Here is a 113,757-nt window from a genome sequence, read left to right on the forward strand (position 1 = left end):
GCGGAGAGAAAGGAGATGGGTCGCACCTCAAATTTCGCTCATGCCGTGGGAGTCCTTTGTGCTTTAACCTGGTGCACCCTTCCTAAACAGGTTCAGAGAGAATTTCGTTCTGACAACCAGCAACTAATAACTCAGGCCTTGGGTGGGGTTTTGTCGGCCTCCGTTACGTCGCGGCCGTAGAGCTGGCGGCCTTCCGCATCGAGGGCATCGGAAATGCGCTTAAAGCCGTTGGACTCCAGGGTGCGGCGGGCTGCCTCGTTGGTGGGCGTGGTGCGGGCGGTGATGTAGCGCACCATAGTGGTATCGGCGGCGTGGCGCAGCAGCCCGGCTACCAGCTCGGAGCCAATGCCCCGGCCCTGCCAATCTTCGGCCACCGAAAACCCGATTTCAACCGTGGCATCAATGGGCGGACCGTGGAAGCCGCCGGCCCCGACCAACGTATTTTTGGGGGCCTCCGCCCCGGCCCGCAACAAAGCGTACCAGCCGTACCAGCCGGCCGCGTCTCGCCCCCCGGTCGTGAGCTGGTCCAGAAAGAACTGCTGGGCATCCGCGTCGTACTCGCCGGGTGGCCAGTGCTGGGGCATTTCAGCCCCCAACAAAACGGGGAAATACCGGGGTTTCTGAAGTTCAGCCGTCAGCAAAGCGCGGCTGGCGGCCAGCAGCGTGAGGCGTTGGGTATAGGCAATCAGTGGAATCATGGGCAACTATACGAATTTAGTCGAGTTTCTGCCGAAGCAGGCCGGAGCGGTTGTTTGGATGCGTAGCCCAACAACTACCTTTGGGTACTTCTTCTTTGCTCCGATGCCGCTACCCGTTCCTGATTACCTGGATGTTACCTACCGCGCCGACCTGGATGTGCTGCTGGCCCGCTGGATGCGCCGCGTAACGCTGGAAGAAATGCAGCAGGGCTACCGGTACCTGCTGGAAAAAGCCGAAGCACATACCTGCCGCTACTGGCTGCTGGATGCCCGCCGCCGCTCCAACACCGACCGGGAAGGAGCCAGCTGGATGATCAACACCTTCCTGCCTGGTTTGCCTGCCCGCCTGGGCGGCCGTACTTACCTGGCGTACCTGCTGGTGCCCATTATCATGCGCGACGTGGAAGCCGACGCCGCCTTCCCACCCGCCAGCTTTTTTGCCGACAAGCCCTTTGTGGGGGAGCGGTTCATTGATGAGCGGGAGGCTATAGCCTGGCTGCAAGCCGCTCACCGGGAGCCAGTGGAAAAATAACCCACTCAGGTTTGCCGCACCTGGGTATTGGCGGGACTAGCTGCGGGCCCTTACGCTTCGCAAAGGCCCGCGGTGCTACTCAATCAGCAGGCCGCTGAGGTGGTGGTCTACGCAGTCGAGCACGTCTTGCACGGTGCGCAGCTGCTCCATTTCTGCGTCCTTGATTTCGATGTGAAAACGATGCTCCAAGTTGATGGCCAACTCCACTAAGTCAATGGAATCAAGGCCGATATCCTCCTGAAGGCGGGAAGACGAGGTGAGCGTGAGAGCCAGATTACGGCGCTTGCGGCGGAGCATGCGCTCCACTTGGTAGTGAATGAGCTGTTCCATAAGAAACGGGGCAAAAACAAGAAAATGCGGATTACGCCTCCGGCGGGAGGCTACTCAACGCTGGTAAGTAGGAGTGTGGTATCGGCGGGAAGTTCAGGAGCCAGCAAGGCCACCACCGAATGAGCCGTCAGTTGGTCGCCCAAGGTGGCGCTAGGCTGCCGGATGGTGCCAGCGGCCGGGGCCGTCACGTACACAAAGCTGAGCATGGGCACGCACTGGGCCAGCCGGGCGCGGGTATCCTCCAGCTGCTGCCGGGCAGTAGCCAGCTCGGGGGTGGTGGCGGGCTGCTGTTGCAGGGCCTCAAAAGCGAGTTGCTGGCGGTGCAGCCGAGCCTGAAGCTGCTGCTGCTGCACGCTGGGCAGGCGCTCCAACAGCTTCAGCAGGAGCTGGCCCTGCTTCACCCGCTGCCCATCCTGAACATATACCTCGTGTACGCGGCCAGCCTGGCCGGCCGCAATAGGTTGCCCGGTTACAGCCGTGGCCGAATCGGGGAGGGTGCGCGCCACCAGCTGAAACTGGGCAGGTGCACTGGAGAAAGAGCTTGCCTGGGCATCGGTGGTAGGCAGCCACAGCGGCAGCATAGCGCTACCGGCCGCAACCGTCAGAATCAGCCCCAGGCCAACAAGTTTTTTCATGGAAACGGGGTGCCGGGCTTACCGGCCTGCACCAGCGGCGCGCTACGGGCGGCCAAGTGGTGGAAACATGCCGCCTGCACTGCGGGCGACGGAAGTGCGTGAAAAACAGATAGTAACCGATTTGGTTACATTTCCGAAGAAATAAAAAAGCCTCAACCAGAAGCCCCGGGGCAGCCCTGGGGCAAGTGCTTGCCAAGCTCCTCCTTCACCTGCGCCACCGACACGGCCGCCAGGGCGGCGCGCATGGCTTCAATAGCGGGGCCAAACAGGCCATCTAGGGTTTCCTGCATTACCCGGCCCAGGTCGCAGTGGGAGCTGGGGTTAGTACTATTCACCTGAAACAAATCGGGCTCCGATTCCTGCACGGCCCGGAATACGTCCAGCAGGGAAATATCGGTGGCCGGGCGGGCTAGGAGGGTGCCGCCACCCGCGCCGCGTTGGCTCTGCACCAGGCCCGCCTCGCGCAGGGTGCCCACCAAGCGGCGCACCACCACCGGGTGCGTGCCCGCGCTGCTGGCCAACACCTCCGACGACACCGGTTGGCTGCCGGCGTGCGCCAGATAGGCCAAAATGTGCGTTGCCACGGCGAAACGGGTGTTCATACGGGAGTAAGTAACAAATTTGGTTACAAATGTACGACGCCAATTGGTTGTGCGCAATCTGTTGCCCGAAATAAATATGTACAGTTGCTGCCATGCGGTAGTGAAACTGGCCAAAGAGCTGGTTCCACTCCGGCTGACGGACAAGGAGCAGAAATACCTTATTCTCTGCCAGCAGTACACCGCCTGCAGTTACCCAACCAGGTAGTTGCTCCGGCCGCTGATAACCCTACGATGGAACTGATGGTTTAGGAATCTTTCCGGCTACGTTGCCTTCAACTTTCTACATACAATGGCCCAGCTTTTCACGCCGCTGCAGCAGCGCGGCATTACGCTCAAAAACCGCATTGTCATCTCGCCCATGTGCCAGTACAGCGCCCAGGATGGCTTCAGCAACGACTGGCACCTGGTGCACCTGGGCTCCCGGGCCGTGGGTGGGGCTGCCCTTATTTTGCTGGAAGCCACGGCTGTGGTGCCTGAGGGCCGCATCACCCCCGACGACTTAGGCATCTGGCAGGAAGACCACTTGCCCGGCCTCCGGCGCATTGTGGAGTTTCTGAAGCAGGAGGACTGCGTACCCGGTATTCAACTGGCCCACGCCGGTCGGAAAGCCAGCCACGCCAGCCCCTGGAAAGGCGGCCAGCAGCTTGGCCCCGAGGCCGGTGGGTGGCTCACGGTAGCCCCCTCGGCCCAGCCCTTTACTGATGAGGAAACTGCTCCTCTGGCTCTCGATGCAGCGGGTATTCATGCGGTAGTGGAGGCTTTCCGCCTGGCTGCGCGCCGGGCCGTGGAGGTGGGGTTTGAGGTGCTGGAAGTGCACGCGGCCCACGGCTACCTGCTCCACCAGTTTATGTCGCCGCTCAGCAACCAGCGCACCGATGCGTATGGTGGCTCCTTTGAGAACCGGATTCGGCTGCTGCTGGAAGTAGTGGCCGCCACCCGCGCCGAAATGCCCGAGCACCTGCCGCTATGGGTGCGCGTTTCGGCTACCGACTGGACGGAGGGCGGTTGGACTGCCGAGGATACGGTGCGGCTGGCCGCCATCCTGCAAGAAAACGGCGTGGACCTGCTCGACTGCTCAACCGGCGGCAATGTACCCAAGGCCGATATTCCGGTGGGCCCCGGCTACCAGGTGCAGTTTGCCGAGCAGGTGCGCCGCGAAACGGGCCTGGCTACCGGTGCCGTTGGCCTGATTACTGAAGCGCAGCAGGCGGAACATATTCTGGCGGCCGGGCAGGCTGATGTTATTCTGCTGGCCCGGGAGTCGTTGCGGGATGCCTATTTCCCCCTGCGCGCCGCCCAGGAGCTGGGAGCCGGAGTAGCCTGGCCGCTGCAGTATGAGCGGGCCAAACCGCGCCACTAAAAAGCCAAAGCGGGTAACAACTGCCCAGTTAAATTACGTATGCCCTCAAGACCAGCCTGCAGGTGCCCGGCGCACCTCACGACCGGCCTCTCGCGCATGTCCGACTACTCCACCCCCGATTTTCCCATCATCTACCGCCCCGACCTGCACATCCTGGTGGGGCGGTGGATGGTGGAAATAACTCGGGCCGAGCAAGTAAAAGAAAACTACTTGCAGTTGTTTCGGGCGGCGGCAGAAGTGGATAACTGTCGCTTCTGGCTGCTGGATGCCCGGCGGCGCTTCCGCACGGTAGTAGAAATTACTAACTGGGTGAACTCCCAGGTGCCCGATATGGCGCTGGAAAAGCTGAAGGGAGAAATCCGCATAGCCTTTCTGCTGGCTCCCGGCCAACTCCTGGCCTCCACCGATTCGCCCCCGTTTCCGGCCTTGTTTCATCCGGTTACCGGCCACCCCATGTCGGCGCAGTTCACCGATGAAGGCCAGGCCATTGCCTGGTTGCAGGCCCAGCAGACTCAACCCCAATAAAGTGCCAAACCTGCTTTTTGCGCGGGCGAAGCGGCCGGTAGCCCAGTGGGTTGTCGGCCGCTTCGCTTTAGCGGGCTGCCTAACTGCCGCAACCTTTCCCAACTCAGCACGACTTTAGGCGAAGCCTACCCTGTATTTCGCTGAATGAAAAACCTTTCTGCACCAAACCGGGCCGGCGCGGCGGCCCTGCTGCTGGCCCTGGCCGGCTGTGCCACTACCCAGCCAGCCACTACCAATAGCACCACTACGCCGGCCGTTACCGCTGCCGCCAACATACCCGGCCGTAGCATCAACCCCCAGGATGTGGACCGCGCCGTGTCGCCCTGCGAGGATTTCTACCAATTTTCGGGCGGCAACTGGCTGCGCAACAACCCCGTGCCGGGCTACGCATCCAGCTGGGGCCCGCGCAACCTGCTCGGCGACCGTACCCAGGCCACGCTGCGCCGGATTCTGGAAGATGCCGCAGCCAACCGCTCGGCTACCGCCGGGTCCAACCTGCAGAAAGTAGGCGACTTTTACGCCTCCGGTATGGACTCAGTGGGGCTGGAAAAAGCCGGCCTCACGTACCTGAAACCGGAGCTGCAGCGCATTGCCGCTATTAAAGACCTGCCCGCTTTCCGGGTAGAAATGGCCCGCCAGCAGACGCTGGGTACCGGCGCTTTCTTCCGGGCTGGCGTCAGCCCCGACCGCAAAAACAGCTCAGTGTACGCCGTGAGCATGAGCCAGGGCGGCCTGGGCATGCCCGACCGGGACTACTACCTCAAGGACGACGCCCGTTCCAAAACTGTACGTGCCGCCTACGTCACCTACCTCACCAACACCTTCAAGCTGCTCGGCGACGCCGAGCCGATGGCCGCCGCCAAAGCCGCCACCGTACTGCGCGTGGAAACCCGCTTGGCCAAAGCCAGCAAAGACCGGGTTTCGCTCCGCGACCCGTATGCCAGCTACAACAAGATGACGGTGGCCGAGGCCGACCGGCAGTTCCCGAACCTGCAACTCTCGGCCTTACTCAAGCGCAACGGGTTGGGCGCGGCTCAGGAGGTAATTGTGGGCCAGCCTGAGTTCTTTAAGGAAGTGAGCGACCTACTGAAACAGGAGCCGCTGCAGGACCTGAAAACCTACCTGAGCTGGCAGCTGGTCTCCTCGGTGCCTTCGGCCCTGCCCCAGGCGTTCAGCAACGAGGCCTTCCGCTTTGCGCAGGTGCAAAGCGGAGCCCGGCAGCAGCCCACCCGCTGGAAACGCATGCTGGCCGCTACCGATGGCACCCTGGGCGAAGCCTTCGGGCAGCTCTACGTGGATCAGGCGTTTTCGCCCGCCGCCAAGCAGAAGGCCCTGGATATGCTGGCCAACATCCGCGAATCGATGGCCGACCACATCCGGACCAACACTTGGATGAGCGAATCCACCAAGCAGGAAGCCCTCAAAAAACTCGGCGCCCTGCGCGTGAAAATCGGTTACCCCGACCAGTGGAAGGACTACTCCCAGCTGACCATTTCGCGGGACTCCTACCTGAAAAACGTGTTGGCGGCGCGCCAGTGGAACTACCAGCAGAACGTGAAGAAGTTTGGTGGGCCCATTGACCGTACTGAGTGGAGTATGACACCGCCCACCATCAATGCCTACTACAGCCCGCCGATGAACGAAATCGTGTTTCCGGCCGGCTACCTGCAGCCCCCGTTCTTCGACCCCGAAGCCGACGACGCGGTCAACTACGGCGCTATTGGCGGCGTGATGGGCCACGAAATGACCCACGGCTTCGACGACTCCGGCCGGCAGTACGACTCGGAAGGCAACCTGCGCGACTGGTGGACGCCCGCCGACGCGGCCGAATTCACGAAGCGCGCGGCCGTGGTGGGCACCCAGTACTCGGCCTTCTCCCCCCTGGACTCGGTGTACGTGAACGGTAAGCTGACCATGGGCGAAAACCTGGCCGACTTTGCCGGCCTCACCATCGTGTACGCGGCCCTGCAGAAGCAGCTCGATAAGCAGTACGGCAAAGGCAACCGCCCGCTCATCGACGGCTTCACGCCTGAGCAACGCTTCTTCCTGAGCTGGGCCCAGCTGCGCCGCCAGAACATCCGCCCCGAAGCCCTGCGCCAGCAAATCCTCACCGACCCTCACTCACCCGGCCAGTACCGTACCATCGGCCCCCTCATGAACATGCCCGAGTTCTACCAGGCCTTCGGCTGCACACCGGGCCAGAAAATGGTACGCCCCGACGCCGAGCGGGCGGTAATTTGGTAGTCTGAAGTAAAACTAGTTCCCCTCCTTTCCAAGGAGGGGAACTGCTCTAGTCTTTAACGTCTCAACTTCTTCCACAACCTTCATTTTCCGCATCTATGACCCCACAACGCACTTTCCTGCTCACGCTGGGTACGGCCGCCGGGCTAGCCCTGGCCGGCTGCGCTGCCAGTACCCCCGCCACCACTGCCTCGACTACCACCGATACAGCCACCTCAACGGCCACTGCCACCGATGCCACGGCTACGGCTCAGGCCGGCCCCGTGCTGCCCGGCGTGGGCCTTGACCCCGCCAACATTGATAAGTCGGTGAACCCCTGCGACGACTTCTTTCAGTACGCTTCGGGCACCTGGCTCAAGAACAACCCGATTCCGGCTGCCGAGTCGCGCTGGAGTTCCTGGAACGGGCTCATCAACCAGAATGAGGCCGTAATGCGCCAGATCCTGGAAACCTCCGCCGCCAACAAAACCGCCGCCAAGGGCTCCAACCTGCAGAAAGTAGGCGACTACTACGCCACGGCCATGGACTCAGTAGCCATTGACAAAGCCGGCCTGAAATACCTGCAGCCGGAGCTCAGCCGCATCAACGCCGTGAAGGACCTACGGGGGCTGCAGACTGAGCTGGTGCGCGCCCAGCGCCTGCAAACCCGCTCGGTATTCGGGCTGGGCGTAAGCCAGGACCGCAAGAAGAGCGACGAGTACGCCCTCTACCTCAGCCAGGGCGGCCTGAGTCTGCCCGACCGGGACTACTACCTCAAGGACGATGCCCGCTCGAAAGCCATCCGCACGGCCTACACCACCTACCTCACCAACACCTTTAAGATGCTGGGCGAAAGCCCGGCCGTGGCTGCCAAAAGCGCCGCCACGGTGCTGCGCCTCGAAACCCGGCTCGCCAAAGCCAGCAAGGACCGGGTAGCCCTGCGTGACCCATACGCCAACTACAACAAGATGACGGTGGCCGAGGCCGCCCAGAAATACCCTAACCTGGGCCTTCCCGTGATGCTGCCCGCCCTGGGCCTCAGCTCGGCCAAAGAGGTGATTGTGGGCCAGCCCGAATTCCTGGCCGAAGCCAGCACCGCTTTGAAACAGGAGCCGCTGCAGGACTGGAAAACCTACCTGCGCTGGCACCTCACGTCCTCCGTTATGTCGGCCTTGCCCCAGTCGTTTGGCGATGAGTCGTTCCGGTTTCAGCAGGTGCTGAGCGGGGCCAAGCAGCAGCAGCCCCGCTGGAAGCGCATGCTCCGCGCCACCGATGGGGCCCTGGGCGAGGCCTTCGGCCAGCTGTACGTGGATAAGGCCTTCGCGCCCGAAACCAAGGTGAAGGCCCAGCAGATGGTGGCCAACATCAAGGAAGCCATGGGCGAGCATATCCGCGGGCTGGAGTGGATGAGCGGCGCCACCAAGGAGGAAGCCCTCAAGAAGCTCAACGCCTTCACCGTCAAAATCGGCTACCCTGACAAGTGGAAGGATTATTCGGCCCTCACGATGAGCCGGGAGTCGTACCTGAAAAATGTGCTGGCGGCCCGCGAGTGGGAATCCAAGGACAACCTGAGCCGCTACGGCAAGCCGATTGACCGCTCCGTGTGGGGCATGACCCCGCCCACGGTAAATGCCTACTACAACTCCTCCCTCAACGAAATCGTGTTTCCCGCTGGCATCATGCAGCCGCCGTTCTTCGACCCCAAGGCCGACGACGCGGTGAACTACGGCGGTATGGGCGCGGTAATCGGCCACGAAATCACTCATGGCTTCGACGACCGGGGCCGGCAGTCGGACGCTCAGGGCAACCTGCGCGACTGGTGGACCAAGGAGGACGCGGCCGAATTCACGAAGCGCGCCGACATGGTGGGGGCCCAGTATTCGGCCTTCCAGCCCCTGGATTCGGTGTTTGTGAACGGCAAGCTGACTATGGGCGAAAACCTGGCCGACTTCGGCGGCTTGGCCCTGGCCTACTCGGCCCTGCAAAAGGAACTACAGCAGAAATACGGCAGCAACCCCCGCCCCCGCTACGACGGCTTCACGCCCGAGCAGCGCTTCTTCCTGGGTTGGGCGCAGGTGTGGCGCACCAACGCCCGCCCCGAGTACCTGCGCCAGCAGGTGCTTACTGACCCGCACTCCCCGGCCCAGTACCGCACCAACGGCCCCCTCATGAACATGCCCGAGTTCTACGAAGCCTTTGGCTGCAAAGACCAGGGCAAAATGGTACGCGCCCAAAACCAGCGGGCCCGCATCTGGTAGCGGAAACGCCCCGGCGGCTATAGGAGTTGTCGGGGCGGGCCATCAAGGTCTGTAGAGACGCGTATTTGCGTCTCATCGTCCGCGTGCCGCTTGCTTCGGCCATGACATCAGCAACCACGTCATTCTGCGTCGGGTGAAACAACATCACCAACGACGAAACGCGAATACGCGTCTCTACACCAAAGAGGCCGCTTGCATCATGCAGGCGGCCTCTTTCTTTTTTGATGAAAAATATTTGTCGTTGATAACCAAAGAGTATGAATTATTCGTAGAATTACGAAAGATTCGTATTAAGAAATGTAATCCAATGGAACGATTAACTCAACCCGAGGAAGAGGCTATGCGTGGCTTCTGGCAGTTGGGCGGCGGCTTCATCAAAGATGTGCTGGAACTGCTGCCCGAGCCCCGGCCGCCCTACACCACCCTGGCCTCCACGGTGCGCAATCTGGAGCGCAAAGGCTACCTGAGCAGCCGCAAGCTGGGCAACACGTTCCGGTTTGTGCCCAGCGTGACGGCCGAGGAGTATCGGCGGCGCTTTCTGGGCTCCTTTGTGGGTAACTACTTCCGCAACTCCTATAAGGAGATGGTGTCGTTTTTTGCCCAGGAGCAGAAAATTACGCCCGAGGAGCTGCAGGATATTATTGATATGATTGAAAACCGTAAGTCCCGGCCATGATACCGCCCCTGCTGCTGTATCTGCTTAAAACCCAGGTAGCGTTGCTGCTGCTGCTGGGGGTGTACTACGGACTGCTGCGCCGACTCACGTTTCATCAGCTCAACCGGGCGTATCTGCTGGCCGCCCTGGCGTTGGCAGCCCTGTACCCCGTGCTCGATTTGAGCAGCCTGCGCCCAGCGGTAGCGCCATCCGTGCCGCTGGCGGTAGTGCTGCCCACTTGGCCGGCCGCCCCGGCTACGCTACCTGCAGTTGCTACCGGGCCTACCTCCGAAAGCTGGCTGCTGATGGCTTATGGGCTGGGCGTGGCTGTGCTGCTGATACTGCTGCTGGTGCAGGGCGCGTCGTTGTGGCGGCTGCACCGGGCTTCCCAACCGGCGGAGGCCGATGGCCTGCAGTTCCGGGCGGTGGCCGGGGCGGTGAGCCCGTTCTCGTTTGGGCGCGCCATCTACCTCAACCCCGCCCACCACGCCCCGGCTGAGTTGCCTACCATTCTGCTACATGAGCAAGTACATGTACGCCAGGTCCACACCTTGGATGTGCTGTTGGGCCATGTGCACCGGGCCCTGGCCTGGGCCAGCCCCGCCGCCTGGCTGTGGCTGCGCGCCGCCCAGGAGAACCTGGAGTTCATTGCCGATGCCGCCGTGCTGCACGAGAGCCGACTGGCCCCGAAGCAGTATCAATACAGCCTGGTGCGGCTGAGTGCGCTGGCCGCGGGGCCGGCATTGGTCACGCCTTTCTCCTTTATCACCCTCAAAAACCGTATTCGTATGATGAATTCCCTGCCTTCGGGTCGGCGGCAGCTGCTGCGCTACGTTGCTGGCTTTACCCTGCTGACTGGCCTGGCCGTGAGCTGCGCTACGCCGAAACAGGCTGAGTTACCCAAGCCCGTAAGTTCTGTAGAGCAGCAGGCCCAAACTATGGCCGACCAAGCATTCTACTTTGTTGATGGTCTTCCTTCCACCCAGGCAGCAGCCCAGCAAATAGATCCGGCCGCACTGAAAAGTGTGCACGTTTTGAAAGGCCGCAAATTCATGCCGGGCTTCAACGAAGCCGCATTCCGCCAGGATTTTGGCGAAATGGGCGATAAAGGCGTGATATTGCTAGTTACCAAGCAGGGAGAAAATTCTGACGCGTTGCGCGCTTTCAATACCAAGTACAACATCACATTCCGAGTGCAGAGCCCGCAAGACAAAGCAGTAGTTGAGGCAATAACGGAGAACAAATCCATTACTGCCGCCGACCTCAAGGGCCGGCTGTTACTGCTCAATGCAAAGGAAGTACTTCCGGAGGAGGTAAAAACTACTCCCGGCGACATCCAAAGCGTGTATGTGCTTGATGCAGAGCAGGCAGTTAAAAAGTACGGTGAAAAAGGCCGACAAGGTGCTGTTCTGATTACCACCAAATAAGTGTAGGTACGTAGAGTAGCATGAAACACAAGCACGAGCCGCTACCCTGCCCAAAGTAAGGCAACGGGTAGCGGCTCGGGCTTGCGGCACAAACTTTGTGAGCTGCTTCGGCCTATGCGTATTCTTACCACTCTTCGTTCTACTGCTTTCGGCACTGGCCTTTTGTTGCTGCTGGGCATTACGGCTCCGGCCGCGCAGGCCCAAGGTGCTCCGGCCGTGCCTGCTCAGGCCAGCGGCCCCAGCCTATATTTCCTGGATGGGCAACCCTCCACCCAAGAGGCTATCAACCAGCTTAACCGCCGCACCATTGCCAGCGTGAACATCGTGAAGGGCCCCGACGCTACCCGCATTTTTGGGGCGGAGGCGGCCGACGGCGTAATGATAGTAGTGACCAAGCGCAATGTGGGCTCCGAGGCCGTGGCGGAGTTCAACCGCCGTTACGATATCCGGCCCACGGAAACGCCGGTGCCACCAGCCAAGCCGCAGCAGCCGTAGCTGTTAGTAAGCTCAGCCGTACCAACGCAACTGCCGGCTGGCCCGTATCGGGATACTCCTTTCCCTATGTGCCACGTTGCGTTGTCTGCATGACCACTACCTCCCTTGCCGATTTCCTTCAGCTAACCCACCGCTCCGACCTGGGTATTGTAACTGCCCGCTGGACGCGCCCAACTACCTCCCCCGAGCTACGGGCCGGCTACCAGGAGCTTATGCGCTACGCTACCTCCTGCGAATCGTGCCGCCGCTGGCTGATTGACTCCCGCCGCCGGACCCAGGTAGATGCCCGGGATGTACACTGGCTCACCGAGGACTTCTATCCGCTGCTGCGGCAGTACCTGGGCGGACATGTGTACCTGGCTTTCCTGATTGCGCCCTACCAGGCCGATGATGTGCAGGACGAAAGCCTCCCGCAACTGCCCCATACCCACGGCGACTATTGCTCCCTAAACCAGTTTACGGACGAGGGCGAGGCAGTACGCTGGCTGTGTTCCAGAGTATAAAGCCAAGACTACAGTCCCTTTTCAGCAGCCAAAGCCCATTGCCGTTACTGGTAGTGGGTTTTTTTATGCGTGAGTAATAAACTTTGGCCTGTTGCTGAAAGTAGCCGGACGGGTTCCAGGTAGCCTATAATTACAGGTTGCTACATTGGTATATGCAAGAAAAATACAATAATTTGTTTGTAATATTAGATGTGCAAAATATTCATGAAAATATGAATTTTTTTAGTTACTGCGTTTCCTATACCTTCACTGTTAGCAAGATGGCTGTACTGAATTTCGTTTGGAACAGAAGGCTTGTTTTCTTTTCACCACCTCTTTTCCTCTCTTATGTTCAAAACACTACTCTTGTTGCTTTTGGCCTTCGTTATGCTGTTGGAACCAGAGGTGGTTCTGGCCCGCACTGCCGGAGTAGCTGACCCCGCCAGCACCGAAATGGTGAGCAGCGTTTCTCTGTTCCGCAAGGCTACCAAGCGTGGCCGGCCCAACTACAAGCCGTACCGTGGCAACAGCCGCCACAAAATGAAAAAGCTGGGCGTGTACAAACGGTGGCGTCTGCGCGTGAAAGCGCAAAAGAAAAAGCGCAGCCGTGGCCTCCAGCCCAGCGTGAAAGTAGGAGCCCCCGTTCGGACGCTGAAAAAATAGCTGCCCCGGCCACTGGCCGCTGAATAGTACAGCAACAGCCGCTTTCCAGCTTGGGAGGCGGCTGTTTGCGTGTGGAGCTGCCAGAGAGAAAGTAGGCCGGGTAATCGGCGGGGCGCAACCCTGGGCGGACTCCAGTGGTTATTGGCGGTGCGGCCGCCACTTTACGGCTTCTGTTTCCCTATGAAAGCGCCTTCCCTGCGCACGCCCTTCCTGTACCCGGTGTTTCGGGCCATCTGGCTGGCCTCCGTGGTATCAAACGTGGGTACCTGGATGCAGAACGTGGCCGGAGTGTGGCTCGTGACTACCCTAACCACTTCGGCCCTGCTGGTAGCCCTTATGCAAACCGCCACCAGCCTGCCGGCCTTTTTGCTGAGCCTGCCCGCAGGGGCCCTCGGCGACCTGGTAGACCGGCGCCGGCTGTTGCTGTTCACGCAGGCATTTATGGCAGTGGTGGCCCTGCTGCTCGGTGGTCTCACGCTGGCCGGGTACATATCGGCTGCCAGTGTGCTGGGACTCACGTTTCTGCTAGGAATAGGGGCGGCTATCAACATGCCCATCTGGCAAACGGTAACGGTGGAGCTGGTGCCCCGGCCGGCGCTGCCGTTTGCCATTACGCTCAACGGCGTCAGCAACAACATTGCCCGGGCCATTGGGCCGGCGCTGGGCGGATTGATTATAGCGCACTACTCGGCGGGGTACGTGTTTCTGCTCAACGGCCTCTCGTTTGTGGGTACCTGGTGGGTGGTGCGCAACTGGCGGCGTGCCCCGGATGCCAGTCCGGGCCCGGCCGAAGGGTTTGCCGGGGCACTGCGCACGGGGCTGCGGTACGTGCAGTATTCGCCGGCTATTTACGCAGTGCTGGTGCGCACGTTTGCCTTTGCTTTTGGGGCCAGTGCCATGTGGGCGCTGCTGTCGGTGGTGGCGGCGCGGCGGCTGCACCTAAGCTCGGGTTCCTATGGGGTACTGTTGTCGTGGTTGGGGGCGGGGGCCATTACCGGGGCGTTTCTGATGGGCCGGGCCGGCAGCCGGCTCACCTACAACCAGCGGGTGTTGCTGGGCTCGGGGGTGTTTGTGGGCACCAACCTGGGGCTGGCTTTCATTCCCTCGGAAATAGGGCTGTATCCGGTGATGTTTCTCTCGGGGGTAGGTTGGCTGATGGTGATGACCAGCTTTAGCACCACCGTACAGCTGCACGTGCCCCGTTGGGTGCAGGCTCGGGTGGTAAGCGTGTATATGCTGGTGTTTCAGGCCGGGTTGGCGCTGGGCAGCGTGGCGTGGGGTGAGCTGGCCGACCGCGCCTCCCTGCACGTAGCCCTGCTGGCCGCCGCCGCTTGGATGCTGGCTAGCCTGGGGCTGGCGCTGCCGTTTCCTATGCGCTCCGCCGATGGCCTCAACCTCGACCCCGCCGAGCTGGGACCACCTCCCCATGTGCCCGGCGCCCTGGAGGCCGATGACGGGCCAGTGGTTGTGATGGTAGACTACCAGGTGCCGCTCAGCAGCCAGCCGGCTTTCCGCGAGGCCGTGGCCCGCCTCACCCGCCTGCGCCTGCGCAACGGAGCACTGCGCGCCGGCGTGTACACGGATATCCTGGAACCCACCCGCCTGACGGAGTTTTATTACGTGGCTACCTGGGGCGAGTATGAGCGCCAGCACCACCGCTTCACCCGTGAGGATCAGGCCACCGAAGCCCAAGTGTTGCAGTACCACACAGGTCCCAAAGCGCCCCGGGTCAGCCGCTTTCTGGGGTTCCCACAAACCAGCAACGTAGAGCTGCCCGCCCCCGTCGAAAGCATCGAAAATCAGCGTTGAGCTATTCAGGCAGCCCTCCTGAAAAAGGGAGCGGCGAGCAGCAAGGCCAAAGCCCCGCTGCTCGCCGCCGCTTACGTGCCCTATTACAGTAGCTTACCAGGAGCCACTGTTGTCATTGGTGTCATCAAAACCGCCCCCGCCGGTGTCATCCGAGGATGAATCATCGTAGGAGGAACTGTCGCCGGAAAAGTAGTCGGGCTCCGCGCCGCCGCTGTCCGGGGCAAAGTAATCGGGGGCGCTATCGGCCTCTGCCGCTGCACCACCCAGAAAAGGGAAGGCCCCGCTGCCACCGCCGGCATCCGGGTTGGAGTGGGCGGGGTTATCCAGGGGCTGAGCGGGCGCATTGGGGGAGAGGTGGGGCGTGTTATCGTCGTTGCGGTTAGCCATGCGGTTACCCATGTAGGCCCCAGCGGCGGCGGCGGCTCCCGTGAGCAGCACGTTGCCCATCCCGGAGCCCATCCCCGAGCCGCCGCCCATGCCTCCTGCGCCACCACCCCGGTTCGAGAGAAAATCGGGGCCCTGTTGGGTACCCCCCTGCTGGTTGCCGTAGCCGCTGCGGCCGTAGTTGCCGGCCGGGCCGTTAGGTTGGGTGGGCTGGTTAGGCAGGAAGTCGGGCGCGCTACCCGTTGCCGGTGCGCTCCGCCGCCGAAACAGCTTCGACACCAGCCACAGGCCGCCGCCAATGACCACCACGGCCAACACCAGCGTGCCAATCCCAAACCCCGACGACTCTGGCTCGGCTGGAGCAACCGGAGCGGAGGGCAGAGCGGTGGCTGGTTCAGGCGCGGCTGTTGCCAGCTCATCGGGGGAAGTGGTAGCCTGGTCTGAAGCTTGGGCGGCACCAGTAGGAGCGGAGGCAGCGGCGCCGGCGGGTTGGGGGGCAGAGCTGGGGTCGGCGGCGTACATCAGGGAGTTCAGGCCCGTGCGCAGGCCCGCGAAGTAGTTGCCCTGCTTGAAGCGGGGCGTCATTTGCCCAATTACCCGGCTGGTTACCTCGGGCGTGATGCGGCTGCGCAGCCCCGAGCCCGCCTGAATGGTTACGGCGCGTTCCTGCTTGCTCAGCAGCAGTACCACGCCATTGTCCTTGTCGCGCTGGCCCAGGCCCCAGGCCGTGCCCAGCGCCCGGCCGTAGTCGGCGGCCGACTGCCCACCCAGCGTAGGCACCGTTACTACTACTATCTGGGGGCCGTTGTTGTCGGCGTAGCGGCGCAGGCCGCTTTCCAGGGTCTTCGCGTCGGCGGGGCTCAGCAGCTGGGCCTGGTCGTTCACGAACTGGAAGGGCGCGGGACGGGGCGGTAGGCCGGCACCCGACTGAGCCAGGGCGGCCGACATACTGCCCAGCCCCAGGAAAAACAGAAATACAAGCAGGAAGCGAGGCATAGCAGTGGATAAGGAAGGAGGGTGGCGGTTTTTTTCCTGCCTACGGCGGCGGGCCCTTCTCCGTTTAGCCGGCCCAGGGTAGGAACCTTCGCGCAGGTGGGCCGTAGGGCAGAAGACTACCCGGGGCGCGGCCGTCACCGGCTTTGTCTCTCCCACCTTGTGCGCTACTTCGCTATGCTACTGTCTCGTTTCCTTGCCGTTGCCGGTCTGCTCATCTCGGGCACTGCCGCCGCCCAGGCCCAAAACCGCGCGCCCGTTACGCCTACCCGCCACCACCCCACGGAGCGCATTAGCCCGGTGCCCGGCGTAACCCTGCCGTCCGGGGTAGGCCAGGGCAAAGCGGAGCCGCTGCCCATTCCCACCGATGTAAACCCCAATGGTACCCTGCCCCAGCCCAAATTACCCAGTGGCCAGGTCACCGTTGATTCGGTGCAGGTAACGCCCACCCCGCAGCCGCGCCGCACGGCCCCCGCCCGCCGCAAGCGGCAGTAAAAACAGGTTTTAGCTGGCAGACGGTTGAAAAGGCTCCTTTATAGAGTTCCACCACAACTCCCGACAAGGTCAACCGTACCGGATGAGTAGCCTCTGCAGTTCCGCGGGGTATCAACCCATTTTTATGCCCGAATCTGCTTCGCACCCGTATGTCCGCTTCGATTCCGGAGTGGAGGAAATCCAGCCTAATGAGCAGCAGCTCACCAACGAGACTGTGGAGTCGATGGCCCGGGTGAACCGCTTCATGTTTGAGAAGCACCGCCACGCCATCCGCGACGCCCACGCCAAAAGCCACGGCATTCTGCGCGGGGAGCTGCACGTGTATCCTAACCTGCCCGAGCACCTGGCCCAGGGCATGTTCCGGGAGCCCAAAACCTACCCGGTTATCATCCGGCTGTCGTCGGCCCCCGGCTCCATCGACCCCGACACGCAGTCGGCAGTGAAAGGGCTGGCCGTGAAAATCATCGGGGTAGAAGGTAAGAAATTTCTGCCCGACCAGGCCGACGAGGTAACCCAGGATTTCCTGATGGTAAACGACACCATCATTCCCACCGGCGACATCAAGAGCTACCATGATATGCAGCTGCGCCAGGAAAAGGTGATTGTCAATGCCCCGGAGGTAGTTACCAAACTCATGACGGAGGCCGGCACCCTGGTAAATCAGGCGCTGGATGCCGTGGGTATTAAAAAGGAAATACCACTGGTGGTGCCGCCCCACCCCAACAACCATATTCTGGGCGAAACCTACACCACGCTCGGCTCCATCCGTTTCGGTGACTATGTGTCCAAAATCAGTGTGGCGCCGCTGTCGGCTAACGTACAGTTGTTGGCTGGGGAACACGTGAAAATTACCGACCCGGCCGGGTGGCGCGACTTGGTGGTGGACTTTTTCCGCACTCAGGGCGCCGAGTACGAGCTGCGGGCCCAGCTCTGCACCGACCTCAAGGCCATGCCCGTGGAGGACGCCTCCGTGGATTGGCCCCAGGACCAGAGCCCTTACCAGCCCCTCGGCAAACTTGTACTACCGGCGCAGGATGCCTTCAGTCCCGCCCGCCGGGCCTTTGCCGATGATGTGCTCTCGTTCAACCCCTTCCACTGTCTGCCCGAGCATTTGCCGCTGGGCTCCATCAACCGGGCGCGCATCAAAGCCTACGAAACCTCCACGGCCTACCGTCACCGCATGAACGCCCAGCCCCGCATCGAGCCCCGCGACATCAACCAGCTGCCTGACTAACCTACGCTATCCGGCCTTGTCGGCAGCTTCGGTGTGGTTGTGCACGAGCACCATCACCATCACCCCCGCAAGTGGAAGGGGCCAAACGCCATTATTATCAGCCCCGCCCCGTACTGCTGGTGCCGGCTCAGCCCGTGTACTACGCCCCCCGCGGCTATGGGCACGGCCGGGGACATGGCCACGGACACGGACGGCACTAGGTGCTGATAAGCAGAATAGAAAAGGCTTCCGCATGCAGCAGAAGCCTTTTTTGTTTCCAGCCGGATTCCGGGAGTAAGCATGGCGCCGGAAGGCGGTTTGAGCCTTCACCGGTCCTCGATTCCAAATAAGACTAAAGTATTTTTCAGCGCAAGCAGGCCAATCAGTACGGCTCGGCTTCCCAGTCAACGTATGTACACGCAAATGCACTGCTGGCTGATACTTAGCTGAAGATTTCTTCAGGTGGGCTTCAGCCATTCTTAATGTGCCGTTCGGTATTTCACGCGTTCATCTCCCTGTCTCCCCTCATGAAAACCCTCTACACCATTGGCCTGCTGATTCTCTCCAACATATTCATGACGCTGGCCTGGTACGGGCATTTGCAGTTCAAAACTATGCCCGCCTTCCGCAACATCACCCTGTTCGGGGTAATTATGATTAGCTGGGGGCTGGCCTTTTTCGAGTACATTTTCCAGGTGCCCGCCAACCGCATCGGCTACAAAGAGGATGGTGGTCCGTTCTCCCTGTTCGAGTTGAAAACCATTCAGGAAGCCGTGTCGCTGATTGTGTTTACGCTCATCACCGTGTACGTTTTCAAAACTGAGAAGCTGGCCTGGAACCACCTCGTGGGCTTCGGGCTGATTGTGCTGGCCGTGTTTTTCATCTTCAAGAAGTGGTAGACCGCGCCGCGCAAGCGCCTTCGGCTGCTGTTTCTTCTGCTGCTCATGCCGGCTTCTGCTTCGGCCGCCGCTAAGCGGCGCAGCGTGCGGCCTCTGGCCCCGCTGAACCCGTGCCTGGCCGACGTCCTCGACGGTGTGGGCCCATACCTGGCCATTTACCTGCTCACGGTCCGGCACTGGGCCCCGGCCCCATTGGTATTGCCATGGCGTTGCCGGGGCTGGTGGCCGTGCAGCTCCACCCGCCCGCCAGCACGTTGGTAGATAAGACCAAGCGGGAGCTGCTAGTACTGGGGCTGGTGGGCCACCGCCGCTTCGCCCACCAAACCGGCCTCAATGAGGCCCTCAACCACGCCGGTAACGTGCTGACTGCCGCGTTGTCCAGCCTTACCAGAGAGCAAATTTAGTGACCATCATGCCGAGCGCAGCCGAGGAGTCTCGCGTGCTGATGTTGCTAAACTACTCGTCATGCTGAGCGAAGTCGAAGCATCTCTACTGTTTCGTTGGAGTTGCCATTTCAACGTCAGCACGCGAGATTCCTCGGCAAGCTCAGCATGACGGTCAAGCGTAGTTATCCCATCTAAACCCCACCTGAAGAAAAATTAATTTCAGCTTCAGCCCAGCCTCAGGTGGCGCTGGCACCTTTGGGTCAGTAATCGGAACAAACCGGTTGCCGTAACCAACTGCTACCATGTCTCATTCCCTGCCTAAGCTCCCCCTTCTGCTCCTGTTGCTGGCCGCCGCCGCCGCCCCCGAAGCTCACGCCCAGCAAACCCGCGCCGCCCGCAAAGCAGCCCGCGCCGCTGGCTCCACCACGGCCGCCGTGCCTGCCCCGTCCGTAGCGGGTGCCCCGGCCGGTGCGCCGCAACTGCCCCCGCCTCCTCCCGGCGGGCCCGCTGGCCCCGGCCACAAACCCGGTCGGCCGGCCCCCCGCGCGGTGCAGGAACTGTCCGATTTCAGCGGCACCCTCACCCAGTACGTGGCTACTAATGATGAGCAAATCGTGGACGGCTTCGTGCTGAACACCGGCTCCGGCACCGATACCGTGCGCCTGCCCCGCCACGCGGCCCAGCAGCTGATGGCCGCTGCCAAGGCTGGGAGCCGGGTAACCATAACGGGCTTCCGCCACACCGGCCCCGACGGCCGCGCCGCCTTGCACCTAGTGTCTCTCACGGCCGGGGGCCAAACCATTAAACCTACCCCGCCAACGCCGCCCACCACCCCGCCCACCGAAGCTTCCTCCACCGTGAAAGGCACCGTGAGCAGCCTGCGCAAAGACCGGGAAGGCCGCGTGAACGGCTTGATTATGAATGACCAAACTATTGTGCGCGTGCCCCCGCACGCCGCCGAGCAGCTGAGCGCCAAGCTGCGCACCGGAGCCACCGTGGAAGCCACCGGCTACCTGCACACGCCCCGCCCCGGCGAAGTAGCCCTGCGCCCCGTGCGCAGCCTGCGGGCCGAAACCCTCACGCTGGATGGCGTGCGGTTCCTGCTCCAATAACGTTCCTCGCCCGGCATCCGGCCCGGCCCGCCCGCGCGTACTGTGCCGGTGGGCCGGGCTTTTGCGGCCTTCTTCCCCTCAACCTCCCGTATGCGAATCCTCCTGATTGAAGACGAAGCCCGGCTGGCGGCCTTTGTGCAGCAGGGCCTGCGCCAGGCCGGCCACGTGGCCGACGTAGCCGACAACGGCGCGGCCGGCCTGGAGCTGGCCGCCACCACGCCCTACGACGTGATTCTGCTCGATTTGATGCTGCCCGGCCAGAACGGGTTTGAGGTGCTGGGCAACCTGCGCGAGTTCGGCCTCACTACCCCGGTTATCATCCTGAGCGCCCTCAGCGACACGGCCCACGTGATTCGGGGGCTCGATGCGGGAGCCGTGGATTACCTGCGCAAGCCGTTTGAGTTTGATGAGCTGCTGGCCCGCCTACGCATTGTACAGCGCAAAGCCACCGGGGCCGAAGCCACCACCCTGCGCCTCGCCGACCTGGAGCTGGACCCAGTGCAGCGCCGCGTAACCCGGGGCGGGCAGCCGCTCACCCTCACCAACCGGGAGTTTGCCTTGCTGGAGCTGCTGCTGCGCAACGCCGGCCGCGTGGTCACCAAAACCCGCATGGCCGAAAAGGTATGGGATGTGGACTACGACATGGGCTCCAACGTCATCGAAGTGCACCTCTCGCAGCTGCGCCGCAAGCTCGACCGGGCTTTCCCCCACCTGCCCCCGCTGCTGGAAACCGTGGTGGGGCACGGCTACCGCCTCGTGGCCGACGGGGCCCGCGCATGAGGCTGCTGGCGGGCCTGCGGGGGCAGCTGCTGCTGCTGTTTGCCCTGGTGTTTGGGGGCGTTACGCTGCTGGCCAGCGGCTACCAGTACCGGCAGCTGGCCCACACCCTGCACCAAACCGACGACCAGCTGCTGCTGCGCCAGGCCCGGCAGCTCCTGGCCCGTACGTCCTTCGAGCCCCTACCCACCGTGCCCTTGCCTGGCTTGGGCGAGCAGCTGCGCGTAGTAGCCCACGCCGCCGGCCAACCCGACCAGGAGCTGTTCCGCTCCCCGGCGTTTCCCGCGCCCCTGCCGCCGCAGTTGGCGCTGGGCGAGCCCGCCACCTGGCAGGGCCAGCGCGTGGTGCGCCTCCAATCCACCCCCGACGACCAGGACCGGTACGTTACGCTGTGGCTGGCCCACTCCGGCGAGCCGCTTTCGGTGGCGGTGCAGCAGCTGCGGCAGCGGCTGGGGTGGGCGTTGCTGGGTAGTCTGGCGTTGGCTGCGGCGCTGGCGGCGCTGCTGGGCCACCGGGCGCTACGCCCGTTGCGCCGCATGGCCCGCGCTGCCTGCCGCCTCCACGAGGCCCCGGGTCTGCAGCAGCTGCCCGAGCCCACCACCGGCGACGAGGTACAGGACCTGGCCCGCACCCTCAACCAGATGCTGCACCGCCTCCACGAGAGTGCCCAGCTGCAGGAGAACTTCCTGGCCGCCGCCGCCCACGAGCTGCGCACCCCGCTGGCTACCTTGCACGCCGGCCTGCACACTGTGCAGCATACCCCCGCGCTGCCCGCCGCTGCCCAGCAGCAGCTGGCCGCCCAACAAGACGAAGTGCGCCGCCTCAGCCGCCTCGTCGATGATTTATTGCTCAGCAGCCGCCTGCGGGCCGGGGCCCTGCCGCTGCACCGCGCCCCGGTGTCTCTCGATGAGCTGGCCGTGGCCACTGTGGATAGGCTGCTACCCCAGTTCCGTAGTGCCGGCCGCCCCCTACACCTGGCCGTAGCCGACGACGTGCCCGCCTACACCGTTTCGGGTGATGCCGATAAGCTGACCACCGTGCTGGGCAACCTCCTTGAAAATGCGCTACGTCACGCCCTGCCCGGTGGGGAGGTGCGCGTATCGGTAGACCGGGAAGCCGCCACCGGCTGGCTCTACGTGGAAGTAGCCAACCCCATCCGCCACTCCCTCGGCGACCTGAGCCGCCTGACCACCGCCTACTACCAGGCCGACGTACTCAGCAACGGCGCGGGCCTGGGCCTCTGGCTCAGCAACCAGCTGGCTGAGTTGCACGGCGCGCCCCTGCAGCTCCAGGAATCCGACGGTTGGTTCCGAGCCCGCCTCCGCCTGCCCCCGCTACCGGAGTAGCCGAATAGAGAGCTAATATCATGTAGAGGCGCAGCCGAAGCATCTCGCTCGCCTAGCGTTGCAGTGGTAATTCACACCATAAAAACGCCTTGCAGAGCGCCGCGAAGCATCTCGCGTGCTGATGTCGGAAATGGCTCTGCAACGTTAGCACGCGAGATGCTTCGCGGCGCTCTGCATGACGTTCTGTTGAGTGTAACGACCGTTCCAGTATCCACCATAAAACCACAACGGCTTCCTCAACCGAGGAAGCCGTTGTGGTTAATAAGCCTGTTGCGCCCAACCTACTGTCCCGCCCGCACGGGAATGTTGGCGAAGGTGCCCGATACGGTAATATCGCACTTACGCTTGGGGAACGTACTGTATGCCACGGTGGGGTCATTGGCTCCCGTCAGAGTGGTGGTGTAGGTGCCGCTCAGCAGCTGCCGCTTCGCATCGTAGCCGCTGATAACGAAATTGCCCGTTACGTGCTGCATGCCGCTGGGGTAGATGACGGTGCCGCCGCCCAGGCGCTCAGGCAGGTCGTAGTAAAAGCGCGTTTCCGCGTCCAGGGTCCGGTCGCGCAGGGTTTGCAGGGTATAGGTACCGCTAAAAGTAGCGGGTAGCTTCGTGCGGTCCAGCGTGAAGCGGATGCCCTCGGCGGTAGTGGCGGGGGCCACGCCCACCGATAGGCTATGAGTCGATTGGGTAGCCGAAGCCACCAGCTGCGCCGCCTGAAAAGTCGTGTCGCGGCGCTGGCCATTATCCTGGTACACGATGGCGCGGCTGTACGTGATAGAGGGCTCCGGCACGGCCTCCGGCGTGGGCGCGGGCAGTTCCTGGTCGTCTTTCGAGCAGCCCGCGGTGAAAGCAAGCGTCAGACCCAGCAGTAGCGAGAGAGTAGCGTTGTGATGCATACGATAGGGGATAGGAGGGTGTAGAAACGCTATATAGAAAACTGTGCCAAGCGTGACTACTGGCTTAGTAATTCCTACCTGAACGAAAAACGCCGCCCGGATTTCTCCAAGCGGAGCGGTGGCGGTTTGCCTGGTTACATAGGCCGCTTCACTCAGCAAATCCACTAGTTTCGAAGCCCTGAGGCGACCTCACGGCGCAAAATCAATCGGTTAGAAACACTGAGGCCGCCTCACTCGCCCAAACTGTTCGGTTTCGGGCAATGAGGCGGCCTCAGGGGATGGAACAATTCGTTTCGGTGCTCCTGGGGCTTCGTAGGGCTACCACTGGCGCGTGGGTAGCGGATCGATTATAACTCGTAACTCCTGCTACCGGGAGGATGTGTCTCCTTCACCCGAACGAAAAACGCCGCCTGGATTTCTCCAAGCGGCGCGGTGTCTGTTTGCCACGTTGCAGCAGTGCAGGTGTAATCTCTACCTCAAAGAACTCTTCCTCTTATACCTGTACTTCTCTAAATAAATCTAAGATGTCGTTTGGAATAAGTTGTATACGCTTAAGTGAATTTGTTAGTCCTTCGCGTGTGAGATTTCTGCCATATTCCTCATTAAAAATGCCAAATAATTCTTTGCCACGTCTTTCAATAAACCATCTAGGATAATCAATTGTATATCCATTTGTATATGTAACCGGAATGATGTCTTCTTCATTTTGTTTTATATTTTTAATTTTTGGTTTAACGTGTGCTAAAATTGAATTAGATATATTTTGTATCTGAACTTGACTTAAATTTCTGATTTTTTCTTCTTCGCCTGATGATATGTCATACTTTGGGACATTATTAGGAATAATTTTACCTGTTGCAAAAATGAGTATAGGGTCTAACATGTAATTTTCTATGCTATACCTATCAAGTCTGAATATTCCATCTGAGGTGTTATTGCCATTGTCTTTATCAATAATTCCTCTTATGGTCTCACTGAGGCCAGATTCTCTTAAGCCTTTTGACCAATGGTTTACACTATTAACACCTGTGCCTGATACAAATGTTATTGTAGCGTAGCCGTTAAGAAGTTTATTGTCATTCAAGAGGCGATATAGAGCTTGATAGAATGGTTTATCATCCTTGCCTTCTATTAGTACGGTGCGAGTAGAAGGCATCACTAAAACCATTCCTTCTGTTAATGAATTAATAGCCTCCTCTCTGGAATTTACTTTACTGAGTAATGTTGGGTCTTTTCTTAACTCGTAAATACTACAGTCATCTGCTTCTGGTGCCAGTGCTACAGTTGATGGAGAGTGAGTTGTCATAATGACTTTTACTCCATGTTTTTTTACTAATACATCGTAGACAACATTAAAAAATTGCTTTGTCATAGAAGGATGCAGGTGCGCATCCGGTTCATCTAAAAGTAAAATATCTTGATCTACACCATTTTCCTTAGCATAATAAAGAAGCATTGCAAGAGACATTAATATTCTTTCTCCGGAAGACAAATCATAAAACTGTAAATTATACTGTTTGCTGGTGTGGGTAATAGTTATCGAAAAAGGTATGTTTAATGACTCATTAATTCCGCTCTGAAATACCCTTGCAATATCTTCGGAATTTGGTGCTGAAATTTTGTAGGGTAATCTAGATGCCTCTATTGCTTCATTTAAAATTTCCCATGGTGCAATATCTTGTTCATCAGGTAGTCCTGCATTTATCCTGGCTAGCCTTTTATATTCAAAGAGAAAAAAAGTAAAACTGAGTGTAGCACCATTAGACATATAGTAATCTTCAAATATAATGTGGTCTGGAAGATTTAATGAAATATCAAAAGGGGTTATATCGTTTTCGTCTTTATTTAGTGTAGAACATAAGAAGTCCCATATAGCAGGGGCCTTTGATTTAGCAAGATGATAAAATCTATTGGTTGAATTCCTTGCTTCTAATAACGTATTTAATTGTTGTTCTTGTTCGTAAGAAAAACTTCCGTTATAATTATTGCTGTTATTAATTCTAGGGTGTTTATAATTGTAAATTGTTTCAACTATTAACTTTAAATCTCCGTATGTGAATTTTTGATTGTCAAGTGAGATGTTGCTAAATCCATTGGCGCCTTGACTGAATCTATTGAATTTGAAATTATGATCTAAGAAACTTTGATCTTCAGATTGGCCATTTCGCTTGTTATTAAAAGCATCATTATATCGCTGAGAAATAACTTCGAGTAATTGGCTTTTGCCTGCTCCATTCAGGCCTGTTACAATCGAAAGAGAAGCTATATCATCCCATTCAAATGGTGAAATTGATTTATAATTTTGGGTAAATGAAATCTTCATCTGTGTTATTTATTTAAAAGCAAAAAGGTGCGCCTGAGATGTTTAGTCAAATCAGACGCACCTTTCTATAAAAAAATTTCCCCCTTACGAACCGCAGGCCTCGCAGGCGTCGGGGTTGTCCAGGGAGCAGGCCATGTCGGAGGCGTTCTGGGCCGATACGTTTAGCGGCTCCAGGGTCTCGGCGGCTTGCTTCTGCACCGTGAACTTGATGGCGTCGGCGGCGGCTTTGGTGCGCAGGTAGTACATGCCGGTTTTCAGGCCCTTCTTCCAGGAGTGGAAGTGCATGCTGGTGAGCTTGCCGAAGTTCACGTTCAGCACGTGCAGGTTCAGGCTCTGGCTCTGGCAGATGTAAGCGCCCCGGTCGGCCGACATATCAATAATGCGGCGCTGCGAAATCTCCCACACCGTTTTGTACAGGTCCTTGATGTTCTGCGGGATGCTGGGGATGTCCTGCACCGAACCGTTGGCGGCAATGATGGCGTTCTTCATCTGCTCGTTCCACAGGCCCAGCTTCACCAGGTCCTTCAGCAGGTGCTTGTTCACCACCATGAACTCGCCGCTCAGCACGCGGCGCACATAAATGTTGGAGGTGTAGGGCTCAAACGACTCGTTATTGCCCAGAATCTGAGCCGTGGAAGCCGTTGGCATAGGCGCTACCAGCAGGGAGTTGCGCACGCCGTGCTCCATCACCTGGGCGCGCAGCGTGTCCCAATCCCACCGGCCCGACTCGGGCGTTACGCCCCACATATCGAACTGGAACTGGCCCTTGCTCAAGGGCGAGCCGGGGAAGGTTTCGTAATGACCGTCGCGCATGGCCAAATCCTTGGAGGCCGTCATGGCCGCGAAGTAGATGGTCTCGAAGATGTCCTTGTTCAGGCCGCTGGCTTCGTCGCTCTCGAAGGGCATACGCAGGGCAATGAACGTATCGGCCAGCCCCTGCACACCCAGCCCGATGGGGCGGTGGCGGCGGTTGCTGCGCTCAGCCTCAATCACGGGGTAGTAATTGATGTCGATAACCTTGTTCAGGTTCATCGTGGCGTGGTAGGTAACCTCGTAGAGCTTCTTATGGTCGAAAATGAGGTTGCCGGCCTCGTCGGGGCGCACGTAGCGGGGCAGGGCCAGCGAGGCGAGGTTGCACACGGCAATTTCGTTCTCGTCGGTGTACTCCATAATCTCGGTGCAGAGGTTGGAGCTCTTGATGGTACCGAGGTTTTTCTGGTTGCTCTTGCTGTTGGCGGCGTCCTTGAACAGCATGTAGGGCGTGCCGGTCTCGGTCTGGCTTTCCAGAATGGCAAACCACAGCTCCTGGGCCTTGATGGTTTTGCGGCCGCGGCCTTCCCGCTCGTACTTCTGGTAGAGCTTCTCGAACTCCTCGCCGTAGGTGGTGTCTAGGCCCGGGCACTCGTGGGGGCACATCAGCGTCCAGTCGCCGTTGGCTTCCACGCGCTTCATGAACAGGTCGGGCGTCCAGAGAGCGTAAAACAGGTCGCGGGCGCGCATTTCCTCCTTACCGTGGTTCTTTTTCAGATCCAGGAAGTCCATGATATCGGCGTGCCAGGGCTCCAGGTAAATGGCGAAAGCGCCCTTGCGCTTGCCGCCGCCCTGGTCCACGTAACGGGCCGTGTCGTTGAACACCTTCAGCATGGGCGTGAGGCCGTTGCTGGTGCCGTTGGTGCCTTTGATGTAGGAGCCCGTAGCGCGCACGTTGTGCACGGCCAGACCAATACCGCCGGCGCTCTGTGAAATCAGGGCGCAGTTCTTCAAGGTGTCATAGATGCCCTCGATGGAGTCGTCCTTCATCGTGAGCAGGAAGCAGCTGCTGAGCTGGGGCTTGGGCGTGCCGGCGTTGAACAGCGTAGGCGTGGCGTGCGTGAACCACCGCTCGCTCATGAGGTTGTAGGTCTCAATGGCGGCGGCAATATCCTCCTTATGAATGCCCACGGCCACGCGCATGATCATGTGCTGGGGCCGCTCCACCACCTTGCCGTCGAGACGGAGCAGGTAGCTGCGCTCCAGCGTCTTGAAGCCGAAGTAGTCGTAGTTGTAGTCCCGGTCGTAGATAATGGCCGAATCCAGCGTGGCCGCGTTGGCGTGCACGATTTCCCACACGTCCTGGGCAATCAGGGAAGCGTTTTCGCCGGTTTTAGGGTCTTCGTAGGTGTGCAGCCGCTTCATGGTGCTGCTGAACGACTTGCTGGTGACCTTGTGCAGGTTGCTCACGGCAATGCGCGCGGCCAGAATGGCGTAGTCGGGGTGCTTGGTAGTGAGCGAGGCAGCCGTTTCGGCGGCCAGGTTGTCCAGCTCCACGGTCGTCACGCCGTCGTAAATCCCGTCGATAACCTTCTTGGCTACCTCAATGGGGGAAATGAAATTCTGGTTGAGCCCGTAGCAAAGCTTCTCGATGCGGGCCGTAACCTTATCGAACTTCACGGATTCGCGGCGGCCGTCGCGTTTGAGTACCAACATAAGCGTAGCAGTTGATGTAGGGAGTGTTGGAGTATGAGCACGCCCGCCCCGGCGGGGGCAGGCACAAGGTCAGAAACAGCTCGAAGGAGGCCCGCTCGTAACGGGGCGGTATCCATTGATAGCGGAAGATATTTCTATCTGGGTTGTAGGACAAACCTTCTTTTCAGAAGTTTTCCACATAAGCGTAAAACGCTAGTGCTTAGGCCGTTTTTTGTAATTCAGGCCCGTCTATATAGCGCGCTAAAACGGTTGGAAATCAGGTTGCGGTTTTCCGCCAGAAGTCGTATTGCCGGGCCGCTGCCGCAGCAACTAAACCCAAAACAGCCAACGACGCGGGCGCCGTTGACTGTGCAGGGAAAGAGCAAAAAACACCAGCAGCAGAACAGTAGCTGCGGGGGCCGAACTCCCCGTAATCTACTTGTTGCGCCGTAGATACCAGATGGCTCCGGCGGCTACCAGCCCGGCCCCGGCCAGCAGCGCGCCCACCGTAACCGGCGGCCCGAAGGCTTTGCAGGAGCAGGTAGTAAACACTGGCTTGCCATTCACCCGCAGCCGGCGGCGGCAGAAGGCACACGGCGTCAGATCGGGGTCTACCTGGCCCGGTAGGGGCCACTTGGGGGAGATGGGTTGCATAGTACGCGCATGTATGGTGGCAGCTGATGAATACCGGGCTACTCCCGGAAGTAACCCACTAAAAAAGCCCCACCCCGGTGGTGGGATGGGGCTTTCCTGAGTACAGGCCGGGTAGAGGCTAGAAGTCTTCGTCCAGGGAGAAGGCGTTGGCCGTCCGGTCCGAGAGCACGCCCGCTTTCTGATACTCGCCCACGCGCTTCTCAAAGAAGTTGGTTTTGCCCTGCAGCGAAATCATTTCCATGAAGTCGAAGGGGTTGGAGGCGTTGTATATCTTGCTGTAACCTAGCTCCATCAGTAGGCGGTCGGCCACAAACTCGATGTACTGCCCCATGCTCTGAGCGTTCATTCCGATCAGGTTTACCGGCAGCGCATCCGTCACGAACTCCTGCTCAATCTGCACCGCATCCCGAATGATTTCGTGCACGCGGGCCTCTGAGAGCTTGTTCTGCAGATGGTCGCGGTAAAGCAGGCAGGCAAAGTCGCAGTGCAGCCCTTCGTCGCGCGAAATCAGCTCGTTGCTGAAAGTCAGGCCGGGCATCAGCCCCCGCTTTTTCAGCCAGAAGATGCTGCAGAACGAGCCCGAGAAGAAAATGCCTTCCACGGCGGCAAAGGCAATGAGGCGCTCCGTGAAGTTCTCCGAGTTGATCCACTTCAGCGCCCACTCCCCCTTCTTCTTCACACAAGGCACCGTTTCCAGCGCGTTGAACAGATAGTCCTTCTGCTTGGGGTCTTTGATGAACGTGTCAATCAGCAGGGAGTAGGTTTCGGAGTGGATGTTTTCCATCATCACTTGGAAGCCGTAGAAGCAGCGGGCCTCGGCCATCTGCACTTCCTGCATAAAGTTTACGGCCAGGTTTTCGTTGACGATTCCGTCGGAAGCGGCGAAAAAGGCCAGCACGTGCGAGATGAAATGCCGCTCCCCGTCATTAAGCGAGTCCCAATCTTTTTGGTCCTGGCTCAAGTCGATTTCCTCAGCCGTCCAGAACGAGGCCTCGGCCTTCTTGTACATCTGCCACACATCGTTGTGCTGGATCGGGAAGAGGACGAAGCGGTTGGGATTCTCAGTGAGCAGAGGTTCCATAGCAGCAGGTATAAGGTTGAAATGACAACGGCCCAGTCGTTGGGGTGCAGTGCCCAACCCCGAGGCAAAACAGAATGTTTCGCGGGTTGGCGCCTTGGTAACGAACCCAAAGATAAACCGCTGAGCTGGGAAGAAGCCCCCGGGTTTTACATTTTTTCTGTGTTAATTTTTGTGTATGCCCAAAAAAATCCGTCGCCGCTAATACTCTGGGGAAGTGGAGGAATCTGACGGAAAGCGTGTGAATAATTAAAGTTATCCACATATTTTCTGTGGATAATTGGGGTTGTCCACAGAAAATGTTATTCGCACACCCGCTGGCACGTTCCTGATAAAGCCCATTGTTGCTACCAAAATGGCAGGAGCAATGAGGTTTAGTGAGTTAGGGTTTGGATTTGTAGAAGGAACCTTCTACTTTTGCCTTCCATTTTTCAGAAACCGCGAAGACGCCGATGTACGCAATTGTCAACATAGCCGGGAAGCAGACCAAGGTCGAAGCCAATAAATTTGTATACGCTCACCGCTTGGCTGGCAACGTCGGCGACAAAGTGGAGCTGGGCAAAGCCCTGCTGACCGATGATAACGGAACCCTCACCATTGGCTCGCCCGAGCTGGACGTTACCGTAAGCGGTACCATCCTGGCCCATGTAAAAGGCGACAAGGTGTTGGTATTCAAGAAGAAGCGCCGCAAGGGCTACAAGAAGCTGAACGGCCACCGTCAGCAGTTCACGAAAGTATTGATCAACAGCATCGGCTAGTTTGTCTGAGCTGTTAGCTAATGGCTATTAGCTGTTGGCTTTCGGTTTGACTGGCTTTGCTCTTTTACTCAAAAGCTAACAGCCAACAGCTAGTAGCTAAAAGCTAAATAATACCATGGCACACAAGAAAGGCGTAGGTAGCTCCAACAACGGCCGCGAATCAGAAGCTAAGCGTCTGGGCGTGAAAATCTTCGGCGGGCAAAGCATCATTGCCGGCAACATCATCGTGCGTCAGCGCGGTACCAAGCACCACCCCGGCCAGAACGTGGGTATCGGCAAGGACCATACCCTGTTCGCTATGGTTGACGGCACGGTGCAGTTCCGCAAGGGCCGCAAAGACCGTTCGTTTGTATCGGTAGTTCCAGTAGGCGTTGAAGCTGCTGACGTGCACACGTCGGCCACCGTTTCGGCTGCCGAATAGTTAAGCAACCGGATTTTAAGTAAAGGGGGACTGTTCGTAAGGACTGTCCCTTTTTGCATTCCGGGTTGGTTAGTGCGGCCGGTAGATAAATACCTCGTCGTTCCCAACCGGGAAATGCTCGTGCAGGCCCGTGAGTCCTATGCGGGGAGCCGGCACTCCACCACCCAACTGGTGTGGGGCCCGGATAACCCGGGCTTCATCCCACAGCCCATCTTTCAGCAAAGAATTGAGCACCGTGGGGCCTCCTTCCACCAGCACCGACTGAATAGTGCGTTGGTACAGGTTCTGCAGAATTTGGGGAAACAAATCCTCCGCCTCGGACAAGGTTACGTAGTCTAGGTTGTCTTGGATGGCCCGCTCCCGGTAGGTGTAGACCACAGTAGGCTGCGTGCCATCGAAGAGGTGGTGCTTGGGGGGGAGGCTAAGGTTTTTATCGATAACCAGCCGCACGGGGTCTTGGCCGGGCCACTCCCGCACGTTCAGGCGCGGATTGTCGTGCAGGGCGGTGCGGGTGCCTACCAGAATGGCGTGCTCCTCGCTGCGCCACTGGTGTACGGCTACCCGGGCCAACTCCCCGCTGATAGGCACGGGCTGAAAGTACGGCCCCGCCAGGTAGCCGTCGGCGGTTTCGGCCCACTTCAGCACTACGTAAGGCCGCTGCTGCTCCTGAAATGTGAAGAAGCGGCGGTTCAGGTGGCGGCCCTCCTGCTCTAGCAGGCCCGTTTCTACCCGAATACCCGCATCACGCAGCTTCTGAATACCTCGCCCCGCCACCAGCGGGTTGGGGTCGAGGTTACAGACCACCACTTCAGCCACTCGGCGGTCAATCAGCAGGTCGGCGCAGGGCGGGGTCTTGCCGAAGTGGGAGCAGGGCTCCAGCGTTACGTACACCCGGCTTTGCGGCAGCAGGTGTGGTTCCGTTACGGCATGCACCGCATTTACCTCGGCGTGCGGCCCCCCATATTGACGGTGCCATCCTTCGCCAATAACCCGGCCCTGGTGCGTAATAACACAGCCTACCAGCGGGTTGGGCCGGGCATAGCCAGTGCCTAAACGGGCTAAATCGAGGGCCCGGCGCATCATCAGTTGGTCAAAATCGGAGAAGGGCATAAGCAGAGCAGAACGGGGTAGGGTGAGTGAAGATACACGATGCCTGGCAACCCTGGCCAGTGGTGCCGGCTGGTAGCGTACCTTTGCTGCATGCCTACTCTGCGCCAGCACACCGATAGCCTCGCGGCGGCCCTGCATTCCATATATGACGGGCCGGAAGCGGCAGCCATAGCCGGGCAGGTGCTGGAACACTTGTTGGGCCTCACGCCTTTGCAGCGCCGCATGCAGGCTCAGCAGGAGGTAGCCCCAGAGCCGGTAACAGCCCTAGCCGATATACAGGCGCGCCTGCTCCGCCACGAGCCCCTGCAATACGTGCTGGGCGTGGCATATTTCGATGGGCTGGAACTGGAAGTGACACCGGCTACCCTGATTCCGCGGCCCGAAACGGAGGAGTTGGTGGCCCTGGTTGCCCGCGAGCAGCAGCACCGGCCGGGGCTGCGGGTGCTGGATGTGGGCACCGGCACCGGCTGTATCCCGCTGGCGTTGGCCCAGCGCTTGCCAGGAGCTTTTTTTACGGCTGTAGATATATCGGCGGAGGCCCTAGTAGTGGCCCGCCGCAACGCGGCCCGGTACAGCATACCCGTCGATTTTCAGCAAGTAGATATTCTGCTAGAGTTGCCAGTGCTGGCGGCGCCGGTGCAGGTACTGGTGAGTAACCCCCCCTACGTGTTGGAGAATGAGCGGGCCCTGATGCGACCTAACGTGCTGGAGTACGAGCCAGGTACAGCGCTGTTCGTGCCCGACAACGACCCGCTGCTGTTCTACCGCCGTATTGCGGAGCTAGGCCGGAGCCTGATGGCAGAAAATGGGGTGCTGTATGTTGAAATCAATGAGCAGTTTGCCGCCGAAACGATTGAGCTGCTGCAGCGCCTGGGCTATGTGGCCGCCGAGGCGCTGCCGGACATTTTTGGCAAGTACCGAATGGTGCGTGCGACCTGGCTTGGGCGTGCCTAATAGGTTCTTATTGGCCTGCCACGGCAGCTTCTGAGGTAAGCCACCCCACAGATTCCCAACAGACTACCAAAACCACTACCTTTGCGGGCTGAAATACTTCTCTCTCACTCCGCCGGCATGTCCGAACCATCTGCTTACTACGCGCATCCTACGGCCATCCTGGACTCAGGCTGCCAGATTGGGGCGGGTAGTCGTATCTGGCATTTCTGCCACGTGAGCAGCGGCGCCGTGCTGGGCGAGGGGTGCAGCCTGGGCCAGAACGTGTTTGTAGCCGAAGGCGTGGTGCTGGGCCGCAACGTGAAGGTGCAGAACAATGTTAGCCTGTACGCGGGCGTGCATTGCGCCGACGACGTGTTTCTGGGCCCCTCCGTGGTGTTTACCAATGTGCGTAACCCCCGCGCCGCTGTGCCGCGCCGGGGCAGTGCCCATTATGCTGAAACTCATCTGGGGCAGGGCGTTACGCTGGGTGCCAACAGCACCATTGTATGCGGCATTACGCTGGGTGAATATGCTTTCGTTGGGGCTGGAGCAGTGGTAACGCACGATGTGCCGGCTTATGCTATGGTATATGGCAACCCCGCCCGGCAGCACGGCTGGATGAGCGCCTACGGTCACCAGCTGCAATTTGATGCTGGGGGACAAGCCACCTGTCCGGAAAGCAGGGCAGTCTATCAGCTAACCAACCAGCATGTTTCCCGTATCAGCCCCGGCTAAGCCTTAGCCACTAATAGCTTTTCACTGTCACTCATTACTCAGTCACCTCTATCGTGTACGAGCAACTTCTCCAAAAACAGGCCAAGCTGGCCGTTATCGGCCTCGGATACGTAGGCCTGCCTATTGCCCTCGAATTCGCCCGTAAAATCAACGTAATTGGGTTCGATATCAATGCCAAGCGCGTAGAGATGATGCGCAACAACATTGACCCCAGCGGCGAGTTGGAGGCCAAGGACTTTGCGGGTTGCGACATTGAGTTCACCGACTCGCTGGACGTGCTGAGTCAGGCAACCTTCTACGTGGTGGCGGTACCTACGCCCATTGACGAGCATGCCCAACCCGACCTGAAGCCCCTGCTTGGTGCTTCCACTTCGGTAGGTAAAGTGCTGAAGAAGGGTGATTACGTGGTGTTTGAAAGCACTGTATATCCGGGCTGCACCGAGGAAGACTGCATTCCGGTAATGGAAAAGCATTCGGGCCTGAGCTATGCTAACGGTGACTTCAAAATAGGTTACTCACCCGAGCGCATCAACCCCGGTGACAAGGAGCACACCCTGAGCAGCATCGTGAAAGTGGTTTCCGGTGGCGACGAGGAGTCGTTGGAGGAAATTGCCAAAACCTACGAGCTGGTGGTAAAGGCTGGCGTGCATCGGGCTTCGTCTATCAAAGTAGCTGAGGCTGCCAAAATCATCGAGAATACGCAGCGCGACGTGAATATTGCGTTGATGAACGAGCTGTCGATGATTTTTGACCGCATGAACATCAACACCTACGAAGTGCTGGAAGCGGCCGGTACCAAGTGGAACTTCCTGAAGTTCTCGCCCGGGCTGGTGGGTGGCCATTGCATCGGGGTAGACCCCTACTACCTCACCTATAAAGCTAAGGAGCTGGGCTACGACGCCAAGGTGATTTTGAGCGGCCGAACCACCAACGACAACATGGGTGCTTACATCGCCCGCCGAACCGTGCAGACGATGATCAAGCAGGGTAAGGATGTGTCCAAGAGCCGGGTGCTGGTAATGGGGGCTACGTTCAAGGAAAATGTGGAGGATATCCGCAATTCCAAGGTGGCCGATGTAATTCAGGAGCTGAAGAACTTCTCGGTGAACGTGGACATCATTGACCCCCACGCCGATTCGGAAGAGCTCAACCACGAGTACGGCTTCCGCCTGACCCCGGAAAGCGAAACCCGCACTGATTATGACGCAGTTATTGTGGCGGTAAGCCACAAAGCCTACGTGGAACTGGATGAGGCTTACTTCAAGTCCATTACAAATCAGCCCGCCGTTATTGTAGACATCAAAGGAATGTTCCGCAATAAAATTCAGGATTTGGCTTATTGGAGCCTTTAATAGAGTAGCTGAGAAACGGAGCGTTTGCCCAGCAAACCTCCCTGCTTAGATACTCAGCTACTCAGTTACTCATCAAAGATGGACAGAGCAAAAATTCTGGTAACGGGCGGAGCCGGCTATATTGGCTCGCACGCTGTGGTGGAATTATACGAAGCTGGTTTTCAGCCAGTGCTGGTCGATAATTTTGCGAATTCGCAGGAGCGTGCCCTGGACGGCGTGGAGCGGATTCTGGGCGTGAAAGTGCCGTTTCACCGCATCGACTGCAACGACGTGGAAGCCATGCGCGCCGTGTTTGCCGAGGAAGGCAACCTGCGCGGCGTGATTCACTTCGCAGCCTACAAAGCCGTGGGCGAGTCGATGCAAAAGCCCCTGGAATACTACCAGAACAACGTAGGCTCCTTGCTGACGCTGCTGGAGGTGATGCGCGAGTTTGGCGTGGAGGCGCTGGTGTTTTCGTCGTCGTGCACGGTGTACGGCGTGCCGGATGCGCTGCCCGTTACCGAGCAGACGCCTACCAAAAAGGCCAACTCGCCCTACGGCGCCACCAAGCAGATGTGCGAGGATATCCTGCGCGACGTGGTGGGCCTGGGCTCCGACTTCCGCACTATTCTGCTCCGCTACTTCAACCCCATCGGGGCCCACGAGTCGGCGCTGATTGGGGAGCTGCCGCTGGGCGTGCCCCAGAACTTAGTACCCTTCGTGACCCAGACGGCCGCCGGTATCCGGGAGCAGCTCACCATCTTTGGCGACACCTACGACACGCCCGACGGCACCAACATCCGTGACTACGTGCACGTGGTGGATCTGGCCAAAGCCCACGTGGTGGCCGTGCAGCGCCTGCTCGACAAAACCGGTGACAAGGTGGAAACCTTTAACGTGGGTACTGGCCGCGGTAACTCGGTGCTGGAAGTGGTGCAAGCCTTCGAGCGCGCCACCGGCCAGAAGCTGAATTATAAAATTGGCCCGGCCCGCGCCGGCGACGTGCCCGCCATCTACGCCGACGTAACCAAGTCGGTAGAAACCCTCGGCTTCAAAACCAGCACCTCGTTGGAGGAATCATTGGCCAGTTCCTGGAAGTGGCAGCTTGCTTTGAAAAAGTGAAGTTGTGAACGGTGAAATTGTGAAGGCTCGTCTCGCAGAACTCACATATTCATCTTCCAGTCTTCACAATTTCACAATTTCACAATATCACCCATCATGAAAATCATCATCACCGGCGGGGCCGGCTTCATTGGGTCGCACGTGGTGCGCCTGTTCGTGACCAAGTATCCGGAGTATCAGATTCTGAACCTGGATGCCCTGACCTACGCCGGCAACCTCGAAAACCTGCGCGACATTGAAAACGCGCCCAACTACCGCCTGGTGAAAGGCGACATCACCGACCAGGCTTTCGTAGACAACCTGTTTGCCACCGAGGAGCCCGACGCCGTGATTCACCTGGCTGCCGAAAGCCACGTGGACCGCAGCATCACCGATCCGCTGGCTTTCGTGAAGACCAACGTGCTGGGTACGGTGCACCTGCTGAACGCCGCCAAAAACCTGTGGAAACCGCTGAACTACGAGGGCAAAGTGTTCTACCACGTAAGCACCGACGAGGTGTACGGCTCCCTGGACTTCGGCCCCGAGATGTTCACCGAGGAAACCAGCTACGACCCCCGCTCGCCCTACTCGGCCAGCAAGGCGTCGTCGGACCACTTTGTGCGGGCCTGGCACCACACCTACCACATGCCGGTGAAGCTGAGCAACTGCTCTAACAACTACGGCCCCAACCATTTCCCCGAAAAGCTGATTCCGCTGGCCATTCACCGCATTCAGCACGGCGAGGCCATTCCGGTGTACGGCAAGGGCGAAAACGTGCGCGACTGGCTGTTCGTGAAAGACCACGCCACCGCCATTGATGCCGTGTTCCACAAGGGCACCGTGGGCGAAACCTACAACATCGGCGGCGTGAACGAGTGGGCCAACATTGAGCTGATCCACCTGCTCTGCGACACGCTGGACGAGAAAACCGGCAAGGAAAAAGGCACCTCGCGCAAGCTCATCAAGTTTGTAACGGACCGCGCTGGCCACGACCTGCGCTACGCCATTGACTCTAGCAAAATCATGAACGAGCTGGGCTGGAAACCGTCCGTGACGTTCGAGCAGGGCCTGAGTCAGACGGTGGATTGGTACTTGGAAAACCAGGAGTGGCTGAACAACGTCACCAGCGGCCAGTACCAGGATTACTACCAGAAACAGTACAACCGCTAGGTCAGAAAGAACGTCAGCAGTAGGGCTTGTTGAAATAGCTATACTGCTGACGGTTGAGTTGTATTCAGAAGATGTAGTAAGAGATAAGATGAATTTGGTGAAAGCGAAAGCAACTTTTTGCTAGACAAAATATTCGTTGATATGAAAAGGCAAATAAAAAATTCAGTCATTTTTGTGCTTCTTTCTATTGGCTGTAACAGAGTTAATTCTGATGATTTGCAAATCGATAATTCGCAATTATCACAGGTGAAAAATGAATTATCATATGATTCGCTAGATGTTCTGCTGAATGCAGAAGATGAGGATATAAATAATTCCAAAATTATACTATCTAAGTGTAAAATAGGTTATGATGCTAACCTAAATCCTGTAAAGTATATTACAATTTTAAATAATACGAATAGATCAATAAATGGAATAGAGGCCCTTGATGATAAAGAAGAGGAAAGGATTAAAATCAAGATACAGTTACAGCCTAAATCCAGTAGATCCATCAAAAACTCTCTTTTGAATTGTTCTTCCTCTTTGACTGGTATCTTCTACGCAGATGGAGAGTATGAAAGTATAGCTTCCGCTGAATCGATTCTTGGAATAAAAAAGAATAAACATCGTAATACTTATCGGATTGACTGAGTATAATGTGATTTATTTTGAATATATTATTTGTAATTCAATTATAAATATAGTATTATTTTATAATTTGCACATCTCAACACATTGGCATAGTGTACAACACTCCTTTTCACGACCAGCCGCTCGATAACCTGAGCTTCCTCGTTACCGGCGGGGCCGGCTTCATTGGCTCGAACCTGGTGGAATACCTGCTCAAGTACGGGGCCAAAGAGGTGCGCGTGCTGGACAACTTCTCCAACGGCTTCCGCAAGAACGTGGCGCTGTTTGAAGGCAACCCAGCCCTACGCGTGATTGTGGGTGACATCCGGGACCGGCAGACGTGCATTGATGCCTGCCAGGGCATTGACGTGGTGCTGCACCAGGCGGCCCTGGGCTCCGTGCCGCGCTCCATCAACGACCCCATTACGAGCAACGACGTGAACGTGGGCGGCTTCGTGAACATGCTGGTGGGGGCCAAGGAAGCAGGCGTGAAGCGGTTCGTGTACGCGGCCTCCAGCTCCACCTACGGCGACCATAAGGCCCTGCCGAAAGTGGAGGACCGCATCGGCAAGCCCCTCTCGCCCTACGCCGTGACCAAGTACGCCAACGAGTTGTACGCCGATGTATTCGGCAAGACGTACGGCATGGAAATCATCGGGCTGCGCTACTTCAACATCTTCGGCCCGCGCCAGGACCCGAACGGGGCCTACGCGGCCGTAATTCCGCTGTTCATTGACGCCGTGCTGCAAGGCCGCCCGCCCCGCATGAACGGCGACGGTGGCCAGACCCGCGACTTCACCTTTGTGGAAAACTGCGTGCAGGCCAACATCAAGGCGGCGCTGGTGCAGAACCCCGAGGCCGTGAACCAGGTGTACAACGTGGCCGTGGCCGACCGCACCTCCCTCAACGACCTGTTCAACATCCTGAAGGAAGAAGCCGGCTCCGACATCACGCCCGAGTACGGCCCCGACCGTGCCGGTGACATACGCGACTCCCTGGCCGACATCAGCAAGGCCAATAACCTGCTTGGCTACCAGCCCCAGATTCGTATTAAGGAAGGCTTGCAAAAGACGCTGGAGTGGTTTAAAACCCACCAGGAGTTCATTGGGATTAGGGATTAATTGATTAGGGATAAAGGACAAAAAGAGTTGTAAGCTGATTATGCACGACTACCGAAAGCTGCGAGTATGGCACGATGCTATTGAACTGGCGGTGGAGGTGTATCAGTTGACAAACGCTTTTCCTGCCTCTGAAAAATTTAACCTGATAAGTCAAATGAATAGAGCAGCTATTTCAGTGGGCTCCAATATTGGAGAGGGTGCCGGCCGGTCATCCAATCCTGAGTTCATTCAGTTTCTGCATTATGCCAGCGGTTCATGCACTGAGCTTATTACGCAGCTAACTATTGCTAAAAGGCTGGGCTTTACTTCTGAGACGGGAGCCGAAACAGTGTCTATAAGAATTCAATCTGTCCACCGGCAAGTAATATCCCTCATTCAAACGCTTCGGAAAGGGTAGTTCTCTTTAGCTCAGAAAGAGTCCCTTATCCTTCATCCTTCCATCCTTCATCCCTAAACATGAAAGGTATTATCCTCGCCGGCGGCTCCGGCACCCGGTTGCATCCCCTTACCCTGGCCGTATCCAAGCAGATGATGCCGGTGTATGACAAGCCAATGGTGTACTACCCGCTGTCTATCCTGATGATGGCCGGCATTCGGGAAATCCTCATCATCACCACGCCCCACGACCAGGTACAGTTCAAGAAGCTGCTCGGCGACGGTGCCAATCTGGGCTGCCGCTTCGAGTACGTGGTGCAGGAAGTGCCCAACGGCTTGGCCCAGGCCTTCGTGTTGGGTGCTGACTTCATTGGCGACGATAAGGTGGCCCTGGTGCTCGGCGACAATATCTTCCACGGCGAAGGCATGGAGGAACTGCTCAAGAGCAACAACAACCCCGACGGCGGCGTGGTGTACGCCTACCACGTGCACGACCCGGAGCGCTACGGTGTGGTGGAGTTCGATGCCAACAACAAGGCCCTCAGCATTGAGGAGAAGCCCGTTAAACCCAAGAGCAACTACGCCGTGCCCGGCTTGTACTTCTACGACAACGACGTGGTACAGATTGCCCGCGACCTGAAGCCCAGCCCCCGCGGTGAGTACGAAATTACCGACGTGAACCAGGAGTACCTGCGCCGCGGCAAGCTGAAAGTGGGCATCCTGGGTCGGGGTACCGCCTGGCTTGATACGGGTACCTTCGAAAGCCTGATGCAGGCCGGGGAGTTTGTGCGGGTGTTGGAGCAGCGTCAGGGCCTGAAAGTAGGGTCGATTGAGGAAGTGGCCTACCGCCAAGGCTTCATTGATGCCGACCAGCTCCGCAAAATTGCCGAGCCCCTGCGCAAGAGTGGCTACGGCGACTACCTCATGCGCCTGCCCGAGCAACTACTGATGTAAGCAGCAGTAAGCAGCTAAAAGAGGGGAGCCGGATGCTCTGGTTGGTGCACATAGCACGGCCAGCGCATCCGGCTCCCCTCTTTTAGCTGCTTACCAAATAAGCCCTGCTACCAGTGCCGCCCCCACGATAAGATAGGACGGTACTTTTTCCCACAGCAACAGCAGAAAGGTAGCAGCAATAAGGGCCAGGTTGATAGGGTGGTCGGGGAGGGGGTGGTAGAGCAGAAACGTAGCGGCGCACACCAGTCCGGCCGATACGGCGTTGATGCCTTCCAACGACGCCTTTATCACGCGGTAGCGCTTGAGTTGGTCCCAGAACCGGATCAGAAAGAAGATAAGCAGAGTGCCGGGCATAAAGATGCCAACTGCTCCCACCAAAGCCCCCAACAACTGCCCATCAAGGCCGCTACCCTCCCGGCGCATAGCCAGGGCACCAATGTAGGAGGCAAACGAGAAATTAGGCCCTGGCAGAGCTTGCACCATTCCTAGGCCCGAGAGAAACTCCTCGGGAGAGAGGTAGTGTTTAAACTCCACAAACTCGGTGTAGAATAGTGGTGCCAATACCTGCCCGCCCCCAAATACGAGGCTCCCGTTGCGGTAGAAGTTCTCGAACAGGCGCACCGGCAGCCACTGCGTGTACTGACCCAGCACGGCGGCTCCCACAAAAACACCCAGCCACAGCAGAAAATTGGGCCACTCAATACGCAAGGGTATCTTGGTTTCCTGGGGTAACTTCCGGTACCGGAAAGTAGTGAGCAGCCCCCCGGCCAGCAGCAAAATGGGCATCAGCCAGGGCACCTGAAACCGGTAGACCAGCATAGCCGCTATAACCATCAGGGCCACTGAGGTTTTGGTGTGAATAACTTTCTCGGCAATTTTGTAAGCGGAGTAAGCCACAAACCCCACTGCCACTGGCTGCACGTACTGCACCAGCCGGGCCACCTGCTCCTTATCCAAGTAGCTGATGGTAAGCCCGGCGCAGGTCATGATGCATACGGCGGGCAGCATCCAGACCAGCAGCGTAAGGTAAGCCAGGTTGGGTCCGCCCAACCGGAAACCAATGGCCGTAATGGTTTGGGTGGAGGTCGGGCCGGGCAAAATCTGACACAAAGCCGTTAACTCCAGCAACTCGGCGGCCGTGAGGTAGCGGCGCTTGTCAACCAGCAGGCGCAGCATCATGGCAAGGTGCGCCTGCGGGCCCCCGAAGGCACTCAGCCCCAAGGCCGCCACATCTTTCAGGAAAATGAGGTTTCGGCCCCGCTTTACCTGTTTGGCACGGCGGGGCAGAGGAGCCAGTTGTATGTCTTCTTGCGGCGAAACCACAGGGTAAGAGAAAGAAGGCGGAAACAGTACCGGACAAGATAACAAGTTGCCTGCTCATCAACTTGGCTGATGCCACTGCGAAACGTATGTAGCCAATAGTGCAGGCACAAAAAAGGCCCGCTTCCGAAGGGAAGCGGGCCTTTTTTGTGGCAGAAAGACAACCTATTTCTTCTTAAGGCCCAACTCAATCAGGCGCTCATTCAGGAACTCGCCGGCCGTAATATCAGCCTCTTTCTTAGGGTTTTCGGGAGTTACACAGTTCTCCAGGGCAGCCAGGCTCATTTCGGAGCGGGGGTGCATAAAGAACGGCACGGAGAAGCGCGAGGAGTTCATTTTCTCGCGGGGTGGGTTAACCACGCGGTGAATGGTGCTTTTCAGTACGCCGTTGGTCAGGCGCTGCAGCATGTCGCCCACGTTCACCACAATCTGGTCGGGCAGGGCGGTAATCGGAATCCACTGGTCGTCGCGGCGCTTCACTTGCAGGCCATCGGCCGAGGCTCCCATCAGCAGCGTGATGAGGTTGATGTCGCCGTGCTCGGCGGCGCGTACGGCATCGGTCGGTACCGCGTCGGGGTTCTCAATGGGGAAGTAGTGAATAGGGCGCAGAATGCTGTTGCCGTTGCGCACCTTATCATCAAAGTAATTTTCCGGCAGTTTCAGGTACAGCGCAATGGCGCGCAGCACATCTTTGCCAGCGGCTTCCAGCGTGCGGTAGGTTGTAAAGGTGCTTTTGTGAAAGCCCTCCACTTCCTGTGGCCAGATGTTGGCGGGGTACTCTTTGCCGATGGGGTCGGTCTGGTCTTCTACTTCCTGGCCCACGTGGTAGAACTCCTTCAGGTCGCCGGTATTGCGGCCTTTGGCGTGCTCCTTGCCTTTGCTTACGTACCCGCGCTGGCCAGCCAGTTCCGGCTTTTCGTATTGCTGCTTCACGTCGTCGGGCAGCGAGAAGAACGACTTTACGTCGGCGTAGAGAGCTTGAGTCTGCTCGTCGGTGAGGCCGTGGTTTTTGAGGGCCACGAAACCAATGTTCTGGTAAGCTTCGCCGAGTTGTTGAACAAAACGGGCTTTGCGCTCGGGGTCACCGGAGCGGAAATCAGCCAAGTCAAGCGAGGGAATTTCGTCTAGCAGCTTCTCTTCCATGGTGTGGGAAAAATAGTGTACTTAAGGGGAACGGTACGTACCCCGCAAGGTACGACAAATGCCTGGATTGATGAACAGCAGTTCTGGATTCACTCTGCTGGTAATAACCCAAACCGGGTAGGCAAAATGCAACTTTTGTTCCTGGGTGACGTCTGTACGGCCGCGCCCAACAGATTTGTACCAGATGAAGGCTACCGGCGGTTGCTTACACTGAGAGCAGCTGCTGGCAGTTCCGAGCCAGAACACAATCTATGTAGTAACTTGGTTCCGAATTCTTATGTGCCTCCTGCGCTCTGTAAAGGCATTTGCCGAGGACCGGGGACAAGTAGCGAAACTTCCGGCCGGGCTGCGACGTCTTCAGGGTTGAAGACGAGTGCGCGGCACTGCTCATCTGGGGACTGCCTCACCAGAAGCATTTGATTTGACCTTGAACGTATGACTCTTACAAAATTACTATTGTCGGCGGGGCTGCTGTTGGGGGCAGGCGGTGCAGCACAGGCACAGCACGCCGTATGGGCTTCCAAAGTGGTAGCGGTTTCATCCCAAAAGGCTGAGGGAAAGGAGGCATTTTCGCCGGAAAAGGTACTAGGCGAGCCCAATGCCACCCCACTGGGCCAAGCGCACAATGAAGCCTGGATTCCGAAGAAGGAAGGCAGCAACGAGTTCATAGAAGTGCGGTTTGGCAAGTCGCTGGTAGCCAAGCAAGTGACGGTGGTGGAAAACTTTAACCCGGGAGCCATTACCAAGATTGAGCTGGTGGATACCCGGGGGCAAAAGCACCAAGTGTACTCTAACGACAGCCCGGGCCCTTTGCCAGAGCAATACCGCACGCTGCAGGTGACCTTTTCGCCGGCTACGTACCGCACTATAGGGGTAGTGGTTAGCCTAAACACCAAGGCCGTAAATGGTGTCAATCAGATTGACGCTATTGGGGTGGCCGATGTGGCGGAGACGATGGTGAAGAAGGAATTCCGAAACGAGCAGAGCGGAGTGAGCTTCGACTCCTCTATGGTGAACCTAGGACCCACCGTCAACTCCAAATTTGTGGATACGCACCCGGTTATTTCGCCGGATGGTCGCACCCTGTTTTTTGCTCGCCAGGAAAACCCCCAGAACGTAGGCGGAGCCAAAGATGTGCAGGACGTGTGGTACAGCAACCTCACCAACGTCGACAAAAAGCTGTGGGGCACGGCCAAGAATATCGGCAGCCCCATCAACACCCCCCGCGACCCCAACGGGGTGGCTTCGGTGTCGGCCAACGGCCAGCAGCTGCTGCTGATTGGCGTGTACCAGCCCGATGGCTCAATGGTGCCCAAAGGCCCCAGCGTGAGCCGCCGCACACCCACTGGCTGGACCAAGCCGGAGAAGGTAGAAATTGAGGATTACTACAACGACGACCCGGAAAACGTTGACTTTTTCCTGGCTACCTCGGGCAAAGTGATGCTTATGGCCGTGGACCGCAAGGATGGCCAGGGAGAGCAGGATTTGTACGTGAGCTTTCTGAAAGCCGACGGCAAGACGTGGACCAAGCCCCGCAACCTGGGTGCTACCGTCAATACCAAGAAACCCGAGTTTGCGCCTTTTCTGGCCTCCGACGGTAAAACCCTGTATTTCGCTTCGGAAGGGCACGGGGGTTACGGCAAAAGTGACCTGTTCTATAGCAAGCGGCTGGACGATACCTGGACCAATTGGAGCAAGCCTCGCAACTTGGGAGCCAGCGTAAACTCCCCCGATTTTGATGCCTACTATACCGTTTCGGCGGCCGGGGAAGATGCTTACCTGGTATCGGCGCGCAAAGGCATTGATGGCTCCAAGGACATTTTCCGCATCAGCCTGAAGCCCACGTTCCGGCCCGAAATTGTGACGCTGGTGCGGGGCAAAGTACTGGATGCTTCCACCAAGAAACCAGTAGCCGCTACCATCCGCTACGAAAACCTGCTGACTGGGGAGGAAATTGGCGTAGCGGAAACCAGCCCCCTCGATGGTTCCTACACCATAGTGCTGCCCTCCGGGGCGCATTATGGCTACCGGGCCGAGGCCAAGGACTACCTGGCAGAATCGGACAACCTGGACGTAACGGACCGGCAGAAATACTCCGAAATCAACCAGGATTTGTACCTGGTACCGTTTGCGGTGGGCCAGAGCATCAAGCTGAATAACATCTTCTTTGCCCAAAGTAAGTATTACCTGCGCGAGAATTCTTACCCAGAGTTGCTGCGCTTAGTGCGTATCCTGAAAGATTACCCGCAGGTAGAAATTAAGCTGGAAGGCCACACCGATAATCAGGGTGACCCGCAGCTAAACGTGAAGCTGAGCCTGGACCGCGTAAACGAGGTGAAGAAATACCTAGTGCAGAAGGGCATCAGTGGCAACCGCATTACCACCGAAGGCTATGGGGGCAGCAAACCGGTGGCCAGCAACGACCAAGAGGAAACCCGCAAACTTAACCGCCGCGTAGAGTTCCGGATTACGAAAAAGTAGGAGCTTGATGCGGAAAATGTGGAAAATGTGGTCAGGAATGTGGAGAATGTGAAAATGTCATAGCACAAAGGGCCGGTTTCTGTTTGAAACCGGCCCTTTGCTTTGCTAGGCGACAATGTGGGCAACTCTACTCATACCTCACATTTTCCATATTCGACACATTCTGCACATTTAACTCATCCGGCCTTCGTCGCGGCCGGGTTTGGTGCTGCTGTTCTGACCGCTGGGGTTGGCAATGGAGTCGCGCATATCAGTATCGGCCTGCACGTTGCGCATTTTGTAGTAATCCATCACCCCCAGGTTGCCGGAGCGGAAAGCATCGGCAATGGCTTTCGGAATTTCGGCTTCGGCTTGCACCACCTGAGCTTTGGCTTCCTGGGTTTTGGCGCGGTTTTCCTGCTCAATAGCCACTGCCATAGCGCGGCGCTCCTCGGCCTTGGCTTCGGCAACCTTGAGGTCGGCGGTGGCCTGGTCGATTTGCAGCTTAGCCCCGATGTTCTCGCCAATATCCACGTCGGCAATATCAATGCTCAGAATCTCGAAAGCCGTACCAGCATCCAACCCTTTGCTGAGCACCAGTTTGGAAATCTTATCGGGGTTTTCCAGCACCTCCTTGTGGGAGCGGGACGAGCCGATGCTGGTCACAATGCCCTCACCCACGCGGGCCAGAATGGTTTCCTCGCCGGCCCCGCCCACCAGCTGCGTGATGTTGGCGCGCACCGTAATCCGAGCCTTGGCAATAAGCTGAATCCCGTCCTGGGCCACAGCCGCCACGTTGGGCGTGTTGATGACTTTGGGGTTTACCGAGGTGGTTACGGCCTCAAATACGTCGCGCCCGGCTAGGTCAATAGCCGTAGCCTGCTTGAAGCTGAGCGGGATATTGGCTTTGTCGGCGGAAATCAGGGCCTTGATAACGCTGGGGATATTGCCGCCGGCCAGGTAGTGGGTTTCCAGGTCGTTGGCGGTTAACTCAAGGCCGGCCTTGGTGCTAGTAATGAGGGAGTTGACGATAAGGGAAGGTGGTACCTTACGTACCCGCATGAATGCCAGTTGGAACAGGCTCACCTTCACCCCCGAAAACAATGCCGTAATCCAGAGGCTGATGGGGAAGAAGTAAAGGAAAACCAGCAGCGCAATGCCACCCACAATGAGCGGAAACAGTGGAAAATCCATGCGGGAAGAAAAAAAGGTGGAAGAAGGAATGGAAAGGCCGGCCGAGGGCTGTTGAGCTGCTAGGCCACAAGCTCCACCACAATGCGGTTGTGCTCAATGCCCAGTACCCGCACTTCGGAGCCCGCCGGCACAAACTCGCCGCGGGTGGTTACCTCGCGCCGGTCATCCTGGAACAGCACCGTACCAGCCGGGCGCAATGCCGAGAGGGTGCGGCCCACGGCACCGGGTAGCACATCGGGGTGGCGGACATCGTGCACTTTGGTGTGGTTTACCTGGGTTAGGGCTACTCTGTTCAGGTTTTTGGGCCGCAGCCCCCAGTACACCAGCGCACCAGTAATAGCTAAGGAGCCTACCAGCAGTATGTGCCCGGTGCTACTGCCCAGGTCGCGGTAGCCAAACCAGATGCCGGCTGCCAGTAGCCCAAAGCCTACCAACCCTACCACCGTGGTGCCCGGAATGAAAATGACTTCGGCCGCCAGAAAAACCAACCCGAAGAATAACAGCAAAGCAATGGTAAGCCAGTCCATAGCAGGAATAGTTTGGTTGCGGAAAAGATACACAAACCCCGCGCATCTATGCACCAGAAGGCAGTAGCTCGTCGGGAGCCCGCCCGTTCAGGCTGCCAGGCCGTGCTCCAAAAAAAGCGGGAGCTGCCGAATGGCAACTCCCGCCGGAGGGTGGATTGCACTGCGCATGTGCAGTCCGGAGTATTCAGTCAATTCTAGGCCTAATATGCCTTGGCGAAGTGGGCCCGTCGTTTAGAGGGGCGGCCGGTTATAATGCACACGCCTTCCTCCTCGGGCTCGGCCAGGGCCAGGCAACGGATGGTGGCTTTGGTTTCCTCCTTGATGCGCTCCTCCGTTTCGGAGGTGCCATCGTAGTGGGCCAGTACGAAACCACCCTTGCCTTCCAGTACCTGCTTGAACTCCTCGTAGCTCTCCACGCGGGTGGTGTGGGTTTCGCGGTAGCTCTGGGCGCGTTGGTAGATGTTCTTCTGAATGTCCTGCAGCAGCTGGTCCACGCTGTTCACGATGTCCGTGAGGGGCAGGGTCAGTTTCTCCTTGGTGTCGCGGCGGGCTACTTCCAGGGTGCCGTTTTCCAGGTCGCGCATGCCCACGGCAATACGCACGGGCACACCTTTCAGCTCCCACTCGGCAAACTTGAAGCCGGGGCGCTCGGTGTCCCTGTCATCAATCTTCACCGAAATGCCCCGCTCAATCAGGCCCATCTGCATGGGGCGGATGCGCTCCAGTAGCTCGTCCAGCTGGCCGGTTTTGTAGATGGGTACGATGACCACCTGAATGGGTGCCAGTTTGGGCGGTAGCACCAGGCCTTCATCATCCGAGTGCGCCATAACCAGAGCGCCCATCAAGCGGGTGCTCACGCCCCAGCTGGTGCCCCATACGTGCTCTAGCTGGCCCTGCTTGTTGGCAAACTGCACATCAAACGCCTTGGCAAAGTTCTGGCCCAGGAAGTGGGAGGTGCCGGCCTGCAGAGCTTTCCCATCCTGCATCAGACCTTCAATGCAATAGGTTTCCACGGCCCCGGCAAACCGCTCATTTTCGGTTTTCACGCCTTTCACTACGGGCAGGGCCATCCACTCCTCGGCAAATTGGGCGTACACCTCCAGCATCTGGCGGGTTTCGGCCAGGGCTTCCTCGGCGGTGGCGTGGGCCGTGTGGCCTTCCTGCCACAGGAACTCGGCCGTGCGCAGAAACAGGCGGGTGCGCATTTCCCAACGCACTACGTTGGCCCACTGGTTGATGAGCAGGGGCAGGTCACGGTAGCTCTGAATCCAGCCTTTGTAGGTACTCCAGATGATGGCCTCCGAGGTGGGGCGCACAATCAGCTCCTCTTCCAGCTTGGCGTTGGGGTCTACGCGTAGCTTACCGGGCTTGTCAGGGTCGGTTTGGAGGCGGTAGTGGGTAACCACGGCGCATTCCTTGGCAAAGCCCTCGGCATTTTTTTCCTCGGCTTCAAATAGGCTTTTGGGCACAAACAGCGGGAAATAGGCGTTCTGATGGCCCGTGCGCTTGAACATGTCGTCGAGGGTGCGCTGCATTTTCTCCCAGATGGCGTAGCCGTAGGGCTTAATCACCATGCAGCCCCGCACCGACGAGTTTTCGGCCAGGCCGGCGCGCTTCACCAACTCATTGTACCACAAAGAGTAATCTTCGGTGCGTTTGGGCAAACTTTTGCTCATATCTTGAGGTATTGTAGAAGTAGTGAAAAAGTTCCTGTTTCTGGTACAAGATTTGACGTAGAAAAAGGGCACCGTTTCGGCCCCAAATTACGTTATTAAATCTGGAGGACTAGGCCCTGACGGACTGTGCATTGTTGGCCCTCACTCGCTCTTCCTATTTCTGATACAACTTTACGCGTAAGCAGCCATGAAAAAGATCCTTTCACCTTTATTGCCCGCCCTGGCCCTGCTTACACTGGGAGGCTGTGCAAGCTCCTCCTACCTCGCTACCACTGAAAACGACGGGATGTACTATTCCTCGTCGGACCGGGTAACTGTCCCCGCCCAGGCGGCTACGGCGGCCGCTCCGGCCTCGGAAGAAGCCACAACTGCCGAACCCGGCGACGTGGCCAACCCCGACTACGATGGTACCGTTGGCCGCAGCTCAGCTACGGGCTCAGCGGAGTATTACGATGACGACTATTACTATGCCTCGCGGCTGCGGCGCTTCCATAGCCCGTACCGGGGCATTGGCATGGGCTATTACGATTTTGCCTACACCGACCCGTACTGGTACGGTGGTGGTGCTGCTTATTCGCCCTGGGGCTACGGCTACAACGGGCTATATGACCCCTTCTTCAGCCCCTGGGGCTACGGCAGCATAAATATCAACATCGGCTTCGGCCGGCCCTGGTACCGCCCCTGGCGCGGGGGCTACGGCTATAGCCCCTACGATTATGGCTTTGGCAGTCCCTGGGGTGGCTATGGCTTTGGCAGCCCCTGGGGCGGCTACGGTGGTGGCTACTACCCCGGCTTGTATGGCGGTGGCTACGGGGGCGGCTTCTACGGAGGCGGTGGTTATTACGGCGGCAATGGCTGGGGTAACTATTACGAACGGCCGGGTCAGCGCGCCACCTACGGGCCCCGGCGCGACCGGGCTACGGATGGGCAGCGCTTAGCGGCTCCGAATACTAACGTACCAGCCAGCTCTGGCCGCGGCCGGGTGCAGGAGGGTGGTTTCACGGGAGGCGGCACACCCGGCAGCATAACCAGCGGCGTAGCCGGCCGGCCTGAGGGCGGTGGCCGCCGCCGGGTGCAGGAAATAACCGACACGAACACGCCGCCGGTAGCCTCTCCGCAGCCATCCACCCGGCGGGTACGGGAGGCGCAGGTGTCGCAGGCGGAGCAGGTGCCACTACCATCTCCGCAAACCGAGCAGATACCGGGTGGCCGTCGCTGGCGGACGCTTGATAACACCACTAACGGTACGGTATCCAACCCTAACGGTGTAGGTACCCAATCATCGCCTGGTGAGCAAACCCGTCGTCGCCGGGTAGAGTGGAATCCGGCTGGTACTGCGGGCTCGGAGCAGCAACCGGCACAGCCGCGTGTAGCCGACCAACCCCGCCGTCAGCGCCTCTACGACCAGTCGTCGCAGCCGAGCCAGCCCCGCCGGACGTACTCTGAGCCTGCCCGCACGTATGAGCAGCCTTCCCGGTCATACGAGCCTAGCCGCTCGTACTCTGAGCCCTCCCGTAGCAGCAGCAGCGGTAACTCGGGTGGCGGTGGCTCTGATGGGGGTGGCCGCCGGGGCCGGGTACAGTAAGCCCCTAACGCTTCCGGTTCGTATACCAAACCAAGGTAATTATCTGGGAGATGCCCGGCAGTGTGTCGGGCATCCCTTCCTTCTCCTTTCCTATGAAAACGCTGAAATTCGGCTTAGCCGTGGCCTTAATGGGCTCGGCCAGCCACGCTTTTGCCCAATATAACACCGATGCTCTGCGGTTTTCCCAGACTCAGCCCACCGGCACGGCCCGTACGCTGGGCCTGGGGGGCGCCTCGGCCGCCGTGGGCGGCGACTTCGGGGCCGCCACAATAAATCCGGCGGGCCTTGGTATGTTCCAACGCTCGGAGTTTACCTTTTCGCCGGGTCTTAGCAACCTGAGCGCCGATAGTCGGGCATTTGGCACCACCACCTCCGATTCGCGCAGTAACCTGCACATTGGCAGCATAGGGCTCGTATTCGCCAACCGCCGCCCCGATGATGATACTGCGCCCTGGCGCTCGGGGGCATTTTCCTTTGGCTTTACCCGCATTGGCGACTACAACTCCAATTTCCGCTACCAGGGGCGGCCTCAACTCGAGCAGGATATCTTTCAGCGGCTGAGTGAGGACCGTGGGGCCGCGCTGGATGACCTGGCGTACGATACCTACCTGACCGACAGCCTGAATGCCAATAACGGTACTACCGGCCGGCTGGTGAAACGCGGAATATCGGGCCCCTTCAACGACACCGGGCAACTGGATCAGGCCGAAACGGTGCGGACGACTGGCTCCCAGAATCAGTACGACTTCGCCTACGGGGCCAGCTACATGGACAAGATCTACATCGGGGGCGGGATTGGCATTGTAACCTCGCGCTATACTTCCGAGAACACCATCACCGCTTCCGATACGGAGCCGGTAAGTAATGCGGCGGGTACTTCCTTTGCCTCCCTGACCCAGCGCGACTTCCTGGAGACGAAGGGAACTGGCTTTAACGCCCGTGTAGGCATTATTTACAAGCCCGTAGATGCACTGCGCATCGGGGCCTCCGTGCAAACTCCTACGTATCATCAGTTTACCGAAACGTACAGCTCCTCGCTGAGTGCCCGGTTTGATAAGCCGGTGCAGGTTGGCTCCCAGAGCTTCAGCTCGGCCAATTCGTCCCTCGACCCCAATATCTTCGACTACGCCGTGACTACGCCGTTTCGGGCAACGGGCGGGGTGGCGGCCGTAATTGCGAAGTATGGTTTCCTGAGCGGCGACGTGGAGTACGTGAATTATGCCAGCGCCAACCTCAGCAACTACAATAATGAGGGGGTAACCGGCAACTTCGACTTCGGGCCCGACAATGATGCCATTGACAACCTGTACAGAAGCACCGTAAACCTGCGGGTTGGCGGAGAGGTGCGCGCCGATATCTTCCGGGTGCGGGCTGGTTTTGCCCGGTATGGTAGCCCATACCAAAGCTCGGCAGTAGACCAAGCCCGAACATTTTATACGGGTGGCGTAGGCTTGCGTCAGAAAAACTTCTTCCTGGATGCAGCCGGCGTATATAGCAGCGGCACCCGCCTGTACTCGCCCTACTCCCTGCGGAACGCGGCCGATACGCCCGTGGTAGAGGTAGACAACAAACGCTTTACTACCACGCTCACCGCTGGCTTCATGTTCTAGCCGTGTAAAGCAGTACCTGCCCCACACCACAACGGCCGAACCTGCGTACTGCGGGTTCGGCCGTTGTCATGCGGGAGGGTGGCCGCAGCGGCTACCTGCTCATGCGCACCTCTAGCACCAACGTGCGGATACCGGTGGTGATGATATCCTGTACCGAAAGCAGGCCGTAGCGGTTGTCGGGGGTACGGAAGGCAATAACCTGCCCTTTGGTGAGGGCACCAGTGCGGGTGCGGATAGGAAACGGAGTGCTCTGGTACAGGTTATAAATGTCAGTGAAGGCCTGGGTGGTGGAGTAATTGGCCAGGGCCGAAGCGGCTAGCGGCGTAGGACGGATTTCGGTGGCCCGGCCGACCCAGGGCAGTTTCAGGCCGGCATCGGTGGCCACGGCCAGGCCCGGGTTTACGGTAGTGGAGCCAGGCACGTACACCAAGTCAATCAACTGCTGATTCTCGGGCAGGCGGCGCAGGGAAAAGCTGGGTAGGGCCAGGCCTTCGCGCAGGGCCAAGAAGCTGCGCCGCCCGAACGCGCCGGGGTCTTGCAGGGGTACCGTGTAGGTATGGAAAGCTGCCGCCGAATCGGGGCGGCCCAGGCGCAGGTAAAAGCTGCGGGTGCCGGTGTTGCCGTTGGCGTCGGTGAAGGTGTATTCCCAGGTTTCTTTGCCGGCCGTGGTACGGGTGGGCTGCACACTCTGGAAGGCAAACTCCGGGGCGTTGGCAATCAGCGTGTCCAGGTACACCAGCCGGGAGGCTAGGGAGTCATTCTCGCTGTACCCAGTGAAATAGGTGATGGGGCGCGCCCGCGGCAGGTAGTTGGCTTCAATAAGCAGCCGGGTCAGGGGGACGTTGTCCTCAGCCTCCGCGTACACCCGCACCGCAATAGTATCACCGTCGTTGGTGATGCGGCGGGACGCGGGGTTGAAGCGGGAGCTACCCACAAAGTTCACGCGGGGACCGGGCTCCAGCGCCGGTTCGCAGGCAGTGAAAATGGCCGCCGCGCCCAGAAGCAGCAGGAAAGACGAAGAGAGAAAACGCATAGCGGGATAAAGGTCGGGATTTGGCGGCTATCCGGTAGCAGTAGCCCGGAATATACGCCCTGGGGCGCGTTTTAGTATGAGTCACTCCGCCGCAGCTATTCCCAGGGCCGGGTTTTGCGGGAGCCGTGCAACCTTGCCCCTGGCATTGGCTACCTTAACGCCGGATTCCCGCCGACATTTCATTTTTCCCCGCATGCGTTTACGTTCCCTGGGCCTGGCCCTATTCCTGACCACCGCCAGCCCTGTTCTATTGCCCGGTTCTGCCCCGGTAGCTGTTGCCCAACAAAAGCAGAATATTACCCTCGAAGACATCTGGCAGAAGGGTACCTTCTCGGCCCGCTCGGTGCCCGGCTTCAACTGGATGAAGGACGGCCGCTTCTACTCCTCCCTGAGCAAGGGTGATTTGGTGCAGAACGACGTAACCACCGGCCAGCTCGTGCAAACCCTGGTGGCGGCCCAGGACCTGAAGCTAGCCGGCCAGACCCAGCCGTTGCAGGTGGATGGCTACAGCTTCAATGCCGATGAAACCAACATCCTGTTCAGCACCGATACCGAGCCGATTTACCGCCGCAGCAGCAAGTCGTTCTTCTTCGTGTATGACCGGGCCAGCAAGAAGCTCACGCCCCTGAGCGCCGGCGGCAAGCAACTGTACGCCACTTTCTCGCCCGATGGCAAGCGCGTGGCCTTCGTGCGCGACAACAATCTGTACGTGACCGACCTGGCCACCATGCAGGAAACCGCCGTGACGACGGACGGCGCCCTTAACCGCATCATCAACGGGGGTACCGATTGGGTGTACGAGGAGGAGTTCTCCTTCGCCCAGGGCTTCCAATGGTCGCCCGACTCGCGCTACGTGGCCTACTACACATTCGATGAAAGCCAGGTGCCCGAGTACAACATGCAGGAGTGGGGCCCGCTCTACCCCAAAGACTACCGCTACAAGTACCCCAAGGCGGGCGAGAAAAACTCTATCGTCAGCATTTCGGCCTACGACGTGGCCGCTGGCAAAACGGCCAAGATGGATGTAGGCACCGAAACCGACCAGTACATCCCTCGTATCCTCTGGACCCAGACGCCCGACCTGCTCAGCATTCAGCGCCTCAACCGTTTGCAGAACAAGCTGGAAATTCTGCACGCCAACGCCAAAACCGGCCAGAGCAGCGTAGTTCTTACGGATACCGACAAGGCCTACGTGGACATCACCGACGACGTGCGCTACCTGGCCGGGGGCAAGGAGTTCCTGTTCAGCAGCGAGAAGGATGGCTACCGCCACCTCTACCTCTATGATATGAAGGGCAAGCCAGTACGCCAGATTACCAAGGGCAACTGGGAAATTACCGAAATCAACGGCTTCGACGAGAAGAAAGGCTTGGTGTACTTCACCAGCACCGAAGGCTCGGCCCTGCAGCGCCACCTCTACCGCATCGACCTGAAAGGCAAGGGCAAAACCCGCCTCAGCGAAGCCGGCCGCGGCACTGACGTGGTGAACCTCAGCCCCGACACCCGCTACTTCCTCAACTACCACTCCGAAGCCGGCGTGCCGGCCGTGGTGAGCCTGCGCAGCGGGCAGGATGGCAAGCTGGTGAAAGTGCTGGAAGACAACGCGAAGCTGCGCGAGAAGCTAAGCCAATACAACCTGGCCACGCCCGAGTTCTTCACCTTCAAAACCAGTGAAGGCGTGGAGCTGAACGGCCAGATGCTGAAGCCCACCAATTTCGACGCCACCAAAAAATATCCCGTGCTCATGCACGTGTACGGCGGCCCCGGCTCCCAAACCAACGCCGACTCCTGGGGCGGCACCAACTACCTATGGCACCAGATGCTGGCCGAAAACGGCTACATCGTGGTGATTGTGGACGGGCGCGGCACCGGGGCCCGGGGCGCGGCCTTCAAGAAGGTCACCTACGCTAACCTGGGCAAGCTGGAAACCATCGACCAGGGCGAGGGGGCCAAGTACCTGGCCACGCTGCCCTACGTGGATAAAAGCCGCATCGGCATCTGGGGCTGGAGCTTCGGCGGCTACATGACCACCCTGGCCCTCACCAAAAACGCCGATCTGTTCAAGATGGGCATTGCCGTGGCCCCCGTTACCAACTGGCGCTACTACGACACCGTGTACACCGAGCGGTTCCTGAAAACGCCCCAGGAAAACCCCCAGGGCTACGACGACAACTCGCCTGTGCAGCACGCCGATAAGCTCAAAGGCAAGCTCCTGCTAGTGCATGGCACCGGCGACGATAACGTGCATTTTCAGAACTCCATTGCCTTCGTGGATGCCATGGTGAAGAACAACAAGGACTTCCAGACCCTATACTACCCCAACCGCAACCACGGCATCTACGGCGGCAACACCCGCCTGCACCTCTACCGCCAGATGACGGATTTCGTGCTGAAAAACCTGTAACTACCGTTGTCATTCCGAGCGAAGCGAGGAATCTGGGTTACTCCTCGGATGATCAGCTCAGATTCCTCACTTCGCTCGGAATGACAAGTACCCATACTGTTGCAAAAAAGCCCCTCACGTGAGGGGCTTTTTTGTTCCCAGCGAACTATTGCAGTAGTTCCGGGTGGCCAGCCAACTCAAGTGCGGATTGAGGGGTGATGGACGTGATTTGCAGACCGAGCAGCTGCGGACTGCGGAATTGCTCGTAGAGGTCAGCAAACAACTCACTTAACTCTGTGGTGGTAGTGCGCACTTGCTGCTTGCACTGCGAAGTACCAACTACTTGTCCGTATTCCAGCTGTGCCAAAGTCAGGCGGCAGCATACTGTGTACTCCAGCGTGTTTTTCATAGCAGTAAGGCAGAAAGGCGGGCGCGTGAACAGACTGTAAAGCTAAATATTTTAGTTTAAATATCTAATATTATTAGGGTTGATTTTCGGTGTGAAATGATGGGCTGGCAAAGCTCCTACGACAATGCCTGCGGGGGCGGGGAGCCGGTGCCGGCGGGGCGGGTTTTGTCCTGGGGAAGAGGTACGAACTCCTGGTTATCAGTGGGCGGGAGCAGGATGCGGCCGGCCTGCCAGTCGGCTTTAGCCTGCTCGATGCGCTCCTTCCTCGACGACACGAAGTTCCACCAGATAAACCGCTCCCCCAGCGGCTCCCCACCCAGCAGCATGAGCGTGGTAGCTTCCTGGGCCACTAACACCGGGTCGAGGCCGGACGTGAATACCAGCAGCTGGCCGGGGCCGTACGTGCGGCCGTTTACTTCCAGGCGGCCTTTGGCTACGTAGGCACCCCGCTCGGGGTAGCCGCGGGGCAGGCCAAACCGGGCGCCCGGCTGCAGTACCACGTGCAGGTAAAACAGCGGGGAGTGAGTTTTGACGTTGTTCTGCAGCCCGAAGGCGTCGCCGGCAATCAGGCGCAGCCACACGCTAGGCTCCGAAAAAACAGGCAGCTCATGGGGAGCATAGTTGTCGAAGGTTGGGGCCGTTTCCTCGTCGGCTTCGGGCAGGGCCACCCAGGTCTGCAGCATTTCCAGCTGCCCCCCGGCCAGCGTGGCGGGGTCTTCGAACCGCTCGGAGTGGGCAATGCCGCTGCCGGCCGTCATCCAGTTTACCTCGCCCGGCCGGATAATCTGCTCCACGCCCAGACTATCCCGGTGCGTAACCTGCCCGCCAAATAAGTAGCTGACGGTGCTCAGGCCGATGTGGGGGTGGGGCAGCACATCCAGGGTGGGCAACAGCTCCGGGGTCAGGTGCACAGGGCCGGCGTGGTCCATGAAAATAAACGGGCCCAGCATGCGGCGGAGGCGGTAGGGCAGAATGCGCTTCACCTCAAACCCCGGACTCAGGGCAGCGGGGCGGGCATCAATTACAAGGTCGAGCATGAGCAGTACGGCTAGGAAGGATAGCCCGCAAATTGGAAAAAAGAAAAGTAAATGTATTTATGCCAGGTGTTTAGCAGAAAAAACCGACTTTGGTCCAATAAATCCGGTGTTTCCCGCGTAGAGGCCTCTTATGCCGATGCTTACCCCGATTCGTTTACCCTTGCTCATGCTGATAGGCGGCCTTGTGGTAGCCTGCCAACCCGAGCGCACGGCCCAGCGCACCGCCCCGGCCGCTGCCGTTCCCGCCCTGGCCGATACGCTCAACTACGACTCCCTGGCGCAGCCGGTGGGTGCCGCCTCCGGGGCGCGGAATTGGCACCGCTTGGAGCGTCCCACCAGCCGCCGTGCTCCCCTTATTGTGTACCGCAGCAGCAGTAGCCGGCCCGGCCTACCCGGCGCTACACCGCCCGCCGAGGCCCGCCTCCAGGACCTCACGCTCAAAGCCAGCGAGTATTTCCAGATTGACCCCACCAAAGCCGCCGAGGTGCGCGGGCGGGAGGGTACCGTTGTCCGGATTCCGGCCGGGGCGCTGGTAGACAGCCGCCAGCACCTCGTTACAACGGCCGTGTGGGTGGAGCTCAAGGAGTGTTATTCGGCCTCCGACCTACTGCTTTCCAATCTGCTGACCGAAACCCTGGCTGGGGCGGCCCTGGAGTTGAACGGCGCCGTGCTGGTGCGCGCCACGGCCGGGGGGCAGCCGTTAACCCTGGCCGCCGGCCGCCTGATGCAGCTGGAAATGGCCGGTGGCCCGCGCAAGGCCCCGCTGTACTACGGGCAGGCCAGTGCTACCAGTCCCGTACGCTGGCAGGAAACAGTTGCCCCAGCAGCGGATGCCACCGCCGAAACCATCCTGACCACGGCCCAGCAGATGCCCCGCTACGGCCAGGGCCCGGCCGATATTAACCGGCTGATTCGCTACCCGCGTGCCGCCCAGGAAGCCCAGACGGAAGGGCTGGTATTTGCCTCGTTTGTGGTCGACGAAACTGGCCGCGTGACGCAGCCCCGCATTGTGCGGGGCCTGGGCAACGGCTGCGACGAGGAGGTGCTGCGGGTGCTGCGTCAAACCTCGGGCCGCTGGGTACCGGGCCAGCAGGATGGGCGCTTTGTAAAGGTGAAGCTGGTGCTGCCTATTCGCTTCCATTTTCAGCCCGGCCTGGCCACTGCCCCCGAAACGGCCGCAGTAGCCGCCGCCGCTCCGGCTGAAGAAGTAGTGCTCAATGAGTTGGAGGAAAATCCGGCCGCTCTTGCCGTTACGCAGTTGGGCTGGCTGGCTACGGGGCAGCCCTGGCAGAGCGCCGCCGCCGCCCTGTTTGTGCCCGCCTTTGCTACCGATGAGCACTGTACCGTGCGGCTGCTGGTGCCCGGCCACCGGGTAGTGCTGTCGGGGCAGGCGGAGTTGGGCGGCTTTCAGTTTGCGGCGGCTCCGGCCGGAGCCACAGTAGTAGGGCTGCGCTACGAAAATGGTACGCCCTTCCTGGCCCGCCTCCCTACCACCGCCCCGGATACGCTGCGCTTCCGCGAAACCACCCTAGCCGAGCTGGAAACTACCCTGGAAAAGCTGAATTGAGGCCGTACTGGTGGGCAGTTTGCCTGCTGGCCTCAGAGCAGCCCGTGTCCTTTCCGTAGTATCTTGCGGTCTGCCACCCTATTAACTTCTGCCTGATGGGCCTGCCTGCTACGCCACTCGCTCACGTTTCGCCCGAGGATTACCTGGCAGCTGAACGCCGCGCGGAATCCAAGCACGAGTATTGGGACGGAGAAATCCGGGCTATGTCGGGGGCCAGCTTCGCGCACAACCGCATAGCCGCCAATCTTACTGGGGAGTTGTATGTTCAGCTAAAAGGAAAACCCTGCTCAGTAGTGGGCAGTGACCAGCGGGTGCAGGTGCTGAGCGAATCGACCTTCGTGTACCCGGACCTAACCGTGGTATGCGGGCAGCCTTTGTTTGAGGATAATACGAAACCTGATACCCTGCTCAATCCCACACTGCTGGTGGAAGTGCTGTCGGCCTCAACCAAAAGCCACGACCGGGGCGACAAGTTTTTTCTCTACCGCCAGATTCCGACGCTGCTCCAGTATTTGCTGCTGGATTCGCAACGCGTGCACGCTGAGCTGCACACCCGGGATGCGCAGGGCCGCTGGCTGCTGACCGAAACCACTGACCGGCATGACCTGCTGATGCTCGACAGCATTGGCTGCCAGGTGCCGCTGACGGATGTATACGCGGGCCTGACGCTGCCCTAGTGCCCCCAGGTGCTACCGCCGCGCGCCCAGCCGCAACGTTTGGCAGGAGTCGGATTGCACCAGCGTTTCCGTCTGAAAAGCACTCTGCCAGGCTAGGGTGGCTTTCTGTCCGCAGGCTACTACCACCTCACCGGGGCCTGACTCGGCGGCTTGCCAGGCGGCGCGGCGCGCCACGGTGTGGCCCTGCTGGTACTGGGCAGCCATCTGGTAGAACAGCGGAGCATCATTGAAGGAGCCATCCGTGCCCAAGGTGTAGGTCCAGAGTTCGGGGTGCTGCTGCCACTGCTGGCGCAAATGGTGCCCGTATACCAGCTGGTGGTTATCGAAGCGGTACTTGGAAAGCTGGCGCAGGTATTGCACTTGGTTGAGGTAGGGGAAAGCCGCCAGGGCCAGCACCCCCGCCACGCGCCCGGCATAAGGTACCGGCCGCGCAATGCCCGGCTGTAAGAGCCTAAATACCTGCACAACCCCGGCCGCCACCAGCAAAGCCAGCAGCGGAAAGGCGGGAGCATCATACCACACCAGCTTGGTCTCCGCCAAGGAAATTGCCAGTAAAAAGCTCCCGATAATGGCCGAAAGGGCGCGGCCCAGCCACCAGCCGGTGGTGCCAGTGGGCTGCCCCCAGCCTAACCCAGCCCCTAACAGCGCCGGCAGCAGCCACACCCCAAACTGCCAGTTGGCCAGTAAGCTCAGATAAAACGCAAACGGCCCGTCATTGCCCTCCAGCTCCTGCATGGATGGGCCACCCACCTCGTACTGCCACACAGCTTCCAGGTAGCCGGGCGCGGCTGCCTCCCGCACCGCATACCAGGCGGCCGCGCCCAGCACTACCAAGCCCGCAGCCAGCCAGGGTGCCGGCTTCCGCAGCCGGTGCAGGCTACCCGTGAGCCAGGCCGCCAGCAACAGGCCCGGCCCGAACATAGCCCCGGCAATGCCCTTGGTAAGCACGGCCAGCGTAAATCCTACGCCCGTTGCCCAGGCCCAGCGGGCCCGGCCCGTACGCAGATATGCCACCCAGCTCAAAGCTCCCGCCGTCGTCCAGAGCGTGAGAAATGCGTCAAAGTCGGCAGTGCGAGCTACGTGGAAGCTGACGTAACCAGGAGCGGTGAGCAGCACCAGCCCGGCCAGCAGGCCCGCCACTTGACTACGCAGCCACCGGGCCGCCGCGTAGTACACCAGCCCCACCGTAGCCAAGGACGTAATAGCTGCCGGCAGGCGCAGCCCCAGCTCCGTGGGGCCCAGCAGCCGAATACTGCTGGCCAAAGTCCAGAGCCAGAGAGGAGGCTTGCAGTTCCAGAGGTCGGGCTGGCCCTCGTAGCGGGCCACCAGCCAGTCGTGGTGCACCAGCATGCCCAGGGCATCCAGGGCCGTGCGCGACTCGTCCCACTGCTGCACCGGGAAGGAGGCCAGCTGCCAGAATAACGGAAAATATGCCAGGGCCAGCAGCAACAGCAGGGGCAAAAGCCGTTGCCAAATTGGCCGGGCGGGAGAGAGGGTGGGAGGGGAGTGCACGCTCTAAGCTACGGCTCCGGTTGAGGTTGTGCAAGCCCCCGCTTTGCGCCGGCTCAGAGCTTAATGCACACGTTTTGGGCCTCCGTGAAGAACCGTAGCGCCTCCAGGCCTCCTTCCCGGCCCACGCCGGAGTTCTTCATACCTCCAAAAGGTGTGCGCAGGTCGCGGTGCAGCCAGGTGTTCACCCACACCACGCCGGCGTGCAGCTGCTGGGCCAGGCGGTGCGCCCGCGCCAGGTCCCGCGTCCAGATGGTGGCCGCCAGGCCGTACTCGGTGCCGTTGGCCCAGGCCAGCGCCTGTTCCTCCGTATCAAAGGGGGTGAGGGTGACTACCGGCCCAAATATTTCTTCTTGGTTTACACGGCACTCGGGCGCTAAGCCTTCAAACACAGTGGGCTGCAGGAAGTAACCCTCGGCGCAACGGCCCGGTACCTGCACCCGCTGGCCGCCCGCCAGTAGCCGGCCGCCTTCCTGCTTGGCTAGCTCAATGTAAGACAGTACTTTCTGCAGATGCGCTTCACTGACCAAGGCACCCTGGCGGGTGTGCTCGTCCAGGGGGTCACCTACGGTCAGGCTCTGCACCTGACGCAGGAATTCGGCTTTAAACTGCTCGTAGATGGGCCGCTCCACAAAGATGCGGGAGCCGCACAGGCATATTTGGCCCTGGTTGGCAAAGGAGCTGCGCAGGCTGGTTTGCACGGCCTCGGCCAGGTTGCAGTCGGCGAAGATGAGGTTGGGGTTTTTGCCGCCCAGCTCCAAGGATAGTTTTTTGAAGCGCGGGGCGGCCGAGCGGGCAATCTGCTCCCCGGTTTTGGTGCCGCCCGTAAAGCTAATGGCCCGGATGCCGGGGTGGTCGACCAGGGCCTGGCCCACGGCCGGGCCGGTGCCGTGCACAATGTTGAGTACGCCCGCCGGCAAACCTGCCTCTTGAGCTAATTCGCTCAGCAAAAAGGCCGTGTACGGCGTCAGTTCCGAGGGTTTAGCCACCACGCAGCAGCCCACGGCCAGGGCCGGGGCAATTTTCCAGGTGAACAGGTACAGCGGCAGGTTCCAGGGTGAAATGCAAGCCACCACGCCCAGCGGGTGCCGCACCGTGTAGTTTACCGCTACCCCCTCCTGCACGTGGGCCTCGGTGGCGAAATGCTGCGCCGCCGTCCCGAAAAAGGCAAAATTGCTGGCCGCCCTCGGGATGTCCAGGGTGCGGGCCAGATTGAGAGGCTTGCCATTGTCCTGGCTTTCGGCCCGGGCCAGGCGGTCCAGGTTCAACTCAATCAGCTCGGCGAGGCGCACTAGGCGGCGGCCCCGCTCCTCAGCCGGCAGGGCCCGCCAAGCGGGCAGGGCCGCTTCGGCGGCCCGCACGGCCGCGTCCACATCGGTGGCATCAGAAGCTGGCACCTGCCCGAACGAGTGGCCGGTGGCGGGCTCGATGAGGGGCAAATAGTGGCCGGCCGCCGGAGGCAGCAGCTGGCCGCCAATGTAGTTCTGAAGCTGGATCATGGGCGCAACGGAAAGAGCCACGGCCCGCCGCTACCGTTGCTGAGGCAGCGGGGGCTCCGGCAAATTCGACTCGGATACAATATAGAGAGGGCGCTGCCGCACGTTGGCGCTGAGCCGTGCCATATACTCGCCAATAATGCCCACCGCAATCAGCTGCACGCCGCCCAGAAACAAAATACTCACCATCAAAGAAGCCCAGCCGGGCTCGTAGTCCTTGCTCACAAAGCGGGCATAGAGCGTGAACAGCATCACCAGAAACGCCACCCCCGATACCACGAAACCGCCCACGGTGGCGGCTTTCAGGGGTACATCCGAAAAAGCCGTAATGCCATCCAGAGCCAGCTTAATCATTTTGCGGTAGGTGTAGCCCGTTTCGCCGCCGGCCCGCTCGGCCCGGTCATATTCCAGGTAGGTCTGGCGGTAACCAATCCAGGAAATCTGCCCCCGGATAAATTTGTTCTGCTCGGGCATGCGCCGCAACGCTTCCACCACCTTGCGCGAAATCACCCGAAAGTCGCCGGTATCCACGGGAATAGAAATGTTGGTAATGTTGGCCAGAATGCGGTAGAAAAGCTTGGCTGTGAGTTTCTTGGCGGCGCTTTCACCCTGGCGGGAGCGACGCTTGGCGTACACTACTTCGTAGCCCTCGTGCAGCTTCTGGTAGAGCTGCGGAATCAGCTCGGGAGGGTCCTGCAAGTCAGCATCAATGATGACGACGGCCTCCCCCTCGGCCCGGTCGAGGCCGGCCGTAACGGCAATCTGGTGGCCAAAATTGCGGCTGAAGTTGATGAAATGCACCCGGGAGTCGCGGGCGGCAAGGGTCTGAATCAGGGCCAATGAATGGTCGCGGGAGCCGTCGTTAATAAAGATAAACTCGTAGCCCCCCGGTAACGGCATAGGGTCCAGCACACCGCGCAGGCGCTCATACAGCGCCGGAATATTGTCTTCTTCGTTGTAAATGGGGATGATAACGGACAGGTCCACGCGGCAGAAGGAAGAAAGCAGGTAAAAGTTAGGCGGCTGGTTTGCGGGCCAGGGCAAACACGCTCACGCCTACGGGCAGGTTCAGGTGGCGGAGCAGGCGGTTTTCGGCCCGCAGCAACCAAATGAGCGAGGTATTGACCGGGGCGGGCAACGCCAGCAAGTCGCCAGTGCCCGATTCAGCGTCGGGCTGCACGGGGCCACGCAGCCGCTGGGCTTGGCGCACCAGAAACGTGGGAAAAAACAGGGCGAAATTCCAGTACGATTTCCGCTGCACCTGCAGCGCTACCGCCGTAAGGGCCTGGCTCAGGGAGGCAGCCGTGTAGCGGCGGAAATGGCGGTTTACCACGTCGTGCTGGCTCCAAAGCTGAGGGAAGGCGGGCACGTATACCAGTAGCTGCCCACCGGGCTTCAGCACCCGCCGCCACTCGCGCAAGGCCCGCTGCTCATCTTCAATGTGCTCCAGCACATCGGAGGCCACCACCACGTCGAAGGAGTTATCGGCAAACTCCAGCCGGGCTCCGTCCATTACCGACACGTTTGGAATCTGGCGCTGGTGGGCCAGGGCAATGGCCGCCTCGCTGATATCAATGCCCGTGAGGTTGTGGAAGCCGATGGCCCGAAGCTGCTGCTGCAAAGGACCGCCAGAGCAACCAATTTCCAGAATAGCGGCCGTTTTTGGCAGATTCATCTGCTGCAACTGGTCGAACACGCCGGCGCGCCGCCCCCGGAACCACCAATGATTTTCCTCCAGCTGATGATACAGCGCCTCGTACTGAACTTGCATAACGACGAAATTACGGAATTGCCGGGCTTTACCTGCCTTCGACAACGCGGAGAAATAAATAGGATGATTTCGGAAAACAGGAAGTAGCGGGCCGGAGGGTGCCAGCTTGGGGGCTAAGGAACCGGTACGCCGGGGGAAGGCAGGCGGGACAGCAGCAGCAGCGTCTGGCAGGAGCCGTTCTGGTGCACTTCAATCATGCGGAAAGCCGAGTCCAGGGGGGCCTTGAAGGCGGGGTCGCAGGTAACGACTACCGAGCCCAGGGGCGGGGTGCGGGTACCCGGCTCGTTGAGAATGGTGAGGCGGTTGCCGTCGTGCTGCTCAAACTCGTCCTTATAGTAGAGCAGCATGCTGTTGGCCATGCCGTGGGTAAGAACCGTTACGTTGTTAACCTGGGGCTGCTCCCGGGCCAGGCGAGTGATGTAGCGGCCCAGGTGGCCGTCGGGCCCGAGGCCAAAGTCACTGTGGCGCTCGGCAATAAGCTGGGTGGTAATGGCATAGTAGGGCAGTAGCACCACGCACCCGATGATGAGTACCTGGGCCAGCACCCCCGCCACCCGGCCCACCCGGGGCCGGTACAATTCCCGCAAGTCCTGGTAAGCAATACTCAGCCCCAAACCCAGCAGCAACGCCAGGGCCGGGTAGATGGGGGCATCGTACCACTCCAGCTTGCTTTGGGCCGAGCTGATAACCCCAAGCCAACTCAAGCAGAAAAGCACCAGCATCCAGGCGGCTCGTTTTACCAGCCCGGCCGGCTGCAGAATACCCGCTACCACCAAGGCCGGCAGCAGGGCCCAGAGCCAGGGGGCGAAAAAGCGTTGCCGGAAGTTTTCCAGGTAAAAATCCCAGGGGTGCACGTGGTTGTCGAGGGTAGTAAGGAAGCGGCCGCCCAGATCGTTGTTCTGCACGGCTTCCCAGTAGCCAGGGTCCAGGGGCTCCCGCACCAAAAAGTACGTAGCCATAACGGCCAGCCACACCACCGCCGCCAGGTACACACCCGGCTGGCGCAGCAGCCACAGCAGCTTACCCCGGCCCAGTGCATACACCGCCAGTCCCGGCAGGCCAAGCAGGGCCGCGGGGCCCTTGGTGAGCGTGGCCAGTAGTACGCTCAGGGCTACCCACAGCAAATGCCGCCGCGCCCCGGTTTCCAGATACTGAAAGAAATGCACCCAGAGCAGCACCTGCCAGAAAATCAGCAGGGCATCGTAGTCGGCGGTGCGGGCCACGTGCAGGCGCACAAAGCCGGTGGTGGTTACCAGAATTATGCCGGCCAGTACACCCGCCCAGGGCCGGCGCAGCACCCGGGCCGCAAACCGGAACAGCAGTAGCACCGTGCCCAGGGTAGCCAGCAACGTAGGCAGGCGCAGGGCCCAGGCCGAAATACCGAATAGCTTAAGCGAAAGTACCTGCAGCCAGATCAGCAGGGGCGGCTTGGTGTTCCAGTGGTCGGGCGTGCCATCGTAGTGCGGTACCAGCCAGTGGCCGTTTCTCAGCATTTCCGTTGTGTTTACCGCCACCCTCGACTCATCGTAGAGCTGCACCGGGGTGCGGCCCAGCTCGTAGTACAGCGGAAATACCAGGAGCAAGAGCAGGAGTAACAGGCGGTTTTCCGGTTGTTGCAACCAGTGCTGAATGCGCGGGAATAGCGAGCGGGTGGAAGAGGGCTGAACTTCCGAAAGAGCCATGCAGATAAGAATAAAGAGCGAGCAGATACGGGTGCCCTAGTTGACCAAGGTGTTCGGGCACCGTGCAGGCCAACAAATATAGAGCAGATTCCGGCGGGTACAGGAATTAGCAGAAGGGTAATACAAGCCGCCGCTCAGGGGGTTAGGGGCTGGAATGGAGGCGGATAAATCTGGGAATGAGCAGCGAAAATGAGGTTTCCTCTGTTACTTTTGCGCACCGTTCAATAGTGAACCTTACCTACTTCTGCTCCCCCGTTCATGAAAAATGCTTTACTGGCTTTGTCGCTGGTTTCCCTGGTTGCCTGCGGAAAAGATGATGCTGCCGCCGACAGCGACGTGCTCATGTCATCTGATATTGACAGCATCGTGGGCTGGGTAGCAGACCCCAATGCGCTGGTAAAAGGAGAAGCTCACTCTGGGCAGTATAGCCTGCGCGTAGACCCCACGCACGAGTTCAGCCCCGGCTTCAGCTCCCTGATTGGGCGCATGACTGCCACCCGCCCGCGGGGGGCAAAATTGGAGGCCTGGGTGTATGCCACCGATAAAAACGCGGCCGCCAAGCTGGAGTTCGTTATCAAGGAGGCCGATGGCAAGGAAGCCCTGCACGAGCAGGTGAAAATAGCCGAGTCGGCGGGCGAATTTGGCAAGTGGGTGAAAGTATCGCGCGATATTGTATTCCCCAAAACCGTCAGCTACTCCTCGCAGGTAGTTATCTACGTGTCGCGGGCCGAGGCTACTTCCCCCGCCTACGTGGACGATATCACGCTAACGGCCCTTCGGTAGGCAACAAAGCGCTCCTTCTCCGGGTGGAGCCATAATACGGCAGCGGGTGTGAGGCTTGGCACAGCTGGGCATTGCACCCGCTGCACTGGTAGTATTGCAGACTGGCTGGGTCTTTTCCGGACAGGTTCTTTTGCGCCGAGAGCCTACTGTCTCCCTTATACTGTATCCATGAAACAACGCTACTGGTCGGGGCTGGTTATACTACTGCTGCTGCTGGATACTTTGCTCACCTACCGGCAAAACTACCAGCTGCCTCTCGATGGGGACCTGGTGCCCACCATCTTTCCGGCGCCCTGGTACAGCCAGGTGATGCACGACCCCTTTGGCTGGGCCGTGCTGACGCGCCAGGAAGTATACGCGGGCACCAACCGGTTTTTTGCCCATGCCGGCATGACGCTGTACTGGAAACAAGTGCCCCTGCTGTTGCAAGCATTCCTATCGGCCATTGACAGCCTGTACGTGGCCAGCGCTTTGTTCAACGTGGCTACCCAGCTGGTTCTTATTGGCTTGCTGGCCGCCTACGTGCGGCTGGGGGCCCAAGGCGAGCGTACCGGCTGGGGCTTCTGGCTGGCGGTGCTGCTGCTGTTTCCCCTGTTCCAGACCAGCGGATTCTACGAGCAGATGGGTATTACCAACCAGGCCATTACCTACACCTTCTTCTACGCCTTTCCGCTGGCGTTGCTGCTACTGGTGCTGTGGCCCTTTTACCGGGCCGCCTGCCGCAATGAGCCGCTGCACCTCCCGCTGTGGCAGTGCGTACTGCTGGTGCTGCTGATGGTGGTAACCGTTTTTAATGGGCCCGTAGTAGTGGCCTCGGTGGCTATTGTGCTGCTGGTAGTGGGGGTGTACTGGCTCCGGCAGCAAATTGGGCAGTGGCGGCAGGGTATCCGGCAGCTGCCGCTGGCGCAGGGCTGGCTGTCGGGGCAGGCGCTGGGGTTGCTGGCTATTTTAGGGCTGCTGAGCGTGTACTCTCTATACCTGGGCCGCTACAACGCCGAAAACTCCGATACCCACACGCTCAAGCAGCTGTATGAGCTGCTGCCCACGGGTATCTATAACTCCTTCATGCTCCAAACGGGCCTGCAGGTGCTTATTGGGGTGGTACTGCTCAACGGGCAGTTGCTGCGCCACGTGGTGCCCACCTCGCCGGAGCGTAGCCGGGTGCTGCTGGCGCTGCGCCTAGTGGGCCTGTTCAGCGTGGTGTACCTGCTGCTGCTGCCCTTTGGCGGGTACCGGCCCTACCGGCCCTACCTCGTGCGCGGCGACTCTATTCTGCCCATTATCGTGGCATTGCTCTTTGCCTACGGCATTTCCGCTTACTACCTGCTGCGCCATCTGCGGCTGCCGGTGGTGCGCTGGAGCTACGCGGCGGCCACGGGCCTGTTGCTGCTCTACTTTGCCAAAGCCGACTCCAACCCCGTAATGCCTCGCACCAATGAGTGTGAGCGGTGGGCCCTCGACCAAATGGCCCAGTCGCCGGAGCCGGTGGTGCGCGTGTCCAATGAGTGCAATGTGCTGGCCTGGGGCCCGATGTACGATTTTCACATGTCGGAGCTGCAGGGCAAGATGCTGCACTACTGGCGCGTTACTCCGGCCCCCAAGCAGTACCAGCAATAGAGTAGCTTGCGGCCGGTTTAGGCTTCTGCAGCGGCCGGGCTACCGGTAGTGGAGCCGGATATCTTGTTTACTTTCCCTTTTGCTTTCCCCTTTATGACGCGCTTTGCCCCGGTTCTGCTTCTGACTGGCCTGCTGGCTGCCTGTACGCCCGGTCCCGCACCCGCAGCGGCCGATGCCACGCTGGCCTTCAACGATTTTGAAAATGTATCGGGCTGGCTGATTGGCTCTCCCTATGAAGCCACCTTAAGCCGGGATAAAGCTCATTCGGGTAAGTTTAGCTGCCGCGTCGATGCGGAACATGAGTACAGCCTGGGCTACAAAAACACCCTAAGCCAACTTGCCTCCGACTACCCCCCCAAACTAACCATTGGAGCCTGGGTGTTCGTGCCCAACGCGCAGGCCAAGGCCAAACTGGTAATAGAAATAAAGTCGCCCGATCAGCCCGGCAGCGGGCAGCTCTGGGAGGGGGTAGATTTGAGCACGGCCGTATCCGTATTCAACAAATGGCAGTACGTGGAGCAAACCATTACGGTACCCGCCACGGCCGGCCCGCAAAGCACCCTGCAAGTCTACGTGTGGCGCGACCAAACCAAGGTGCCAGTGTACGTGGATGATATGCGCATTTCCCTGGCCAAATAGAGGCTGTTGCCACTAGCGAAATAAAGAAGGCCGGCTCCTGTGAGGAGCCGGCCTTCTTTATTTCGTGACGGTAATGGTGCGGCGCAGGTGGACGGGCCAAGTGCGGTAGTTGCGACTAATCAGGCCAATATCCAGGGTGTACTGCCCCGGCTGCTGCGGGGCCTGAATGCGCAGAGTTTGTTGCCAGGGCTGCCACACATCCACCTCCAGGGGTACCTCCACCGGGGCCGTGTCCGAGGGCCAGTCGTGGGGCTTGAAGAACACGGTGCGCACCAGCGTGGGGTGATCTACGCGTGTGCCGGAGTGCAGGGGCCGCAGTTGCTCGGGTACGCGCACCTCCACCGGAATAGTGGTTTGTTCCCCGGCCTTAATAGTTGTGGGCAAGGAGTCCAGCAAAGCCAGTTGTACCCCGCGGTGCGCCTTGATGTAGGCGTTGAGGGCCACCGTATCCTGGGGCGGATTGGAGTTGATAACCCGGTAGGGCGTCTGGGGAAAGCGGAAGTACACCGGCGAAACTGTGCTGGCCGGCTCCACCCCGAACGGCTCCAGAAAGTTGGCCGGGTTAGCGCCCTGCTCCGCCAGGTAGTCAATCGACCAGTCTACCCGCACGGTCTGCACCGAGTCGGGGCTGTGGCGGGCGCTCAGCACCATGGTTTCGCTGGGAATAGCCCACCAGGGCCAACCCGCCCGCAGGGTTTGCGGGTCCACGTTGTCGGGGTACATCAGGTACTTGCGCTCCGGAAACTGGCGGGTGTAGGCTAGCAGCTGCCGCAGCCACTGCTGGTAGGCCGTGTACGGAATGTGCTGGTACCACAACACGCCCAGGCGCACGGTGAGCACCAGCCCAACCAGGCCCGCCGCCAGCCATTTGCCCCGGGCGCCCGCCCGTTCCAGGGCCGGCAAAACTTCCATGGCCAGGGGCACCGCAATAAAAATGGTAAGCGGGAGTAGCAGGTTTTCCAGGTAGGTAACCTCGGTATAATCGGCGCGGGTGACGATGGTGATGAAGGCGTAGCCACCCACGAAGGCCCACACCAGGCCCAGGCGCAGCGTGGCCAGCCAGTTGCGCTGGCGCAGGTAAAACACCGTGAGCACCACCACCGATATGGGCAGGGCAATGAAGTTACGAGCGCACAGCCGCCGGAAAATATCAAAGCTCTCCAGGGACAGATAGTGTGGGAAGAACCGGATGAGGTTGGGCTTAAAGGTCATCTGCGTGTCCTCGTAGGAGCCAGCCGGAATCAGCATGGCCCGCAGCCCGTACATCAGAAAGGCCAGCACCAGGAACCCATAGTAGGGCTTGTCGCGGAAACGCTTGTTCAGCAGCCAGTCATATGACCACAGAAACAGGAAGGGAATGATGGCAATGGGGTAACCGAAGATGATAACCGGCACCAGGGCGGCCAGAGCCAGCGTGCTGAACTTTAGCTGGATGGGGGCCTGCCGGGAAATGCCCGCGTAAAACAATAGCAGCACTACCAGCGTCTGGGGCATCTCCGACTGGGCCCAGTAGAAGGCCCGCGTAGACAGCAGCACAAATAGCAGCACTACCACCAGGGCTACGGCCTCGTTGCGCAGCCAGTAGGCGCATGCCAGGAAAATAGCCAGGTAAAAACTCACAAACATCATGGAGTACAGGCGCAGTACCTGGTCCAGGGGCAGGCCCAGGCGCACGGCCATGAGCGTGGGCCACTGCGTTACAATGGCCACAAACCGGCGGTTCTGCACGTACAAAGCCTGGGTTTTGGTATACACGTAGGTGTGCCAGGCCAAATCGTAGTACGCAGCTCGCTCCAGGTAAAAATGCCAGGCCAGGGCTGCCAGCACCAACATGGCCAGTAAGCCCAGCAATACTGGCCAGCGGGTGGCGTACTGTTTAGAAAGAAGCATAGAGTAGATAACTGGAAAAGGCACCGGCAAGCACTGGCCAGTAGTGCCGGCCCCGCGCTGCTGAGAAAGAAAAGCGGGTAAAGATACTGGTAGGGGCCAAGCTCACCGCAAGGGTGGGGCACTCTTTCGGGGCTTGGCTAGAGGCTGCCCGTACGCCCGCCGTCCACCGGAATGTTGATGCCGGTGATGTACGCCGCCGCCGCCGAGGCTAGAAACACCACCGCCGCCGCTACTTCCGGGGCCTGCCCGAAGCGCTGGGCCGGAATCAGCCGGAGCATGGCCGCCTCCACCTGCTCGGTGGTTTGGCCGGTCTGCTCGGTTTTCTTTTCGATGAGGGAGGTGTGGCGTTGGGTGACGGTGGCCCCGGGCAGCACGTTGTTGACCGTAATGCCCTCGGCCGCCAGCTCGTTGGCCAGGGTTTTGGCCCAGTTGCCTACCGCCGCCCGAACGGTATTGCTCACGCCCAGGCCCGGCAGCGGCTGTTTTACCGAGGTGCTGATAATGTTGATAATGCGGCCCTGTCCGCGCTGGCGCATGCCCGGCACCACGGCCTGGGCCAGCAGATGGTTGCACACCACATGCTGCTCAAATGCCGCCCGGAATGCCTCCACCGGTGCCTCCAGAATAGGCCCGCCCGCCGGCCCGCCGGTGTTGTTCACCAGTACATCAAACCCCGCCGGGTGCGCGCCTAGGTACTCCTGCACCCGCTGGCGCAGGATATCGGGTTGGCTGAAATCGGCCACAATGAAGTCGTGCCGCTGACCGGCGGGCGTGGGCAGGGCGGCGGCTACCTCGCGCAGGGCCGTTTCGTTGCGGGCCAGAAGCGTGAGCGTGGCCCCGCGCCGGGCTAGCTCTTCGGCCACGGCCCGGCCAATGCCCTGGGTGCTGCCGCCCACTAGGGCGCGTTGAGACAGAAAATCCATAAGGGAAGGAAGAGAGAAACTGAATGGGAAGAAAGACGGAAACCGGGGCGCCGGCCGCCGGAACGGTGGGGCAAATTACAGGATGCTGGGCTGCTACGCCGGAATGTTGTTATTTGCCTGCGGTGAGCCGCCCCCAGGCAAACAGCTCACTTACTATTTCCTTACCTCACAAGTGCACGCTATGTCTGTCGCTCGTCCGTTCAATTTTCAGCAGTGGATTGATGAACACCGCCACCTGCTCAAACCACCCGTTGGCAACCAGCAGGTGTTCAAGGATAACAAAGACTTTATTGTGATGGTAGTGGGCGGCCCCAACACCCGCAAAGACTACCACGTGGACGAGGGGGAGGAGCTGTTCCTGCAGATAGAGGGCGACATCGTGGTCAAGATTATTGAGGACGGGCGGCCCGTGGACATCGAAATCAAGCAGGGCAGCATGTTCCTGCTGCCGGGGGGCGTACCCCACTCGCCGCGCCGGCCGGCCGGCACCATTGGCCTGGTGCTGGAGCGCTACCGCACGGCGGGCGAGCTGGATGGCTTTCAGTGGTACTGCGAGAACTGCGGCCATAAGCTGCACGAGGAATTCGCCGAAATTACCGACATCGTGGCCCAGTTGCCGCCCATCATGAATGCCTTCTGGGCCTCCGATGCGCTGCGTACCTGCCAGGTTTGCGGCACGTACATGCAGGCGCCGGCCCCCGTTGTTCCTGCCCCGTAAGCTGCCATTCTATTCTTACGTATCCTTCGTGAAGTCCCGACTAGTCTTTCTCTTCACCACGGCCCTGCTAATTCTGGCTACTTTCAACGATAAACGCTGGAAGCCGCTGGAAGTATTCGATAACGACCAAGGAGGCTACTACGTGTACCTGCCCTCGGTGCTACTCTACCAGGATGCCGGCCGGGCCGATTCGCTGCAGAGCGTTCAGCAAACGTACTGCCCCGGCCCCCGGCCCTACATGGGCTTACTGACGCTGCCCAACGGCAATGTTATATCCAAGTACCCTTTGGGCCTAGCCCTGGCCGAATTACCCTGGTTTGCGGGTGCCCACACCTGGGCCCGCCTGCGGGGCCTGCCGGCTGATGGGTTTTCCCGGCCTTACCAGCAGGCAATTATGCTGGCCGGGCTGTTTCATGGGGTGTTGGGGCTGTGGCTGCTGCGCAAGCTGCTGCGGCGCTTCTTCCCCCAGGATGATGCTACCGTGGCCTGGGCGCTGGCCGGTATTGGCTTGGGTACCAACTGGTTTATGTATGCCAGCTACGAAGGCGCCATGGCCCACGGCCTGCTGTTTGTGTGGCAGCTAAGCATTGTGTGGGCTACGGCCTCATGGTATGAAACGCGCCGCTCCGAGTGGGCAGCCACCCTGGGCCTGCTACTGGGTCTCGCCATTCTGACCCGGCCTACCGAGGCGCTGTATGCCCTGGTGCCGTTGGGGTGGGGGCTAGCCACCCAGGGCGGCCTGAGCGGCTGGCTGCGCTGGCTGCAGAGCCGGCCCGGACAGGTGTTGCTGGCCAGTGCCATAGTGCTGGCAGTGGCGGTGTGGCAGCCAGTTTTCTGGCACGCGGTAAGCGGGCAGTGGTGGCTAGATACGTATCAGGGCGAGGGGTTTGACTTCACGCGTCCGCACGTGCTGGATGGCTTGTTCAGCTTCAAGAAAGGCTGGCTGCTGTACACGCCCCTGGCCGCCGTGGCGCTGGTTGGCGTTTTCTTTCTGCCGCCGCGCCTACGGGGACTGCGCGGGGCCTTGCTGCTGGCAGTACCCGTTGTGGTATACGTTACCTTCAGCTGGCGGGAGTGGTGGTACGGGGGCAGCTTCGGAGCCCGGCCGCTTATTAGCCTCTACCCTGCACTGGGGCTGTGCCTGGCGGCGCTGGTGGCCGCCTCAGTGGCCTGGCAACGGCCCCGGCGGGTGGCGCTGCGTACGGTGCTGGCCCTGGGTATTGTGCTTAACCTCTGGCAAACTTACCAGTACGCAGCCGGGGTAATTCACTGGGACAGCATGACGGCCGACCGGTACCGACGCGGCTTTTTCATTGGCTCTATCAAAAAGCTGCCGCCCGATTTGCGCCTGCCTTAACATTCGTTTCTGTGCTTTCCATCGACATTCACACGCACATTCTGCCCGAGCGGTGGCCCGATTTACGAGAGCGGTATGGCTACGGCGGGTTTATCCGGCTGGAACACCACCGGCCCTGCTGTGCCCGCATGATGCAGGACGACAAGTTCTTCCGCGAAATTCAGGACAATTGCTGGGACCCCCAGGTGCGCCTGCGGGAGTATGACCAGTTTGGCGTGCAGGTGCAGGTGCTTAGTACAGTGCCGGTGATGTTCAGCTACTGGGCCAAACCCCTCGATACGCTCGACCTCAGCCAACTGCTCAACGACCACATTGCCGGCGTGGTGCAGCGCTACCCCGCGCGCTTCGTGGGGCTGGGCACCTTGCCCATGCAGGCCCCCGATCTGGCCATCCGGGAGCTGGAGCGCTGCCACAAAATCGGGCTGGCGGGCGTGCAGATTGGCTCCCATATCAACGAGTGGAACCTCAGCGAGCCGGCCCTGTTTTCGGTATTCCAAGCCGCTGCGGAGCTAGGCATGTGCGTGTTTGTGCACCCCTGGGACATGATGGGCCAGCAGCAAATGCCCGATTACTGGCTACCCTGGCTGGTGGGCATGCCCGCCGAAAGCAGTCGGGCGTTGTGCAGCCTCATCTTCGGGGGCGTGCTGGAGCGCCTGCCCAACCTGCGGGTGGCCGTGGCCCACGGCGGCGGCTCCTTCGCCCATACCATTGGCCGCATTGAGCACGGCTGGCAGGTGCGCCCCGACCTCTGCGCCGTGGACAATGCCCGCAACCCCCGCGAGTACCTGGGCCGCTTCTGGGTTGATTCGCTGGTGCACGACCCGCTAATGCTGGAGTATCTGGTGAAAACCCTGGGCGCCGATAAAATCACGCTGGGTACCGACTACCCGTTCCCGCTGGGCGAGTTGGAGCCCGGCCAGCTTATCCGCTCCATGCCCTGGGCCGAGGAAATGAAAGCCCGAATGCTGGGTCAGAACGCCCTTGACTGGCTGGGGCTGCCCGCCGCGCGCTTCGCGCAGTGAAATGGTGAGATAGTGAGGTGGTGAGTTTGTCATCCTGAGCCTGCGAAGGACCTTATCACGCATGAGCAAGCCGTTGTCGTACTACTTCGGTGCAATGTGACAAGGCCTTTGGCTCCGCTCAGGATGACAGGGACTTCCTTCCCTTGGTCACTGCTTCACAATTTCACCTTTCACAACTTCACCTTTCACAACTTCACCGCCGGTATCTTTGCTTTCCATGACCTACCAGCCCACCCTTGAGTTTGCCCGCGGCCTTGATGCCCAGGACCCTTTGCGCGAGTTTCGCCAGCATTTTCTGATTCCGCCCGCGCCCAACGGGGCCGGGGAGTGTCTGTATTTCTGCGGCAACTCCCTGGGCTTGCAGCCCCGCACGGCCCGGGCCGCTGCCGAGCAGCAGTTCGAAAACTGGCAAAATCTGGCCGTGGAAGGTCATTTCAAGGGTGAAACGCCTTGGATGCACTTCCACCAGCGCCTCACCGAGGCCTCGGCCCAGGTGGTGGGCGCCAAGCCGGTGGAGGTAGTGGTGATGAACAACCTCACCACCAATCTGCACCTGCTGCTCGTTTCCTTCTATCAGCCCACCGCCACCCGCTACAAGGTGCTGATGGAAGGCGGCGCTTTCCCTTCCGACCAATACGCCCTGGAAACCCAGGTGCGCATGCGCGGCCTGGAGCCCGACGACGCCATTGTGGAGCTTACGCCCCGCCCCGGTGAGCATACCTTGCGCACCGAGGACATCTTGGCTAAAATCACGGAGCTCGGTGATTCGCTCTGCACCATCATCATGGGCGGCATCAACTACTACACCGGCCAGGTGTACGATATGGCCGCCATTACCGAGGCCGGCCACGCCGTGGGGGCCAGGGTGGGTTTCGACCTGGCCCACGCCGCCGGCAATATTCCCCTGCACCTGCACGACTGGGACGTGGATTTTGCCTGCTGGTGCTCCTATAAGTATCTGAACTCCGGCCCCGGCGGGGTTTCGGGCGTGTTTGTGCACGAGCGGTTTGCCGATCAGCCCGAGCTGTTGCGCCTAGCTGGCTGGTGGGGCTATGATGAGCAGGAACGGTTTAAGATGCGCAAGGGCTTCCGGCCCATGCGCGGGGCCGCCGGCTGGCAGCTCTCCAACTCCGCCATCCTGATTATGGCCGTGCACGAGGCCGCCCTGGCCGAGCATACGGCCGCCGGCGGCATGCCCGCCCTGCGCCGCAAAAGTGAGCTGCTGACGGGCTACCTGGAGTTCCTGATTCAGCGCCTGGGCCTGCCCAAAACAACCCTCGAAATCATCACGCCCTCGGACCCCGCCCAGCGCGGCTGCCAGCTGTCCTTGCTGGTGCACCAAGGCGGCCGCGACCTGTTTGAGCACCTGATGGCCGTGGGCGTTATCGGCGACTGGCGTGAGCCCAACGTGATTCGGCTGGCCCCGGTACCGCTCTACAACACGTTTGAGGATGTATACCGCGTGGGTGAGGTGCTGGCCGAGTGGGCCGCCCGCCAATAACACTGGTGTAAAATACGGGGGTTAAGCCACTTTCCGGCACCGGAAGTTGTTTCTTCGTATATCCCTGCGGCCCCGGCCGCTTCTTATTGCTGACTTTTTCCCTTGACGATAATGGCCGAAGAGTACGCGGACAAAATGAGCCGCAAAACCGACGCCGAGCTGCGCGACTACGTGGCTAACCGGTTTCAATACCGGGAAGACGCCGTGCTGGCGGCTATTCAGGAGGCGGAGCGCCGCCAATTGGCTTTGCCCGACCTGGATGTAGCTCAGTTGCGCCAGGAGTTATCGGCGGTGGTAACCCAGCAGCAGGCCACGCGCCAGCAGCTGGCGGCCGAGCAGGCTCAGCAGGCCGAAACCGAAACGCCCGAGGATGGGCCGCTACTGTATTCGCCCACGGCCATCACCGTGTTTTCGCTGTGCGTATCGCCGGTGGTGGGGGCGGTGCTGCTGGCCATTAACCTGCGCCGTCTGCAGCGGGTAGGCGCTACCGGGCGACTGGTGCTGTTTGTGCTGGCTTACCTGGCAGTGCGCCTGTTGCTGGTTGCCTCCGGGCAGTTGGTGCTGGCCCTGATTGCCGAAGTAGGGGCTGTGCTGGCCTATTCGCTTTGGTTCTGGCCCCGCTACATTCGGGTTAGCCAGTTCCAGAGCCGTAACTGGGCCGTGCTGTTTCTGGCCTGCGTAGCTGTGAGCCTGGCCTGGGGCTTATTTGCTGTGCAGGGTAACCCCCAGTTTCAGCAAATGATGGAGCAGATGCGGGGGGCCACTAAATAGCGCCCTTCCGTGTCGCTGAAGCTACTCCCCTTACCCGCCGCCGACTTGTGGTTGGATACGGGGTTTCTGACTGTCGCGAAGGCTGACGCCCTGCTTGCTGTGCTTACGGATGCGGTGCCCTGGCAGCAACAGCCCATTCGGCTGTTCGGGCGGGAGGTGCTGCAGCCCCGGCTCACGGCCTGGTACGGAGATGCTGGTGCGGCCTACTCCTACTCGGGTCTGCACCTGGAGCCGCTGCCCTGGCTGCCTGCCTTGGCAGAGTTACGCCAACAGGTGGAGCAAGCGGCGGGCTGCCTGTTCAATAGCGTGCTGCTGAACCTATACCGTACCGGCCAAGACAGCATGGGCTACCACGCCGACGATGAGCCGGAACTGGGTCCTGCGCCTACTATTGCTTCGGTTACGCTGGGAGCCACCCGCACCTTCCGGCTCAAACCCCGGCCGGCAGCCTTTCCTAGTGGCGCACCCTTGCCGGAGTCGTTCAGCCTCCCGCTCACCTCCGGCAGCTTGCTGATTATGCGCGGCGCCACGCAGCAACATTGGTTCCACGCTTTGCCCAAAACCACCCGTCCCGTTGGGCCCCGCCTCAACCTCACCTTCCGGCAGGTGACGAATGTATAAAAGCCGTTGCGCCTCAACGCAAAAAGCCCTCATCGTACGCTACGATGAGGGCTTCTTGCATTCATGAACATTGGTGAGTTGGTAATGCGTCAACCGCTCCGCCTGCAGCGGGTATCAGAACAGGCGACTCATCACTTCACAACTTCACCGCTTACATATCAAACCGCAGACCCAGGTAGCCGAGACGGCCAATTTGCGGGCCGCCGAATACCTGAATGTTGTTGGTATTGAAGGCGTTGGAAATACCGGCCTGGAAAGTGGTGCCGAACTTCGGCACGGTGTAGCCCAGGTAGGCATCGGTGGTGCTGTAGTCCCGGATGGTGCCGGTGGCGAAGGGCATTTCCTGCAGATGGCCCTGCACCCAGCGGTAATTCACAGTGTAGCTGAAGTTGCCGGCCTGCCCGTTGGCGCCCACGTTGTACTTATGTTTGGGCGCGTTGAAGAACGTCTGGAAGCCTTCCGGCAGGTTGCTGCGGTCCAGCACATTCAGGGAGTAGTTGCCGGTGATGTTCAGGGCCTTGCGGAAGTAGTACGTGAGGCCGGCCGTTACGCCCTGGGTTTTCACCTGCTCGGCGTTGTTGTAGTAGGCGTACAGCACCCGGGTCGGCTGGCTTTGGTCGGTGTAGGCCGTGGAGTAGCCGGCGGCCAGCTGCTGGGGCGTGGGCCGGGAGCCGTCGGTGTTGCCCACAAACGTCTGGGCTCCAATGAACCCGTCGTAGGCGCTGCGGAAGTAGCTCACGTCGGCGTACACGTTGGGCAGCACGGCACCTTTGTAGCCGATTTCCGCCGTGTTTACGCGTTCCAGCTTCAGGGGCGCGGCGTTGTACTCGTAGGGCTGCAGTACGGCCGGGTTGGTTTGGGCCGCGGCCAGCAGTTGGGGCGAGTTGAACAAGCTCAGGTTATAGCCCTGGAAACCATTGCCGATGTTGCCAATCAGCACGCCCGTCTGAATATCGTTGTAGAAGTACTGCTCAGTCTGGGAAGGGGAGCGGAACGCCCGGCCGTAGCTGGCCCGGAAGTTATGCTGCTTGTTTTCGCCCAGGGAGTACACCGCCGAAGCCCGGGGCGAGAAGGCCGCCTTAAAGTTCTTGAACTCATCGACCCGGCCGGCCAACGCCAGCTTCAGGCGCTCCTCCAGCAACGTCTGCGTTAGCTGCCCGTAGGCACCATACTCGTGGTTGCGGATGCGCTTGCCGTCCCGGTCATTGAACAGCAGCCCATCGGAGCCCAAACGGTACTGGCGGTAGGCGGCGCCAATTGTGAGAGCCGTACCCTGCTCGGCCAGCGTGAAGGTGCGCTGCCCGCTGATATCGTGCAGAAAGGAGTTGAAGTACTGCTGGGCCCCGCGGCCCGGCTGCCGGTCATCGATAAGCCGGCTGCGCAGCGTGGCGAAGCGCGGGTTAGAAGAAGCCAGCTGCGCGGTATTGGCTGCCTGCTGGGCGGCGGCCAACGCGGCCTCCGCGGGCAGGCCAGCCCGGCGGGCCCGCGTGTAAGCGTCGTTGTAGGTGCCGTAGAACTGCTGGGCGTAGCTCACGGTACCGCCCTCGGCTGTGGGCGAGGCTTGCAGCAGGCTACCCAGCTGGTTAAGCTCGTAGGAGCTGCCCGTGAAATCCTCGGTGCTGTACACCCGCAAAAAGCCCTTGCTGCTCTTCAGCTCGGCGCGGTACTGGTTGGAGCCCAGGCCCTTCACCCGGAACCGGCTGATGTTCTGGTAGGTAGCCGTGCCCTTGGCGTGCTTGGCTTCCACCGTCAGCTTCAGGTCGTCGCGCAGCAGGTAGGATACCGCCCCCTGCACCCGGTAGGAGGAGGTGCGGTTGTCGTTGTCAATCAGCTCCCGCTCCGAGAAACCGGGCAGATAGGCAGTTTTGCCGTAGAGCTCGGGGTTGGTGCCGCCGGGTAGCTGCTGGCTGGGGTTGAAGGTGTAGCCCACTTCCCCGTAGCGGTTTACGGCGTTGTAGCCCAGCGGGGAGCCCATGGGGTTGGCCGAGCTGCGGGTGGCCTGCATGTCCTCGGCAATCCAGTCGTCGGCCCGGAAGCCGCTGGCGTTGAGTTTGATGGCCAGTTTCTCGGTAAGCTTCTTGGCGTAGCGCACCTGCCCGTCCAGCAGGTCGCGCTGGCCGCCGCGCAGGCGCACGCTCAGCCCCTCATACACGAAGGGGTCTTTGGAGTTAAACAGAATCACGCCGCTCAGGGCGTTGGAGCCGTACAGGGCCGAGGCCGGACCGTGGATGATTTCAATGCTCTCCATGTCCAGCTCCGGAATGCCCACCAGGTTGCCGGGGCTCAGGTTGAGGGAGGGCAGGGCGGTATCCATGTAATCAACCAGCTGAATTACCCGCTCCGATTTGGCCGTGTTGAAGCCCCGGGTACTCACGCTGGTAAACAGCATCGAAGCCGAGCTAACATCCAGCCCTTTCAGCTGACCCAAGCCGCTCAGAATTTCGGGAGTGGAAATCTGCTCAATCTGCCGGTTCGATACCTTTTCAATGGTAACCGGGGCCCGCAGAATGTTTTCCTCCACGCGGGAGGCTGATACTACCGTTTCGTTCAGCAGCGTGGCACTCGGCGACAAGCCCACATTCACGGCCAACTCGGGGGCCTGCAGGGTAATCTCGCGGCTGTCGTAGCCTACGTAGGAAAATACCAGCACTACGGGGCCATTCTCAAAGCTGGCATCCAGCCGGAACCGGCCCAGCTGGTCGGTGCTGGTACCGACAAACGTGCCTTTGATAAACACCGTAGCTCCGGGTAGAGCCTCGCCTTTGTCAGTAAGTACCGTTCCGGCAACGGAACGCTCAGCCTCGCTGGGAGCAGCGGCTACGCTATGTAGAGTGGGGAGGGAGGTGGCGGGAGCTGCAGCTACTGGTGAGAGGGGTAAACCTACCGTTGCGACTAGTGCAGCGGAATAAAGATGCTTCATGAGAAAGTAAGTAATCAGCGCTTCAATGAGGGCTGCAAACGTACTTCACTACCTGTCTACGGTATTGTATTTTTCGGCGAAGCCGGAAGAAAGGCGTTCCAAACTGCCGTTTAAAGAGGTGAAGCTATTCCCGTAATAAGATTTTGGTTCAAATCGGGAAATACTTTAAGGACTCAAACAGGGGCCCTTTATTAGTGCTATTACAAAAATCAAACTGGGTAGACTACTCACAAAAAAGCGCCTTTGTCCTGTTCTGGGACAAAGGCGCTGAGTACAGAGGTATATGGTTTTTACTTTATTTCAATCTGTGCTCCTACGTATAGTAACCGCCCAATCTGGGGGCCGCCATATACTTGCAGGTTGTTGGCATTGAATAGGTTGGAGGCCCCAGCCTGCAGGGTGGTACCCAGTCTCGCGAAGTTGTAGCCCAGGAAGGCATCGGTGGAGCTGTAGTCGGCCAGCTGGCCCACGGCGAAGGGTAAACCGTATTCGTGGCCTTGCGCCCAGCGGTAGTTTATGGCATAGCTCACGTGGGTAAGCACCGTGCCATTAGCGCCCACGTTGTACTTGTGCTTGGGCGTGTTGAAGTAGGTCTGAAACTCAGCGTTCTGCACGTCGCTGCGGTCCTGGATGTTCAGGGAGTAATTGGCGGCCAGGTTCAGGAAGGGAGCAAAGGCATAGGTCAGGCCCACAGCCGCGCCATGGGTGCGCACTTCCTGGTTGGCGTTGGTCCACACTTGCAGCACGCGGGTGTCGCCGGTGGTGTAGTTTGACGAAGCCCCGGCTTGCAGCTGGGTGGTAGTGGGCCGGCTCCCGTCCCGATTTCCGATAAACCGCTGGGCCCCAATGAAGTCGTTGTAGTAGTTACGGTAGTAGTTTACGTCCACGGCCACTTTTTCACCCAGAGCTCCTTTGTAGCCGATTTCGTAGCTACTCAGGCGCTCTAGCTTCAGCTGCTCAGCGTTCAACTCAAAAGGCGTAAGTGCCGCAGGGTTGGTTTGAGCGGCGGCAATGACGCTTGGTTGCGCAGCCAGGCTAGCACTGTAGCCCTGGAAGCCATTGCCCACGTTGCCCAGCAGTAATACCTGGCCCAGATCCAGCTGAATGTACTGGTCCAGCTGGGTAGGGGAGCGGAAGGCGCGGCCGTAGCTGGCCCGGAAGTTATGCTCCCGCTTGCTGCCCGCCGAGTACACCACCGAGGCCCGGGGCGAGAAAGCGGGGTCAAAGTTCTTAAAGCCGTCGAGGCGGCCGGCCAGAGCCAGCTTCAGGCGCTCATCCAGCAGTTTCTTGGTCAGTTGCGCGTAGCCGCCCAGCTCGTGGTTCTGAATCCGGCCGTCCACGTCCGAGAATAGGTTGCCGTTGGAGCCCAGGCGGAACTTGCGGTAGGCGGCGCCCACAATCAGGTCGGCGGTTTCGCCTAGCTTGAAGTTGTACTGCGCGTTGCCCTCATTCAGTAAAGAGCTGGGGTTGAGGCGCGCGCCCCGGCCCGGCGTGGCATCCTTAATAATGGTGCTGCGTAGGTTCTGGAAAGTGTCGCTGTTGGGGTCAAGCTGGGTAGAAGTGGCAGCTGCCAACGCGGTGGCCTGGGCCTGGGCATCTGTCTGCCCGGCTTGGCGGGCTCCGCCATAAGTAGTCAGGTAAGAGCTGAAATACCGCTGAGCGTAAGTGGTTGCTGCGCTGGCCGAAATCGGTGAGTTCTGGATAAAAGCCCCCAGGAAGTTCAAGTCATAGGAGTTCTGGCCAAAGTCCTGAATAGACTGCCCGCGCAAGAACCACCGCTCCCCCTTGATTTCGCCGTGGTACTGGTTGGTACCAAAGTCTTTGAAGCGGTAGCGGCTGGAGCTCTGGTAGCTGGCCGTGCCCCGGTTGTAGCTGGCCCCCACCGTGAGTTTGATGGAGCTGGTGAGCAGGTAGGAAATTGAAGGGTGAATTTTCAGCGACTTGGCTTTGTCGTCATCGGCTACCAGTGTCTTTTCCTCGAAGCCGGGCATAAATAGCGTCTTGCCCCGCAACTCGGCGAACGGGTAAGTGGATGGCACCGAGAACAGTACGTCGCCGTAGCGGTTCACGGCATCGTAACCCAGCGGGGAGCCCTGCGCGTTGTTGCGCCGCTCCACTTGGATGCTGGTGGCTGAGTAGTTGCTGGCCAGCCAGTCGTTAGCCGTCAAATATGCTCCGGTAATCTTGAAGGCGAACTTCTCCCCGATTTTCTTGGCGTAGCGCACCTGCCCATCGAAGAAGCTCCGCTCCCCACCGCGTACGCGCAGCGTCAAGCCCTCACTCACAAAAGCATCTTTGGAGTTTTGCAGCAGCACGCCGTTAAAGGCGTTGGCACCATACAGGGCTGAGGCCGGCCCGTGAATAATCTCAATGCTTTCAATATCCAGCTCGGGCAGGCCCGTCAGGTTGCCGGCATTCACGTTCAGGCTCGGCGACTGAGTATCGAAATAGTCCGTCAGCTGAATCAGACGCTCCGATTTGGCCGAGTTGAAGCCCCGTGTGCTGAGTGAGTTCATCAGCATGCTGGTGCTGTTCACGTCAATGCCCTTGAACTGGTTGAGGCCCACCTGCACATCGGGCGGGGGCAGGCGCAATACCTGCTGGGAGGTGATTTTCTCTACCGTTACCGGCGCCTGCAGAATGCCCTCCTCCACGCGCGAAGCCGAAGCAATTACCTCGTTGGTCTGGGTGGGGTTGAGCTTAAGCTGCACCTTCACGGCGTTGTCGGGCTGGCTTAACGTCACGTCGCGGCTCTCATACCCCACAAATGATACCGACAGTACCACTGGTCCTTCGCTGAAATCAGCCCGCAGGCTAAACTTGCCGTCCCGGTCGGTGCTGGTGCCAATGAAAGTACCCCGAATGAAAATAGTAGCTCCGGGCATGGGTTCACCGGCCTCCGTCTGTACCATGCCGGCTACGGCGCTTAAATCCTGCGCCAGACCCGCCAAAGCGGACCCAAACAACAGCAGGAAAAGGAATAGAAAACGGTAATGTTTTCTCATACTGGAAAAATTCTAAAAATGGCTATGTGTGTCCCTTTGTCAGAAAGGGGTACAAATATATGGTATGTATGCCTAACAAACTACTGACAGTCATTGCATTGTGCACGCTGTCAAATTGAATTAAAACGGGTATAGCTAGCCGACAAGGGCACAGGCCGTTCGCAGCCCACCAAGAGCTTTAATACCGAATATCCTCTGGGCCGTACAGATAAAGACAGTTTTCGTCTCCCAACAGGTAGTCGGCATACCGAAAACTGCCGCTGACAGCCCGGCGGGTAGGCGTAACTGGCCCTGGGCAGGCATCTGCCGGATCAAGGTGCTTATTGGATAGAAGGGAGACGTCGCTCAGACGTGAATTGCGTACGCTATGGGCATGATGGCGACGGTGACGGCCGTTTGGGCGGCTGGGATAGAGGAGCTGGATAGAGGAAGTAAGGTGCATAACAAACAAGAATTAGCGAAATACAATCACTTAATAATCCAAAGCTACACCAGGAGCAAGCGCCCGTAAAACGGCTTCCGGCCAACTAGCCCACTTGCCGGGTTCAACGCATGATTTTCCTCGATCAACTGATGCCAACAGAAACGGTTACTTTCGCTGCTTCACCCTGCCTATACCGGCCGCATTACGCCTACATCCCATGACCGATACCTCACGCAGCATATCCTCTGTAGAAAATACAGGCAACCTGACAGTTATGGGTGGGGGCTTGGTTGGCTGCCTGTTGTCCTTGTACCTGGCGAGGCACGGGCACCAAGTGGAGTTGTTTGAGCGCCGCCCCGATATCCGGGGGGCCGGGCCAGTGGAGGGGCGCTCCATCAATCTGGCTCTGTCGGACAGGGGCTGGCGGGCCCTGGAGGGTGTGGGCATTGCCGAGGCGGTACGGGAGGTGGCTATTGCCATGCACGGCCGCATGATGCACGACACCCAGGGTGGGCTTACATTTCAACCCTACGGCCAAGCCGGGCAGTCCATCTACTCAGTTTCTCGGGCAGGCCTGAACCGCCGTATGCTGGACCTAGTGGAGCAGGAGCCCGGTATTACGGTGCGTTTTAACCAGCAATGCCGCCGCGTTGACCTGAAGCGCCAGGAGCTGGAAATGTTGGATACGGAAACGCAGCAGGAGCGTGTGGTAGCCTACCAGCGCCTGTTCGGGGTGGATGGGGCTTACTCGGCGGTACGCAGTGCCCTGCAGCGGACTGACCGATTCAACTACTCCCAGGAGTACCTGAACTACGGCTACAAGGAGCTGACCATTGAAGCGGCAGCTGGCGGGCAGTGGGCCATCGAAAAAAACGCCCTCCACATCTGGCCCCGGGGCCAGTACATGATGATTGCCCTGCCCAACCTCGACGGTTCCTTTAACTGCACGCTATTCTTCCCCTATGAAGGCCCCGACTCCTTTGCTACGCTGCAAACCCCGGCACAGGTAACCGAGTTTTTTGGCCGGGTTTTTCCGGATGCCCTGCCGTTGATGCCTCAGTTGGAAACCGAGTTTTTTGAGAATCCCACGGCGTCCTTGGTAACCATCCGGTGCTTTCCCTGGGCTGAGCAGGACCACGTGCTGTTACTCGGCGACGCTGCCCACGCCATTGTGCCGTTTTACGGGCAGGGTATGAACGCCGGCTTCGAAGACTGCACCATTCTCAATGAGTTGCTGCACCAGCACGGCCACGACTGGGGGCGCATCTTTCAGGAGTTTGAAGACCGGCGCAAGCCTAACACCGATGCTATGGCCGATTTGGCGGTGTACAACTTCCAGGAAATGCGCGACCGGGTAGCCGACCCCCGGTTTCTGCTGCAGAAGAAGATAGAAAGCAAAATATCGGTCCAGTACCCCGACAAGTGGCTGCCGCTGTACTCCCAGGTCACGTTTTCGAGCCTGCCTTACGCCGAGGCTTGGGCCAATGGGCAGGCGCAAGAACGCATTATGCAGCGCCTGATGCCGCATATTCAGCAGGAAGAGGACTACCAGCGGCCCGAGGTGCAGCAACTACTGGCCCAGGAAATGGCGCACCGGTCTTAAGGCCTAAGCCAGAAGCTTTTCCCAATAAGGAAACCGGTGCGGTAGCCAGTTTCGAAACCGGAAGGTGGCGGTATTCCGAGACTGAGGCGCCTATTTGCAGTTCTCAAAGCGGGAATAACCGTTGGTTACTTGCCGAACAGCTTGGTTGGCAAAGCTCCGGCCCCTAGCTTAGCTACCCGATAAACGCTATATTTTCTCCCTCAGACGCCCCACGCCGGGCGATAAACCTTTGTTCCGAGTAGAGAATCAGTAGGTTACACCCGATACTCCTTCCCCGCCCTTATGTCCGCCCCTGTTCTGACCTGCGCTATCATCGATGATGAAGAAATCAACCGGCTGACGCTGGAGCACTATATTTCCTTGACGGACTCCCTGCAACTGGTTGTGTCCATGGACGATGCGCTCCAGGGGCTGAACTACTTCCGGGCCGGCAACAAAGTGGACGTATTATTTCTGGATGTGCAGATGCCCCAGCTGAATGGCCTGGACCTGCTGCGCGTACTTCCGGACCCGCCCATTGTGGTACTGACCACGGCCCACGAGGATTTCGCCGTGGATGCCTTTGACCTGCGCGTTACGGACTACCTGGTAAAGCCCTTCGACTATGCCCGCTTCAGCCGGGCGGTGCAGCGGGCCTTGCAGCAGCACTCCACGCCGCCCGCCGCTCCGGCTGCCCCCGCCGCACCCGTTGGCCCTCCCGACCACGACCTGTTCGTGAAAGTGAACAATAAAATGGTGCGCATCAACTTTGATGAGGTACTCTACATTGAAGCTCTGTCGGATTACGTTATCATCGTGACGGACCGGCAGAAGTACATCGTGTACACCACCATGAAGGCGCTGGATGCCCGCCTGCCCTTCGACCACTTCGTGCGTGTGCACCGCTCCTATATCCTGAACATGCGCCGGATTGAGGCCATTGAGGATGGGGCCGCCGTAGTGCCCGGCGGGCAGCATGTACCCATCGGGAAATCGTACCAGGAAGCCTTTTTCCGGAAGCTCAACCGCATCTGAGTTTCTGCTTACTTCATTGATTAGCATGGGCCCCGCTGGAACTACCAGCGGGGCCCATGCTTATTCTACGGTAGCCACCGTTAGCTGCTCCACGGCCGTATTCAGAAGGTTGACGAGTTGGGTGGCCGCCGTTGTCAGCTCCGTTTGCGTGGGCGTAACCGGGCCGGTGGCCGGGCGGGAAAAAGGCTCCAACAAGGCTACCGGCGCATACGTGGCCTCCAGGCCAAGCAGCTGCAAGGAAGGGCGCAGCTTATGGGCCAGGCTGCCTACGGTGGGCCAGTCGGCGGCGGCGGCGGCCTCCTGCAGTTGGGCTACCGTTACGGGCGTATGGGTAAGAAAGGAGTTGACTACTTTCTGCATAAAGACGTTGCTGCCCCGGGCCGTGTCGCGCAGGCGGCTGAAGTTATACAGGGGGGGCGCAGCAGACGCGGGCGGGGCTAGAAGAACGGCGGGAGAAACTGCCTCGGCAGCGGCTGGCGGCGTAGGCAGAGCGTAGGGGTGGGTGCCTAATTCGGCTACCGGGGTGGGGCGCAGGTTGGCCGTTAGCTTGCGGTACAGGTCATCCTCCTCAAAGGGCTTGGAAAGATAATCGAGGCCGGCAGCCAGGTACAGCTCATTGTCGGAGCGCATTACGTTGGCCGTGAGGGCAATAACCGGGGTGCTGGCCCGTAGCGGGTCAGGGTGCTGGCGCAGGCGGCGGGCCACGTCCAGGCCACTCATTCCGGGCATCTGGATATCCATGAGCACCACGTCGTAGAGGCGGACTTCCAGTTGGGCCAGGGCCTCATGACCATCCGAGGCGATGTGCGTTTCCACGTCCCAGCTTTCCAGAATAAGCATGGCCAGTTGCTGATTTACCGGGTGGTCTTCTACCAGCAACACCCGCTTGCCGCGCAGGGCATCGTAGCTCAGGGGAGCCAGGGGGGGAGCCGTGGGCAGGTGGAGGGGGCCTTTGGGCAGGCGCAGGGTAAAGAAGAAGGTACTGCCTTTGCCCTCCTGACTTTGCACCCACATGCGCCCGCCCAGTTGCTGCACCAGGCGGCGGCTGATGGTGAGGCCCAGGCCGGTGCCCCCAAAGCGCCTCGACGTATCGGCGTAGGCCTGGGTGAAGCTGTCGAAAATGGTTTCCTGCTTATCGGTCGAAATGCCAATGCCCGTGTCGCGGACGCAGAATTCCAGCTCCAGCTCTGTGGCTGTATCGTGCAGCAGGCGCCCGCCCAGCTCTACGTGGCCCTGGTCGGTGAATTTGATGGCGTTGCTGAGCAGGTTGAGCAAAATCTGGTTGAGGCGGCCCGGGTCGCCGATAACCACCGGGTGGGGCAGGAGTAGTGGCTCTATGCGTAACTCGATGCCCTTCTCCTCGGCCCGGTAGCCCAGGCTCTGCACGCCATCCTTGATAGACTGGCTGATATCGAAAGCCACCTGCTCCATTTCCAGCTTGCCGGCCTCAATTTTAGCCACATCCAGCACATCGTTGATAACGGTGAGCAAATGGCGGCCCGAATTACGCAGTATGCGCAAGTGCTCTTGTTGAGCTTCGTTGAGCGGTGTTTTGGCCAGCAGGCCGGCCATGCCCAGTATGCCGTTGATGGGCGTGCGGATTTCGTGGCTCATGTTGGCCAGGAAGTTTTCCTTGGCTCGGGCCGTGTTTTCGGCCTGCTCCTTGGCCCGCACCAACTCCTGCTCGGCCAGAATCCGCTCGGTGATTTCCTGGCCGTAGGCAATAACGTAAGGCACCTCATCGGGCTCCTCCACGCGGTAGTTATGGTACATAAGATGGTGGGGCCTTCCGTCGGGGCCGCGTAGCGTTAGTAGGCCGGTGAGCTCCTGCTGCTCGTGGGCCCTCTGCAGGTACTGCTCCAGCTCACCTTGCAGCTCGGGGGAAAGTACCTGCCGCAGGTTGCAGCCCAGTAGCAGCTCCGGAGCCACACCTACTAGTTGGGCCGCCGCCGGGTTCACGGAGAGTAGCGTACCGGTCAGGTCATGCGTGCAGATTAGGGCCTGAGAATAGTGCATCAGGTCGCGGTACTGCTTGGCATTGTGCTCCAAAGCCTGGCGGGCGCGCCGCATTTCCGTAATATCAGTGCTGATGCCCAGCACGTTCACGGAGCCGTCGGCACGGTGCAAAGGGCGCTTCACGGTTTGCAGCCACATGGTAGTACCGTCGCGCAGGGTGTAGGTGGTTTCCTGTACCAGCTCCTGGTCGGTAGCCAGCACCTGCGCATCGGTGGTGATGAACGCCCGGGCCTCCGCTGCCACCGGGTTGGTGAAATCGTCCATGTTTACCTCGCGGTGGCTGCTTTGCGTTACCAGCTCATCAAACGCCCGGTTGCTGAATAGCACTTCGCCGCGGCCATCCGTTACCCAGATATAGCTGGGCGTGGTATCCACCACTAGGCGTACAAACTCCTGGTTTTCCTGGAGTACGGCCTCGTTCTTGCGCAAGCGCTCCACGGCCGCATGACGCTCCGTAATGTCAATGCCGTAGCCAATAACCATGCGCACCTCATCCTGGGAGCCGAAAACTGCCTGCATGTGGCGCAACGCCAGGCGGGAACCTTCGGAGTGCGCAAGGGTTTCTTCCCAGGCTACCATAGTGCGCTGCTGCACGGCTTGGTTGAACAGGGCCCGGCGCGCCTCGGCCTGAGCCAGGGGGCGGCCGTGGTGGGCGGCGTACTCGAAGTCATCGTGGCCGATAATCCACTGGCGCAGCTCGGCGTCGCGGATGGCCGCCGGGTTCACGAACCGGTAGCGGTGCTCGGCATCAAATACCACCACGTCGGCAGGAAGCTGGTTGAGCACCGTTTCGTAGAACTCCTGCTGCTCCACCAGTCGGCTTTCAGCATTTTTAAGCGGCGTAATATCAGTGAAGTACAGGTTCACGTACTGGTCATCCACGAAGGGTGCAATGGCCACCTGGTAGCACTGCCCCCAGAACCACATTTCCCGTCGCGTCAGCTGCTCACCGTTGGCCAGGGCATCGAGGGCCGCTTGGTACACTTGCTTGGGTAATTCGGGCTCCAGTTCGGGGGTGAGGTATTCCCGCCGGAGCTGCTCGGCGGCGGGGTTGCTGTACATAAGGCGGCCGTTGGCGTGCAGGCGCAGCACCGGGTTGGGGTTCTGTCCCGGAATCCGGGACAGGGAGTGCATGTACTGCTCGGCGCGGCGGGCCTGCGTCACATCCCGAAACGACAACATATAGCCCGCCGCTACCAGCTCGTTGGGCCCGCTAAGCGGAATAAAGTCCAGCTCCAGCACCGTGTTATCGGCCAGCTCCAACTCCTCGCCCAGTACCCGCTCATTCGCCAGGCGCATTTCGGCCAGGCATTGCCGCGTGTGCTCTGGCCTGGCCGATTGGGCTATCAGCGCCTCTAAAATGGGCTGTGCCGGCTGCTCCATACCGCCTAGGGCGGGTACATCCTCAATTCCTACTAGGTCGCAGAACTCCTGGTTAAGCAGGGCCACCATACCCGTTTGATGGGCTACCAGCACGCCTACCCGCAGGTTTTGAGTGAGGCGCGTGATACTATCGGTGAGGCGGCTGACGGTGCGCTGGGAGGTGGCCAGCTGGCGGCGCACCACCTGCACCTGCTGCTCAGCGGCCTGGCGCGCCTGGCGTTCCTGGGCCAGTTGCGCAATCAAAGTTTCCAGAGTGGGGGCGGAGTCGGAGGGCAAGGACATACGGCAACAGCAAAATCGGCAGAGAGGCCAGGAAGCAGAGACGCCAGCAGCAGCCCAGGGCAGCAGTACTGACGGAGTGCGGTATAGCCCAAGAAAGGTACGCAACGATTCGGGCTACCCCAACCTTTAGCTGGCTGCCGCCAGGGCCACGCTCAAGCCCAGCGCCAAGCCCGCCCATACCTGGGCCGGCGTATGGGCCCGCAGTTCCAGCCGTGCCCAGCCCACGGCCGCCGCCAGCACCGCTGCCGCCAGCACCCAGCCCATGCCGGGGCGGCCAAAGTGCAACTGCAGCGCCAGCAGTAGACCGGCCGCTCCGCCCATGCCCACGCCGTGCGCCGATATTTTCCAGCGCAGCGTAATCAGGAACGTGAGCAGTACAGCCACTGCCATACCCGCCAGTCCCACCACCAAGGCTGGCGCTACGCCCTGCCAGTGCAGCCACCCCGCCCCGGCCCCAAAGCTCAGGGCCGCCAGTCCCAGGGGCCAGGCCCGCTGCTGCCGCTGGGGCATTTCCAGGGAGTCGATGCGGCCCAGACGGAGCAGAATTAGGGCCGCGCCCGTGGGCAGCAGAAAGGTAAATAGCACCACCGCCCAGAGGCGGCCCTTGCCCGCCGCCTGCTGTACTTCCAGCAGCCCAGCCAAGTAGGAGGGTACCAGTAGCGGATGAAATACGGCGGATAGCAGGGTGGCGAGGCGCTTTTTCAAACGGATAGGTAATGCGTGAAACCAGGTAGCAAACAAAGAACGTCATGCCGCGCGTACCGCAGCATGACGTTCTGGTTTTTTCTGGGCGGGTAACGGTTACAGCTCCTTGCGCAGGCGGGCCACCGGAATGTTCAGCTGCTCCCGGTACTTGGCTACGGTGCGGCGGGCAATGTTGTAGCCCCGGGCGTTCAGCATCTTTTCCAGCTTGTCGTCGCTGAGCGGGCGGTTTTTTTGTTCGCCCTCAATAATTTCCTTCAGGATGTGCTTTACCTCCCGGCTGGAAGCATCCTCGCCCGAGTCGGTGGCAATGCCCTCGGAGAAGAAGTATTTGAGCGGATAGATGCCAAATTCCGTCTGTACGGCCTTGGAGTTGGCCACTCGGCTCACGGTGCTGATGTCCATGCCAATTTCCTGGGCAATGTCCTTCAGAATCATGGGCCGCAGCTTGCTCTCGTCGCCCTCGGCAAAAAAATCACGCTGGTAGCGCACAATGGCATCCATAGTGCGCAGCAAGGTGTTTTGGCGCTGCCGGATGGCATCAATAAACCACTTGGCCGAGTCCAGCTTCTGCTTCACGAAGGTCACGGCCTCCTTCATTTTCTTGTCCTTCTTCGAGGCCTTGTCGTAGGCCTGAAACATCTCGGTGTAGGCCGGCGACACGCGCAAATCGGGGGCGTTGCGGGTATTGAGCGTGAGGTTGAATTGCCCGTTGTCGTGGGTCAGCAGGAAGTCGGGAATGATGTACTGCACCTTGCCCATACCCACCGGACCCGTGCCGCCGGGCTTGGGGTTGAGCTTGAGAATCAGGGCAATGGCGTCCTTTAGCTCGTCATCTTCCAGGTCCAGCTTCTGCTGAATGCGCTGGTAGTGCTTCTTGGTAAACTCATCAAAGGTTTCGTTCAGAATCTGCTCGGCGTGCTCAGTGGCCTCATCCTGGGGGCGGCGCTCCAGCTGCAGCAACAGGCACTCCTGCAAATCCCGCGCGCCAATACCCGCTGGGTCGAACGTCTGAATAACGTGCAGCACACTTTCAATTTCGGGTACGGTAGCCTCGATGTTCTGGGAGAAAGCCAGGTCGTTGGCAATGGCCGACAGGTCGCGGCGGATGTATCCGTCGCCGTCAATGGAGCCGATAAGCTGGCGGCCAATGGCTTCCTGCTGCTCATCCAGGTTAGCAAAGCCTAACTGGTCGAGCAGATTGTCGACCAACGAGCCGCTGGTATCGGCCAGGGGCATTTCCCGGTCGTCCTCGTCCTCGCCGGGGCCGTCGCCCTGCATTTTGTAGCCGGCTATTTCGTCGTCGTGCAGGTAGTCGCTCAGGTCCAGGTCATCGGCCGATTCCGACTCCTTAATTTCGGCGGGCTCTTCTTTGGCGCTGAGGTCTAGTTCAGGCTGTTCGTCGGCTTGCCCACTGTCAAAATCTTCGTCCAGCGTGTTGTCGGGATTGTCAAATTCCGCATCGGGGTCATCGAAATCGTCATCCGCATCGTCGGAGTCGTCGCGCTCCTGCTCCTCAAACTCCTCTTCCTGGTCGTCGCCTTCCTCCAGGGCCGGGTTAGCCTCCAGCTCCTCCTTGATGCGCGCCTCCAGCTCCACCGTCGGAATCTGCAGGAGCTTAATAAATTGAATCTGTTGGGGGCTCAGCTTCTGCGAGAGAAGCTGTTTCATGTCCAGTCGTTGCATACTCTAAAAACGCGTACGCCCCGCCGGTTACAAAACGGGGTGGTTAGGCCAAATATAGCCCTTTCTGTACTTGGGTTTGGAGGAAAAAGTTGGGATAAGCCGAGGGTGGTCCAACCAATTCCGCGTAGCGGTTGGTTGGACCACCCTCGTTACCCGGCGCATGCCCTCCTGCCTCCGGGCCGCCGATACCCTAACCGGCCGGTGCTCTTTGCGGAAGGTTGCTGTGCCGCCGGCCGGGAGGCGGGCAACGTAGGGAGGGCACAAACCAGCTAGGCAACGAGAGTGGTCTGACGAAGCCTGCGGCAATTCGTAGGACCACCCGGCCTGCAAATCTTCTACCTTTGCGGGCAACACATTCTTTAGCAGAACCGATTTCCCCATGTCCGACCTCCGTAGAACCAGCGTGCAGGACCTGCTCCGCAGCACTGATCTGGACCGTGAAGTGCTGGTAAAAGGCTGGGTACGCACCCGCCGCGGCAACAAGTACGTGCAGTTTATTGCCGTGAACGACGGCTCCGGCTTTAATTCCATTCAGGTGGTGGCCAATGCCGAGCAGTTCCCAGAGGAGAAGCTGAAGGCCGACGGCGTGGAAAACGGCGCGGCCATTGCCGTGCGCGGCAAGCTGGTAGCCAGCCAGGGTAAAGGCCAGTCGGTGGAAATTCAGGCCGAGGAAATCACGGTGTACGGCTCCGCCGACCCGACCACGTACCCGCTGCAGAAGAAAGGCCACTCACTGGAATTCCTGCGCGAAATTGCCCACCTGCGCCCCCGCACCAACACGTTCGGGGCGGTGCTGCGCATCCGGCACGCCATGTCGTTTGCGGTGCACAAGTACTTCAACGACCACGGCTACTTCTACATCCACACGCCCATCATCACTGGCTCCGACGCCGAGGGCGCCGGGCAGATGTTCCGCGTAACTACGCTGTCCGACACCAAACCGCCCCTGAACGAGGCCGGCGCGGTGGATTACAGCCAGGATTTCTTCGGCAAAGCCACCAACCTCACCGTTTCGGGTCAGCTCGAAGGCGAGGTGGCGGCTATGGCCCTGGGCAAGGTGTACACCTTCGGGCCCACGTTCCGGGCCGAGAACAGCAACACGGCCCGCCACCTGGCCGAGTTTTGGATGATTGAGCCCGAAGTGGCCTTCTTCGACCTGCAGGACAACATGGACCTGGCCGAGGACTTCCTCAAGAGCCTGGTGCGCTACGCCCTGGAGCACTGCCCCGACGACCTGCAGTTCCTCAACGACCAGTACGACAAGGAGCTGCTGAACCGGTTGCGCTTCGTGGTGGAAAACGACTTCAAACGCCTCACCTACACCGAGGCCGTGGAAATCCTGAAAGGAGCCAAGCAGAAGTTCGAATTCCCGGTGGACTGGGGCACCGATTTGCAGTCGGAGCACGAGCGGTACTTGGTGGAGAAGCACTTCAAGAAGCCGGTTATCCTCACCAACTACCCCAAGGATATCAAGGCTTTCTACATGAAGCTGGACGAGGACGGCCGCACCGTGCGCGCCATGGATGTGCTGTTCCCCGGCATCGGCGAAATCATCGGTGGCTCCCAGCGCGAGGATGACCTGCAGAAGCTCACGCAGCGCATGCAGGAAATGCACGTGCCCGAGGAAGACCTGTGGTGGTACCTCGATACCCGCCGCTTCGGCTCGGCCCCGCACGCCGGCTTCGGCCTGGGCTTTGAGCGCCTCATCCTCTTCATCACCGGCATGGCCAACATCCGCGACGTAATTCCCTTCCCCCGCTTCCCGAAGTCGGCGGAGTTTTAAAGAACGAATAAAAATAAGAGGGCTGTCTGACAGCCCTCTTATTTTTATAAATCAGCTTATTATGTATAAAGTATCAGAAGAAGCTGTTCGGCAGCGAATGAATACTAAGGTTTTATATAACGGAGGGTTTGCAATCTGCGACTTACCAATTGCAGTGAGTTCGCATTGCCCGTACTGCAAAGAAAAAGTTGTATTCAAATGCCACGATTGGACGGGTGATCCTAGCAAATCGATATCGTCAAACAGTGAGTGTGCCTCATGTCAAGAAAAGCCTGTTTTCATATCAGTAGGCTTTTTTCAGACAGGAAATATTTGGTTTGGACGTGATTTGTATATATACCCTGGGCTAGAACAAAAGAGAGCTTTAGTAAGTGATATAGAGACTAGTATGCCAGAAAATTTAATTAGAGCATATAAGGCAGCAATAGACACTTACAATGTGGGTCTATGGAACCCAGCGGTGGTGGCTGCTAGGAGAGTGCTAGAAGGTATTACTAAGACAAGCCTTCCTAAAGAGGAGCAGAATCAAAGCCTTTACAAGCAGATAGAAACTTTATCAAAGCATATAGATTTAGAGTTGCCCATAAAGCAAATAGGGCATTCTCTAAGAACAGCAGGGAATTTGGGAGCTCATTTCGATTTAGAGAAAGAAGCGGATATAGAAATAGCATCCATCATGTTTGACCTATTGGATTACCTAATAGAATACATATATGCAATACCTAATAGGGTGAAAATCCTTGAGGAAAGAATTACAAAAGAAGAGAGAGACGCATCTCAGCAGTAATTCCGCAGCTCTTTATCGTCCACGGCTAGTAGGTTGTCCAGCCGCAGCTCGAAGCCGTCCTGGAGGCGCAGGTATTCTACTTTATCCTGGATGTATAGGTCCTGGATGATGCCGTGGTAGGTGCTGGGCGGCGTATCGGGCTCGGTGCGGTAGGTGAGGGTGCAGGGCTGGCCGGTGGTGGCGCGGGCCTCCAGCTCGTCGTAAAACGAGCAGCTAATGGGTTTATAGGGTGCGGTTGCCATAAGTGGGGAAGGAAAACGTACCCTCCGGCATACGGCAAACAGATGGCTCGGGATTAGGCCGCCAGCCGGTGCCCATTTACGGCCACCAGCCAATCGAGGCGCAGCTCACAGCCGCCGCTTAAGCACAGGTAGTCCGTTTGGCCGCGCCGCATAATGTGGTGCAGCACTCCTTTCAGGCTAAATTCGGCTGAAGTTCCCGGCATCCGGTACACCAGCAGGTAGGCCTGGCCTTCGCGCAGCAGGGCGCGAGGTTTCAGGGGCAAGTCGCCGTAGTACTGCTGGGTGGAAGGCATAGCGGGCTGAACGGGTTGAGCAATAAAAGGATACGGGTAAGCAGAAAGAATTACGAAAAGACAATACAACCCGGTTTTCCTTCCCTGCGTTGGCAAGGCAGCCCCAACCTCAACTACGCCTCCGCTGCCCATGCCCGAATTCGACTTTGCTCCCGCTGATGCCCTACAGGAAGGGGAAATGCGCACCTTTGCCGCAGCATCGGGGCCGGCCGTGCTGCTACTGCGTCGCCAGGGTCAGTACGTGGCTCTGGCCCCCAACTGCCCGCATTACGGTGCCCCCTTGGAAAAGGGCCGCATCGTGCATGACCAGCTGGTGTGCCCCTGGCATCATGCCTGCTTCCGCGTCCTGGATGGCCACCTCTGCCAGCCCCCGGCCCTGGATAATCTGCCGAGCTACCCCGTGCGCGTGGCCGATGGCCGCGTATGGGTGCAGTTGCCCGCCAAACCCGCCGCCGCCACCACCTCACCCGATGCCACCCCCACGGCCCTGGTTGGGGGCAATGCGCCCGCGCCCAACGCCGCCGCACCCGACACCCGCACTTTTGTAATAGTAGGGGGCGGAGCAGCGGGGCAGTTTGCGGCCCAAACCCTACGCGTCGAAGGCTTTGGGGGCCGCCTGGTAATGGTAACTGCCGAGACGGCCGCGCCCTACGACCGGACCAAACTCAGCAAGGCCTACTTAGCTGGCGAAGCCGGCAGCAAGGCGTTACCCCTGCGCAAAGACGAGTTCTATGAGCAGCATCGTATCGAAATTCTCTCTGATACCCGGGCTACGGGCCTGAGCCTGCGCACCCGCCAGCTCAAGCTGAGCGGCCGTGGGCCCTTGCACTATGATGCGCTGCTGCTGGCTCCCGGCTGCATCCTGAACACCCTGCCTAAGCTGCCCGGCCATGATTTGGCTGGGGTGTTGCCGTTGCGGTCTGCACCGGATGCTGAACAGCTGCGCCAGTTGGTTGCCAAAGCCAAGCGGGTAGTTATTATCGGGAGCAGCTTTATTGGAATGGAAGCTGCGGCCAGCCTAGTGGGAGAAGAGCGGCAAGTAACGGTAGTGGCTCAGGAGGCCGAGCCGTTTGCCCGTATCCTGGGTGCCAAGATTGGCCGCATGTTTCGTAACCTGCACCGCCGCCACGGGGTGCGGTTTCGAACCGAAGCTGAGGTAGTGTGCCTGGAAGGAAAGGATGGCCACGTTTCAGCCGTTCGCCTGGCCTCGGGTCAGCGCCTTCCCGCCGATGTAGTGATACTGGCAGTTGGTGTGCGTCCCGCCACCAACTTCTTGGCCGAAACTTTCGATTTGGAGAAAGACGGTGGCCTGCGCGTAGATGCCCACCTCTGCGCCGCCCCGCACGTGTACGCCGCCGGCGACGTAGCCCTGTTTCCGCTGCCGGGCGGCCTGGGTCAGCACCGCATTGAGCACTGGCGGGTGGCCCAGCAGCATGGAGCCTGCGCGGCCCGCAATATGCTGGGGCAAAACACGGTCTTCCAGGCAGTTCCTTTCTTCTGGACACAACAGTTCGGGAAAAGCCTGCGCTACGCCGGCCACGCCACCGTTTGGGACGAAATCATCTTCCACGGCGACGTGCGCCGCCACAAGTTTCTGGCCCTTTATGCCTACCAAAACAAGCTGGTAGCTGCCGCCGGTATGCAGCACGACGATGATATGGTATGTATTGAGGAGCTGATGCGCAATGGCCGAATGCCCACGCCCACAGCCGCCCGCCGCAAACTTACTTGGGCCACGCTGCTGGAATAACGCGTTGCTCTCCCCAATCCCAAGCAAAAGCGCCCGTCCAAGTTGGACGGGCGCTTTTGCTTAGTTAGAAGGAACTTTGGCTAGTGCTTGCCTTTGCCGTGGCCTTTTCCATTGCCATTGCCGCCGTAGCCAAGTTTCTTGGCCTGGCCGGGCGGTAAGCCTTTGCCGCTCTCTAAGCGCTTCACTTGGCCGGGGGGCAAGCTGGCTGGGTATAGCTGCCGGTGCCGGCCAATCAGAGTCCAGGGTTGAGTGCCCCGGTAATCAAGCACCACGGGGTGGAAGTTGGCGGGGTTGTAGCCGCTGAGGTTACGCACCCGCGTCCAGCGGCCATCACGCTGCACAATGTACTGCTGGTCGCGTAGGTCGTAATAGCCGCCATATTCGGGCACGTAGTAATACTGCGTACCGGCCGGAGCGGCGGGCCCCCAAGAAGGTGGGTTTACGTTGATGGTAACCTGAGCCTGAACCGATTGGGTCGCCCCCATCAGTGACAGCGTCAGCAGGCCAGACAGGGCTACTTTGGGCAGAAGATTCATACAGCTAGAGTGTAGAGTGAGAGGGTGGGAGAGATGATGCAGTTTGCAAGAACGGGGCCAGTTCAGCCACGCCGTTGAGTTACTGCTAACAACTAGGCCCTTAACGCAATGGCTGTGGTTTGGTTAAATGCCCCAGCGGGGTCGAAAAAAACGCCTTCAACCAAGAGCTGAAAGCGTTTTAATAATCTACTACAGAAGGCTAAAGTACGCGGCCGCGTCGGCCGCCGCCGTAGCCACCTGGGGCCTGGGGCGGAGTGCCGGGACCGGGCTGCTCGTTGCGAGGCGCGTAGCCGCCCCGGTCGTCGCGCCCACCCTGGGTATTGTCGTTGCGCTCGTACCGGTTATCGTTCCGGTCGTTTCTATCGTCCCGGTTGTCCCGGTCGTAACGGTCATTGCGCTCCTCACGGCCATTATACTCGTTGCGGTTGTCACGGTAGCCGTTTTGGGCGTAGCCACCCTGGCCATAGGGGCGGTTGCCGTAGTAGCCGGGGCCGTAGCCGCCGCGCGGAGCTCCCACGTATCCGCGGCCCGGCCAGTTGGAGCCGTAGTAGCGGCCCGGCCGCACGCCCCACCGGTCACAATACTGGCGGTGGTCACGGAGGTAGCCCCAGGGCTGCCGGCCCACGTACTGAATAGCTACCGGGTGGAAGAAGCGCGGGTCATAAGCGGCGTACACCCGGGGCAATACCGGTGAGCTTACCCAAGCTCCGTAGGCCGGATCAAAAAACAGATACGACTGGCTGTACAGGTCATAGTAGCCATCAATTTCCGGAATGTAGTAGTACTGTACGTTCGGGGGTACGGCCGGGCCCCAGTATGGCGCGTTGATATTTACCCGTACCTGAGCCTGGGCACTGCCGCCGTACAGCAGCAGCCCGAGGGCCAGCGCAAATCCCGATTTCAGGAGAGTTTTCATGGTCGCAAAAAGCAAAAGGAGCGTTCCAGCACCTATAGGCAAAAGCCGCACCATAATTTAGCCAAAGCCCTTGGGATACATAAAGAACTTCTGTCCCGACCGGGACATTTCCGCCGCCGATGGTGTTATGGATCATCTACCCCAGGCGCATCAAAAAGCGCTTGAGTGGAAGAGGCACTAAAATGACTGGCAATTAAACTAGTAAGGGTAGCCTGCCGGGCCCGTTTTACGTACTTTTGCAGACTTATCCGCTCCGCTGCCGCATGGCCAAAAAAACAACTGCTCCTTCTACCACTGCCAAGCCCGCGGCCCCCAAAGCGGCCCGCCCTTCCAAGGCACCCAAAGCGGCAACCCCGGTAGCCCCCGCCGAGGCTCCGGCTGCCGCAACTCCCCGCAAGGCTCCGAAAACAACGAAAGCCCCCAAACCAACGGCCGCAGCCGTGGCCGACGGTACCGACCATCACAGTACCGCTGCCGTGCAGGCCGTACCCCGCCAGGAGCAGATAAACGAGGCCGTGCTGGAAAACCAAGCCCGCATCCAGGGCCAGCTACTCGGCCCCGCCGACTTGGAAGCGCCTTATATTGAAGTGTACGGAGCCCGGGAGCACAACCTCAAAAACGTCTCGGTGCAGATTCCGCGCGGGCGGCTGGTGGTGTTTACGGGCATTTCGGGCTCGGGCAAGTCGTCGTTGGCATTTGACACCATCTATGCCGAGGGCCAGCGCCGCTACATGGAGACGTTTTCGGCCTACGCCCGCAGCTTTATGGGCGGGCTGGAGCGGCCCGACGTGGATAAGATTGAGGGTTTGTCGCCGGTTATCAGCATCGAGCAGAAAACTACTTCGCGCAACCCCCGCTCCACCGTAGGCACCATCACCGAAATCTACGACTTCCTGCGCCTGCTCTACGCCCGTACCGCTGAGGCGTTCAGCTATGCCACGGGCCAGAAGATGATTCGGCAGAGCGACGACCAGATCATCAACTACATCCTGAAAGAGTACGACGGCCGCAAGCTGGTGGTGCTGGCCCCGGTGGTAAAAGGCCGCAAAGGCCACTACCGCGAGCTGTTCCAGCAGATTGCCAAGCTGGGCTTCACCAAAGTGCGGGTAGATGGGGAGCTGCTTGACATCACGCCCAAGATGCAGGTGGACCGCTACAAAATCCACGACATTGAAATCGTCATCGACCGACTGGTGGTGAAGGAGGAAGATCGGTTCCGCCTCTCCGGTTCGGTGCAGAATGCCCTTACCCAGGGTAAAGGCACCATGCTGGTGCTCGATGCCGACAAGAAGAAGGACAACACCCAGTTCTTCTCCCGCTTCCTGATGGACCCGGCCACCGGCATTGCCTACGACGACCCGGCCCCCAACACGTTTAGCTTCAACTCGCCCTACGGCGCCTGTCCCACCTGCAACGGCCTGGGCGAGGTGCAGGAAATCACCGAGGAAACGGTGATGCCCGATAAGAAGCTCAGTATCAGTCGGGGCGGCATTGCGCCCCTGGGCGAATACCGGGACATCTGGATTTTCCAGCAGCTCAGCCTCATCGTCAAGAAGCACAAGGCCAGCCTGAGTACACCCATCGAAAAGTTACCCGCCGACCTGATTGAGCGGCTGTTGCACGGTGTGCCCGAGGATGAGGATGCTGACCCCAAAAAGGCCAACTACGTGGAGCCGTTCGAGGGCATCATCCCGTTTCTGCGCCGGCAGATGGAGTCGGAGTCCGATAACATCCGGGAATGGATTCAGCAGTATACCCAGGCTCAGGAGTGCCCCGAATGCCACGGCTACCGCCTCAAAAAGGAGTCGTTGCACTTCAAGATTGCGGGTAAGCACATCGGTGAGTTGTCGGTGCTGGATTTGAACGAGCTGGCCGCGTGGTTTGAAGGCTTGGAAGACCGCCTCTCGGAGCGGCAGAACCTGATTGCGCGGGAGTTGCTGAAGGAAATACGTAAGCGCATCGGCTTCCTGCTGGAAGTGGGGCTCGACTACCTCAACCTGCACCGCTCCGTGCGTACCCTCTCGGGCGGGGAGTCGCAGCGCATTCGCCTGGCCACCCAAATTGGTACCCAGCTGGTAGGGGTGCTTTACATCATGGACGAGCCCAGCATTGGTCTGCACCAGCGCGACAACGAGCGGCTTATCAAGGCCCTGCAGCACCTGCGCGACCTGGGCAACTCGGTAATTGTGGTGGAGCACGACAAGGACATGATTCTGCACGCCGACCACGTGCTGGACATTGGCCCCGGCGCGGGTATCCACGGTGGCCAAATTGTGGCGTCCGGTACACCTTCCGAAATTTTCACCAGCGGCTCCCTGACCTCCCAGTACCTCAGTGGGCAGAAGCATATTGAGCTGCGCAAGAAGAAGCGGGCCGGCGAAGGCAACGAGCTGGTGCTGCGGGGTGCGAAAGGCCACAACCTCAAAAACGTGACGGCCAAGTTCCCGCTGGGCAAGCTCATTGCCGTTACGGGCGTGTCGGGCTCGGGCAAATCCTCGCTCATTCACGATACGCTCTACCCCATCCTCAACCAGCACTTCTTCAACGCCAAGCGCGAGCCGCTGGCCTACGAGAAGATTGAGGGTCTGGAGTTTATCGACAAGGTGATTGAGGTGGACCAGTCGCCGATTGGGCGCACGCCGCGCTCTAATCCGGCCACCTACACCGGCGTGTTCACCGAAATTCGCCAGCTGTTTTCGTCGTTGCCCGAGGCCAAAATCCGCGGGTACGGGCCGGGGCGTTTCTCCTTCAATGTAAAGGGGGGCCGCTGCGAAACCTGCGAGGGCGCCGGCATGCGCACCATCGAAATGAACTTCCTGCCCGACGTACACGTGCCCTGCGAAACCTGCAAAGGCCGCCGCTACAACCGAGAAACGCTGGAAGTGCGCTTCAAAGGCAAGAGCATCACCGACGTACTGGACATGACGGTGGAGAAGGCCGTGGAGTTCTTCGAGTTTCAGCCCCGCATCCTGCGCAAAATTCAGACGCTGAACGAAGTAGGTCTGGGCTACCTTACCCTGGGCCAGCAGGCCACCACGCTATCCGGCGGCGAAGCCCAGCGCGTGAAGCTGGCCACCGAGCTCAGCAAAAAGGACACCGGCAAGACGTTCTACATCCTCGACGAGCCTACTACCGGCCTGCACTTCGAGGATATCAACCACTTGTCGGTAGTCCTGCACAAGCTCGCCGACAAGGGCAACACCGTCCTCATCATTGAGCACAATCTGGACCTCATCAAGGTAGCCGACCACCTCATCGACATCGGGCCCGAAGGTGGGGGAGGGGGCGGTACCATTGTGGCCCAGGGCACACCCGAGCAGGTAGCCAAAGCCGGCAAGGGCCACACCAGCCGCTTCCTAGCCGAAGAGTTGAAAGTGAGCAAGTATACCGAAGCGTAGCGCAGGACAATGCATTTGAGATACGAGTGGCAACCAAAACTTACCAATTTACAAGACAATTGGTAAGTTTTGGTTGCCACTCGTATATTTACTAAAGGTTACCAATTGTTAGCAAAATTGGTAATTCCTGGCAGATATGAATATCGAAAGTCCCCCCATTGCGTCCTTTTCAGATTTCGGATCTGAAGAAATGATTCGCCACTTCTCTAGTCACGAGGTCAATGAAGTAATTCGAAAGGCGAACTACGAATATTTGTACTGGTCCGAATTAAAGCGGCAAAGGTTACCGGCCGGTTTCAGTCCCGTACCAGTATGGTTGTTGACGAAAAGCAGCCGACAAGGCAATCTGCGTGAACTCAACGTGCCGGGGGTACCGGGCTGCCGGTTTCGCTACCAAGTCACCGAGCCCACGCTGGAAAAACTGCACCGCTTCGATTTGTACATGGGCGGCATAATGCAGACGGACAGTCTGATACCGGCCGAAGACCGCACCCGCTACTTGGTAGGTTCTATTATGGAAGAAGCCATTGCCTCCAGCCAGCTGGAAGGTGCGGCCACCACGCGCGAGGTAGCCAAGGATATGCTGCGCAAGAAGCGTAATCCGCGTAATGCCTCAGAGCGCATGATTTTCAACAATTACCAGACGATTCAATACATTCTGGAGCAAAAGCAGCAGGCTCTTACGCCGGAAATGCTGTGCCAGATTCAGGCCCGCATGACGCAGGGTACCCTGGAAAATACTGACCATGAAGGGCGGTTTCGCCTAAACAACGAGGTGCGGGTAGAGGACTATACGACTGGTGAAGTGGTGCATATTCCGCCGTCGCACCAGCACCTGCCCGAGTTGCTGCGCTGGTACTGTGCGCTGGCTAACGACGAAATTCCCGACCAGAACGGTACACCGGGCTCCTTTATTCATCCCATCGTACGCGCTTCCATCCTACACTTCCTTATTGGCTACATCCACCCGTTTGCCGATGGCAACGGCCGCACTGCCCGGGCCGTGTTCTATTGGTATCTCCTGCGCAAAGGCTACTGGCAACTGGAGTATATGTCGATTTCGCGCATCATTCATAAATCGGCGGCGCAGTACGCACGGGCTTATCTGTATACCGAATCCGATGGCAACGACCTGACTTATTTTATTAACTATCAAGTAAAAACGCTTGATCTTGCCTTCACCAGCCTGCAGCAGTACATAGAGCGTAAGGTGGCGGAGAAAAAGCAACTACGTAGCTTCCGACAATTCGACCAACTCAATCAGCGGCAGGTGGCCATTTTACAGGAGTTGATGACTGACCCCGACGCCATCTGGACCATCCGGGAAGTGCAACACCGCTTCGGCGTGGTATACGATACGGCACGCACTGACCTGATGCACCTTGAAAATCTGGGCCTATTAGATAAACGTCGCGAAGGCAAAGTGAAAATTCTTTACCTGCGCGCTGAGGATTTTGAAGAAGCTGTGGTCCGGTTGAAAGGTGGACGCTAGCTGCTGACCATATCATCGGCGGCGGTACCATTGTGGCCCAGGGCACACCCGAGCAGGTAGCCAAAGCCGGCAAGGGCCACACCAGCCGCTTCCTGGCCGAGGAACTTAGGGTAAGCAAGTATGCGGAAGTAAGCTAACCGCACCTTCGCCCCAAAAAGTAAATGCCGGGTTTTCAGTCAACTCTTGACTGGAAGCCCGGCATTTTTTACATTATGGCTCCAACCCGCACTCCCACCGTATGAAAGTTCTTGTTTTCCCGGCCTTGCTGGCCATTGCCATCTACGTTTCACCGCCCAAGCCCTTTGCGGCTCAAACCGGCAAAGAGGTAACTGCCCACTCAGTGGCGCCACCCGAAACGCTTAACTCCGCAGCTCCGTCGGCGGAAAACCTGCCTGCAACGCCTCAGTCTGCCAGCAAGAAAGGCCTACTACTGCCTTCAGCAGAAAACTATACCGCGCGTCGGTAGCTTCAATAATAGAGCTCCTACATCATAGAAAAGCCCGCCAGGTGATGTGCCTGACGGGCTTTTCTATGATGTAAAGGCCGGGCTGCAGCTGATTTGTAGTCAATGCATCAGCTGGGAGGCCTCCTTACATGTTGCTATGCTGCTTGAACATGGTTAGGTGGGACTGTACCACGGGTAGCGTTTTGCTGATGAAGCCTAGAAGGTCGGCATCCTGAGTCATCTTCTGGTGGGCCATCATGGTGTTAGCTGTTTTTTGATGGTCCAGCGTCATCTGCTCCAGATACTTTTTCTCCAGGTCCTGACCCGACAAGCCGCGCATCTGCTCGGCAATAGCCTTATGCTCCGCATCCATGTCCGTTGGCAGGGTTACCCCTTTCTTCTGGGCAATGGGCTTCAACTCGGCCGTCGATTTGGTGTGGTCGGTAATCATCTGGTTGGCGTGGGTTTTGGCCATGCCCGTTACGCCTTTTTCCAGCGCCAGCTTACTGAGTTGAATTTCATTTTGGTCGCTGTGCGCGGCCGACTGCATAAACTCTGGGTCGGTAGAATGAGGAGCGGTGGGGCCGTTGGCATCCGTCATAGCCGAGTCGCCGGCTTGCATAGCAGCCATGGCGCCGGCCGAATCGGTGGTGGCACCGTCAGCAGTGGCTCCGTCAGTGGTAGTTGTGGCAGTATCGGTGGTGGTAGAGCCACAGGCGCCCAGGCCGAGCAGACCAATACAGGCAGCAGAAAAAAACAGTCGTTCCATAGTAGTCAGAAGAGAGTTTCAGGTGGAGCAGTGCAAGGTTGGTATGCTACTTTGCCATGCCCGATGAATCGGCTGCCATAGCAGAGTCGGCATTGGCTGTAACGGTTGGGCCAGCGTTGTTGTCGATTACGACGGCATCGGCCTGTACGCCGCCATCTTCGGCAGCCTTATCCATGTCGCTCACGGCTTCGCCGGCGGTGCCATCGGTGCGCTTTTCGGCATTATTGCAGCTAGCCAGCATCAGGCCGGCACTCAAAGTCAGGAGGGAAAGAAAGCGGAATTTCATGTGTCGGTGAAGAAAGGAAATGAAAGAATAGAGGGAAAAATCAGAGTTTCAGTTTATCGTGTAGGGCATCGGCGGCCCGATCAAGGTCTTGCAGCACGGTTACATGCTGGGCCGCAATGGTGCGTAAGTCAGCATCATAGGCATCGTCCTTCATATTGTCGGCTGCGTCCTCGTCCGTATCAAGCACTGCGCTGAGCACTTCCTGGTATTTCTGGTCGAAGGCGGCTCCGTTGAGGGCGGTTAGCTCCCCGGCTTGGGTACCCTGGGCTTCGCTGAGGCCGGTGGGCAGGGTAATGGATTTCTGCTGAGCCAGCGCCTTGAGTCCGCCCAGTAGGGTGGTAGTTTGGGCGGTTACATTTTGCGCGGTGTAGCGGGTGTCCGGCGAAGCGGCTTTGCGTGCGGCTAGTTGGCTTATTTCCAGGAGCAGCATCTTTCGGCTGGCGGCATCCACCACGTACTCCGCATCCCGGATCTGCCGCTTGGTTATGGCTTCTTCCCCAATGCGCTTTTCGTTTTGGAATTTGGCCTCGAAAACAGGGTCTTTGTTGCTTTCAGGGCTCGAGCAGGCCGCCAGGCATACTAGCAGTAAGCCGCATACACGACCGGAAATAAGCATACACACAGTGGGTTACGAAATGAGGTAGTGTATGAAACTATACGCGACTTAGATGGTGAGGTTGGGCTGAACATTTGTAAAAAAAGTTCCCGAGGTCATTAAACTCCGCAGTAGTTTCTTTCTCCAACCCAGCAAAAGAGCTTTTGTAGTACTGTCCCATTTCACCTGGTCTTCACGCCTTACTTTTCTCTCATCCCATGAAACGTCCCATATTCCGCTCCTTCGGTTTGTCCGTGCTGGCCGCCGGCGCACTGCTGCTGGCCTCCTGCAACAAATCCGCCGACCCCCAAGCCGCCATTGACGCCGCCGCATCGGCGGAGGATCAGAGCTTAGCGGAAGATGAAAGTGCTACGGCCGCCGATATGATAGAGGCCGGCTCACCCACAGATGCTGCCCTCAACGGCAGCGCCGCCGCTGAGCCCGCCGACCTGGCCCGCCTAGCCGGACCTTGCCTCACCCGCACCTACGAGGCGGCTACCCGCACCCTTACGCTGGATTTTGGCCCCGTCAACTGCATCGGCCCCAACGGGGTAGCGCGGCGCGGCAAAATTGTGGCCGTGTTCAGCGGCCCCTACCGACAGGCGGGCTCTACGGTCACCATCTCACTGGTTAACTACTACCGCAACGACAATCAGCACACCGGCACGCGCATCATCACCAACCAAGGGCAAAGCTCTTGGAGCCTAGACGTGCAGAATGCCAGCATTACCACCACGGCCGGTACGCACTCCTGGACCTCACAGCGGCTGTATACCCGCACGGCCGGCGCCGCTACCCGCACCATCACCGATGACGAATACCGGGTTACGGGCCAGACTTCGGGTACTAACCGCCGGGGCGTGAGCTATACGGCTACCGTGCAACAGCCGCTCATCAAGAAATTTCAGGCTGGTTGTGCCCGCACGTTTGTGGCCGGAACGGTAAACATTCTTACCTCCAAAGAGAAAGAACTGGTCCTCAACTACGACCCCACCGGTACGCAGGCCTGCGACAATATTGCCACCGTTACGGTGGGCGGGGTAACGCGTACCATCCGGGTAGGCGGCCGCCTGTAAGCGGGCTTGGCCCAAGGGAACTGCTTTGGGTGGAGTAAAAAGCTTTTCGTGAGAAGACTCTGAGGATAATTAGGCCGGCGGTATGTCACAAACGCGCTGGGTTAGTCCTTGGTTGGTAGGCCGATTTGTTGGCTATTTGGCCCATCCTTCCACCTTACCCAATCCACTCATGAAAAGCTTTTCTCTCGTGCAAACCGTGCTGGCGGCCGGTTCTCTGCTTCTGGCCAGCTGCTCCCTGACTCCTGAAAGCGTAGCACCCGTATCGGCGAAACAAGCAGCCAACAACGTAGCTCCCTATTGCCCCGATGGTGACTGCCCGAGCGGTGGCGGTGGCGGCGGTGGCGGATACACCCCAACGTGCGTGGCGCCCACCACCACCATTCGGGCCCGTATTGTGCGGGAGGCCCGGCTCTATGCCTATGGCCGGAACTGGGAGCCAACCAACGTGATAGTTGGCACGCAGGGTTGTGATGGAGTATATCCGTTCAGCCTGGAGTTCCGAACGCAGGACGGGACAGAAAGCTGGGTAGGTGGCCGCTACAATGTAGTAACCGGCGAAATTGACGTAGACTACATCAACCTGTAGCAACTGATTCACCCCCGCATACGACAACCGCCCCGGACACCTGGCGTTCGGGGCGGTTGTCGTATTCGGCTACCTAGCCGCCAGCTTGAACGGTATCAATGCCGTAGCAGAGCTTCAGCCAGCAGCAAATCTTCCGGGGTGGTGATTTTGATATTGCGGTAGTCGCCTTCCACCAGATGAATCGGGTGCAAGTCCTCTACCACGCTGGCATCATCGGTAAACGTAGTGAGTTCCGGTAGTTGGTAGGCCCGGCGCAGTAGTTCCAGGCCAAAGCACTGCGGCGTTTGTACCAGCCGTAAGCGGCTGCGGTTCAGAGCGTAGGAGCCTTGCTGGTTTAGGCCCCGCACCGAATCTTTGGGAACTACGGCGGCTACCGCCGCGCCGTGGTTGTAAGCAGCCTGGTAAGTAGCCTCTATTACGGCAATAGGTGTGAGTGGCCGTACTCCATCGTGCACCGCTACCACTCCCTTCTCTGCGTCAGTGAGGGAAGCCAACCCGTTGCGCACGGAGGCCCAGCGGGTGGCGCCGCCTGCCACTACCCGGTGGGGTATCGTAACGGCATGCTGCTCACACAGAGCTTGCCAGGCAGCAAACTGCTCAGTGGGCAACACAAGCACTATTTTCGAAACCTGCAGGGAAGGCTCCGCAAACCGCCGCAGCGTGTGCAGTAGTACCGGCTCCCCGGCCAGCTCCAAAAACTGCTTGGGTCGGTCGGCCCCCATGCGGGTGCCACTGCCGCCCGCTACAAGTATGGCAACGCGCAAAGCGGCGGCTGTGGGTACGGAAACAGATGCTGCCACGGGCAAGATAGAAAATGAAGATCTGCGCGTGGCTCCTGACCACCCGCCAACTCAAGCGTTAAAAACGCAAAAATAAAAGTCCGGCCGTGTAACTACGGCCGGACTTTCAATAAAAACAGCTCTTTGGCTTGCTTACAGCACCAGCATGGCGTCGCCGTAGCTGAAGAACTTATATTTTTCCTTGATGGCCGTCTGGTACGCTTCAATCAGCAGCTCATGCCCGGCAAAGGCCGAAGCCATCATCATCAGCGTGCTTTCCGGGGTGTGGAAGTTGGTGAGCAGGCAGTTGGCAATTTTGAAATCGTATGGAGGGAAGATGAACTTGTCTGTCCAGCCTACTGTGGGCTTCAGCCGCGAGTTGGCCGATACCGACGACTCCATGGCCCGCATAGAGGTAGTACCGATGGCACACACGCGTTTCTTAGCGTCCAACGCGTGGTTGACTACCGTGGCCGACTCCGCCGGCACGATGAAGTTCTCCGAGTCCATCTTGTGCTTGGTCAGATCCTCCACGTCCACGGTGCGGAAGGTACCCAGGCCCACGTGCAGCGTTACCGGCACTACTTCCACTCCTTTGATTTCCAGGCGCTTCATTACCTCGCGGGTGAAGTGCAGGCCCGCCGAAGGGGCCGCTACCGCGCCGGTATTCTTGGCGTAAATCGTCTGGTACCGCTCCTTGTCGGCGGCTTCAGTTTCGCGGGTAATGAACTCCTTAGGAATGGGCGTTTCCCCCAAATCATGCAGAGCTTTGTAGAACTCCTCGTCCGGGCCATCAAACAGGAACTTGATGGTGCGGCCGCGGGAAGTGGTGTTGTCAATTACCTCGGCTACCATATCCGACTCGCCGAAGTACAGCTTGTTGCCCACCCGAATTTTACGGGCGGGGTCCACCAGTACGTCCCAGAGGTGAATTTCCTTGTTCAACTCGCGCAGCAGGAACACCTCAATCTGGGCGCCGGTTTTCTCCTTGTTGCCATACAAGCGGGCCGGAAACACCTTCGTATCATTCACCACGAACACGTCACCGTCGGTGAAGTACTCCAGAATATCCTTAAAGGTGCGGTGCTCTATTTTGCCACTGTCGCGGTGCAACACCATCAGGCGCGACTCGTCGCGGTTTTTGGCGGGGTGCTGTGCCAGCAGGTTTTCAGGCAGGTCAAATTTGAACTCAGAAAGCTTCATGGGCCAGACAGGGCAATAGGTGGGGAACCTAATAGAAAAAATTGAGCCGCGAAAGTACGCACAATCCTCGGAAGAATCGTTACTTTTCGCCTGAAATCTGCTTATTGCCCTTTCCACGCCCCTTGCTGAACCTTCGCTCCGCATGAAAGCATTGCGTCTTACCCTGGAAAGTTTCCGCTTTGCGTGGCAAGCTCTCAAGTCCAATCTGCTGCGTACCATCTTGTCGCTGCTCGGCGTTACGGTGGGTATATTCGCCATCATTGCCGTGTTTACCGTGGTGGATTCGCTGGAAAAAAACATCCGCGACAGCATGAGCTTTGTGGGCGACAAGGTGATTTACGTGCAGAAATGGCCCTGGGCATTCGGTGGAGATTACCCTTGGTGGAAATACTTTAACCGCCCCGTGCCTACCGTCCGCGAGTTCCGGGAAATACAACGCACGCTGAATCCGGAAAGCCATAATGGCATTGCCATTTTCGCGGCCACGGGCGGCAACATTCTCAAGTCGGGCTCTAACTCAGTGAGCGACTGCGCTATTCAGGGCATTAGCTTCGACTACCGGCGCGTGTCTGATGTGCCGGTAGTGGAGGGGCGCTATTTTACCCAGCAGGAAATGAATGCGGCGCGTAACGTGGCCGTGGTGGGCTACTCCATTGCCCAGGGGCTGTACCCCAACGGCTCGGCCTTGGGCCAGGAGTTCAAGGCGAAAGGCCAGCGCTTCACCATTATTGGCGTGATGCAGAAGGAAGGCAAAAAGCTGCTGGATACGCCCAGCAACGACACCAACTGCTACATTCCCTTTGCTGCCTTCACCAAAATATTTCAGATGAGCAGTAATGGGATGGGGGGCGCCCAGGCTACCATTGCCGTGAAAGGCCGCGACGATGACCCCGGGCTGCTGAACCTGGAAGCCGAAATTCAAGGCAACATGCGCGTTATTCGGGGGCTGAAGCCCCGCCAGGAAGACTCATTCGCGCTGAATCGGCCCGAGCTACTGGCTAACGCCATTACGCAGCTGTTTTCCGTGATTGGTATTGCGGGTTGGGTGATTGGGGGGTTTGCCATGCTGGTGGGCGGTTTCGGCATTGCCAACATTATGTTTGTGTCGGTAAAGGAGCGCACCAATATTATCGGCATCCAGAAGTCGTTGGGGGCCAAAAACTACTTTGTTCTGTTTCAGTTTCTGTTCGAAGCGGTGTTTCTGTGCCTGTTGGGCGGCGGGGCTGGCATCCTGCTGGTGTTCCTGATTACGCTACTACCGCAGGACGCGCTGCCGCTGTTTTTGTCGGTGGGTAATATCTCCCTCGGGCTAACAGTATCCGTGGTGATTGGGGTGCTGGCGGGCATCATTCCGGCAGTATTGGCCTCTAACCTCGATCCGGTTATTGCCATTCGAGCACAGTAGGGAACCGCAAGCGGCCAACCATAAGCAGTAAGTCGTGGCTTGTTTACCGGCTCTCAGTTCATAGCGGAAGTATAGCGTAATGTTAACAAATTGTTAACTTGCCGGTCGCTACCTTGGGTCGCCCTCTTCTTCCGTGGGGGCGGCTTTCTTTTTGCCTTTTTTCATTGTTTACCCGGTGCGGAGAAATTCCCACAGTAACTGCGTGCGCCCATGCGTACGCATCCTCTGCACCCTATTCCTCTTGTAGCTCCTATGGCGAAGCTCAAAAAAACCAGCCGCACGAAAGTGGCGGATGAAGTACTGAATGCCGGCAGTGGCCAGACCATTGTTCAGCCCAACGTTAACGATAATAAGGTTAAGACCATCAGCGACATCCGCGAGCAGACGCACGGGGAGCGTACTGTGCAGGTAGATGACGAGCAGCGCATCCGCCGGGCCTTCGTGGACAAAGACTGGAATGAAATCAAGATTGCCGACTCTTGGCAGATCTTTAAGGTGATGGCCGAGTTTGTGGAGGGCTTCGAGAAGATGTCCAAGATTGGGCCCTGCGTGTCCATCTTCGGCTCGGCCCGTACCAAGCCCGAAAACCCCTACTACAAAATGGCCGAGGAAATTGCGGCCAAGCTGGTGCGCCACGGCTACGGCGTTATCACGGGCGGCGGCCCTGGCATTATGGAGGCAGGCAACAAGGGCGCCCACTCGGAGGGCGGCAAGTCGGTGGGCCTCAACATTGAGTTGCCGTTTGAGCAGTTCAACAACATCTACATCGACCCCGACAAAATCATCAACTTCGACTACTTCTTCGTGCGGAAGGTGATGTTTGTGAAGTACGCGCAGGGCTTTATTGGCATGCCCGGCGGCTTTGGCACCCTGGATGAGCTGTTTGAGGCTATTACCCTGATTCAGACCAAGAAAATTGGCCGTTTCCCCATCGTGCTGGTGGGTACCCGCTACTGGCAGGGTATGTTCGACTGGATTCAGCAGGTAATGCTGGAGGACGAGCACAACATCTCGCCCGAGGATATGAACTTGGTGCAGCTGGTAGATGATGCGGAGTCGGCTGTAAAAATCATTGATGATTTCTACAGCAAGTACCTCCTGTCGCCGAACTTCTAAGACCACTGATTCCGCGGATTTTTCGACGGATTCCGCGGATTTTGTAGCTAGGTCGGCCTGAAAAGGTAGAGGAACTGCGCAATTCGTTTGAACCTACTTGACCTCATGGGTTTAGCCACGAAAAAAGGCTGCTTCTGCGGAGGTAGCCTTTTTTCGTGTTCTTTTGTTTACGCTTTGCTTCAAGCCATTCAGCCTTCTACTGTGCAAACTTCTTCGCCACCTGCCCCCGAATATGATTACCTGATTGTGGGCGGGGGGGCAGCTGGCCTAAGCTTGGCCTACCACATTAGCCAGGAGCCGCGGTTGGCCGGCAAGCGGGTATTGCTGCTGGAACCAGAGGCCAAAACCCAGAACGACCGGACCTGGTCGTTCTGGACCGATGCGCCTACCTTGTTTGATGGTATTGTGGCCCACGAGTGGACGCAGATTGCCTTTCGCAGCCCCGGCTACGCGGAAGTGTTTCCATTGCGGCGCCACCGCTACAAGATGATTCGGGGGCTGGACTTTTACCAGTTTGTGCACACCGCCCTGGATTCTAACCCACAGGTTACGCGAATTCAGGCTGTTGTGACGGGACTCGAAAACACCTTAGTTGGGGCTGTAGCGCGCACTGCCCAAGGTGATTTTCGGGGCCAGTATGCTTTTGATAGCCGGCCACCGGATTTGGCTCAGCTGCAGCAACCCAGCCGTTACCATTACCTCTTGCAGCACTTCGTGGGCTGGGAAGTAGAAACGGAAGATGATGTTTTCAACCCGGAAACACAGGAGTTCATGGACTTTCGGGAGGAGCAGTACCAGGAAGCCCGCTTCATGTATGTGCTGCCGTTTAGTAAGCGGCGGGCGTTGGTAGAGTACACGCTGTTTTCAGCCACCACGCTTCCCCAGCAAGAGTACGAGGCAGAATTGCGCCGGTATCTGACGCAGCAACTGGGCGGGCGGCCTTACCGCATAACGGCTCAAGAGGCCGGCGCCATCCCAATGACCAATCACCCGTTACCGGCCCACGACGGCGCGCACATCATTAACCTAGGAACCAGGGCCGGCCGGGCCAAAGCCAGCACTGGTTATGCCTTCAAGCGTATTCAGGCCCACTCTGCCCGCCTTACAGCAGCTTTAGCCGCCACCGGCCGCCCACCCAAAAACCTAACCGGTGACCAGTGGCAATTTCGGCTATTTGATACGCTCCTTCTGGATATCATGCAACGCCAGGGGGAGCGTACCCGGGATATATTCACGCAGTTGTTTCAGCGTAATCCAGTGGAGCGAATCTTTGACTTCCTCGACGAGCGAACCTCCTGGGTTGAAAACGTACAGGTTATGAACTCCGTGACACCCTGGCCGTTTCTGCGCTCCATTGCGCACCTACTCCGGGGCCGGCCGGGGCAAAGGTGATGTAGTGAAATGGTGATTTAGTGAGGTAATAGTCGATTTGCGCAAGTGGTCCAGCCAGAGCGTTATACTCACCAAATCACCACCTCACTAAATCACAGCCAGGCTCTCTTCGCTTTCCAGAAATGCCCGTTCCGTTTGAACTGTGGCTGCCGAGAGGGGCAGAAGGGCGGGGGCGGGGCGCGAAAGGTTGAGCAGGTAGCCGGGCAGCTCTGCCAGGTTCTCCAGGTCGTGGGTGATGCAGAGGATGGTTTTGTTGTGCGCCTGTACCCAGCTTTCCAGCAAGGCGAACACCCGGCGGCGGTAGTACACATCCAGCTGCTGGGTGGGCTCGTCCAGCAAATACAACTGGGCATCCTGCAGGCTCAGCTGGGCCAGCCACACGAGCTGCTGCTCCCCGCCCGACAGTAGCGTAAAATCCTGCTGGGCTAAGTGGGCGGCCCCTACCTGAGCCAGGGCGGCATCGGCGAGGGCATAATCCTGCGTAGTGTAGCCTCCCAGAAAACGGTGGTGACGAAAGCGGCCCATCACCACCAGCTCGCGCACCGGAATAGAAAACTCTACGCTGGCCCGCTGGGGCAAATGCGCCAGTAAGCCGCTGGCTGCCGGCCGCCGCTGGGTACGCAACTCTTGGCCCAACACCCG

Annotated in this window: 99 protein-coding genes (1 of these 99 only partly in view); 57 read left to right on the top strand and 42 right to left on the bottom strand. The window is 59.2% G+C overall.

Features of this window, described 5'->3' with window-relative positions; all coding sequences use genetic code 11:
• Positions 1-131: 131 nt before the first annotated feature.
• A complete protein-coding gene (locus tag ABIB60_RS12945; protein WP_354580414.1) occupies positions 132-698 on the bottom strand; it encodes a GNAT family N-acetyltransferase in 567 nt (188 codons plus the stop codon).
• A 103-nt stretch (positions 699-801) separates the two neighbouring features.
• Here ABIB60_RS12945 and ABIB60_RS12950 point away from each other — a divergent pair, with 103 nt between their 5' ends.
• On the top strand, positions 802-1,230 hold the full coding sequence (locus tag ABIB60_RS12950) for a hypothetical protein (RefSeq protein WP_354580416.1): 429 nt from the start codon (positions 802-804) through the stop codon (positions 1,228-1,230).
• A gap of 75 nt (positions 1,231-1,305) precedes the next feature.
• Here ABIB60_RS12950 and ABIB60_RS12955 read toward each other — a convergent pair whose 3' ends face one another.
• The 3 genes from ABIB60_RS12955 to ABIB60_RS12965 form a co-directional block, all read right to left on the bottom strand.
• Positions 1,306-1,560 carry a phosphopantetheine-binding protein gene (locus ABIB60_RS12955; protein WP_354580418.1) on the bottom strand — a complete coding sequence of 85 codons (255 nt, stop codon included), beginning with the start codon at positions 1,558-1,560 and terminating at the stop codon, positions 1,306-1,308.
• A gap of 50 nt (positions 1,561-1,610) precedes the next feature.
• A complete protein-coding gene (locus tag ABIB60_RS12960; protein ID WP_354580419.1) occupies positions 1,611-2,195 on the bottom strand; it encodes an HlyD family secretion protein in 585 nt (194 codons plus the stop codon).
• A 152-nt stretch (positions 2,196-2,347) separates the two neighbouring features.
• Positions 2,348-2,797: an Rrf2 family transcriptional regulator gene (locus tag ABIB60_RS12965; RefSeq protein WP_315998111.1), complete on the bottom strand. Its 450-nt coding sequence runs from the start codon at positions 2,795-2,797 to the stop codon at positions 2,348-2,350.
• A 289-nt stretch (positions 2,798-3,086) separates the two neighbouring features.
• Between ABIB60_RS12965 and ABIB60_RS12970 the strand changes: the two genes are divergently transcribed.
• The 10 genes from ABIB60_RS12970 to ABIB60_RS13015 all read left to right on the top strand — a co-directional run bounded on the left by ABIB60_RS12970 (position 3,087) and on the right by ABIB60_RS13015 (position 14,691).
• Positions 3,087-4,157 (top strand): NADH:flavin oxidoreductase/NADH oxidase, encoded by a 1,071-nt coding sequence (locus ABIB60_RS12970; RefSeq protein ID WP_354580421.1) that lies wholly within the window; start codon positions 3,087-3,089, stop codon positions 4,155-4,157.
• A gap of 39 nt (positions 4,158-4,196) precedes the next feature.
• The gene (locus tag ABIB60_RS12975; protein WP_354580422.1) at positions 4,197-4,682 is read left to right on the top strand and encodes a hypothetical protein; all 486 of its coding nucleotides are present in this window, start codon (positions 4,197-4,199) and stop codon (positions 4,680-4,682) included.
• A gap of 144 nt (positions 4,683-4,826) precedes the next feature.
• Positions 4,827-6,926, top strand: coding sequence for a M13 family metallopeptidase (locus ABIB60_RS12980; protein ID WP_354580423.1), 2,100 nt, complete (start codon positions 4,827-4,829; stop codon positions 6,924-6,926).
• A 95-nt stretch (positions 6,927-7,021) separates the two neighbouring features.
• A complete protein-coding gene (locus ABIB60_RS12985; RefSeq protein WP_354580424.1) occupies positions 7,022-9,160 on the top strand; it encodes a M13 family metallopeptidase in 2,139 nt (712 codons plus the stop codon).
• Positions 9,161-9,467: 307 nt separating this feature from the next.
• A complete protein-coding gene (locus ABIB60_RS12990) occupies positions 9,468-9,836 on the top strand; it encodes a BlaI/MecI/CopY family transcriptional regulator (RefSeq protein ID WP_354580426.1) in 369 nt (122 codons plus the stop codon).
• Positions 9,833-11,242 carry a M56 family metallopeptidase gene (locus ABIB60_RS12995; protein ID WP_354580427.1) on the top strand — a complete coding sequence of 470 codons (1,410 nt, stop codon included), beginning with the start codon at positions 9,833-9,835 and terminating at the stop codon, positions 11,240-11,242. The genes ABIB60_RS12990 and ABIB60_RS12995 overlap by 4 nt, the downstream gene beginning before the upstream one ends.
• Positions 11,243-11,356: 114 nt before the next feature.
• Positions 11,357-11,737, top strand: coding sequence for a hypothetical protein (locus ABIB60_RS13000; protein ID WP_354580429.1), 381 nt, complete (start codon positions 11,357-11,359; stop codon positions 11,735-11,737).
• Between the two features lie 89 nt (positions 11,738-11,826).
• Complete coding sequence (locus tag ABIB60_RS13005) at positions 11,827-12,240, top strand: hypothetical protein (RefSeq protein ID WP_315998119.1); 414 nt, start codon at positions 11,827-11,829, stop codon at positions 12,238-12,240.
• Positions 12,241-12,606: 366 nt separating this feature from the next.
• Positions 12,607-12,882, top strand: coding sequence for a hypothetical protein (locus ABIB60_RS13010; RefSeq protein WP_354580431.1), 276 nt, complete (start codon positions 12,607-12,609; stop codon positions 12,880-12,882).
• A gap of 180 nt (positions 12,883-13,062) precedes the next feature.
• Complete coding sequence (locus ABIB60_RS13015; protein ID WP_354580433.1) at positions 13,063-14,691, top strand: MFS transporter; 1,629 nt, start codon at positions 13,063-13,065, stop codon at positions 14,689-14,691.
• A 93-nt stretch (positions 14,692-14,784) separates the two neighbouring features.
• Here the strand turns inward: ABIB60_RS13015 and ABIB60_RS13020 are convergent, their stop codons facing one another.
• Positions 14,785-16,071 (bottom strand): TPM domain-containing protein, encoded by a 1,287-nt coding sequence (locus ABIB60_RS13020; protein ID WP_354580434.1) that lies wholly within the window; start codon positions 16,069-16,071, stop codon positions 14,785-14,787.
• Between the two features lie 174 nt (positions 16,072-16,245).
• On the opposite strand from ABIB60_RS13020, the gene ABIB60_RS13025 reads away from it, so the two are divergent.
• The 7 genes from ABIB60_RS13025 to ABIB60_RS13055 all read left to right on the top strand — a co-directional run bounded on the left by ABIB60_RS13025 (position 16,246) and on the right by ABIB60_RS13055 (position 22,296).
• The gene (locus ABIB60_RS13025) at positions 16,246-16,563 is read left to right on the top strand and encodes a hypothetical protein (protein ID WP_354580436.1); all 318 of its coding nucleotides are present in this window, start codon (positions 16,246-16,248) and stop codon (positions 16,561-16,563) included.
• A gap of 124 nt (positions 16,564-16,687) precedes the next feature.
• On the top strand, positions 16,688-17,797 hold the full coding sequence (locus tag ABIB60_RS13030) for a catalase family protein (RefSeq protein WP_354580438.1): 1,110 nt from the start codon (positions 16,688-16,690) through the stop codon (positions 17,795-17,797).
• Positions 17,798-18,303: 506 nt separating this feature from the next.
• Complete coding sequence (locus ABIB60_RS13035) at positions 18,304-18,675, top strand: DMT family protein (protein WP_315998127.1); 372 nt, start codon at positions 18,304-18,306, stop codon at positions 18,673-18,675.
• 203 nt (positions 18,676-18,878) lie between these two features.
• Complete coding sequence (locus ABIB60_RS13040) at positions 18,879-19,079, top strand: hypothetical protein (protein WP_354580440.1); 201 nt, start codon at positions 18,879-18,881, stop codon at positions 19,077-19,079.
• 284 nt (positions 19,080-19,363) lie between these two features.
• A complete protein-coding gene (locus ABIB60_RS13045) occupies positions 19,364-20,173 on the top strand; it encodes a hypothetical protein (RefSeq protein WP_354580441.1) in 810 nt (269 codons plus the stop codon).
• Between the two features lie 90 nt (positions 20,174-20,263).
• Positions 20,264-20,953 carry a response regulator gene (locus ABIB60_RS13050; RefSeq protein ID WP_354580443.1) on the top strand — a complete coding sequence of 230 codons (690 nt, stop codon included), beginning with the start codon at positions 20,264-20,266 and terminating at the stop codon, positions 20,951-20,953.
• Positions 20,950-22,296 carry a HAMP domain-containing sensor histidine kinase gene (locus ABIB60_RS13055; RefSeq protein ID WP_354580444.1) on the top strand — a complete coding sequence of 449 codons (1,347 nt, stop codon included), beginning with the start codon at positions 20,950-20,952 and terminating at the stop codon, positions 22,294-22,296. The genes ABIB60_RS13050 and ABIB60_RS13055 overlap by 4 nt, the downstream gene beginning before the upstream one ends.
• A gap of 281 nt (positions 22,297-22,577) precedes the next feature.
• Here ABIB60_RS13055 and ABIB60_RS13060 read toward each other — a convergent pair whose 3' ends face one another.
• The 5 genes from ABIB60_RS13060 to ABIB60_RS13080 form a co-directional block, all read right to left on the bottom strand.
• Complete coding sequence (locus ABIB60_RS13060) at positions 22,578-23,189, bottom strand: hypothetical protein (protein ID WP_354580445.1); 612 nt, start codon at positions 23,187-23,189, stop codon at positions 22,578-22,580.
• Between the two features lie 493 nt (positions 23,190-23,682).
• The gene (locus ABIB60_RS13065; RefSeq protein WP_354580446.1) at positions 23,683-25,512 is read right to left on the bottom strand and encodes an AAA family ATPase; all 1,830 of its coding nucleotides are present in this window, start codon (positions 25,510-25,512) and stop codon (positions 23,683-23,685) included.
• An 84-nt stretch (positions 25,513-25,596) separates the two neighbouring features.
• Entirely contained in the window at positions 25,597-27,978 is a 2,382-nt protein-coding gene (locus ABIB60_RS13070) for a ribonucleoside-diphosphate reductase subunit alpha (protein ID WP_354580447.1), read from the bottom strand.
• Between the two features lie 414 nt (positions 27,979-28,392).
• The gene (locus ABIB60_RS13075) at positions 28,393-28,611 is read right to left on the bottom strand and encodes a hypothetical protein (RefSeq protein WP_354580449.1); all 219 of its coding nucleotides are present in this window, start codon (positions 28,609-28,611) and stop codon (positions 28,393-28,395) included.
• Between the two features lie 118 nt (positions 28,612-28,729).
• Positions 28,730-29,692 (bottom strand): ribonucleoside-diphosphate reductase small subunit, encoded by a 963-nt coding sequence (locus ABIB60_RS13080; RefSeq protein WP_354580450.1) that lies wholly within the window; start codon positions 29,690-29,692, stop codon positions 28,730-28,732.
• Between the two features lie 449 nt (positions 29,693-30,141).
• Between ABIB60_RS13080 and rplU the strand changes: the two genes are divergently transcribed.
• Together rplU and rpmA are read left to right on the top strand one after the other, a co-directional pair.
• Positions 30,142-30,447, top strand: a complete 306-nt coding sequence (gene rplU, locus ABIB60_RS13085; RefSeq protein ID WP_315998138.1) for a 50S ribosomal protein L21 — start codon at positions 30,142-30,144, stop codon at positions 30,445-30,447.
• A gap of 115 nt (positions 30,448-30,562) precedes the next feature.
• Positions 30,563-30,868: a 50S ribosomal protein L27 gene (gene rpmA, locus ABIB60_RS13090; RefSeq protein ID WP_354580452.1), complete on the top strand. Its 306-nt coding sequence runs from the start codon at positions 30,563-30,565 to the stop codon at positions 30,866-30,868.
• A gap of 69 nt (positions 30,869-30,937) precedes the next feature.
• Here rpmA and ribD read toward each other — a convergent pair whose 3' ends face one another.
• Positions 30,938-31,978 (bottom strand): bifunctional diaminohydroxyphosphoribosylaminopyrimidine deaminase/5-amino-6-(5-phosphoribosylamino)uracil reductase RibD, encoded by a 1,041-nt coding sequence (gene ribD, locus ABIB60_RS13095; protein WP_354580453.1) that lies wholly within the window; start codon positions 31,976-31,978, stop codon positions 30,938-30,940.
• 90 nt (positions 31,979-32,068) lie between these two features.
• On the opposite strand from ribD, the gene prmC reads away from it, so the two are divergent.
• The 9 genes from prmC to rfbA all read left to right on the top strand — a co-directional run bounded on the left by prmC (position 32,069) and on the right by rfbA (position 40,310).
• Positions 32,069-32,932, top strand: a complete 864-nt coding sequence (gene prmC / locus ABIB60_RS13100) for a peptide chain release factor N(5)-glutamine methyltransferase (protein ID WP_354580455.1) — start codon at positions 32,069-32,071, stop codon at positions 32,930-32,932.
• Positions 32,933-33,049: 117 nt separating this feature from the next.
• Positions 33,050-33,646 (top strand): acyltransferase, encoded by a 597-nt coding sequence (locus ABIB60_RS13105; RefSeq protein ID WP_354580457.1) that lies wholly within the window; start codon positions 33,050-33,052, stop codon positions 33,644-33,646.
• A 53-nt stretch (positions 33,647-33,699) separates the two neighbouring features.
• Positions 33,700-34,998, top strand: a complete 1,299-nt coding sequence (locus ABIB60_RS13110; RefSeq protein WP_354580459.1) for a nucleotide sugar dehydrogenase — start codon at positions 33,700-33,702, stop codon at positions 34,996-34,998.
• 78 nt (positions 34,999-35,076) lie between these two features.
• A complete protein-coding gene (gene galE / locus ABIB60_RS13115; RefSeq protein WP_354580460.1) occupies positions 35,077-36,099 on the top strand; it encodes a UDP-glucose 4-epimerase GalE in 1,023 nt (340 codons plus the stop codon).
• 96 nt (positions 36,100-36,195) lie between these two features.
• On the top strand, positions 36,196-37,248 hold the full coding sequence (rfbB, locus tag ABIB60_RS13120) for a dTDP-glucose 4,6-dehydratase (protein ID WP_354580461.1): 1,053 nt from the start codon (positions 36,196-36,198) through the stop codon (positions 37,246-37,248).
• 141 nt (positions 37,249-37,389) lie between these two features.
• The gene (locus ABIB60_RS13125; RefSeq protein WP_354580463.1) at positions 37,390-37,881 is read left to right on the top strand and encodes a hypothetical protein; all 492 of its coding nucleotides are present in this window, start codon (positions 37,390-37,392) and stop codon (positions 37,879-37,881) included.
• Positions 37,882-37,973: 92 nt separating this feature from the next.
• A complete protein-coding gene (locus ABIB60_RS13130; RefSeq protein ID WP_354580464.1) occupies positions 37,974-38,981 on the top strand; it encodes an SDR family oxidoreductase in 1,008 nt (335 codons plus the stop codon).
• Positions 38,982-39,021: 40 nt separating this feature from the next.
• Positions 39,022-39,378 carry a four helix bundle protein gene (locus ABIB60_RS13135; RefSeq protein WP_354580466.1) on the top strand — a complete coding sequence of 119 codons (357 nt, stop codon included), beginning with the start codon at positions 39,022-39,024 and terminating at the stop codon, positions 39,376-39,378.
• A 59-nt stretch (positions 39,379-39,437) separates the two neighbouring features.
• Positions 39,438-40,310: a glucose-1-phosphate thymidylyltransferase RfbA gene (gene rfbA / locus ABIB60_RS13140; protein ID WP_354580468.1), complete on the top strand. Its 873-nt coding sequence runs from the start codon at positions 39,438-39,440 to the stop codon at positions 40,308-40,310.
• Positions 40,311-40,400: 90 nt separating this feature from the next.
• Here the strand turns inward: rfbA and chrA are convergent, their stop codons facing one another.
• Positions 40,401-41,633, bottom strand: coding sequence for a chromate efflux transporter (gene chrA / locus ABIB60_RS13145; protein ID WP_354580470.1), 1,233 nt, complete (start codon positions 41,631-41,633; stop codon positions 40,401-40,403).
• Between the two features lie 162 nt (positions 41,634-41,795).
• Positions 41,796-42,773, bottom strand: coding sequence for an isopenicillin N synthase family dioxygenase (locus ABIB60_RS13150; RefSeq protein ID WP_354580472.1), 978 nt, complete (start codon positions 42,771-42,773; stop codon positions 41,796-41,798).
• A gap of 435 nt (positions 42,774-43,208) precedes the next feature.
• Here ABIB60_RS13150 and ABIB60_RS13155 point away from each other — a divergent pair, with 435 nt between their 5' ends.
• Entirely contained in the window at positions 43,209-45,254 is a 2,046-nt protein-coding gene (locus ABIB60_RS13155) for an OmpA family protein (protein ID WP_354580473.1), read from the top strand.
• Between the two features lie 171 nt (positions 45,255-45,425).
• On the opposite strand, the gene floA is transcribed toward ABIB60_RS13155, so the two are convergent.
• The 3 genes from floA to proS all read right to left on the bottom strand — a co-directional run bounded on the left by floA (position 45,426) and on the right by proS (position 48,630).
• Positions 45,426-46,427 carry a flotillin-like protein FloA gene (floA, locus tag ABIB60_RS13160; RefSeq protein WP_315998151.1) on the bottom strand — a complete coding sequence of 334 codons (1,002 nt, stop codon included), beginning with the start codon at positions 46,425-46,427 and terminating at the stop codon, positions 45,426-45,428.
• A gap of 59 nt (positions 46,428-46,486) precedes the next feature.
• Positions 46,487-47,008, bottom strand: a complete 522-nt coding sequence (locus ABIB60_RS13165) for an NfeD family protein (protein ID WP_502915127.1) — start codon at positions 47,006-47,008, stop codon at positions 46,487-46,489.
• 146 nt (positions 47,009-47,154) lie between these two features.
• Positions 47,155-48,630: a proline--tRNA ligase gene (proS, locus tag ABIB60_RS13170; protein ID WP_354580475.1), complete on the bottom strand. Its 1,476-nt coding sequence runs from the start codon at positions 48,628-48,630 to the stop codon at positions 47,155-47,157.
• Positions 48,631-48,817: 187 nt separating this feature from the next.
• Here proS and ABIB60_RS13175 point away from each other — a divergent pair, with 187 nt between their 5' ends.
• A complete protein-coding gene (locus tag ABIB60_RS13175) occupies positions 48,818-50,215 on the top strand; it encodes a hypothetical protein (RefSeq protein WP_354580476.1) in 1,398 nt (465 codons plus the stop codon).
• A gap of 92 nt (positions 50,216-50,307) precedes the next feature.
• Positions 50,308-51,825 carry an OmpP1/FadL family transporter gene (locus tag ABIB60_RS13180; RefSeq protein ID WP_354580478.1) on the top strand — a complete coding sequence of 506 codons (1,518 nt, stop codon included), beginning with the start codon at positions 50,308-50,310 and terminating at the stop codon, positions 51,823-51,825.
• Between the two features lie 91 nt (positions 51,826-51,916).
• Here ABIB60_RS13180 and ABIB60_RS13185 read toward each other — a convergent pair whose 3' ends face one another.
• Entirely contained in the window at positions 51,917-52,858 is a 942-nt protein-coding gene (locus ABIB60_RS13185) for a hypothetical protein (protein ID WP_354580480.1), read from the bottom strand.
• Positions 52,859-53,051: 193 nt separating this feature from the next.
• Here ABIB60_RS13185 and ABIB60_RS13190 point away from each other — a divergent pair, with 193 nt between their 5' ends.
• Positions 53,052-55,262 (top strand): S9 family peptidase, encoded by a 2,211-nt coding sequence (locus ABIB60_RS13190; RefSeq protein ID WP_354580482.1) that lies wholly within the window; start codon positions 53,052-53,054, stop codon positions 55,260-55,262.
• A 145-nt stretch (positions 55,263-55,407) separates the two neighbouring features.
• On the opposite strand, the gene ABIB60_RS13195 is transcribed toward ABIB60_RS13190, so the two are convergent.
• Positions 55,408-55,650 (bottom strand): hypothetical protein, encoded by a 243-nt coding sequence (locus ABIB60_RS13195; protein ID WP_354580483.1) that lies wholly within the window; start codon positions 55,648-55,650, stop codon positions 55,408-55,410.
• Positions 55,651-55,766: 116 nt separating this feature from the next.
• On the bottom strand, positions 55,767-56,687 hold the full coding sequence (locus tag ABIB60_RS13200; RefSeq protein ID WP_354580484.1) for a pirin family protein: 921 nt from the start codon (positions 56,685-56,687) through the stop codon (positions 55,767-55,769).
• 136 nt (positions 56,688-56,823) lie between these two features.
• On the opposite strand from ABIB60_RS13200, the gene ABIB60_RS13205 reads away from it, so the two are divergent.
• Both ABIB60_RS13205 and ABIB60_RS13210 read left to right on the top strand, forming a co-directional pair.
• Positions 56,824-58,254 (top strand): energy transducer TonB, encoded by a 1,431-nt coding sequence (locus ABIB60_RS13205; RefSeq protein WP_354580485.1) that lies wholly within the window; start codon positions 56,824-56,826, stop codon positions 58,252-58,254.
• A gap of 95 nt (positions 58,255-58,349) precedes the next feature.
• Positions 58,350-58,931 (top strand): Uma2 family endonuclease, encoded by a 582-nt coding sequence (locus tag ABIB60_RS13210; RefSeq protein WP_354580487.1) that lies wholly within the window; start codon positions 58,350-58,352, stop codon positions 58,929-58,931.
• A gap of 12 nt (positions 58,932-58,943) precedes the next feature.
• Here ABIB60_RS13210 and ABIB60_RS13215 read toward each other — a convergent pair whose 3' ends face one another.
• The 5 genes from ABIB60_RS13215 to ABIB60_RS13235 all read right to left on the bottom strand — a co-directional run bounded on the left by ABIB60_RS13215 (position 58,944) and on the right by ABIB60_RS13235 (position 65,389).
• Positions 58,944-60,392, bottom strand: coding sequence for an ArnT family glycosyltransferase (locus ABIB60_RS13215; protein WP_354580489.1), 1,449 nt, complete (start codon positions 60,390-60,392; stop codon positions 58,944-58,946).
• Positions 60,393-60,496: 104 nt separating this feature from the next.
• Positions 60,497-61,939 carry an aldehyde dehydrogenase gene (locus tag ABIB60_RS13220; protein WP_354580490.1) on the bottom strand — a complete coding sequence of 481 codons (1,443 nt, stop codon included), beginning with the start codon at positions 61,937-61,939 and terminating at the stop codon, positions 60,497-60,499.
• A 30-nt stretch (positions 61,940-61,969) separates the two neighbouring features.
• The gene (locus ABIB60_RS13225) at positions 61,970-62,923 is read right to left on the bottom strand and encodes a glycosyltransferase family 2 protein (RefSeq protein ID WP_354580492.1); all 954 of its coding nucleotides are present in this window, start codon (positions 62,921-62,923) and stop codon (positions 61,970-61,972) included.
• Positions 62,924-62,951: 28 nt separating this feature from the next.
• Positions 62,952-63,707: a class I SAM-dependent methyltransferase gene (locus ABIB60_RS13230; protein ID WP_354580493.1), complete on the bottom strand. Its 756-nt coding sequence runs from the start codon at positions 63,705-63,707 to the stop codon at positions 62,952-62,954.
• 113 nt (positions 63,708-63,820) lie between these two features.
• Positions 63,821-65,389 carry an ArnT family glycosyltransferase gene (locus ABIB60_RS13235; protein WP_354580495.1) on the bottom strand — a complete coding sequence of 523 codons (1,569 nt, stop codon included), beginning with the start codon at positions 65,387-65,389 and terminating at the stop codon, positions 63,821-63,823.
• Positions 65,390-65,647: 258 nt separating this feature from the next.
• Here ABIB60_RS13235 and ABIB60_RS13240 point away from each other — a divergent pair, with 258 nt between their 5' ends.
• The 3 genes from ABIB60_RS13240 (at position 65,648) to ABIB60_RS13250 (ending at position 68,428) form a co-directional block, all read left to right on the top strand.
• The gene (locus tag ABIB60_RS13240; protein ID WP_354580496.1) at positions 65,648-66,172 is read left to right on the top strand and encodes a hypothetical protein; all 525 of its coding nucleotides are present in this window, start codon (positions 65,648-65,650) and stop codon (positions 66,170-66,172) included.
• Positions 66,173-66,340: 168 nt separating this feature from the next.
• Entirely contained in the window at positions 66,341-67,789 is a 1,449-nt protein-coding gene (locus ABIB60_RS13245; RefSeq protein WP_354580498.1) for a hypothetical protein, read from the top strand.
• Positions 67,790-67,882: 93 nt separating this feature from the next.
• On the top strand, positions 67,883-68,428 hold the full coding sequence (locus ABIB60_RS13250; protein ID WP_354580499.1) for a carbohydrate binding domain-containing protein: 546 nt from the start codon (positions 67,883-67,885) through the stop codon (positions 68,426-68,428).
• 57 nt (positions 68,429-68,485) lie between these two features.
• Here ABIB60_RS13250 and ABIB60_RS13255 read toward each other — a convergent pair whose 3' ends face one another.
• Both ABIB60_RS13255 and ABIB60_RS13260 read right to left on the bottom strand, forming a co-directional pair.
• On the bottom strand, positions 68,486-70,318 hold the full coding sequence (locus ABIB60_RS13255; RefSeq protein WP_354580500.1) for a hypothetical protein: 1,833 nt from the start codon (positions 70,316-70,318) through the stop codon (positions 68,486-68,488).
• 137 nt (positions 70,319-70,455) lie between these two features.
• On the bottom strand, positions 70,456-71,241 hold the full coding sequence (locus tag ABIB60_RS13260; protein WP_354580501.1) for an SDR family oxidoreductase: 786 nt from the start codon (positions 71,239-71,241) through the stop codon (positions 70,456-70,458).
• 181 nt (positions 71,242-71,422) lie between these two features.
• On the opposite strand from ABIB60_RS13260, the gene ABIB60_RS13265 reads away from it, so the two are divergent.
• The 6 genes from ABIB60_RS13265 (at position 71,423) to ABIB60_RS13290 (ending at position 77,231) form a co-directional block, all read left to right on the top strand.
• The gene (locus tag ABIB60_RS13265) at positions 71,423-71,959 is read left to right on the top strand and encodes a 3-hydroxyanthranilate 3,4-dioxygenase (protein WP_354580502.1); all 537 of its coding nucleotides are present in this window, start codon (positions 71,423-71,425) and stop codon (positions 71,957-71,959) included.
• 28 nt (positions 71,960-71,987) lie between these two features.
• Positions 71,988-73,316: a hypothetical protein gene (locus ABIB60_RS13270; RefSeq protein ID WP_354580503.1), complete on the top strand. Its 1,329-nt coding sequence runs from the start codon at positions 71,988-71,990 to the stop codon at positions 73,314-73,316.
• Positions 73,317-73,327: 11 nt separating this feature from the next.
• Positions 73,328-74,338 (top strand): amidohydrolase family protein, encoded by a 1,011-nt coding sequence (locus tag ABIB60_RS13275; protein WP_354580505.1) that lies wholly within the window; start codon positions 73,328-73,330, stop codon positions 74,336-74,338.
• 217 nt (positions 74,339-74,555) lie between these two features.
• Positions 74,556-75,839, top strand: coding sequence for a kynureninase (gene kynU, locus ABIB60_RS13280; protein ID WP_354580506.1), 1,284 nt, complete (start codon positions 74,556-74,558; stop codon positions 75,837-75,839).
• Positions 75,840-75,950: 111 nt separating this feature from the next.
• Positions 75,951-76,610 (top strand): hypothetical protein, encoded by a 660-nt coding sequence (locus ABIB60_RS13285; RefSeq protein WP_354580507.1) that lies wholly within the window; start codon positions 75,951-75,953, stop codon positions 76,608-76,610.
• A gap of 9 nt (positions 76,611-76,619) precedes the next feature.
• Entirely contained in the window at positions 76,620-77,231 is a 612-nt protein-coding gene (locus ABIB60_RS13290) for an alpha-ketoglutarate-dependent dioxygenase AlkB family protein (RefSeq protein WP_354580508.1), read from the top strand.
• A gap of 151 nt (positions 77,232-77,382) precedes the next feature.
• Here ABIB60_RS13290 and ABIB60_RS13295 read toward each other — a convergent pair whose 3' ends face one another.
• The gene (locus ABIB60_RS13295; RefSeq protein ID WP_354580509.1) at positions 77,383-80,151 is read right to left on the bottom strand and encodes a TonB-dependent receptor; all 2,769 of its coding nucleotides are present in this window, start codon (positions 80,149-80,151) and stop codon (positions 77,383-77,385) included.
• A 290-nt stretch (positions 80,152-80,441) separates the two neighbouring features.
• Positions 80,442-83,156 (bottom strand): TonB-dependent receptor, encoded by a 2,715-nt coding sequence (locus ABIB60_RS13300; RefSeq protein ID WP_354580511.1) that lies wholly within the window; start codon positions 83,154-83,156, stop codon positions 80,442-80,444.
• Between the two features lie 641 nt (positions 83,157-83,797).
• Here ABIB60_RS13300 and ABIB60_RS13305 point away from each other — a divergent pair.
• Both ABIB60_RS13305 and ABIB60_RS13310 read left to right on the top strand, forming a co-directional pair.
• Positions 83,798-85,183 (top strand): FAD-dependent oxidoreductase, encoded by a 1,386-nt coding sequence (locus ABIB60_RS13305; RefSeq protein WP_354580513.1) that lies wholly within the window; start codon positions 83,798-83,800, stop codon positions 85,181-85,183.
• Between the two features lie 282 nt (positions 85,184-85,465).
• A complete protein-coding gene (locus ABIB60_RS13310; protein WP_354580514.1) occupies positions 85,466-86,197 on the top strand; it encodes a LytR/AlgR family response regulator transcription factor in 732 nt (243 codons plus the stop codon).
• Positions 86,198-86,257: 60 nt separating this feature from the next.
• Here ABIB60_RS13310 and ABIB60_RS13315 read toward each other — a convergent pair whose 3' ends face one another.
• From ABIB60_RS13315 to rpoN, 3 genes are all read right to left on the bottom strand, one after another.
• Positions 86,258-89,878 carry a PAS domain S-box protein gene (locus tag ABIB60_RS13315; RefSeq protein WP_354580515.1) on the bottom strand — a complete coding sequence of 1,207 codons (3,621 nt, stop codon included), beginning with the start codon at positions 89,876-89,878 and terminating at the stop codon, positions 86,258-86,260.
• A gap of 126 nt (positions 89,879-90,004) precedes the next feature.
• Entirely contained in the window at positions 90,005-90,583 is a 579-nt protein-coding gene (locus ABIB60_RS13320) for a hypothetical protein (RefSeq protein ID WP_354580516.1), read from the bottom strand.
• Positions 90,584-90,679: 96 nt separating this feature from the next.
• Positions 90,680-92,266: an RNA polymerase factor sigma-54 gene (gene rpoN / locus ABIB60_RS13325; RefSeq protein WP_502915128.1), complete on the bottom strand. Its 1,587-nt coding sequence runs from the start codon at positions 92,264-92,266 to the stop codon at positions 90,680-90,682.
• Between the two features lie 379 nt (positions 92,267-92,645).
• Between rpoN and asnS the strand changes: the two genes are divergently transcribed.
• Positions 92,646-94,049, top strand: coding sequence for an asparagine--tRNA ligase (gene asnS / locus ABIB60_RS13330; protein ID WP_354580518.1), 1,404 nt, complete (start codon positions 92,646-92,648; stop codon positions 94,047-94,049).
• 61 nt (positions 94,050-94,110) lie between these two features.
• A complete protein-coding gene (locus ABIB60_RS13335; protein ID WP_354580519.1) occupies positions 94,111-94,836 on the top strand; it encodes a DUF4145 domain-containing protein in 726 nt (241 codons plus the stop codon).
• On the opposite strand, the gene ABIB60_RS13340 is transcribed toward ABIB60_RS13335, so the two are convergent.
• Positions 94,827-95,078 (bottom strand): hypothetical protein, encoded by a 252-nt coding sequence (locus tag ABIB60_RS13340; protein ID WP_354580520.1) that lies wholly within the window; start codon positions 95,076-95,078, stop codon positions 94,827-94,829. The genes ABIB60_RS13335 and ABIB60_RS13340 overlap by 10 nt on opposite strands.
• Positions 95,079-95,131: 53 nt before the next feature.
• On the bottom strand, positions 95,132-95,371 hold the full coding sequence (locus ABIB60_RS13345; protein ID WP_354580521.1) for a hypothetical protein: 240 nt from the start codon (positions 95,369-95,371) through the stop codon (positions 95,132-95,134).
• A 130-nt stretch (positions 95,372-95,501) separates the two neighbouring features.
• On the opposite strand from ABIB60_RS13345, the gene ABIB60_RS13350 reads away from it, so the two are divergent.
• Positions 95,502-97,121 carry an FAD-dependent oxidoreductase gene (locus ABIB60_RS13350; protein WP_354580523.1) on the top strand — a complete coding sequence of 540 codons (1,620 nt, stop codon included), beginning with the start codon at positions 95,502-95,504 and terminating at the stop codon, positions 97,119-97,121.
• Positions 97,122-97,201: 80 nt separating this feature from the next.
• Here the strand turns inward: ABIB60_RS13350 and ABIB60_RS13355 are convergent, their stop codons facing one another.
• Positions 97,202-97,657 (bottom strand): hypothetical protein, encoded by a 456-nt coding sequence (locus ABIB60_RS13355; RefSeq protein WP_354580524.1) that lies wholly within the window; start codon positions 97,655-97,657, stop codon positions 97,202-97,204.
• Between the two features lie 199 nt (positions 97,658-97,856).
• A complete protein-coding gene (locus tag ABIB60_RS13360) occupies positions 97,857-98,573 on the bottom strand; it encodes a hypothetical protein (RefSeq protein ID WP_354580525.1) in 717 nt (238 codons plus the stop codon).
• Between the two features lie 263 nt (positions 98,574-98,836).
• Here ABIB60_RS13360 and uvrA point away from each other — a divergent pair, with 263 nt between their 5' ends.
• Entirely contained in the window at positions 98,837-101,971 is a 3,135-nt protein-coding gene (gene uvrA / locus ABIB60_RS13365) for an excinuclease ABC subunit UvrA (protein ID WP_354580527.1), read from the top strand.
• 319 nt (positions 101,972-102,290) lie between these two features.
• Positions 102,291-103,463, top strand: a complete 1,173-nt coding sequence (locus tag ABIB60_RS13370) for a Fic family protein (protein WP_354580529.1) — start codon at positions 102,291-102,293, stop codon at positions 103,461-103,463.
• On the opposite strand, the gene ABIB60_RS13375 is transcribed toward ABIB60_RS13370, so the two are convergent.
• Positions 103,460-103,606, bottom strand: coding sequence for a hypothetical protein (locus ABIB60_RS13375; protein WP_354580530.1), 147 nt, complete (start codon positions 103,604-103,606; stop codon positions 103,460-103,462). The genes ABIB60_RS13370 and ABIB60_RS13375 overlap by 4 nt on opposite strands.
• Positions 103,607-103,701: 95 nt before the next feature.
• Here ABIB60_RS13375 and ABIB60_RS13380 point away from each other — a divergent pair, with 95 nt between their 5' ends.
• Complete coding sequence (locus ABIB60_RS13380; protein ID WP_354580532.1) at positions 103,702-103,929, top strand: hypothetical protein; 228 nt, start codon at positions 103,702-103,704, stop codon at positions 103,927-103,929.
• Positions 103,930-104,053: 124 nt separating this feature from the next.
• On the opposite strand, the gene ABIB60_RS13385 is transcribed toward ABIB60_RS13380, so the two are convergent.
• Genes ABIB60_RS13385 through ABIB60_RS13395 form a run of 3 tightly spaced genes read right to left on the bottom strand, consistent with a single transcriptional unit; the run spans position 104,054 to position 105,579 of the window.
• Positions 104,054-104,677: a DUF4142 domain-containing protein gene (locus tag ABIB60_RS13385; protein WP_354580534.1), complete on the bottom strand. Its 624-nt coding sequence runs from the start codon at positions 104,675-104,677 to the stop codon at positions 104,054-104,056.
• A gap of 46 nt (positions 104,678-104,723) precedes the next feature.
• Positions 104,724-104,963, bottom strand: a complete 240-nt coding sequence (locus tag ABIB60_RS13390; RefSeq protein WP_354580536.1) for a hypothetical protein — start codon at positions 104,961-104,963, stop codon at positions 104,724-104,726.
• A 40-nt stretch (positions 104,964-105,003) separates the two neighbouring features.
• Positions 105,004-105,579, bottom strand: a complete 576-nt coding sequence (locus ABIB60_RS13395) for a DUF4142 domain-containing protein (protein WP_354580538.1) — start codon at positions 105,577-105,579, stop codon at positions 105,004-105,006.
• A 197-nt stretch (positions 105,580-105,776) separates the two neighbouring features.
• Here ABIB60_RS13395 and ABIB60_RS13400 point away from each other — a divergent pair, with 197 nt between their 5' ends.
• Together ABIB60_RS13400 and ABIB60_RS13405 are read left to right on the top strand one after the other, a co-directional pair.
• Positions 105,777-106,634, top strand: a complete 858-nt coding sequence (locus ABIB60_RS13400) for a hypothetical protein (protein ID WP_354580540.1) — start codon at positions 105,777-105,779, stop codon at positions 106,632-106,634.
• 169 nt (positions 106,635-106,803) lie between these two features.
• Positions 106,804-107,220 carry a hypothetical protein gene (locus tag ABIB60_RS13405; protein WP_354580541.1) on the top strand — a complete coding sequence of 139 codons (417 nt, stop codon included), beginning with the start codon at positions 106,804-106,806 and terminating at the stop codon, positions 107,218-107,220.
• A gap of 95 nt (positions 107,221-107,315) precedes the next feature.
• On the opposite strand, the gene ABIB60_RS13410 is transcribed toward ABIB60_RS13405, so the two are convergent.
• Together ABIB60_RS13410 and queA are read right to left on the bottom strand one after the other, a co-directional pair.
• A complete protein-coding gene (locus ABIB60_RS13410) occupies positions 107,316-108,020 on the bottom strand; it encodes a 2-C-methyl-D-erythritol 4-phosphate cytidylyltransferase (protein WP_354580543.1) in 705 nt (234 codons plus the stop codon).
• A gap of 132 nt (positions 108,021-108,152) precedes the next feature.
• Entirely contained in the window at positions 108,153-109,202 is a 1,050-nt protein-coding gene (gene queA / locus ABIB60_RS13415; protein WP_315998198.1) for a tRNA preQ1(34) S-adenosylmethionine ribosyltransferase-isomerase QueA, read from the bottom strand.
• Positions 109,203-109,344: 142 nt separating this feature from the next.
• Here queA and ABIB60_RS13420 point away from each other — a divergent pair, with 142 nt between their 5' ends.
• From ABIB60_RS13420 to ABIB60_RS13430, 3 genes are all read left to right on the top strand, one after another.
• A complete protein-coding gene (locus ABIB60_RS13420) occupies positions 109,345-110,607 on the top strand; it encodes an ABC transporter permease (RefSeq protein ID WP_354580545.1) in 1,263 nt (420 codons plus the stop codon).
• 252 nt (positions 110,608-110,859) lie between these two features.
• A complete protein-coding gene (locus ABIB60_RS13425; RefSeq protein ID WP_354580661.1) occupies positions 110,860-111,723 on the top strand; it encodes an LOG family protein in 864 nt (287 codons plus the stop codon).
• A gap of 201 nt (positions 111,724-111,924) precedes the next feature.
• Positions 111,925-113,115: a lycopene cyclase family protein gene (locus tag ABIB60_RS13430; RefSeq protein WP_354580546.1), complete on the top strand. Its 1,191-nt coding sequence runs from the start codon at positions 111,925-111,927 to the stop codon at positions 113,113-113,115.
• A gap of 87 nt (positions 113,116-113,202) precedes the next feature.
• Here the strand turns inward: ABIB60_RS13430 and ABIB60_RS13435 are convergent, their stop codons facing one another.
• A protein-coding gene (locus tag ABIB60_RS13435) for an ABC transporter ATP-binding protein (RefSeq protein WP_354580547.1) crosses the window boundary here: on the bottom strand, positions 113,203-113,757 show its 3' portion. The gene runs 186 nt beyond the window's last position; the window shows 555 of its 741 coding nt (coding positions 187-741); its start codon lies off the right edge, out of view; the stop codon is at positions 113,203-113,205.

The organism is Hymenobacter sp. UYP22 (assembly GCF_040547285.1).
Classification (GTDB): domain Bacteria; phylum Bacteroidota; class Bacteroidia; order Cytophagales; family Hymenobacteraceae; genus Hymenobacter.

What these genes read in the sequence shown, in the direction of transcription:
- ABIB60_RS12945 (WP_354580414.1), bottom strand. Translation starts at nt 698, where the DNA reads ATGATTCCACTGATTGCCTATACCCAACGCCTCACGCTGCTGGCCGCC.
- ABIB60_RS12950 (WP_354580416.1), top strand. Translation starts at nt 802, where the DNA reads ATGCCGCTACCCGTTCCTGATTACCTGGATGTTACCTACCGCGCCGAC.
- ABIB60_RS12955 (WP_354580418.1), bottom strand. Translation starts at nt 1,560, where the DNA reads ATGGAACAGCTCATTCACTACCAAGTGGAGCGCATGCTCCGCCGCAAG.
- ABIB60_RS12960 (WP_354580419.1), bottom strand. Translation starts at nt 2,195, where the DNA reads ATGAAAAAACTTGTTGGCCTGGGGCTGATTCTGACGGTTGCGGCCGGT.
- ABIB60_RS12965 (WP_315998111.1), bottom strand. Translation starts at nt 2,797, where the DNA reads ATGAACACCCGTTTCGCCGTGGCAACGCACATTTTGGCCTATCTGGCG.
- ABIB60_RS12970 (WP_354580421.1), top strand. Translation starts at nt 3,087, where the DNA reads ATGGCCCAGCTTTTCACGCCGCTGCAGCAGCGCGGCATTACGCTCAAA.
- ABIB60_RS12975 (WP_354580422.1), top strand. Translation starts at nt 4,197, where the DNA reads ATGCCCTCAAGACCAGCCTGCAGGTGCCCGGCGCACCTCACGACCGGC.
- ABIB60_RS12980 (WP_354580423.1), top strand. Translation starts at nt 4,827, where the DNA reads ATGAAAAACCTTTCTGCACCAAACCGGGCCGGCGCGGCGGCCCTGCTG.
- ABIB60_RS12985 (WP_354580424.1), top strand. Translation starts at nt 7,022, where the DNA reads ATGACCCCACAACGCACTTTCCTGCTCACGCTGGGTACGGCCGCCGGG.
- ABIB60_RS12990 (WP_354580426.1), top strand. Translation starts at nt 9,468, where the DNA reads ATGGAACGATTAACTCAACCCGAGGAAGAGGCTATGCGTGGCTTCTGG.
- ABIB60_RS12995 (WP_354580427.1), top strand. Translation starts at nt 9,833, where the DNA reads ATGATACCGCCCCTGCTGCTGTATCTGCTTAAAACCCAGGTAGCGTTG.
- ABIB60_RS13000 (WP_354580429.1), top strand. Translation starts at nt 11,357, where the DNA reads ATGCGTATTCTTACCACTCTTCGTTCTACTGCTTTCGGCACTGGCCTT.
- ABIB60_RS13005 (WP_315998119.1), top strand. Translation starts at nt 11,827, where the DNA reads ATGACCACTACCTCCCTTGCCGATTTCCTTCAGCTAACCCACCGCTCC.
- ABIB60_RS13010 (WP_354580431.1), top strand. Translation starts at nt 12,607, where the DNA reads ATGCTGTTGGAACCAGAGGTGGTTCTGGCCCGCACTGCCGGAGTAGCT.
- ABIB60_RS13015 (WP_354580433.1), top strand. Translation starts at nt 13,063, where the DNA reads ATGAAAGCGCCTTCCCTGCGCACGCCCTTCCTGTACCCGGTGTTTCGG.
- ABIB60_RS13020 (WP_354580434.1), bottom strand. Translation starts at nt 16,071, where the DNA reads ATGCCTCGCTTCCTGCTTGTATTTCTGTTTTTCCTGGGGCTGGGCAGT.
- ABIB60_RS13025 (WP_354580436.1), top strand. Translation starts at nt 16,246, where the DNA reads ATGCTACTGTCTCGTTTCCTTGCCGTTGCCGGTCTGCTCATCTCGGGC.
- ABIB60_RS13030 (WP_354580438.1), top strand. Translation starts at nt 16,688, where the DNA reads ATGCCCGAATCTGCTTCGCACCCGTATGTCCGCTTCGATTCCGGAGTG.
- ABIB60_RS13035 (WP_315998127.1), top strand. Translation starts at nt 18,304, where the DNA reads ATGAAAACCCTCTACACCATTGGCCTGCTGATTCTCTCCAACATATTC.
- ABIB60_RS13040 (WP_354580440.1), top strand. Translation starts at nt 18,879, where the DNA reads ATGGCGTTGCCGGGGCTGGTGGCCGTGCAGCTCCACCCGCCCGCCAGC.
- ABIB60_RS13045 (WP_354580441.1), top strand. Translation starts at nt 19,364, where the DNA reads ATGTCTCATTCCCTGCCTAAGCTCCCCCTTCTGCTCCTGTTGCTGGCC.
- ABIB60_RS13050 (WP_354580443.1), top strand. Translation starts at nt 20,264, where the DNA reads ATGCGAATCCTCCTGATTGAAGACGAAGCCCGGCTGGCGGCCTTTGTG.
- ABIB60_RS13055 (WP_354580444.1), top strand. Translation starts at nt 20,950, where the DNA reads ATGAGGCTGCTGGCGGGCCTGCGGGGGCAGCTGCTGCTGCTGTTTGCC.
- ABIB60_RS13060 (WP_354580445.1), bottom strand. Translation starts at nt 23,189, where the DNA reads ATGCATCACAACGCTACTCTCTCGCTACTGCTGGGTCTGACGCTTGCT.
- ABIB60_RS13065 (WP_354580446.1), bottom strand. Translation starts at nt 25,512, where the DNA reads ATGAAGATTTCATTTACCCAAAATTATAAATCAATTTCACCATTTGAA.
- ABIB60_RS13070 (WP_354580447.1), bottom strand. Translation starts at nt 27,978, where the DNA reads ATGTTGGTACTCAAACGCGACGGCCGCCGCGAATCCGTGAAGTTCGAT.
- ABIB60_RS13075 (WP_354580449.1), bottom strand. Translation starts at nt 28,611, where the DNA reads ATGCAACCCATCTCCCCCAAGTGGCCCCTACCGGGCCAGGTAGACCCC.
- ABIB60_RS13080 (WP_354580450.1), bottom strand. Translation starts at nt 29,692, where the DNA reads ATGGAACCTCTGCTCACTGAGAATCCCAACCGCTTCGTCCTCTTCCCG.
- rplU (WP_315998138.1), top strand. Translation starts at nt 30,142, where the DNA reads ATGTACGCAATTGTCAACATAGCCGGGAAGCAGACCAAGGTCGAAGCC.
- rpmA (WP_354580452.1), top strand. Translation starts at nt 30,563, where the DNA reads ATGGCACACAAGAAAGGCGTAGGTAGCTCCAACAACGGCCGCGAATCA.
- ribD (WP_354580453.1), bottom strand. Translation starts at nt 31,978, where the DNA reads ATGCCCTTCTCCGATTTTGACCAACTGATGATGCGCCGGGCCCTCGAT.
- prmC (WP_354580455.1), top strand. Translation starts at nt 32,069, where the DNA reads ATGCCTACTCTGCGCCAGCACACCGATAGCCTCGCGGCGGCCCTGCAT.
- ABIB60_RS13105 (WP_354580457.1), top strand. Translation starts at nt 33,050, where the DNA reads ATGTCCGAACCATCTGCTTACTACGCGCATCCTACGGCCATCCTGGAC.
- galE (WP_354580460.1), top strand. Translation starts at nt 35,077, where the DNA reads ATGGACAGAGCAAAAATTCTGGTAACGGGCGGAGCCGGCTATATTGGC.
- rfbB (WP_354580461.1), top strand. Translation starts at nt 36,196, where the DNA reads ATGAAAATCATCATCACCGGCGGGGCCGGCTTCATTGGGTCGCACGTG.
- ABIB60_RS13125 (WP_354580463.1), top strand. Translation starts at nt 37,390, where the DNA reads ATGAAAAGGCAAATAAAAAATTCAGTCATTTTTGTGCTTCTTTCTATT.
- ABIB60_RS13135 (WP_354580466.1), top strand. Translation starts at nt 39,022, where the DNA reads ATGCACGACTACCGAAAGCTGCGAGTATGGCACGATGCTATTGAACTG.
- rfbA (WP_354580468.1), top strand. Translation starts at nt 39,438, where the DNA reads ATGAAAGGTATTATCCTCGCCGGCGGCTCCGGCACCCGGTTGCATCCC.
- ABIB60_RS13150 (WP_354580472.1), bottom strand. Translation starts at nt 42,773, where the DNA reads ATGGAAGAGAAGCTGCTAGACGAAATTCCCTCGCTTGACTTGGCTGAT.
- ABIB60_RS13155 (WP_354580473.1), top strand. Translation starts at nt 43,209, where the DNA reads ATGACTCTTACAAAATTACTATTGTCGGCGGGGCTGCTGTTGGGGGCA.
- floA (WP_315998151.1), bottom strand. Translation starts at nt 46,427, where the DNA reads ATGGATTTTCCACTGTTTCCGCTCATTGTGGGTGGCATTGCGCTGCTG.
- proS (WP_354580475.1), bottom strand. Translation starts at nt 48,630, where the DNA reads ATGAGCAAAAGTTTGCCCAAACGCACCGAAGATTACTCTTTGTGGTAC.
- ABIB60_RS13175 (WP_354580476.1), top strand. Translation starts at nt 48,818, where the DNA reads ATGAAAAAGATCCTTTCACCTTTATTGCCCGCCCTGGCCCTGCTTACA.
- ABIB60_RS13180 (WP_354580478.1), top strand. Translation starts at nt 50,308, where the DNA reads ATGAAAACGCTGAAATTCGGCTTAGCCGTGGCCTTAATGGGCTCGGCC.
- ABIB60_RS13185 (WP_354580480.1), bottom strand. Translation starts at nt 52,858, where the DNA reads ATGCGTTTTCTCTCTTCGTCTTTCCTGCTGCTTCTGGGCGCGGCGGCC.
- ABIB60_RS13190 (WP_354580482.1), top strand. Translation starts at nt 53,052, where the DNA reads ATGCGTTTACGTTCCCTGGGCCTGGCCCTATTCCTGACCACCGCCAGC.
- ABIB60_RS13195 (WP_354580483.1), bottom strand. Translation starts at nt 55,650, where the DNA reads ATGAAAAACACGCTGGAGTACACAGTATGCTGCCGCCTGACTTTGGCA.
- ABIB60_RS13200 (WP_354580484.1), bottom strand. Translation starts at nt 56,687, where the DNA reads ATGCTCGACCTTGTAATTGATGCCCGCCCCGCTGCCCTGAGTCCGGGG.
- ABIB60_RS13205 (WP_354580485.1), top strand. Translation starts at nt 56,824, where the DNA reads ATGCTTACCCCGATTCGTTTACCCTTGCTCATGCTGATAGGCGGCCTT.
- ABIB60_RS13210 (WP_354580487.1), top strand. Translation starts at nt 58,350, where the DNA reads ATGGGCCTGCCTGCTACGCCACTCGCTCACGTTTCGCCCGAGGATTAC.
- ABIB60_RS13220 (WP_354580490.1), bottom strand. Translation starts at nt 61,939, where the DNA reads ATGATCCAGCTTCAGAACTACATTGGCGGCCAGCTGCTGCCTCCGGCG.
- ABIB60_RS13230 (WP_354580493.1), bottom strand. Translation starts at nt 63,707, where the DNA reads ATGCAAGTTCAGTACGAGGCGCTGTATCATCAGCTGGAGGAAAATCAT.
- ABIB60_RS13235 (WP_354580495.1), bottom strand. Translation starts at nt 65,389, where the DNA reads ATGGCTCTTTCGGAAGTTCAGCCCTCTTCCACCCGCTCGCTATTCCCG.
- ABIB60_RS13240 (WP_354580496.1), top strand. Translation starts at nt 65,648, where the DNA reads ATGAAAAATGCTTTACTGGCTTTGTCGCTGGTTTCCCTGGTTGCCTGC.
- ABIB60_RS13245 (WP_354580498.1), top strand. Translation starts at nt 66,341, where the DNA reads ATGAAACAACGCTACTGGTCGGGGCTGGTTATACTACTGCTGCTGCTG.
- ABIB60_RS13250 (WP_354580499.1), top strand. Translation starts at nt 67,883, where the DNA reads ATGACGCGCTTTGCCCCGGTTCTGCTTCTGACTGGCCTGCTGGCTGCC.
- ABIB60_RS13255 (WP_354580500.1), bottom strand. Translation starts at nt 70,318, where the DNA reads ATGCTTCTTTCTAAACAGTACGCCACCCGCTGGCCAGTATTGCTGGGC.
- ABIB60_RS13260 (WP_354580501.1), bottom strand. Translation starts at nt 71,241, where the DNA reads ATGGATTTTCTGTCTCAACGCGCCCTAGTGGGCGGCAGCACCCAGGGC.
- ABIB60_RS13265 (WP_354580502.1), top strand. Translation starts at nt 71,423, where the DNA reads ATGTCTGTCGCTCGTCCGTTCAATTTTCAGCAGTGGATTGATGAACAC.
- kynU (WP_354580506.1), top strand. Translation starts at nt 74,556, where the DNA reads ATGACCTACCAGCCCACCCTTGAGTTTGCCCGCGGCCTTGATGCCCAG.
- ABIB60_RS13285 (WP_354580507.1), top strand. Translation starts at nt 75,951, where the DNA reads ATGGCCGAAGAGTACGCGGACAAAATGAGCCGCAAAACCGACGCCGAG.
- ABIB60_RS13295 (WP_354580509.1), bottom strand. Translation starts at nt 80,151, where the DNA reads ATGAAGCATCTTTATTCCGCTGCACTAGTCGCAACGGTAGGTTTACCC.
- ABIB60_RS13300 (WP_354580511.1), bottom strand. Translation starts at nt 83,156, where the DNA reads ATGAGAAAACATTACCGTTTTCTATTCCTTTTCCTGCTGTTGTTTGGG.
- ABIB60_RS13305 (WP_354580513.1), top strand. Translation starts at nt 83,798, where the DNA reads ATGACCGATACCTCACGCAGCATATCCTCTGTAGAAAATACAGGCAAC.
- ABIB60_RS13310 (WP_354580514.1), top strand. Translation starts at nt 85,466, where the DNA reads ATGTCCGCCCCTGTTCTGACCTGCGCTATCATCGATGATGAAGAAATC.
- ABIB60_RS13315 (WP_354580515.1), bottom strand. Translation starts at nt 89,878, where the DNA reads ATGTCCTTGCCCTCCGACTCCGCCCCCACTCTGGAAACTTTGATTGCG.
- rpoN (WP_502915128.1), bottom strand. Translation starts at nt 92,266, where the DNA reads ATGCAACGACTGGACATGAAACAGCTTCTCTCGCAGAAGCTGAGCCCC.
- asnS (WP_354580518.1), top strand. Translation starts at nt 92,646, where the DNA reads ATGTCCGACCTCCGTAGAACCAGCGTGCAGGACCTGCTCCGCAGCACT.
- ABIB60_RS13335 (WP_354580519.1), top strand. Translation starts at nt 94,111, where the DNA reads ATGTATAAAGTATCAGAAGAAGCTGTTCGGCAGCGAATGAATACTAAG.
- ABIB60_RS13340 (WP_354580520.1), bottom strand. Translation starts at nt 95,078, where the DNA reads ATGGCAACCGCACCCTATAAACCCATTAGCTGCTCGTTTTACGACGAG.
- ABIB60_RS13345 (WP_354580521.1), bottom strand. Translation starts at nt 95,371, where the DNA reads ATGCCTTCCACCCAGCAGTACTACGGCGACTTGCCCCTGAAACCTCGC.
- ABIB60_RS13350 (WP_354580523.1), top strand. Translation starts at nt 95,502, where the DNA reads ATGCCCGAATTCGACTTTGCTCCCGCTGATGCCCTACAGGAAGGGGAA.
- ABIB60_RS13355 (WP_354580524.1), bottom strand. Translation starts at nt 97,657, where the DNA reads ATGAATCTTCTGCCCAAAGTAGCCCTGTCTGGCCTGCTGACGCTGTCA.
- ABIB60_RS13360 (WP_354580525.1), bottom strand. Translation starts at nt 98,573, where the DNA reads ATGAAAACTCTCCTGAAATCGGGATTTGCGCTGGCCCTCGGGCTGCTG.
- uvrA (WP_354580527.1), top strand. Translation starts at nt 98,837, where the DNA reads ATGGCCAAAAAAACAACTGCTCCTTCTACCACTGCCAAGCCCGCGGCC.
- ABIB60_RS13380 (WP_354580532.1), top strand. Translation starts at nt 103,702, where the DNA reads ATGAAAGTTCTTGTTTTCCCGGCCTTGCTGGCCATTGCCATCTACGTT.
- ABIB60_RS13385 (WP_354580534.1), bottom strand. Translation starts at nt 104,677, where the DNA reads ATGGAACGACTGTTTTTTTCTGCTGCCTGTATTGGTCTGCTCGGCCTG.
- ABIB60_RS13390 (WP_354580536.1), bottom strand. Translation starts at nt 104,963, where the DNA reads ATGAAATTCCGCTTTCTTTCCCTCCTGACTTTGAGTGCCGGCCTGATG.
- ABIB60_RS13395 (WP_354580538.1), bottom strand. Translation starts at nt 105,579, where the DNA reads ATGCTTATTTCCGGTCGTGTATGCGGCTTACTGCTAGTATGCCTGGCG.
- ABIB60_RS13400 (WP_354580540.1), top strand. Translation starts at nt 105,777, where the DNA reads ATGAAACGTCCCATATTCCGCTCCTTCGGTTTGTCCGTGCTGGCCGCC.
- ABIB60_RS13405 (WP_354580541.1), top strand. Translation starts at nt 106,804, where the DNA reads ATGAAAAGCTTTTCTCTCGTGCAAACCGTGCTGGCGGCCGGTTCTCTG.
- queA (WP_315998198.1), bottom strand. Translation starts at nt 109,202, where the DNA reads ATGAAGCTTTCTGAGTTCAAATTTGACCTGCCTGAAAACCTGCTGGCA.
- ABIB60_RS13420 (WP_354580545.1), top strand. Translation starts at nt 109,345, where the DNA reads ATGAAAGCATTGCGTCTTACCCTGGAAAGTTTCCGCTTTGCGTGGCAA.
- ABIB60_RS13425 (WP_354580661.1), top strand. Translation starts at nt 110,860, where the DNA reads ATGGCGAAGCTCAAAAAAACCAGCCGCACGAAAGTGGCGGATGAAGTA.